Annotated in this window: 98 protein-coding genes, 1 tRNA gene and 1 other annotated feature; of the genes, 51 read left to right on the top strand and 48 right to left on the bottom strand. The window is 64.3% G+C overall.

Annotated elements, in window-relative coordinates:
- Positions 1–335 precede the first annotated feature (335 nt).
- Together KQI11_RS09275 and KQI11_RS09270 are read right to left on the bottom strand one after the other, a co-directional pair.
- A complete protein-coding gene (locus KQI11_RS09275) occupies positions 336–1,319 on the bottom strand; it encodes a GGDEF domain-containing protein (RefSeq protein WP_185916315.1) in 984 nt (327 codons plus the stop codon).
- A gap of 116 nt (positions 1,320–1,435) precedes the next feature.
- Entirely contained in the window at positions 1,436–2,821 is a 1,386-nt protein-coding gene (locus KQI11_RS09270; protein WP_185916314.1) for an MATE family efflux transporter, read from the bottom strand.
- A 308-nt stretch (positions 2,822–3,129) separates the two neighbouring features.
- On the opposite strand from KQI11_RS09270, the gene KQI11_RS09265 reads away from it, so the two are divergent.
- Positions 3,130–4,041, top strand: a complete 912-nt coding sequence (locus tag KQI11_RS09265; protein WP_185916304.1) for a nucleoside hydrolase — start codon at positions 3,130–3,132, stop codon at positions 4,039–4,041.
- Positions 4,042–4,090: 49 nt separating this feature from the next.
- Here the strand turns inward: KQI11_RS09265 and KQI11_RS09260 are convergent, their stop codons facing one another.
- Complete coding sequence (locus KQI11_RS09260) at positions 4,091–5,437, bottom strand: D-alanyl-D-alanine carboxypeptidase family protein (protein WP_185916303.1); 1,347 nt, start codon at positions 5,435–5,437, stop codon at positions 4,091–4,093.
- 197 nt (positions 5,438–5,634) lie between these two features.
- Here KQI11_RS09260 and KQI11_RS09255 point away from each other — a divergent pair, with 197 nt between their 5' ends.
- A complete protein-coding gene (locus KQI11_RS09255) occupies positions 5,635–6,288 on the top strand; it encodes a metallophosphoesterase family protein (RefSeq protein WP_216401916.1) in 654 nt (217 codons plus the stop codon).
- A 99-nt stretch (positions 6,289–6,387) separates the two neighbouring features.
- Here the strand turns inward: KQI11_RS09255 and KQI11_RS09250 are convergent, their stop codons facing one another.
- The 3 genes from KQI11_RS09250 to KQI11_RS13530 all read right to left on the bottom strand — a co-directional run bounded on the left by KQI11_RS09250 (position 6,388) and on the right by KQI11_RS13530 (position 9,216).
- On the bottom strand, positions 6,388–6,552 hold the full coding sequence (locus KQI11_RS09250; protein ID WP_021660408.1) for a DUF1540 domain-containing protein: 165 nt from the start codon (positions 6,550–6,552) through the stop codon (positions 6,388–6,390).
- A gap of 659 nt (positions 6,553–7,211) precedes the next feature.
- A complete protein-coding gene (locus KQI11_RS09240) occupies positions 7,212–7,463 on the bottom strand; it encodes a hypothetical protein (RefSeq protein WP_216401914.1) in 252 nt (83 codons plus the stop codon).
- 169 nt (positions 7,464–7,632) lie between these two features.
- The gene (locus tag KQI11_RS13530) at positions 7,633–9,216 is read right to left on the bottom strand and encodes an MATE family efflux transporter (protein WP_216401913.1); all 1,584 of its coding nucleotides are present in this window, start codon (positions 9,214–9,216) and stop codon (positions 7,633–7,635) included.
- Positions 9,217–9,439: 223 nt separating this feature from the next.
- Between KQI11_RS13530 and KQI11_RS09230 the strand changes: the two genes are divergently transcribed.
- Positions 9,440–10,327: a LysR family transcriptional regulator gene (locus KQI11_RS09230; RefSeq protein WP_185916299.1), complete on the top strand. Its 888-nt coding sequence runs from the start codon at positions 9,440–9,442 to the stop codon at positions 10,325–10,327.
- 594 nt (positions 10,328–10,921) lie between these two features.
- Here the strand turns inward: KQI11_RS09230 and KQI11_RS09225 are convergent.
- The 3 genes from KQI11_RS09225 to KQI11_RS09215 form a co-directional block, all read right to left on the bottom strand.
- A complete protein-coding gene (locus KQI11_RS09225) occupies positions 10,922–11,461 on the bottom strand; it encodes a hypothetical protein (RefSeq protein ID WP_216401912.1) in 540 nt (179 codons plus the stop codon).
- Positions 11,461–11,853, bottom strand: coding sequence for a DUF4430 domain-containing protein (locus tag KQI11_RS09220; protein ID WP_216401911.1), 393 nt, complete (start codon positions 11,851–11,853; stop codon positions 11,461–11,463). Before KQI11_RS09220 ends, KQI11_RS09225 begins: the two co-directional genes overlap by 1 nt.
- Positions 11,854–12,094: 241 nt before the next feature.
- Positions 12,095–12,910 carry a MerR family transcriptional regulator gene (locus tag KQI11_RS09215; RefSeq protein WP_216401910.1) on the bottom strand — a complete coding sequence of 272 codons (816 nt, stop codon included), beginning with the start codon at positions 12,908–12,910 and terminating at the stop codon, positions 12,095–12,097.
- Positions 12,911–13,019: 109 nt separating this feature from the next.
- On the opposite strand from KQI11_RS09215, the gene KQI11_RS09210 reads away from it, so the two are divergent.
- A complete protein-coding gene (locus tag KQI11_RS09210) occupies positions 13,020–14,765 on the top strand; it encodes an ABC transporter ATP-binding protein (protein WP_216401909.1) in 1,746 nt (581 codons plus the stop codon).
- On the top strand, positions 14,752–16,566 hold the full coding sequence (locus tag KQI11_RS09205; RefSeq protein WP_216401908.1) for an ABC transporter ATP-binding protein: 1,815 nt from the start codon (positions 14,752–14,754) through the stop codon (positions 16,564–16,566). The genes KQI11_RS09210 and KQI11_RS09205 overlap by 14 nt, the downstream gene beginning before the upstream one ends.
- A 149-nt stretch (positions 16,567–16,715) precedes the next feature.
- Here KQI11_RS09205 and KQI11_RS09200 read toward each other — a convergent pair whose 3' ends face one another.
- The 14 genes from KQI11_RS09200 to rny form a co-directional block, all read right to left on the bottom strand.
- Positions 16,716–17,306: a precorrin-2 dehydrogenase/sirohydrochlorin ferrochelatase family protein gene (locus KQI11_RS09200; protein WP_216401907.1), complete on the bottom strand. Its 591-nt coding sequence runs from the start codon at positions 17,304–17,306 to the stop codon at positions 16,716–16,718.
- 21 nt (positions 17,307–17,327) lie between these two features.
- Positions 17,328–18,830 (bottom strand): uroporphyrinogen-III C-methyltransferase, encoded by a 1,503-nt coding sequence (gene cobA / locus KQI11_RS09195; RefSeq protein WP_216401906.1) that lies wholly within the window; start codon positions 18,828–18,830, stop codon positions 17,328–17,330.
- Entirely contained in the window at positions 18,827–19,744 is a 918-nt protein-coding gene (gene hemC / locus KQI11_RS09190; protein WP_216401905.1) for a hydroxymethylbilane synthase, read from the bottom strand. The genes cobA and hemC overlap by 4 nt, the downstream gene beginning before the upstream one ends.
- 915 nt (positions 19,745–20,659) lie before the next feature.
- The gene (gene asrC, locus KQI11_RS09185) at positions 20,660–21,697 is read right to left on the bottom strand and encodes a sulfite reductase subunit C (protein ID WP_216401904.1); all 1,038 of its coding nucleotides are present in this window, start codon (positions 21,695–21,697) and stop codon (positions 20,660–20,662) included.
- A 15-nt stretch (positions 21,698–21,712) separates the two neighbouring features.
- The gene (gene asrB / locus KQI11_RS09180; protein WP_185916290.1) at positions 21,713–22,504 is read right to left on the bottom strand and encodes an anaerobic sulfite reductase subunit AsrB; all 792 of its coding nucleotides are present in this window, start codon (positions 22,502–22,504) and stop codon (positions 21,713–21,715) included.
- Between the two features lie 18 nt (positions 22,505–22,522).
- On the bottom strand, positions 22,523–23,557 hold the full coding sequence (asrA, locus tag KQI11_RS09175; RefSeq protein ID WP_185916289.1) for an anaerobic sulfite reductase subunit AsrA: 1,035 nt from the start codon (positions 23,555–23,557) through the stop codon (positions 22,523–22,525).
- A 246-nt stretch (positions 23,558–23,803) separates the two neighbouring features.
- Complete coding sequence (locus KQI11_RS09170; protein WP_216401903.1) at positions 23,804–24,445, bottom strand: class I SAM-dependent DNA methyltransferase; 642 nt, start codon at positions 24,443–24,445, stop codon at positions 23,804–23,806.
- Positions 24,446–24,480: 35 nt separating this feature from the next.
- Entirely contained in the window at positions 24,481–25,764 is a 1,284-nt protein-coding gene (locus tag KQI11_RS09165) for an amidohydrolase family protein (RefSeq protein WP_216401902.1), read from the bottom strand.
- Positions 25,765–25,801: 37 nt separating this feature from the next.
- Positions 25,802–27,844 carry an ATP-dependent DNA helicase RecG gene (gene recG, locus KQI11_RS09160; RefSeq protein WP_353653960.1) on the bottom strand — a complete coding sequence of 681 codons (2,043 nt, stop codon included), beginning with the start codon at positions 27,842–27,844 and terminating at the stop codon, positions 25,802–25,804.
- Positions 27,845–27,944: 100 nt separating this feature from the next.
- A complete protein-coding gene (locus tag KQI11_RS09155) occupies positions 27,945–29,636 on the bottom strand; it encodes a DAK2 domain-containing protein (RefSeq protein ID WP_216401901.1) in 1,692 nt (563 codons plus the stop codon).
- A gap of 14 nt (positions 29,637–29,650) precedes the next feature.
- On the bottom strand, positions 29,651–30,004 hold the full coding sequence (locus KQI11_RS09150; protein ID WP_021661337.1) for an Asp23/Gls24 family envelope stress response protein: 354 nt from the start codon (positions 30,002–30,004) through the stop codon (positions 29,651–29,653).
- Positions 30,005–30,327: 323 nt separating this feature from the next.
- Positions 30,328–30,588 (bottom strand): stage V sporulation protein S, encoded by a 261-nt coding sequence (locus tag KQI11_RS09145; protein ID WP_021661334.1) that lies wholly within the window; start codon positions 30,586–30,588, stop codon positions 30,328–30,330.
- A gap of 89 nt (positions 30,589–30,677) precedes the next feature.
- On the bottom strand, positions 30,678–31,433 hold the full coding sequence (locus tag KQI11_RS09140) for a TIGR00282 family metallophosphoesterase (RefSeq protein WP_216401900.1): 756 nt from the start codon (positions 31,431–31,433) through the stop codon (positions 30,678–30,680).
- Between the two features lie 151 nt (positions 31,434–31,584).
- Positions 31,585–33,141 (bottom strand): ribonuclease Y, encoded by a 1,557-nt coding sequence (rny, locus tag KQI11_RS09135; protein WP_216401899.1) that lies wholly within the window; start codon positions 33,139–33,141, stop codon positions 31,585–31,587.
- Between the two features lie 617 nt (positions 33,142–33,758).
- Between rny and thrS the strand changes: the two genes are divergently transcribed.
- The 11 genes from thrS to KQI11_RS09080 all read left to right on the top strand — a co-directional run bounded on the left by thrS (position 33,759) and on the right by KQI11_RS09080 (position 45,970).
- Complete coding sequence (thrS, locus tag KQI11_RS09130) at positions 33,759–35,666, top strand: threonine--tRNA ligase (protein WP_216401898.1); 1,908 nt, start codon at positions 33,759–33,761, stop codon at positions 35,664–35,666.
- A gap of 314 nt (positions 35,667–35,980) precedes the next feature.
- Positions 35,981–36,056: transfer RNA gene (locus tag KQI11_RS09125), tRNA-Lys, on the top strand.
- Between the two features lie 509 nt (positions 36,057–36,565).
- On the top strand, positions 36,566–36,841 hold the full coding sequence (locus tag KQI11_RS09120) for a hypothetical protein (RefSeq protein WP_216401897.1): 276 nt from the start codon (positions 36,566–36,568) through the stop codon (positions 36,839–36,841).
- A gap of 155 nt (positions 36,842–36,996) precedes the next feature.
- Positions 36,997–39,453: a CRISPR-associated helicase Cas3' gene (gene cas3 / locus KQI11_RS09115; RefSeq protein ID WP_216401896.1), complete on the top strand. Its 2,457-nt coding sequence runs from the start codon at positions 36,997–36,999 to the stop codon at positions 39,451–39,453.
- A gap of 28 nt (positions 39,454–39,481) precedes the next feature.
- Complete coding sequence (gene cas5c / locus KQI11_RS09110; protein WP_216401895.1) at positions 39,482–40,201, top strand: type I-C CRISPR-associated protein Cas5c; 720 nt, start codon at positions 39,482–39,484, stop codon at positions 40,199–40,201.
- A 5-nt stretch (positions 40,202–40,206) separates the two neighbouring features.
- Entirely contained in the window at positions 40,207–42,180 is a 1,974-nt protein-coding gene (gene cas8c / locus KQI11_RS09105; protein ID WP_286172692.1) for a type I-C CRISPR-associated protein Cas8c/Csd1, read from the top strand.
- A gap of 20 nt (positions 42,181–42,200) precedes the next feature.
- The gene (gene cas7c / locus KQI11_RS09100; RefSeq protein WP_216401893.1) at positions 42,201–43,046 is read left to right on the top strand and encodes a type I-C CRISPR-associated protein Cas7/Csd2; all 846 of its coding nucleotides are present in this window, start codon (positions 42,201–42,203) and stop codon (positions 43,044–43,046) included.
- Entirely contained in the window at positions 43,036–43,701 is a 666-nt protein-coding gene (cas4, locus tag KQI11_RS09095) for a CRISPR-associated protein Cas4 (RefSeq protein WP_216401892.1), read from the top strand. Before cas7c ends, cas4 begins: the two co-directional genes overlap by 11 nt.
- Complete coding sequence (gene cas1c, locus KQI11_RS09090; RefSeq protein ID WP_216401891.1) at positions 43,698–44,729, top strand: type I-C CRISPR-associated endonuclease Cas1c; 1,032 nt, start codon at positions 43,698–43,700, stop codon at positions 44,727–44,729. The genes cas4 and cas1c overlap by 4 nt, the downstream gene beginning before the upstream one ends.
- 12 nt (positions 44,730–44,741) lie before the next feature.
- Positions 44,742–45,032 (top strand): CRISPR-associated endonuclease Cas2, encoded by a 291-nt coding sequence (gene cas2 / locus KQI11_RS09085; protein WP_021659789.1) that lies wholly within the window; start codon positions 44,742–44,744, stop codon positions 45,030–45,032.
- Between the two features lie 509 nt (positions 45,033–45,541).
- Positions 45,542–45,970, top strand: coding sequence for a putative ABC transporter permease (locus KQI11_RS09080; RefSeq protein ID WP_353653959.1), 429 nt, complete (start codon positions 45,542–45,544; stop codon positions 45,968–45,970).
- 65 nt (positions 45,971–46,035) lie between these two features.
- On the opposite strand, the gene KQI11_RS09075 is transcribed toward KQI11_RS09080, so the two are convergent.
- Positions 46,036–46,575, bottom strand: a complete 540-nt coding sequence (locus KQI11_RS09075) for a hypothetical protein (protein ID WP_185916275.1) — start codon at positions 46,573–46,575, stop codon at positions 46,036–46,038.
- A gap of 246 nt (positions 46,576–46,821) precedes the next feature.
- Here KQI11_RS09075 and KQI11_RS09070 point away from each other — a divergent pair, with 246 nt between their 5' ends.
- The 3 genes from KQI11_RS09070 (at position 46,822) to KQI11_RS09060 (ending at position 49,866) form a co-directional block, all read left to right on the top strand.
- Positions 46,822–47,451, top strand: coding sequence for a hypothetical protein (locus KQI11_RS09070; protein ID WP_216401889.1), 630 nt, complete (start codon positions 46,822–46,824; stop codon positions 47,449–47,451).
- Positions 47,452–47,859: 408 nt separating this feature from the next.
- Positions 47,860–48,642 (top strand): zinc transporter ZupT, encoded by a 783-nt coding sequence (zupT, locus tag KQI11_RS09065; protein WP_353653958.1) that lies wholly within the window; start codon positions 47,860–47,862, stop codon positions 48,640–48,642.
- Positions 48,643–48,720: 78 nt separating this feature from the next.
- Positions 48,721–49,866 carry a C45 family autoproteolytic acyltransferase/hydrolase gene (locus tag KQI11_RS09060; RefSeq protein ID WP_216401888.1) on the top strand — a complete coding sequence of 382 codons (1,146 nt, stop codon included), beginning with the start codon at positions 48,721–48,723 and terminating at the stop codon, positions 49,864–49,866.
- 54 nt (positions 49,867–49,920) lie between these two features.
- Here the strand turns inward: KQI11_RS09060 and KQI11_RS09055 are convergent, their stop codons facing one another.
- The 4 genes from KQI11_RS09055 to KQI11_RS09040 form a co-directional block, all read right to left on the bottom strand.
- Positions 49,921–51,690, bottom strand: coding sequence for a Na/Pi cotransporter family protein (locus KQI11_RS09055; RefSeq protein WP_216401887.1), 1,770 nt, complete (start codon positions 51,688–51,690; stop codon positions 49,921–49,923).
- A 343-nt stretch (positions 51,691–52,033) separates the two neighbouring features.
- Positions 52,034–52,903 (bottom strand): delta-lactam-biosynthetic de-N-acetylase, encoded by an 870-nt coding sequence (locus tag KQI11_RS09050; protein WP_185916272.1) that lies wholly within the window; start codon positions 52,901–52,903, stop codon positions 52,034–52,036.
- Between the two features lie 1,453 nt (positions 52,904–54,356).
- Positions 54,357–55,745 (bottom strand): Sapep family Mn(2+)-dependent dipeptidase, encoded by a 1,389-nt coding sequence (locus KQI11_RS09045; protein WP_216401886.1) that lies wholly within the window; start codon positions 55,743–55,745, stop codon positions 54,357–54,359.
- Between the two features lie 195 nt (positions 55,746–55,940).
- Positions 55,941–56,180 (bottom strand): SH3 domain-containing protein, encoded by a 240-nt coding sequence (locus tag KQI11_RS09040; RefSeq protein ID WP_021659802.1) that lies wholly within the window; start codon positions 56,178–56,180, stop codon positions 55,941–55,943.
- 394 nt (positions 56,181–56,574) lie between these two features.
- Between KQI11_RS09040 and KQI11_RS09035 the strand changes: the two genes are divergently transcribed.
- The 7 genes from KQI11_RS09035 to KQI11_RS09005 all read left to right on the top strand — a co-directional run bounded on the left by KQI11_RS09035 (position 56,575) and on the right by KQI11_RS09005 (position 64,458).
- Positions 56,575–56,958, top strand: a complete 384-nt coding sequence (locus KQI11_RS09035; RefSeq protein WP_021659804.1) for a Fur family transcriptional regulator — start codon at positions 56,575–56,577, stop codon at positions 56,956–56,958.
- 42 nt (positions 56,959–57,000) lie between these two features.
- Positions 57,001–57,534, top strand: a complete 534-nt coding sequence (gene rbr / locus KQI11_RS09030) for a rubrerythrin (protein WP_021659805.1) — start codon at positions 57,001–57,003, stop codon at positions 57,532–57,534.
- 140 nt (positions 57,535–57,674) lie between these two features.
- Positions 57,675–58,475 carry a ZIP family metal transporter gene (locus KQI11_RS09025; RefSeq protein WP_216401885.1) on the top strand — a complete coding sequence of 267 codons (801 nt, stop codon included), beginning with the start codon at positions 57,675–57,677 and terminating at the stop codon, positions 58,473–58,475.
- Positions 58,476–58,600: 125 nt separating this feature from the next.
- A complete protein-coding gene (locus KQI11_RS09020; protein WP_216401884.1) occupies positions 58,601–59,221 on the top strand; it encodes a VanZ family protein in 621 nt (206 codons plus the stop codon).
- 127 nt (positions 59,222–59,348) lie between these two features.
- Entirely contained in the window at positions 59,349–60,110 is a 762-nt protein-coding gene (locus KQI11_RS09015; RefSeq protein ID WP_216401883.1) for a GntR family transcriptional regulator, read from the top strand.
- 75 nt (positions 60,111–60,185) lie between these two features.
- Positions 60,186–60,442 (top strand) — a binding site (T-box leader).
- 100 nt (positions 60,443–60,542) lie between these two features.
- The gene (locus KQI11_RS09010; RefSeq protein WP_216401882.1) at positions 60,543–61,955 is read left to right on the top strand and encodes a hydroxymethylglutaryl-CoA lyase-like TIM-barrel protein; all 1,413 of its coding nucleotides are present in this window, start codon (positions 60,543–60,545) and stop codon (positions 61,953–61,955) included.
- Between the two features lies 1 nt (position 61,956).
- The gene (locus KQI11_RS09005; protein WP_216401881.1) at positions 61,957–64,458 is read left to right on the top strand and encodes an AMP-binding protein; all 2,502 of its coding nucleotides are present in this window, start codon (positions 61,957–61,959) and stop codon (positions 64,456–64,458) included.
- A 79-nt stretch (positions 64,459–64,537) separates the two neighbouring features.
- Here KQI11_RS09005 and KQI11_RS09000 read toward each other — a convergent pair whose 3' ends face one another.
- From KQI11_RS09000 to KQI11_RS13305, 5 genes are all read right to left on the bottom strand, one after another.
- The gene (locus KQI11_RS09000) at positions 64,538–65,143 is read right to left on the bottom strand and encodes a sugar O-acetyltransferase (RefSeq protein WP_021660704.1); all 606 of its coding nucleotides are present in this window, start codon (positions 65,141–65,143) and stop codon (positions 64,538–64,540) included.
- A 14-nt stretch (positions 65,144–65,157) separates the two neighbouring features.
- The gene (locus tag KQI11_RS08995; RefSeq protein ID WP_185916265.1) at positions 65,158–65,763 is read right to left on the bottom strand and encodes a pentapeptide repeat-containing protein; all 606 of its coding nucleotides are present in this window, start codon (positions 65,761–65,763) and stop codon (positions 65,158–65,160) included.
- Positions 65,764–66,083: 320 nt separating this feature from the next.
- Complete coding sequence (locus tag KQI11_RS08990) at positions 66,084–66,974, bottom strand: YitT family protein (protein WP_185916264.1); 891 nt, start codon at positions 66,972–66,974, stop codon at positions 66,084–66,086.
- A gap of 118 nt (positions 66,975–67,092) precedes the next feature.
- Positions 67,093–67,500: a NusG domain II-containing protein gene (locus KQI11_RS08985; RefSeq protein WP_185916263.1), complete on the bottom strand. Its 408-nt coding sequence runs from the start codon at positions 67,498–67,500 to the stop codon at positions 67,093–67,095.
- 188 nt (positions 67,501–67,688) lie between these two features.
- Positions 67,689–67,823 carry a hypothetical protein gene (locus tag KQI11_RS13305; RefSeq protein ID WP_286172680.1) on the bottom strand — a complete coding sequence of 45 codons (135 nt, stop codon included), beginning with the start codon at positions 67,821–67,823 and terminating at the stop codon, positions 67,689–67,691.
- A 379-nt stretch (positions 67,824–68,202) separates the two neighbouring features.
- On the opposite strand from KQI11_RS13305, the gene KQI11_RS08980 reads away from it, so the two are divergent.
- The 5 genes from KQI11_RS08980 (at position 68,203) to KQI11_RS08960 (ending at position 76,125) form a co-directional block, all read left to right on the top strand.
- Positions 68,203–70,011 carry a hypothetical protein gene (locus KQI11_RS08980; protein WP_216401880.1) on the top strand — a complete coding sequence of 603 codons (1,809 nt, stop codon included), beginning with the start codon at positions 68,203–68,205 and terminating at the stop codon, positions 70,009–70,011.
- Between the two features lie 781 nt (positions 70,012–70,792).
- Positions 70,793–72,862: a hypothetical protein gene (locus KQI11_RS08975; protein ID WP_216401879.1), complete on the top strand. Its 2,070-nt coding sequence runs from the start codon at positions 70,793–70,795 to the stop codon at positions 72,860–72,862.
- On the top strand, positions 72,852–73,733 hold the full coding sequence (locus KQI11_RS08970) for an ABC transporter ATP-binding protein (RefSeq protein WP_185916260.1): 882 nt from the start codon (positions 72,852–72,854) through the stop codon (positions 73,731–73,733). Before KQI11_RS08975 ends, KQI11_RS08970 begins: the two co-directional genes overlap by 11 nt.
- Entirely contained in the window at positions 73,703–75,307 is a 1,605-nt protein-coding gene (locus KQI11_RS08965; protein ID WP_216401878.1) for a hypothetical protein, read from the top strand. Before KQI11_RS08970 ends, KQI11_RS08965 begins: the two co-directional genes overlap by 31 nt.
- 134 nt (positions 75,308–75,441) lie before the next feature.
- Complete coding sequence (locus KQI11_RS08960; RefSeq protein ID WP_216401877.1) at positions 75,442–76,125, top strand: TIGR00266 family protein; 684 nt, start codon at positions 75,442–75,444, stop codon at positions 76,123–76,125.
- A 438-nt stretch (positions 76,126–76,563) separates the two neighbouring features.
- Here the strand turns inward: KQI11_RS08960 and KQI11_RS08955 are convergent, their stop codons facing one another.
- From KQI11_RS08955 to KQI11_RS08945, 3 genes are all read right to left on the bottom strand, one after another.
- Positions 76,564–77,457, bottom strand: a complete 894-nt coding sequence (locus KQI11_RS08955; RefSeq protein WP_216401876.1) for a DMT family transporter — start codon at positions 77,455–77,457, stop codon at positions 76,564–76,566.
- Positions 77,458–77,555: 98 nt separating this feature from the next.
- Entirely contained in the window at positions 77,556–78,521 is a 966-nt protein-coding gene (locus KQI11_RS08950) for an NAD(P)-dependent oxidoreductase (RefSeq protein ID WP_216401875.1), read from the bottom strand.
- Positions 78,522–78,669: 148 nt separating this feature from the next.
- Positions 78,670–79,896, bottom strand: a complete 1,227-nt coding sequence (locus tag KQI11_RS08945; protein ID WP_216401874.1) for an LCP family protein — start codon at positions 79,894–79,896, stop codon at positions 78,670–78,672.
- 220 nt (positions 79,897–80,116) lie between these two features.
- On the opposite strand from KQI11_RS08945, the gene ung reads away from it, so the two are divergent.
- The 5 genes from ung (at position 80,117) to KQI11_RS08920 (ending at position 83,829) form a co-directional block, all read left to right on the top strand.
- On the top strand, positions 80,117–80,809 hold the full coding sequence (gene ung / locus KQI11_RS08940; RefSeq protein ID WP_216401873.1) for a uracil-DNA glycosylase: 693 nt from the start codon (positions 80,117–80,119) through the stop codon (positions 80,807–80,809).
- 923 nt (positions 80,810–81,732) lie between these two features.
- Complete coding sequence (locus KQI11_RS08935) at positions 81,733–82,098, top strand: GntR family transcriptional regulator (protein ID WP_044993078.1); 366 nt, start codon at positions 81,733–81,735, stop codon at positions 82,096–82,098.
- Between the two features lies 1 nt (position 82,099).
- Complete coding sequence (locus tag KQI11_RS08930) at positions 82,100–82,804, top strand: ABC transporter ATP-binding protein (RefSeq protein WP_185916253.1); 705 nt, start codon at positions 82,100–82,102, stop codon at positions 82,802–82,804.
- Positions 82,798–83,601, top strand: a complete 804-nt coding sequence (locus KQI11_RS08925) for a hypothetical protein (protein ID WP_185916252.1) — start codon at positions 82,798–82,800, stop codon at positions 83,599–83,601. The genes KQI11_RS08930 and KQI11_RS08925 overlap by 7 nt, the downstream gene beginning before the upstream one ends.
- Positions 83,602–83,679: 78 nt before the next feature.
- Positions 83,680–83,829: a hypothetical protein gene (locus KQI11_RS08920; RefSeq protein ID WP_216401872.1), complete on the top strand. Its 150-nt coding sequence runs from the start codon at positions 83,680–83,682 to the stop codon at positions 83,827–83,829.
- A gap of 116 nt (positions 83,830–83,945) precedes the next feature.
- On the opposite strand, the gene KQI11_RS08915 is transcribed toward KQI11_RS08920, so the two are convergent.
- The 3 genes from KQI11_RS08915 to KQI11_RS08905 form a co-directional block, all read right to left on the bottom strand.
- A complete protein-coding gene (locus KQI11_RS08915) occupies positions 83,946–85,292 on the bottom strand; it encodes an MATE family efflux transporter (RefSeq protein ID WP_353653957.1) in 1,347 nt (448 codons plus the stop codon).
- A gap of 102 nt (positions 85,293–85,394) precedes the next feature.
- Complete coding sequence (locus KQI11_RS08910) at positions 85,395–85,967, bottom strand: TetR/AcrR family transcriptional regulator (protein WP_185916250.1); 573 nt, start codon at positions 85,965–85,967, stop codon at positions 85,395–85,397.
- A gap of 886 nt (positions 85,968–86,853) precedes the next feature.
- On the bottom strand, positions 86,854–87,891 hold the full coding sequence (locus KQI11_RS08905; protein WP_216401871.1) for an ABC transporter substrate-binding protein: 1,038 nt from the start codon (positions 87,889–87,891) through the stop codon (positions 86,854–86,856).
- Positions 87,892–88,076: 185 nt separating this feature from the next.
- Here KQI11_RS08905 and KQI11_RS08900 point away from each other — a divergent pair, with 185 nt between their 5' ends.
- The 3 genes from KQI11_RS08900 to KQI11_RS08890 all read left to right on the top strand — a co-directional run bounded on the left by KQI11_RS08900 (position 88,077) and on the right by KQI11_RS08890 (position 90,742).
- A complete protein-coding gene (locus tag KQI11_RS08900) occupies positions 88,077–88,637 on the top strand; it encodes a DUF3795 domain-containing protein (protein ID WP_216401870.1) in 561 nt (186 codons plus the stop codon).
- Between the two features lie 819 nt (positions 88,638–89,456).
- Entirely contained in the window at positions 89,457–90,044 is a 588-nt protein-coding gene (locus KQI11_RS08895) for a methyltransferase family protein (protein WP_216401869.1), read from the top strand.
- Between the two features lie 212 nt (positions 90,045–90,256).
- Complete coding sequence (locus KQI11_RS08890) at positions 90,257–90,742, top strand: SAM-dependent methyltransferase (protein WP_353653956.1); 486 nt, start codon at positions 90,257–90,259, stop codon at positions 90,740–90,742.
- Between the two features lie 165 nt (positions 90,743–90,907).
- Here KQI11_RS08890 and KQI11_RS08885 read toward each other — a convergent pair whose 3' ends face one another.
- Together KQI11_RS08885 and KQI11_RS08880 are read right to left on the bottom strand one after the other, a co-directional pair.
- A complete protein-coding gene (locus KQI11_RS08885) occupies positions 90,908–91,726 on the bottom strand; it encodes an ABC transporter permease (protein ID WP_021660676.1) in 819 nt (272 codons plus the stop codon).
- Positions 91,723–92,484: an ABC transporter ATP-binding protein gene (locus tag KQI11_RS08880; protein ID WP_185916245.1), complete on the bottom strand. Its 762-nt coding sequence runs from the start codon at positions 92,482–92,484 to the stop codon at positions 91,723–91,725. Before KQI11_RS08880 ends, KQI11_RS08885 begins: the two co-directional genes overlap by 4 nt.
- Positions 92,485–93,205: 721 nt before the next feature.
- On the opposite strand from KQI11_RS08880, the gene KQI11_RS08875 reads away from it, so the two are divergent.
- Positions 93,206–93,667, top strand: a complete 462-nt coding sequence (locus KQI11_RS08875) for an S-ribosylhomocysteine lyase (RefSeq protein ID WP_216401955.1) — start codon at positions 93,206–93,208, stop codon at positions 93,665–93,667.
- A 12-nt stretch (positions 93,668–93,679) separates the two neighbouring features.
- Entirely contained in the window at positions 93,680–94,240 is a 561-nt protein-coding gene (locus tag KQI11_RS08870; RefSeq protein WP_216401867.1) for a TIGR01440 family protein, read from the top strand.
- Positions 94,241–94,574: 334 nt separating this feature from the next.
- Here KQI11_RS08870 and KQI11_RS08865 read toward each other — a convergent pair whose 3' ends face one another.
- On the bottom strand, positions 94,575–95,954 hold the full coding sequence (locus KQI11_RS08865) for an ADP-ribosylglycohydrolase family protein (protein ID WP_216401866.1): 1,380 nt from the start codon (positions 95,952–95,954) through the stop codon (positions 94,575–94,577).
- Between the two features lie 696 nt (positions 95,955–96,650).
- Between KQI11_RS08865 and KQI11_RS08860 the strand changes: the two genes are divergently transcribed.
- From KQI11_RS08860 to KQI11_RS08845, 4 genes are all read left to right on the top strand, one after another.
- Positions 96,651–97,742, top strand: a complete 1,092-nt coding sequence (locus tag KQI11_RS08860; RefSeq protein WP_216401865.1) for a BMP family ABC transporter substrate-binding protein — start codon at positions 96,651–96,653, stop codon at positions 97,740–97,742.
- A 465-nt stretch (positions 97,743–98,207) separates the two neighbouring features.
- Entirely contained in the window at positions 98,208–99,311 is a 1,104-nt protein-coding gene (locus KQI11_RS08855) for a BMP family ABC transporter substrate-binding protein (RefSeq protein ID WP_185916241.1), read from the top strand.
- A gap of 29 nt (positions 99,312–99,340) precedes the next feature.
- Entirely contained in the window at positions 99,341–100,318 is a 978-nt protein-coding gene (locus KQI11_RS08850; RefSeq protein ID WP_216401864.1) for a nucleoside hydrolase, read from the top strand.
- A gap of 154 nt (positions 100,319–100,472) precedes the next feature.
- Complete coding sequence (locus KQI11_RS08845) at positions 100,473–101,318, top strand: cupin domain-containing protein (RefSeq protein WP_216401863.1); 846 nt, start codon at positions 100,473–100,475, stop codon at positions 101,316–101,318.
- 930 nt (positions 101,319–102,248) lie between these two features.
- On the opposite strand, the gene KQI11_RS08840 is transcribed toward KQI11_RS08845, so the two are convergent.
- The 4 genes from KQI11_RS08840 to KQI11_RS08825 all read right to left on the bottom strand — a co-directional run bounded on the left by KQI11_RS08840 (position 102,249) and on the right by KQI11_RS08825 (position 106,629).
- Positions 102,249–103,226 (bottom strand): nucleoside hydrolase, encoded by a 978-nt coding sequence (locus KQI11_RS08840; RefSeq protein ID WP_216401862.1) that lies wholly within the window; start codon positions 103,224–103,226, stop codon positions 102,249–102,251.
- Between the two features lie 37 nt (positions 103,227–103,263).
- A complete protein-coding gene (locus tag KQI11_RS08835; protein WP_216401861.1) occupies positions 103,264–104,253 on the bottom strand; it encodes a nucleoside hydrolase in 990 nt (329 codons plus the stop codon).
- A 611-nt stretch (positions 104,254–104,864) separates the two neighbouring features.
- Complete coding sequence (locus KQI11_RS08830; protein WP_185916236.1) at positions 104,865–106,349, bottom strand: 4Fe-4S dicluster domain-containing protein; 1,485 nt, start codon at positions 106,347–106,349, stop codon at positions 104,865–104,867.
- 7 nt (positions 106,350–106,356) lie between these two features.
- Positions 106,357–106,629, bottom strand: a complete 273-nt coding sequence (locus KQI11_RS08825) for a hypothetical protein (RefSeq protein WP_143161616.1) — start codon at positions 106,627–106,629, stop codon at positions 106,357–106,359.
- A 260-nt stretch (positions 106,630–106,889) separates the two neighbouring features.
- Here KQI11_RS08825 and KQI11_RS08820 point away from each other — a divergent pair, with 260 nt between their 5' ends.
- The 5 genes from KQI11_RS08820 (at position 106,890) to KQI11_RS08800 (ending at position 111,648) form a co-directional block, all read left to right on the top strand.
- On the top strand, positions 106,890–107,144 hold the full coding sequence (locus KQI11_RS08820) for a (2Fe-2S) ferredoxin domain-containing protein (protein ID WP_044991830.1): 255 nt from the start codon (positions 106,890–106,892) through the stop codon (positions 107,142–107,144).
- A gap of 4 nt (positions 107,145–107,148) precedes the next feature.
- Positions 107,149–108,855: a [Fe-Fe] hydrogenase large subunit C-terminal domain-containing protein gene (locus KQI11_RS13525; RefSeq protein WP_185916235.1), complete on the top strand. Its 1,707-nt coding sequence runs from the start codon at positions 107,149–107,151 to the stop codon at positions 108,853–108,855.
- Positions 108,852–110,024 carry a SpoIIE family protein phosphatase gene (locus tag KQI11_RS08810; protein ID WP_021658153.1) on the top strand — a complete coding sequence of 391 codons (1,173 nt, stop codon included), beginning with the start codon at positions 108,852–108,854 and terminating at the stop codon, positions 110,022–110,024. Before KQI11_RS13525 ends, KQI11_RS08810 begins: the two co-directional genes overlap by 4 nt.
- Positions 110,025–110,430: 406 nt before the next feature.
- A complete protein-coding gene (locus KQI11_RS08805; RefSeq protein WP_185916233.1) occupies positions 110,431–110,760 on the top strand; it encodes a PadR family transcriptional regulator in 330 nt (109 codons plus the stop codon).
- Positions 110,761–110,781: 21 nt separating this feature from the next.
- Positions 110,782–111,648, top strand: coding sequence for a pentapeptide repeat-containing protein (locus KQI11_RS08800; RefSeq protein WP_216401860.1), 867 nt, complete (start codon positions 110,782–110,784; stop codon positions 111,646–111,648).
- Positions 111,649–112,349: 701 nt separating this feature from the next.
- On the opposite strand, the gene KQI11_RS08795 is transcribed toward KQI11_RS08800, so the two are convergent.
- Both KQI11_RS08795 and KQI11_RS08790 read right to left on the bottom strand, forming a co-directional pair.
- Positions 112,350–112,877: a CarD family transcriptional regulator gene (locus KQI11_RS08795; RefSeq protein WP_216401859.1), complete on the bottom strand. Its 528-nt coding sequence runs from the start codon at positions 112,875–112,877 to the stop codon at positions 112,350–112,352.
- 191 nt (positions 112,878–113,068) lie between these two features.
- Complete coding sequence (locus KQI11_RS08790) at positions 113,069–114,304, bottom strand: RNA polymerase sigma factor (protein WP_216401858.1); 1,236 nt, start codon at positions 114,302–114,304, stop codon at positions 113,069–113,071.
- A gap of 194 nt (positions 114,305–114,498) precedes the next feature.
- On the opposite strand from KQI11_RS08790, the gene KQI11_RS08785 reads away from it, so the two are divergent.
- A partial coding sequence (locus KQI11_RS08785; RefSeq protein ID WP_216401857.1) for a hypothetical protein occupies positions 114,499–115,343 on the top strand: 845 nt, incomplete at its 3' end.

Raw genomic sequence — 115,343 nt, 5'->3', positions numbered from 1 at the left:
ATCGGGGCGTAAAATCTGTAGGCCACAACCGCCAGTAAAACCGGGGGATAGATCCGGCCCCATAAGGGCCGAGTATCAGCGGGCGTTTGAAGGGGCGGCGGAATTTTGTATCACCTGCGCCGCCTGCCTTGCAACCGCAGATGGACAAGTTTGCCTTCTTGCTCCCCTCTCTTTTGACCGCCCCACTGTCTGCTGACAGCCCGCTTCGCCCGGCACTTGCGGCAAACGCTTTTTACATGCCCTCACCGGCAGGGGCAGTGGTTTTCGCCAACGACAAAAGGGCCGCCGTCCTCGATGGACGGCGGCCCTTCTTTGCCGTGTTCAGATTTCAGGTTTTAGCCCTCTCTCGCCTGTTTTTGGGCGGGCTGCAGGGGGTAGCAGTGGTGCAGCAACAGGTCTTCGCTGCCGACGGCCCGGTAGAAGTGCTCGCAGATGCGGCCGGTGATCACGTCGATGTCCCGCGCCTCGAGATCGGACGCCATGATGAGGAATTGGCAGCTGCTGTACTGGGTAAAGACATCCCCCATCCGCAGGGAGTGGAGGATGACCTCTTTGAGGGTGTCCATCTGCGCCCCCCGGTCGGCGAGGGCGGGGTAGTCGCCCCGCCCGTCGGTGAGGGTGATGAGGATGACGTAAACACTTCCCGCCACCCGCTGCAGGCGGCGCTCGACAAACCGGTAGATGCGCTGAAAGGTCTCGTAGTCCTGGCAGTAGGCGCCGGGGGCCGGCTGCTGTTCGGCCAGCTCCTCCCGGATCAGCTGCATGTCGATGGCGATGCCGTCCCGCCCTCCCCGGGCGGGTTTGGCGGCGCGGCCCCTGCGGCGGCGCTTTTCCTCCAACAGGTGCTGGTCGGCCCGGTCAAACAGGCTCTGGTAGTCGTCGCCGGGCTGGTAGAGGCTGCCGCCGACGCTGGCCGTGAGGGGGAAGCTGGCGCCCCCGACGGGGATCTCCCGCAGCCGGGCCTTGATTTGGCGGGCCCGCTCCTTGACAAACCGCTCGTCCTGTTCCAGTGGCATGTAGAGGACGAACTCGTCGCCCCCCACCCGGCCGACAATGTCGCTTTTAAAGGCCAGGTAGCGCAACACCTGTGCGATCTGCTGCAGCACCTGGTCGCCCGCAATGTGGCCGAATCGGTCATTGATCTGCTTGAACTGGTCCACGTCGATGACCAGCAGCAAGCCGGTCTGCCGCTGGGCGATGGCCTCGTCGACCTTCTCCTGGGTGGCCATGCGGTTGTAGAGGTGGGTCAGCCAGTCCCGCTGGGCCAGCTGGGCCAACCGCTCATTTTCCTGCTGCAGCTGGGCAATGACTCGCTCCATCCGCTCTCCCCCCTCTGGGCTGATCGTTTCTATTGTCTTTTATCATACTGAAAACAGGTTGGCCCGTCAATGACATTTTTTAAGTGTTATTTTTTCCTTTCAAGGGGAGGGGGCGGTCAACCGCCCGGCTGCGCCCTCCGCTTTTCGGCCAGGGCCAACCCCTCTCTGGCCTCGGATGAGCGCTTCCAGCGGCCGCTGGCAATGTACCAGGCATAGAGCAGGGTGGAGACGATGGGCCCGATGATCACGGCGACGGCGATCCCCGAAAAGCCCATCAGCCGGGTGCAGAGAAAGGCCACCGGGATGCGCACGGCGTACTGGGAGAGGAAGACGTTGTAGAAGTTGACCATCGAGTTGCCGGTCCCCCGCAGAAAGCCGATGAGGGGGTGGACGGTGGCGAAGCCGAAGTAGGAGAGGCAGGAGAGCCGCAGATAGCTGCCCGCCAGTTCCTGCACCGCCGGGTCGCCGTTGAAGATCCCGGCGATCCGGCTGCCGAAGAGGGCGACAATGGCGGCCACCGCGGCGGCGATGAGGAGGGCCAGCTTCATCGACTCCTTGAGGCCCTCGGTGATCCGCTCGGGTTTGCCGGCCCCCAGGTTTTGCGAGGAGAAGGAGGACATGGAGGCGTTGATGGCGTCGCTGGGCAACATGGCAAAGCTGTCGATCTTGATGCCGATGCCGTAGGCCGCGCTGGCCTGCAACCCAAAGCTGTTGGCCAGCCCGCTGAAGGTGGTCATGGCCACGTTGAGCAGCAGCTGCTGGGCGGCGGTGGGCAGCCCCAGGTGGAGCAGCCGCTTCAGGTGGGGCCGGGAGATGCGGATGGTCTTGGGGTGAAAGGTGATGACGTGCCGGTTGAGGCGGAAGTAGGCCACCCCCATGAAAAAGGAGACCGACTGGGAGATCACCGTCGCCAGCGAGGCCCCAAAGGCCCCCAGCTGGAAGAAGCGCAGAAAGACAAAGTCCAGCACGATGTTGGTCACGGTAGCCACCAGCACAAAGATCATGCTGGAGCGGGAGTCGCCGAACCCCCGCTGAAAGGCGCAGATCAAGTTGTAGCCGAACATGAAGACGATGCCGGCAAAGATGGTGCGCAGGTAGGCGACCGCCTGGTCAAAGGCCTCGGCCGGGGTCTGCACCAGCCGCAGGATCTGCGGGGTGAAGAGGATGCCCAGGGCGGTGACCGCCGCCGCCAGCAGCAGATAGAGGGCGATGGAGGTGCCGGCGGCCTGCACCACTTCGCCGTCCTCCCCCCGGCCGGCATAGCTGGCGATCATCACCGACACCCCGATGGAGAGGCCGGTGATGGTCATGATCATGATGTTCATGATCGGCCCGCTGACCGACACGGCAGCCAGCCCAGCGGTGCCGGTGTAGCGGCCCACAAAGAACATGTCCACCGCGTTGTAGAGGGCCTGAAAGAGGTTGGACACAATGAGGGGCAGGGCGAAGCGGAGGATGTGCCCCCGCACCCTGCCCCGGGTCAGATCGTTTTGCAGCGCCATAGGCGCGCCTCCCTTCTCGACAAGTCATTTCATACAGTTTTCAGTATACCACCGATTGGCCCCGCTGTGTTGACGCATTTGCACAGGAAAGTACCTCTTTTTTTGTGGAATTGACCAATAGAGAAGGAAAGGAAAACATCCCGCTTTCCCCCTGTGTGGGGGAGGGGGTGTCGGCAACTGGCACAAAAGAGGGGGCGGAAAAGTGCACCATCTGCCGAAGTTTTGGCGGGCCGTTGTTTTCCGCCGGGAGAACCGCTATACTTAATTTTGGATTCCATTTTGCGAGAAAAAGAGGAGGAAGAAACGATATGAACAAGATCCCCGTGCTGCTGGACTGCGACACCGGCTTTGACGACGCCTTTGCCATCGCCATGGCCATCGCCAGCGACCGCCTGGAGGTCAAGGGCGTCACCACTGTGGCGGGCAACTACACCCTGCCCGACGTGCTGCTCAACACCAGGCGCACCCTGTCCATCACCGACCCCTCGGTCCCCTACGCCGTGGGTGCGGCCCAGCCCCTGCTGCGGCCCCTCTACACCCACGGCCACCCCACCCACATGATGGATGAGCTGGGCGACCCCGACATCGCCCCCGACCCCCGCGGCGCGGTGGAGTTCATGGCCGACATCCTGCGGGAGAGCGACGAGCCCATCACCCTGATCCCCCTGGGCCCCCTGACCAACATCGCCGTGCTGCTGGCGGCCCACCCCGAGCTCAAGGAAAAAATCAAAGAGATGGTCATCATGGGCGGCTCGGTGTACAGCGGCAACACCACCCCCTCGGCGGAGTTCAACATCTATGTCGACCCGGAGGCCGCCCACATGGTCTTCAAGTCGGGGGTGCCCATCGTCATGTGTGGGCTGGAAGTCTGCGAGGATGCCCGGGTGAACCCCGACCACGCCCACCGGCTCATCGAGCTGGGCAACCCCACCGCCGTGGCCTACGGCAACGAGCTGCTGCGGGGCTTCACCGTGGGCGAGAGCATCATCTTCGACGCGGTGCCGGTGGCCTACATCCTCCACCCGGAAATCGTGAAGACCGAGCGCTACTATGTGGAGGTGGACATCACCGGCGGCCTCTCCGCCGGCTGCACCGTCACCGACACCCGCGCCTTCCACCACGACGACGCCCCCGCCCCCAACACCACCGTGGCCATGTCCATGGACCGGGAGAAGTTCGGCGAGCTGTTGGTGGAGCTGTTCTCCTCCTTTGGCAAATAACCCATGCGCAAGAAAAGAGGGAGCCCTTTCGGGCCCCCTCTTTTTTGATTTACATCTTGTACTTTCGGTTGCGCTTGATCCGGCGCTTCTTCTTCTCCCGGCGGATGGCCAGCACCACGTAGACTACATAGGCGGCCACTGCGAGCCCCAGCAGGACGAGGATCACCTTGGCGGCGGTGGTGGCCAGCAGGCCGTTGATGGAGTCCACCACCCACAGCAGGGTAGAGCGCTTGACCGACTCGGCGGCCACCAGGGTGGTCTCGCCGATGGGCTCGCCCCCCAGCTTGAGGGTGACGGTGCCCAGTTTCTGCCCCTTCTCCACCGGGGCGGCCACCTTTTCGCTGTCCAGGGTCACCACCAGCTGTACCGACGACTCGTCGGCGCTGGTGGGCATCAGCAGGCTCACATCCGACCCGGCCTGGAGCAGCAGGTTGTCGGTCTGGAAGGAGTGGGCCACCTTGACCTGGTGGACGGCCTCCCCCTCCTTGAGGGGGGTCTTGAGGGTGAAGTTCTTGTCGGCCCAGGAGAAGAGCTTGTTGGCCAGCAAAAACGCTTTGTTCTGGGTGCCCTCCATGGGGGCGCCCATGATCACCAGCAAGAAGTCCTTGCCATTGTTTTGGTAGCGGGTCACCACGCAGCGGCCGGCGTTGTCGGTGGTGCCGGTCTTGATCCCCTTGATGTAGGGGGAGTAGACGCCCTCCCCCCCGCGGATGCGGTCCTGCATCAGCACGGTGGTCACCAGGGTGCGGGGGCCCTGCTTGTTGGTCTGGGGGATGGTGTAGCGGGTGGACTCGCACACCTCGGAAAAGTTGGGCAGGGAGAGGGCGTACTGGGCAATTTTGGCCATGTCGCGGGGGGTGGAGTAGTGGTTGTCCGCGTCCAGGCCGTGGGGGTTGACAAAGTGGGTGTTGGTGCAGCCCAGCTCGGTGGCCTTTTGATTCATCATCTGGCAGAACTTGTCGATGCTGCCGCCCCCGAAGTGGTCGGCCACCACGCTGGCCCCCTCGTTGGCCGACTGCAGCATCATGGCGTAGACCAGCTGCTGGATGGTCAGCTGCTCCCCCCGCAAGATGTTGGCGGTGGAGACGTTGAGCCCCACAAACTCGTCGTAGATGTAGTCGGGGGCGGTGGCCGTCTCCTCCTCCCAGTTCTCGGTATTTTCCAGGGCGAGGATGGTGGTCATGATCTTGGTGAGGGAGGCCGGCGCCATCTTGGTGTCGGCGTTTTGCTCAAAGAGCACCTGCCCGGTGTCCAGGGACAGGAGGAGGATCCCCTCCTGGGCGCTGTCCATCTCGAAGTCCGGCTCGTAGACGGCGGCCTGTGCCGGGAAGGTGGGGAGAAATAGGGTAAAGGCGACTGCGAAAGCGGTGAGAACCCGCGCAAATTTTTGTTTCATCTAGACATCTGCCCTCTAAGTATTGTATTATAAAACCAGCGCCGGCTCCGCCGCCCTCTGCGGCGGGGCCGGTCTGCCGGCGTCTTATCTAATGTAGTATACCAAACAGACCGGCAAAAAACAATGAAATCAATCTTAATTCTGCCGCGGCGCGGAAAAACCGGCCGCTGCTCGCGGCGGGGGGAGAAGGGTTAGGGATGCTCTATCTGACGGGGGACACCCACGGCGACTACCGGCGCTTTGAGCGCAAGGAGATCCGCCATCTCAAACAGGGCGACGTGCTGGTGGTCTGCGGCGACTTCGGCTTTGTGTGGGAGGGCGGCAAAAAAGAGGAGAAGCTCCTGCAAAAAATCGGCAAGCGCAAGCACCACACCCTCTTTGTCCCCGGCGCCAATGAAAATTACGACCTGCTGCGCCAGTACCCCGAGGTGGGGTACGCCGGCGGCCGGGCGCGGCAGATATCGGGCAACCTCTACCAGCTGCTCACCGGCGAGACCTACCGCCTGGGGGAGAAGACCCTGCTGGCCTTCGGCGGGGGCGAGGCGCTGGACTGCGACATTGTCGACCGCACCCTCTACGAGGACCAGCTCCCCAAGAAGGAGGAGCTGGACGCCGTCCTGGCCAGGTTGGAGGGGCAGCGGGTGGACTGCGTGGTCTCCTACGAGCCGCCCTACTCCATCGCCGCCTTCCTCGATTTGGAGGCCAAGCCCGACGGCTACTACGGCCTCTACCTGGACCAGGTGCAAAAGCGGCTGCAGCTGGGACAGTGGTTTTTTGGAAAATACCACCTGGACAAGCGGGTGACCCCGCGGTTCATGGCCGTCTACGAGAAGGCGGTCCCCCTGCGCTAGCGCGCCGATACCCAAGTGAAAAACGCCCTCTGCCGGGGATTTTGTCGGCAGAGGGCGTTTTTTGGCGGCAAAAGCCGCCCTGCAAGCGAGGGGAGAGAGCTACTTCAGCTCAAAGGACTTGCAGTCGGTGCACTGGTCCATGGTGGGGTTGAGCTCATGGGTCCCGACGGTGATGCAGTCCAGGGCGCAGTAGTCCTCGTTGGCGCAGTGGTTTTTGCACTGCTGAACGGTGCATTTGATGCAGTGGTTGGCATGGCAGTTCATAGTGATTCCCTCCGTCTTGTTTTTTGTTGAAGTGAAGACGCTTCCCCTCTAGTATGCGCCGCTGTCGCACAACTATCCCGGACAGACGGCTGCCAGGAGAGGAAAAATTTTTTGTTGCCGCGCGGGCAGAGTGCCCCTCGGGCGGCGGGGCGGCAGGGGCGCACCCGGTTGGGGGCAAAAGAGGGGAACCCCCGATCGCCCCCGCAGATGGCGGCCATATCGCGCGCCCGAGCACTCGCACGCGTCCCCAAAGCTGAGCAGGGTGCGGTAGTGGCGCGCGCTCTCCACAGACGGGAAGGCGGCAATGGAGTGCTCGTCGCCGTCGGGCCCTATGTCTTCGCAACTGCAAAAGTCGAGCGCCCACTCCACCGCCGACCGGTGGAGGCGGACCTCCATCCTCGCCTGTACCCTCTCCAGCGCTTCCGAAAAATCCAAAATCGGCGGAGGGCAGTCTCGCGGCGCGAACCGCTCTTCTTCCACCTGCAAGTCGGCGGCGCGGGGCAGCCGGGACAGGCGGAGATCCCCCCGCTTGCGGCAGTAGGCTACAGGTGCCAGCGGCCACTTTTGAGCGCAAGCTGGTGCGATTCGGCGGTCCGGTGCGGTTCCCGTGGCGGTCCAGGCAGTCAAACGGGAGGAGCCGGTCGCCCTGCAGGGCCGCTTTAATAGGGGCGGGTGTTTTGGTTGCCCGGCCAGGGGATCGAATCGATGGAGAGTTGGTCTGTCCGCAGCGCGATCTCTCCGGTCCGGCCGGCGGGGATGAAGCGCTTGCCCTTTGCGGGGGCGTTTGCCAGCTCATTGCCGTTCCCATTGCTATTGCCCCGCACCATCTGGGAGAGGCCGGTGCGCCCCATCGGAATTGCCGAGAGGTCGGCAGCCGAAAAGGCCGTTTTGTAGACCTTGAAGTCCGGCATGCCCTCAAAGCCGCTGCCCGCTGGTCCTGCTGCTTTCTTATCTCCCGCTTGGTGGAAGCGAATTTAGGCGCGCTTTAGAAAAAGGGGGAAGAGACCGCAAAGCCGCGCGACGGCACGACTTTATGGCCTCTTGTTTGCGGCAAAACCGAAGGGAAGAAATGCAGGGGCTCTATTTTGCCCTCCCCTTGGGCGGCCGCTCCGGCTTGCCCAACAGCCGCCGCAGGGTCTGCCAGTCGGCCTTTTTGGCACAGCCCGAGAGGCGGCAGAGGGGGAGAAAGAGGGCCAGCGACGATCCGATGGCCGCAGGCAGCTGGCCGGGGGAGGCGCCTCCCGCCAGCAGGGGGCCCAGCAGCAGCCGGGCCCCGGCACACCCCAGCAGGGCCGCCGCCAGGGGGCGGACCACCCACAGCCCCCAGCGGGGCACCACCTCGGTGCGCCGGCAGAGCAGCCAGAGCCCCAGCCCGGTGTTGAGGGCCGAGGGCAGGTAGAGGGTGACGATGTACCCCCGGATGCCGAAGCGGGGGAGGAGGAGCACCAGCAGCGCGGCGGTGAGGGCCATGTCGGCGATATTGTGCCAGAGCAGCCGGTTTTGCTCCCCCATCCCCTTGAGGACGCAGTCCACCGCGTGGTCGAGAAAGAGGACGGGCACCAGCGGGGCCAGGGCCTGCAAGAAGGCGGAGACCCCCTCCCCGGTGGGGAAGATGGCCGCCAGCGAGTCGGAAAAGACCAGAAAGACCCCGGTGACAAAGCAGGAGAAGAGGAGGGTCAGCCGCACCACCGCCACGATCAGCTCCTCCAGCTTGCGGGTGTTTTGCAGGGTGTGCAGCTTGACCACCACCGGGATCAGCAGCATGGAGAAGGAGGCCAGCAGCGCCCCCGGGTAGGAGAGGAGGGGGAGCACCATCCCCCCCAACACCCCGTACTGGGAGAGGGCCAGCTCGGCGCTGGTCCCGCTCTGTTGCAGCCCCTGGGGCACCAGGGTATTTTCCAGGGTGTTGAAGCCGCTCTGCAGGTAGGAGCAGAGGGCCACCGGGATGCAGATGCGCAGAAAGGCCAGCCCCAGGGAGCCGCCGTCCCAGGCGGGTCCCCGGTCGGGAGGCAGGTCGCGGCGGCCCCGCCAGTAGAGGGCCCCCAGGTAGAGACAGCCCCCCACCTCCCCGCAGGTGGAGGCAAAGCAGGCCGTCGCCACCGCCTCGGCCGCTCCGGCGGGGGGGTGCAACGAAAAGAGGAGGGCGGTGAGCCCCATCTTGCACAGCCGTTTGACCACGTTGGCCAGAGTGCCCTGCACGATTTTGGAGCCGGCGAAAAAGTATCCCTGCAGACAGGCGGAGAGCGCCAAAAAGGGCAGTCCCAGGGCCAGCAGGCGAAAGGGGTACACCGTCTGATCGTTTCCCAAAAGCGCCCCCAGCCGGGGGGCCAGGGCCCACCCGCCCAGCCCGGTGAGGCAGCCCAGGGAGAGGGCGTAGAGGCCGGCCCGCCGCAGCACCCGGGGCAGGGTGGAGAACTGCCGGCGGGCGATGGCGGCCGCGCAGAGCTGGGTCACCCCCAGCTGGGCGCCGGACATGGCCAGGGTGGCCGCAAACCCGAAGAGGGAGAAGACCAGCTGGTAGAGCCCCATCCCCTGGGAGCCGATGATCCCCGACAGGTAGATCTTAAAGCCGATGCTCATGGTCTTGAGCACCAGCCCCAGGGCGGTGAGGGCGGCGGCGCTGTAGAGCGGCCGGGCCCAATTCTTCCTCTCTGCCGTCGCCACCCGACCGCCCCCTTTTCGACTGATTCTCTTACAAGGGATATGCGGCGCAGGGGGAGAAGATGTCCCCCTTTGGGCGGGGCGAAAGGGGTTTGAGAAAAGGGGGAAAGCGTGCTATGATAGAAAAAAGGCCGGGCTTTCGGCCGCACCCCGCAGGCAAAAGGGACAGCGGGGCAGAGAGGCAAAGAGAGAGGGGCGGGCCGCCGGCCCGGCCAGGGGGGATCGCATGTTTGAAGAGCTGAGGACCTTCGTCGACGTGGCGGAGAGCAAGAATTTTACCAAGACCGGGAAGAAGCTCAACTTCTCCCAACCCACCATCAGCCAGCAGGTGAAAAAGGTGGAGATGTTCTTCGGCAACGTGACGCTGCTGACGCGCTCGGCCAACTCCAAACAGGTGGAGCTGACGGCCGAGGGCGAGGTGGTCTACCGCAGGGCCAAGGAGATATTGGCCCTGCTGGGCCAGACCTTTGAGGAGGTGGAGGCCTGCCGCCGCCAGGGGGAGGAGCGGCTGCGCATCGGCGCCAGCGAGACCATCGGCAACTTCCTGCTGCCCCGGCTGCTGGAGCAGTACGCCCAGCGCTGGCCCCAGGTGGTGGTGGAGGTGCAGATCGCCAACACCCGCCAGACCTGCGACGCCCTGGCAGAGGGGCGGGTGGACATCGGCCTCATCGAGGGGCGCAACATCCACCACAACTTCCGCCGGATCGACTTTTTCACCGACCGGATGATCCTGGTGGCCGCGCCCCAGGTGGCCCAGCGGGTCCCCGGCTTCTCGGCCAGCCTGCTGGGAAAGCTGCCCTGGGTCACCCGGGAGAAGGGCTCGGGCACCGAACAGTACCTGCGCGCCTTCACCGAGTCCAACAACATCCTCGTCGAGCACACCGCCGTCTGCAATTCCAACTACGCCATCAAGGAGATGGTCAAGCAGGGGCTGGGGGTGACCGTCCTCTCCCAGCTGGTGGTGGAGGGGGAGTTGGCCTCCGGCGAGCTGGTGGAGCTGCCCGCCCACAAATCCTACAGCCGCAGCTTTTCCTACATCCTCCCCGAAGGGCGGGCCTGTTCCCCTGCGGCGCAGGACCTGATTTCGATTTTGGAGGCGCTGGGGGAGAGATAGCCCCGGCCTGCCCGGCCCATTTTCCCTATCTCAAACTGTCCCAGGGGCTGGGGGGATCGAAACCGGAGCCCCACCTGCACCTCAAGGGGAGTCGGTCATACCCCGCGCAGGCAGGTGGAGCAAAATCCCTATGTCGCCCCCAACGCCGGCAAGCGGCCAAACGCCACACTCCACGCGGGTGCAGGGAGTGAAATTGGAGCGGGCCGAGCGGCGGGAAAGTCGCTGCCCCGCCGTCCTGCGCGCGGGTACACAAATCGAGATCTGCGGCAGGGGACATAGCGTCGGCCGCCGTCGCCGAACCGCTCGCAGATGGGGGAATGAAAGGGTTTGTGCTTTTCCGGCCGCTGCCCACTGCGGCGCTGTCCCCCGCGCAGGTGGGGCGAGTGGAAACGGCGCCCGGCTAGAAATGCTCCGGCGCGAAGGGCGCCGATCCCGCCCCCTGACAGCTTGCCCGTTTGCGCCGGCTTTTCCCATCCTTGCCCTCACTTCTGCCTTTTTGCAGAGAGGCCCCTCGATGTAGCGTTTCTCCTACATCGGGGGCCTCTTTTTGCCGCGCGTTTTTAATTTGACTTTTTGGGTGGAGTGGGGGGCCAGCTACGGCTGTTTGTCTCCGTTTACAGCGATCCCCTCTCCCTGCCGCTGCAGCAGGGAGAGCCCCTTGACCAGGGGGGTGTAGAGCAGCAGGGTGGTGAGGAAGTTGCCGGCGCAGTGGGCGATGTCGAAGGGGATGCCCGAGACCCAGTTGGCCAGGGCCGCCCCCGGGCCAAAGGCCAGGTAGGGCAGGGCGCAGAGGGCCCCGAAGCAGAGGCCGTACCCCCCGGCTGCCACCGCCCGCACCAATCCGGAGGAGGTGCGCCGCAGCGCCAGGGAGAGGATCACCCAGATGGGCCAGACGTAGAGGTACATCACCCACCAGAGACCAAAGCCGTAGAGGATCCCCTCCAACAGGTCAAAGACCAACACTGCCCCCAACACCTGCCGCAGGGGAAAGACCGCCGTGTAGCAGAGGAGCAGCAGGGTCACCAGTTCGATGTTGGGGAGGAAGGAGAGGCTGATCTGCGCCAGCAGCAGGATGGCCGCCAGCAGGGCGGTCACCACCAACGGCCGGGGGGAGAGGCGGGGGGCCGGGCGCATCAGTAGCCGGTGGTGAGGGTCAGCTCAAACCGGTCGCCGTCGGCGATGGGGGTGGTGTCCACCCCGGTGCTCACCGGCTCGCCGCCCTTGGTCAGGCACCACCACTGCTGCTTGGCGCTGTCGGCGGGAACGCCGCCCGCCTCGGTGATGTAGAGGCCGTAGGGGCCGTCCTCTCCCTTCACCAGCCCGGCGTCCAGCAGAGCCTGGCCCAGGTACTCGGCGTCGGTGTGCAGGGTGTGCTCGTCGCTCTTCTCCCCGGCGGCCACCGTCACCACCACCGCTTTGGCCCCGGTCTGGGTGCCCGGGCGCAGGGCCAGGTAGACCCCTGCCAGGACCCCCACGGCCACCAGCAGCGCCAGCACCGACAGGAGGATCTTGGTGTTTTTCTTCATCGGTCGTCACATCCCTTGTCTCGTTCAAAAAGGGCTGGCAGAGCAGCCCTTTTGCTTGCCTATCAGTATACCACGGCGCCGGGGAAAAGCAAAGGGGCCCCCTTTTTTATACCCGCCGCCCCTGCCCTTTTGCCGCCCCCGATCGAAAAGGCAGGGGGGAAAGCTGTCCAGCGGGCGGCGCGCCCCCGTCCGCCACTCTCCCTAAAAGGGCCCGGGGCGAAGAGGCGGGGTGACGCCGCGGTCAGCCTTCGCCTGCTCGTCGCTCCACCAAGATTTCAAGGCGGCTGCAGTACAGCTCGGGGGTCTGGACTGCCAGGTCGTCCAGCAGATACTGCCCATAGGCGTCCCCAGCCACCGTTAACCCCCGCTCCCGCACAAAGTCCAACAGCTGCTGGCAGAGGTGCGGCGCGTCGTCCCCTTTGCCCATCGCGTAAGCCACGGCGTAAAGGCCGGCCGGCTTCCAGGCGTTTCCGCCTTGCCCGGCCATAAAATAGTAGCGGTAAGGCGGGTTTTTGGCAGCGGGGGGGAAGCCCTCTCGGGGGATCAACGCGCCCAGTGGATAGCCCGGATTGATCCCGTGGCCGATGGCGCACTCATAAGCGAGGATCTCCGCCTCATCGGTGTCCGCGACGGCGGGAGTTGGCGGACAGAGGAAGATGCGCTCCCGCTTTCGCTCCTCCACCAAAAACTGGCTTTCGCGGTGATAGAGGGCCTCCCGCGCCATGTTGGCGTAGCGCTCCATGATTTCGCTGGCCTCCCGCAGCCTGGCAATCTCCGCCTGAATGCGCGCCTCCTGGTCGGCAAACAGGGCCAGCATCTTGTCCGGCGTCCGGTCGGCGGAGTACCGCCGGATCTCCTCCAGCCCCACCCCCAACAGCCGCAAGCTGCTGATCAGGTAGGCGGAGCCGAGTTGGTGACGGGTGTAGTAGCGGTAGCCGTTGTCCCCCCGCAGCGCCGGCTTTAAGAGGCCGATCCGGTCGTAAAAGCGCAGGTTGTCCCGCGCAATTCCCGTCAGCCGGGAAAATTCTAGGATGGAGAGCTGTTTTTTCTGGCCCATAGGCACCTCACAAAAAATTCACAGTACAGCGGTTGACATTGGAGCGACTTCAAGGTTTATGATACCCCTTGCCGGGAAAAAATACAAGGCCGGCGAAGGGAGGCTCTCCATGGGCAATGTAAAACAGTTTCTCCTGCGGCACAGGGGCAAGGTGGCCCTGGCCCTTGTGTTGCTGCTGGGGCAGGTGGTGGGCACGCTGCTCATCCCCGCCCTGGTGGCCAGTATTGTGGACCGGGGCATTTTGCAGGGCGACATGGGCGCCGTCTACCGCATCGGGGCGCAGATGCTGGGTGTCACCGCTCTGTCCACAGGCATTGCGGCGGCGGGCAGTTGGGTCACCAGCGATCTCTCCGCCCTCTTTGGGCTGGAGATGCGCTCGCTCCTTCTTCAAAAGAGCCAGCAGCTCTCGGTGCAGCAGTTTGACGCGGTGGGCGTCTCCTCCATGATCACCCGCACCACCTCGGACATCATCAACCTGCAAAGGACCATGGGCATGGTGCTTCAGATGGTGGTTCCAGCGCCCATCCTGGTGGTGGTCTCCGTCGTCATGACCGCTGCGATCAGCCCCGTGATGGCGGCGATCCAACTGGGCTTTATGGCGGTGTTGCTGGTGCTGACCGCCGCGATCCTCAAAAAGTCCAACGCCCTCTCCCGCAGCATTCAAACCAAGCTCGACCGCATCAACCGGGTGGTGCGGGAGATGGTCACCGGGGTGCGGGTCATCCGCGCCTTTGGCAACGAGCAGTACGAGGAGGAGCGGTCGGGCGCCGCCTATGGGGACTACGCCGGCCACATGATCCGCCTCAACCGGCTGTTCGCCGTCGTCAACCCGGTGGTGTGGCTGCTGATGGGGGGACTGATGGCGGTCGTTCTGGGGGTGGGCGGGGCCCTCTCCCTGGGCGGCGGCATGGCGGTGGGGCAGATCACCGCCGTGGCCGAGTACTCCACCCTCACCATGGCCTACCTCATCATGGCGGCCTCGGTCCTCACCGCCCTGCCCAAGGCGCGGTCCTGCCTGGATCGCCTCCGGGCGCTGCTGGACACCGAGCCCGCCGTCTGCGACCGGAACATTCTCCCCACAGCGGTCCTGCCCGCGTCCGCCGCGGTGGAATTTGAACAGGTGACATTTTTCTATGAGGGGGCCGAGGAGCCGGTCATCCGCGACCTGTCCTTTTCCCTAAAACCCGGCCAGACCACCGCCGTCATCGGCAGCACCGGCTCGGAGAAGAGCACCCTGGCCGACCTATTGCTCCGCCTCCACGACGTCCAGTCGGGGCGCATCCTGCTGGGGGGCGTCGACCTGCGCGACCTCCCCCAGTCGGACCTGCGGGAGCGGATCGGCTGTGTGCCCCAAAAGGCGTTTTTGTTTGGCGGGACCATCGCGGAGAACCTGCGCATGGGCCGGGCCAGCGCCAGCGACGAGCTGCTCTGGGAGGCCCTGCGGATCGCCCAGGCCGAGGCGTTTGTCAAACAGCTGCCGCTGCGCCTAGAGGCCCCCGTGGCCCAGGGCGGCACCAACTTTTCCGGCGGGCAGCGCCAGCGCCTGGCCATTGCCCGGGCGCTGGTCAAGCGGGCCGACATCCTCCTCTTCGACGACAGCTTTTCGGCTTTGGACGGGCGGACGGACGCCGCCCTGCGCAGGGCCCTGCGCCAGAGCGTGACGGCGCCCGCCAAGCTCATCATCGCCCAGCGGGTGAGCACCGTCCTGGACGCCGACCAGATTTTGGTGCTGGACCAGGGGCGGCTGGTGGGCAGGGGGACGCACTGGGAGCTGCTGGAACGCTGCCCCACCTACCGCGAAATCGCCGAGAGCCAGATGCAGAGAGAGGAGGGATGGCCTAATGGCACAAAATGAGAAAAAGCGGAGGATGTCCAGCGAGGACATCCCCCAAAACACCAGGGCGACTGCCAAGCGGCTTTTGAGCCGGTTGGGCCGCCAGAAGGGGAAACTGGTCGCCATTGTCCTGGCCACGCTGTTTGGCTCCGCCGCCTTTACCGCCCTGCCCCTGGCTGTGGGCAGGGGGATCGACGGCCTGGTGGCGGCCATCCGGACCTACGACGGCTCTGCCGGAATAGGGGAGACGGCGGCGCGGGCCCTCTGGCTGCCGGTGCTCCTCATCGCCGCCTCGGCCATATTCAGCGGCCTGCTGTCCTACCTGCAACAGTACCTGGTCGCCAGCGTGGGGGAGGAGCTGACCCTCTCCTTGCGCAGGGACATCAGCGCCAAGCTGCACCGGTTGCCGCTGCGCTACTTTGACACCCACAAGACCGGCGAGGTGATGAGCCGGGTGACCAACGACCTGGAAAAGGTGTCCGCCGCCATGCAGGAGGGCCTGCCCCAGTTTGTCTCCTCGGTTTTCACCATCCTGTTTGCGGCCGCCGTCATGCTGTCTTTGAGCCCCGGCCTCTTTCTCGTGGTCTTGCTCTCCCTGGCTGTCAGCATGGTGGCCACCGGGTACGTCTCCACTCTGGCCCAGCGGGCCTATGGGGAGAATTTGGCGTCGGTGGGCGCGCTGACCGGGAAGGTCGAGGAGGTCTATGCGGGCAACCGGGTGGTCAAACTGTTCAACCAGCAAGAGCGCGTGCTGGCCGAGGCGGAAGCGCTGAACCAGCGGCAGTACCGCGCCCAGCGGGCCGCCCAATTCGCCGACTTCGCCATCTACCCCACCATCCGCGCCCTGGGTCAGCTGGGCTTTATCGCCACCGCCATCTTGGGCGGCGGCATGGCCCTGAAGGGGGCCATCACCCTGGGCACCGCGCAGGCCTTCTTGCAGTATGTCAACCAGATCTCCGAGCCGGTCACCGAGACCGCCTACGTGCTCACCTCCCTCCAGGCGGCCATTGCGGGGGCGGAGCGGGTCTTCGCCCTGCTGGACGAGGAGGAGGAGCGGCCGGACGGGGACGGCAGCACGGAGGGCATTGCCCAGGGGCAGGTGGTCTTTCAGGGCGTTCGGTTCGGCTACACCCCCGACAAACCCCTCATCAAGGGCCTTGACCTGGAGGTGCGCCCCAACGAGATGGTGGCCATTGTCGGCCCCACTGGGGGCGGCAAGACCACCCTGGTCAACCTCCTAATGCGCTTTTACGAGCTGGACGGGGGCGCCATCACCATCGACGGGCAGAACATCGCCGACCTGCCCCGGCGCGAGATGCGCCGGCGCGTGGGGATGGTGCTCCAGGACGCCTGGCTCTTTGAGGGCACCGTCGCCGAGAACATCGCCTACGGCAAGAGGGACGCCACCCGGGAGGAGATCGTGGCCGCGGCCCGCGCCGCCTGCTGCGACCACTTTATCCGCACCCTGCCCCAGGGGTATGACACCCTGCTCTCCGGCGAGGTCGCCAAGGTCTCCCAGGGGCAGATGCAGCTGTTGACCATCGCCCGGGCCATGCTCACCGACCCGGCCATTTTGGTGCTGGACGAGGCCACCTCCAGCGTGGACACCCGCACCGAGGTGGAGATCCAAAGGGCCATGGCCCGGCTGATGGAGGGCAAGACCAGCTTTGTCATCGCCCACCGGCTGTCCACCATCCGCAATGCCGACTTGATTTTGGTGGTGCGCGACGGCGATATCGTGGAGCGGGGCAGCCATGCGGAGCTGTTGAAGCGGGGCGGCTTTTACGCCTCCCTCTATCGCAGCCAATTCGAGGTGGCGTGACGGGCGCAGAGAGGGCTCCCCTTCCTAACGGAAGGGGAGCCCTCTCTCTGCCCGGGGACCTTTGCCGCCCCGAGGCCATGATCCTTTGCCTGTGAAATGCCGCGCCCGGCCTGTCGCCGCAGAGGGGCCAGCGGCCCCCGAAGGGGCGGTCAGTCCTCCTCGGCGGGGAGGTCGGTGCCCTCGAGGGCAGCTTTGTCCAGCTGGCGCAACAGGGCCTCCCGCTCGGCGCCCTGGGCGGCGCGGAGGATGGCCTGGCGCGCCTGGCCGCTCTCCTGGCAGAGGGCGGCGTACTCCGGCCCGAACTGGCGGGCGAGGCGCTTTTTCACCTCCCTGGCGAGGCCGGGATTTTGCCCCCCGGTGGAGACCGCCAGCTGAAACGCCCCCCGCTTCACCACCGCGGGGAAGATGGCGTCCGACTGCCCCGCATCGTCGCAGAGGCAGCAGAGGATCCCCCGTTCCCGGCAGAGGTCGCCGACGCGGGCGTTGATCTCCCGCCGGTCGGTGCAGGCCACTGCCAGAAAGACCCCCTCCAAGTCGGCGGGGGCGAACGCCCCCTGCCGCCAGGCGACCTTGCCCTCCGCGGCCAGTTCGGCCAGCTGGTCGCAGAGGGCCGGGGCCACCACCCGCAGGTCCGCCCCGGCAGAGAGGAGGGCGTCGCCCTTGCGCCGGGCCACCCGGCCGCCCCCCACCAGCAGCACCGGGCGGTCGGCGAGCTGGATCATCAGCGGGTAATAGGACATGGAAATCTCCTCCTCACAGGTTTAGGCCCGGCTGTCTTCGACGATGAGCTGGGCCATCTCCTCGGCGGTGCAGCGCCCGCTCTCCAGCGCCGGCTCCAGCCCGTGGGCGCGCAGACAGCCGCTGGTCACCGGGCCGATGCTGACGATCTTGGTGCCCGCCAGACAGCGGGCAAAATCGGGGCCGAGGGCGCGCAGGGTGCTCTCCACCGCCGAGGGGCTGGTGAAGGTCAGGTAATCGGCCTCCCCGCCCCGCAGGACTGTCAGGGCGTCGCCCAGGTCGCGGGCGTCCTCCAATGTCTCGTAGAGGACCACCTGGTCGGTGGGGCAGCGGGTGGGCAGCCATTCCCCCAGCTTTCCCCGCACCGCTTTGGCCCGGGGGTAGAGGACCCGGTCGTCCGGCCCCAGCCGGTCTTCCAGCACCTCCCACAGCCCGGCGGAGGTGTGGCGGGGCGGGGTCAGGTCGGCTGCCAACCCCTCCCGGGCCAGGGCGGCGGCGGTGGCGGGGCCCACGGCGCAGAGGCAGGGCCCCGCCAGGGCGCGCAGATCCCTGCCCGAGCGGCGGAGCTCCTCCAGGAAGATGCGCACCGCGTTCTGGCTGGTGAAGATCAGGTAGCTGTACTCCCCCAGCCGGGCAAAGGCCCGCTGCAGGTCCTCCCCCGGACAGGGGCGGATGCGGATGGCGTCCAGCCGCTCCACCCGGGCGCCCGCCTCCTCCAGGGCGGCGGAGAGGTCAAAGCCGTGGGTTTTTTGCCGGGTGGTCACCACCGTGCGCCCAAAGAGAGGGCGCTCCTCAAAGCAGTCCAGCGCCCCGCCCAGTGAGGCCACCTGCCCCACCACGGTGATGGCCGGCGGGGGCAGTTTGGCCGCCCGCACCGCCGCCGCCAGCTCCCCCAGGGGGGCGCGGACGGTCCGCTGTAAAGGGGTGGTGGCCCGGCTCACCACCGCCGCCGGAGTGTCGGGGGGCAGGTCGTTTTCCAGCAGCTTCCGGCAGGTGTTTTCCAGCTGGGAGAGGCCCATCAAAAAGACCAGCGTCCCCTCCTGCCGGGCCGCTGCGGCCCAGTCCACCGGGTCCTCCCCAGTGCGGCTGGCGGCGGTGTAGACGTGAAAGGAGGTGGCGAGCCCCCGGTGGGTGATGGGGATGCCCGCGCAGCAGGGCCCCGCCACCGCCGAGGTCACCCCCGGCACCACCTCAAAGGGGACACCCGCCCCCTTTAAGTAGAGGGCCTCCTCCCCCCCGCGGCCAAAGACGTAGGGGTCGCCCCCCTTGAGGCGGACCACCCGCTTGCCCTCCTTTGCCTTTTGCGCCAAAAGGGCGTTGAGCGCCTCCTGGGGGAGGGCGTGGTTGCCCGCCTCCTTCCCGGCGTAGATCTGCTCGCAGCCGGCGGGGGTCAGGGCCAGCAGCCGGGGGCTCGCCAGGTGGTCGTAGACCACGCAGTCGCACCGGCGCAGCCGGTCGGCGGCCCGCAGGGTCAAAAGTCCGGGGTCCCCCGGCCCCGCCCCGACGATGGAGACAAGCCCGCTCATCGGTCTGTCTCCCGCAGGCGCTGGGCCAATTGGGCCTTTAGCTGCTCGCCCAGGCGGCGGCCCAGCGCGGCCTCCTCCCCGGCAAGGGCACTCTCCCGCCCCTCGACCCAGAGGGGGCCGTCCTCGGTCCCCAGCATCCCCAGCAGGGTGGAGCGGCCGCCCTCCACCTGGCAGTAGGCCCCCACCGGCAGGTGACAGCTCCCCCCCGCGGCGGCGAGAAAGGCCCGCTCTGCCGCTGCCTGGCGGGCGGCCAGGGGGTCTTCTAAGGGGGCCAGGGCGGCCTTCACCGCCCGGTCATCGGCGCGAATTTGCAGCCCCAGGGCCCCCTGGCCGCAGGCGGGGATCATCTCGTCGGGGGAGAAGGGATGGCAGATGCGCCCCGCCCACCCCAGCCGCTTCAGGCCGGAGACCGCCAGGATGGTGCCGTCCAGCCCGTCTCTTTCGATGCGGTCGAGGCGGGTGTCCACGTTGCCGCGGATGGGGCAAATCTCCAAGTCGGGGCGCAGGGCCAGCAGCTGGCAGATGCGCCGCTTGCTGCCGCAGCCGATTTTGGCCCCCTGGGGCAGCTCCTCCAGCGAGGCGATGCCAGGGCGGGTCACCAGGGCGTCCCGCGGGTCCTCCCGGGCGGGGATGCAGGCCAGGTCCAACCCCTCCTCCATGGCGGAGGGCATGTCTTTGAGGCTGTGTACCGCCAAGTCGATTTCGCCGCTGTGCAGGGCGGCGACAATGGCCCGGGTGAAGATGCCCTGGCCGCCGATTTGGTCCAGGGGCAGGTTTTGAATGCGGTCGCCCTTGGTGGTGATGGTCTTGATCTCCACCTCCACCGCCGGGTCCTGGCGGCGAAGGGCGTCTGCCACCCACTGGGTTTGGATGAGGGCCAACCGGCTGGCCCGGGTGCCGATCACGAGTTTCACAGGGGAAGCCTCCTTCTTGTGGGGTTTGTGCGGGGGTGTGCCGGGGGGGAGGGCCGCACTTGAAAGCGGCACTTTTCTCTATTGTAAGCCCGCCGGCGTGGCAAAGACAAGGGCCAAACGGCCTGTCGCCGCCTGGCCCTTGTGGATCGCGCGAATATGTGTCTGAAAGTGCCCCACGCGGGGGCGGTAGAACGCCGTTTTTGCGCCGAGGGAAAACTTTTTACTCCTCCCAGCCGGCAGCCCGGCGGCTGGGTCCGCCTGCCGGGAAAGATATCCCTTCTGACCTGGATGGGCGGGGGGAGGGCAGGCGGTTCGTTCTGGACTTTGCCCAAGTGCTGCCCAACACAGCGGGGACTGTTTGATGTTGTGTTCAGCGCGCCCGGGAAAAGCATCCCTTCCCGCCGGTGCCGGGGGGAAGGGACTTGCTCCCCCAGGCCGGGTGATCCTGCATCCGACGCCCCACCCAACAGCAGAGCCGCTCTCCTGCTTCACCCTAGCGAACCCGCGGGCGGGGCAGGGGTGAGGGGAAAAGTGCTGCCAAACAGCGCAGGCCCAGCGTGCCGGAAAAAGCATCCTTTCAGCCGGCGCAGAGGAGAAGCAACTTGCTCCCCTCGGCCGGGCGCCCTTGCATCCGACGCCCCACCCAGCAGCGGGGCTGCTCTCCGGTTTTGCCTTAGCAAAACCGCGAGCGGAGCGAACGGAGGAGAGCTGCCAAACAGGGCAGGCCCAGGGTGCCGGAAAAAGCACCCTTTCCGGCCGGCGCAGAGGGGAAGCAACTTGCTCCCCTCTGCCGGGCGCTCCTGCATCCGACAGCCTACCCAGCAGCGAGGCTGCAAAGCGGTTTTGCCTTTGCAAAACTGCGCACATTGTGCGCAGAGCTTTGCTGCCAAACAGCAATAAAGGCGCGGTGCGCCTTTATTGCTGGGGGCCGGCCACCGGGTGCTCGCCGATGGGGATGACGTTGATTTGACCCCGCATCTCGCTCTCGGCCCACATGATCCGCTGGGCGACCTTGGCCTCGGGGTTGAGCTCCACCCCGTCGAGGATCATCTCCTTGAACTTCTCGTACCCGGCCATGTCGATCAGGTGGCCGCCGTGCATGTAGACGGGCTTGTAGTCCAGCACCCAGGCGGAGAATTTCTGCCAGTTGCCCAGCACCCCCAGCACCACCTCTTCGGTGGCGAAGTTGATGAAGGTCTTGCCCAGGCGAGGGGTGTGCTTGCCGGTCCGGCCGCCGATGGTGATGCGGAAGAACTTCTTGGGCTGGCGCACCCAGGCCCCGGCCGGGCAGACCACGGCGCACTCGCCGCAGCCCAGGCAGCAGCAGGCGTCCTTGGCGACCTTTTTGTCCTCGGTCATGCTCAACACACCGGTGGCGTGCTTCTTGCAGGCGTCCACACACTGGCCGCAGCCGATGCAGCGGTCGTAGACGTAGTCCATCTTGGTCTGGCCGATGATGCCGAAGTCGTTGCACTGGCCCTTGCCGCAGTCGTTGGGGCAGCCGGACATCCCGATTTTGATGTGGTAGTGGCTGGGGAAGATGAGGGGCTCGATCTTCTTGGCCAGCTCCTGGGTGTTGTAGTTGGCGAGAATGCAGTGGCGGTTGCCGATGCAGGCCATGATGTTGCGGGCGCCGATGGTGGGGTAGCCGTTTTCCGACTCCTCCATCTCCACCCCGCACATCTCATTTTCCACCTGGGAGATGTAGTCTTTGATGTAGGCGTTGACCGCCGGAATGTTTTCGTACTTGACGCCGGGGACGTTCAGGGTGTGGCGCATCCCCACGTGAAAGAGGCCGTTGCCCCAGGTGTTAGCGATGTAGATCACCCGCTCCAGGTGCTTGGCTTCAATCAGGGAGCCGGGCACCCGCAGCTGCAGCATGAATTCACCGGGCACCTTGGACTGCCGCCAGCAGTTTTTTTGCAGTTGTTTGATGTTGATATCGCAGTTCATCCTCAATGCCTCCCCTTAGTCCAGCAGGTTTTTGGCCACGGTGTACGGGAATACCGGCCCTTCCAGGCAGACGTAGGTCTCGTCGATGCGGCAGTGGCCGCACTTGCCCACCGCGCAGGACATCTTGCGCTCGAACGAGACCCAGATCTTCTCCTCCGGCACCCCGCAGCTGAGCGCCTCCAAAGCGGCAAAGTGCATCATCACCGGGGGCCCGACGATGATCACGGCGTAGTTGCCCCCAAAGGTGTCAAAGGGGATCTCGGGGATGAACTTGGTCACCAGCCCGGTGTTCCAGCCCTCGATCTGGTCGTTGTCCAGGGTGTAGTGGGTGGAAAAGCGCTCTTTCCAGCGGGCGAGGTCGGGCTTGAAGAGGATGCCGGCCTCGTTTTTGAACCCGGCGATCAGGTGGACGCTCTCGGCCATCTCCGGCTCGTCGTAGAGCTTGTTCAGCCAGCTCTTCACCGGTGCCAGCCCGGTGCCGCCGGTCACAAACACCAGGTGTTTGCCCCGCAGCTGTTCCACCGGCCAGCCCTTGCCGTAGGGCCCGCGCAGGAACAGCTCGTCGCCGGGGCGCATGGAGAACAGCTGGTCGGTCACCTTGCCCACGGCGCGGATGGTGAATTCCAGCCAGCCCTCGCCAAAGGAGCTCACCGAGATGGGGCACTCGCCCACCCGGGGGACCGAGAGCTGGAAAAACTGCCCGTGCTCGGGGACAAAGTCGGCCTCGATGCGGAAGGTGTACTCCATCTCAGTCTCGTGGTTGATATGTAAAATGCGGTGTGCTTTGGGCATCACGGGATTTGTCATAGGGTCGTCCTCCTCACTCTATTTCGACGCTTCGGCCGCGATCTCCTCCAGGGCGGCGCTCATCTTGTTGATGATGGCCGGGAAGGAGATGAACTTGGGACACCGGGCGCTGCACCGGCCGCAGCCGACGCACATGTGGTAGTCCCCAAAGCGAGCCTTGTAATCGTGCACCTTGTGGAGGGCCCGATAGCGGATGCGATCGGCCGGGGTGGTGCGGAACCCGTGCCCGCCGGCCATGGCGTCGAACCCGGGGATCTGGCAGGAGTCCAGCACCCGGCGGCGCTCGCCGGCTTTGGCGTTCTCGCTGTAGATCTTGTCCCGGGTGGTGAAGCAGGTGCAGGTGCTGCAGGCCAGGGTGCAGCTGCCGCAGCTGACACAGCGGTCGTTGTACTCCTGCCACATGGGGTGCTTTTTCAGCTTGGCCAGGGTCTCCTTGTCGGCGATTTCGGGGATCTTGACTTCAAACTGGTTTTTCTCGATGAACTGCAGCTGCCAGTCGGCCTCTTCGCAGCCAGCGAAATAGGGGGCCAGCTCCTCGTCCTTCACCGACCAGAGGATCCCCTCCTCGGTGCGGCGGACGGCGGCGCTGTACTCCTCTGTCCTGTTGGCGCCCATGGAGCAGCAAAAACAGGTGTCCCAGCCCTCGGTGCACTCCATCAGCACGAAGCGGGTCTTCTCCCGCATCCGCTGATAGTAGCTGTCGCAGAAGCCGCCGTTGCCCAGGTAGATGCGGTCCTGGTGCTCAAAGGCGTTGATGTCGCAGGGCCGCAGGAAGATGAGGATCTTCTTTTTTGGGGCCCCGCTCTCCCGGTACTCGTCCTCGGTGAAGTAGAAGATGGGCTCGGTCACCGGGGTGAGCACCTCTTTGGCGGAGAAGTCGGACTTTTTGTCCCAGACGATCTCCTCCACCGCGTGGATCTCGTCGTAGCGCACGATGTCGGTGTCCGAGTAGCGCCCCTGCTTGGCAAACCGCTTGGGGGCATAGATTTTGTACTCTGCCGCCAGCCGGTCGAAGAGGGCGTCGGTCTCTCGGTCGTTTAAGCTGTATCCCATTGCTGTACCGCCTTTCCTGTGAACCGCCCGGCGCACCGGAAGGGACCGGTGCGCCGGGCGCTGCTCGAGGTTTTCTATGGGTTTTAGTATAGCATATTCGGGACAGGCCGGCCACCATTCGCCCCGGCCCAATCCATTGAAAAAAAGAATGGTTAGCCGAGCAAGGGATGATGATTTGACAAAAGGCAAAGAAAATCCCCCTCTTTTTCCCCGATATTTGAGAAAAAGAGAGGGATGGGGCGAAATTCAGCAGTCGCTGTCCTTCCTTGCCAGCAAGAAGGGGTGGCGCTCCCCCGCCCCCCAGAGCACCTCTTCGCTCCGGAGCACCGAGAAGCCCATCTCCTCCAGCAGTTCCCGGTAGGTGGCGGCGGCGTAGTTGCTCCAGTACATGGTGGTGCCGAAGAAGTCGGGCTCGGTGTAGGAGGGCTCGTCCTCCCGGGCGGCGGAGAAGAGGAAGTAGCCGCCCGGGGCCAGCAGTTCCTTCACCTTGCGCAGAAAGGCGGGGTGGAGGTCCCGCCGGGTGTGAAAGAGGGTGTAAAAGCAGGTGATCGCCGCAAAGGGCCCCTCGATGTCCAGCTCCAGAAAGTCGCCGCAGAGGAGCTGGGCCTCCGGCACCTGCCTGCGGGCGATGGCCAGTTGGGCGGGGGAGAGGTCGACCCCCACCACCTCCTGGCAGCACTGGCAGAGGGCGCGGGTCACCGGCACCCCGCCCCCGCAGCCGATGTCCAGGGCCCGGCTCTCGGGGGCCAGAAGGGGCAGCAGCCAGTCCAGCGCCGGCTCCCGGTCCCCGCTGCGGGCGGCGCAGTAGTCGGCGGCGCAGTTGTCATAGCCCTGGCGCACCAGGGCCAGGTAGTCGGTCTGTCGGTCGTCCACAGGGGTGACGGGCATCTCGGTTTCCTCCTTAAAATAGGTCGGGATGAGAGTCAAAAGAAGAGCTTGCTCTCCCCCTTGCCCCGCCGGCCAATGGCGGCGGCGCAGCGGGCGGATTCCCGCAAGATCTCCTCCACGTCGAAGGCGAGGCGGCCGTCCTCCTTGACAAAGCGGCCGCCGACCAGGGTGTGGCGGATGGCCCGCGCCGGGTCGGCGCTGTAGAGGATGGCGGCCAGGGGATCGTAGAGGGGGGCGGTGGCGGGGTCGTCCAGCGACCAGACGTTCAGGTCGGCGGCCCAGCCCTCCTCCAAGCGGCCGCTGTGAAAGCCCAGGGCCTGGTGCCCGGCAAAGAGGAGCCGCCAGATGTCTTTCAGGGCGAAGTCCTCGGCCTGGTCCCGCCACTTGCCCAGCAGGGCGAAGAGCCGGGCCTGTTCCAGCGGGTTAACGGTGGCCGAACTGGCTGCGCCGTCGGTGCCGGTGGCCAGGCGGAGGTTTTTCCAGTGCCGCCAGAGCCCGCCCTCGCCCATCCCCAGCTTGAGGTAGGTCTTGGGGCAGGCGGCGACAAAGGTGTCCTCCCCCAGCAGGGGGAGGTCGCCCTCCTCGATGTAGAGGGCGTGGGCGACGATACAGGGCAGGGTGAAGCCCCCGCAGTCGGCCACCACCGCAAAGGGGGTGCGGCCGTACTTCTCCCGGCTCTCGGCCACCTGGGCGGCGGTCTCGGAGACGTGCAGGTGGATGCCCGCCCCCCGGGCCCGGGCCCGCTCGACGAGGGCGGTGAGCACCTCCGGGGTGCACATGTAGGGGGAGTGGGGGCCGAAGCGCACCTGCACCAGGGGGTCGCCGGCGCAGGCGTCCATCAGGTCCTCGGTGGCCTGTATCTCGGCGGCGGCGTCCCCCCCAAAGCCGAAGGCGGTGTAGGCGATGTCCGCCCGCAGCCCGCACTCCCTGGCGGCCTGGGCGATCATCGCCCCGCCGAAGTAGTGGTCGGCAAAGGCGGTGACCCCGTTCTGGGCCATCTCGGCGATGGCCAGCTTGGAGCCCCAGTAGATGTCCTCATCGGTGATCTTGGACTCGTAGGGCCAGAGCTCCCGGTTGAACCAGTCGTCGATGTTCACGTCCTCGGCGATCCCCTTGAAGATGTTCATGGGGGTGTGGGCGTGGAGATTGCAGAGCCCGGGGGTCAAAAACTGCCCGGTGCAGTCGATCACCCGGGCCCCTTCGGCCGGCAGGTGGGGGCCGATGCGGGCGATGAGCCCCCCCTCCACCAGCAAGTCGGTGTGGGGAGAGAGGCGCCCTTGTTCGTCGATGAGGGTGGCGTTTTGAAAGAGGGTGGACATGGCGGGTCCTTCCTTTCTGGTGGGGCCGCGGCGGCGGTCAGTTGAATCCGTTTTCGGAGATGGAGGAGAAGAGCCGCCCCACCGCCTGGCGCAGCAGGGGCCAGCGGCGGAGGGTGGCGTCCTCTTCCAACAGTTGGCGGGCCACGGCCGAGGTCTCGGCCAGGGTGGTGCGGTCGGTGAGCAGGTCGGCGATCTTGAGCTGGGGCAGGCCGTGCTGGGCGGCCCCGAAAAAGTCGCCAGGGCCCCGCATCTCTAGATCCAGGTTGGCCAGGGCGAAGCCGTCGGAGCTCTCGCACATGGCCTGCAGCCGCTTGCGGGCCCCCTCCCCCCCGCTCTTGGAGAGGAGGATGCAGTAGCTCTGGCAGTCCGAGCGCCCCACCCGGCCCCGCAGCTGGTGCAGGGCCGAGAGGCCGAACCGGTCGGCGTTGTGGATCATCATCAGGTTGGCGTTGGGCACGTCCACCCCCACCTCCACCACCGTGGTGGAGCAGAGGGCGTCCAGCTCCCCGGCCGAGAAGGCGGCCATCACCGCCTCCTTCTCCCGGGCCTTCATCTTCCCGTGCAGCAGGCCGATGCGGCGGTGGGGGAGGTAGGCGGCCATCTGGTCGCGCACCGCGCTCACGCTCTCCAGTTCGCTCTCCCCCTCCTCGATGAGGGGGCAGACCACGTAGACCTGATGGCCGGCGGCGATCTGCTTCTCGGCGAAGTTCAGGGCCCGCTGGTAGCGGCCGTAGCCCACGGCAAAGGTCTCGATCTCCCGCCGCCCGGCGGGCTTTTCGTCCAGCACCGAGATGTCCAGGTCGCCGTAGATGATCAGCGCCAGGGTGCGGGGGATTGGGGTGGCGCTCATCACCAGCACGTGGGGGGCGCGGCCCTTGTCCCCCAGGGCGCCCCGCTGGTTGACCCCAAAGCGGTGCTGCTCGTCGGTGATGACCAGCCCCAGCTCGGCAAAGGAGACCGCCTCCCCCAGCAGGGCGTGGGTGCCCACCACCAAGTCGGTGCTGCCGTCTTGCAGCCCGGCCAGCACCGCCCGCTTCTCGGCGGCCTTCATCGACCCGGTGAGGAGGGCGACGGTCAGCCCCAGGGGGCGAAGCAGCCCCTCCAGGGTGCGGTGGTGCTGGGCGGCGAGGATCTCGGTGGGGGCCATCAGAGCGCTCTGCACCCCGGCCTGGGCGGCCCGGTAGACGGCGGCGGCGGCCACCACCGTCTTGCCCGAGCCCACGTCCCCCTGCAGCAGCCGGTTCATGGGCACCGCCCCCGCCATGTCCCCCCCGATCTCGCCGATGCAGCGCAGCTGCGCCCCGGTGAGGGAGTAGGGGAGGGCCTGCAAAAAGGGCCCCAGGTCGGCGGCGGGGATCTGCAAGTCGGTGTGCTCCCGCCCCTTTTTTTTGAGGCTGCCCAGCCCCAACTGCAACACCAGCAGCTCCTCGAAAATCAGCCGGCGGCGGGCGGTCTGGGCTGCCTGGGCGGTCTCGGGGCGGTGGATGTTCTTCACCGCATACCCCGCCCGGCAGAGCTGGTATTCGGCCTGCACCGGGGCGGGTAGGGGGTCGGGGATCTCCTCCCCGTAGGCCGCGAGGGCGTTTTCCACCGCCGTGGCCACCGCCTTGGAGGTCAGCCCCTTGGTCAGGGGGTAGACCGGCAGCAGATCCCGCCGCTCCCCCTCGGGCAAAAAGAGGGGGGAGTTGACCTCCCGCTGGGTCAGGGTGCCGCCGAATTTGCCGTAGAAGAGGTAGTCCTGCCCCTCCTTGAGGGACTCGTAGGGGAAGCGGTTTTGCCAGAAGACGACGGCAAAGTCCTGGGTGAAGTCGGTGGCCAGCAGCTTGTAGAGGGTCTTGCCTCCGCCCAGCCGGGCGGGGGGGAGTTTGCGCACCACCCGCCCCAGCACCGCGCAGGGGGCGTCAAAGGGCGCTTGTGAGAGGGGGAGCGTCTGCTGCAGGTCGATGTAGGCCCGGGGGTAAAACTGCAGCAGGGCGCCCACCGAGTCGATGCCCAGCTTGGAAAACAGCTCGGCCCGCTTCGGCCCCACCCCTTTGACGTACTGTATGTCGATAGAAAACAGGTCCCGCTGTCCGTCCACGGCGCTTCCTCCTCTCGCGGGAAAATAAAAGGGCGGCAGGGGCGGCGGCCGGCTGCAACCGGCTGCGCCGCCACTGCCGCGCCAAGGGCCGAACAGCTCTCTATTCGGCGGAAATGATGTAGTAATAGACCGGCTGGCCGCCGTAGACCACCGCCATCTCCACCCCTTCGGGGAGGCGGGCGCGCACGGCGTTTTCGATCTGCTCGCTCTCGGCGGTGGGGACGTCTTGCCCGGTGATGAGGGTGATGAAGGAGGTGTCCTTCTTGATGAGCTGGCGCACCAGCTTGACCACCGCCTTCTGCAGGTCGCTCTCGGTGAAGGAGAGCTTGCCCCCCAACAGGGCCAGCATCTGCCCCTCTTTGATTTTGTGGCCGTCGTATTCGGAGTTGCGGGCGGCATAGGTGATCTGCCCGGTGCCCACGTGGTCGATGGCCTTGGTCATGTTCACCGAGTTCTCCCGCACCGAGGCGGAGGGGTCAAAACTCAGCATGGCCGAGAGCCCCTGGGGGATGGTGCGGGTCTGCAGCACCACCACCCGGCGGTCGGCCAGGGCCAGGGTCTGCTCGGCGGACATGATGATGTTTTTGTTGTTGGGCAGCACGAAGACCGTTTTGGCCGGCACCGAGTGGATGGCCTTGAGGATGTCCTCGGTGGAGGGGTTCATGGTCTGCCCCCCGCTGACCACCGCGTTGACCCCCAGGTCCAAAAAGAGGGTCTTGATGCCGCTGCCGGCGGCCACCGCCACAAAGCCGTACTCGCAGTCCGGATCCACCGGCTGGTAGTCAAAGCGCTCCTCGTCCTCGTCGGAGACAAAGGTGGGGGGGATTTCCTCCTCGGGATTGGCCCCCTCGGCCAGCCGGGCCTTGTACTGCTCGAGCATGTTCTCGATTTTCAGGTTGGTCAGGTAGCCCCACTTGACCGCCTCGCTCAAAGCGGCGCCCGGGTCCCCGGTGTGCACGTGCACCTTGATGATGTCCTCGTCGTCCACAAAGACCACGCTGTTGCCCATGGCCTCCAAAAAGGCCCGCAGCTTCAGGGGGTCCTGCCGGTCCTCGCCCCGGTTGATGATGAACTCGGTGCAGTAGAGCTCGGTCATGGACATGTCGAACTCGCCGGCCACCTCTTTGGTGCCGGCGGCCTTCTTGGCCTTTTCGGCGGGGCGGTTTTCGCCCTCCACCACCGGGCCGCCCTGCAGCACCTGCAGCATCCCCTGGAAGATGACCAGCAGCCCGCGGCCGCCGGCGTCCACCACCCCAGCCTTTTTCAGCACCGGCAGCAGTTCGGGGGTCTCGGCCAGGGTCTCCTCGGCCACCTGGCAGACCAGCGCCCACAGATCGGCGGCGCTCTCGGCGTGGGGGGCGTACTCCACCGCCCGCTCGGCCGACACCCGGGCCACCGTGAGGATGGTGCCCTCGGTGGGCTTCATCACCGCCTTGTAGGCCCCGGCCACCCCCTCTTGCAGGGCGCGGGCCAGATCGGCGGGGGAGGCGGTCTCCAGCCCCTTGAGGCCCTTGGAAAAGCCGCGGAAGATCAGGGACAGAATGACCCCCGAATTGCCCCGCGCCCCCCGCAGCAGGGCCGAGGCGGCGGTCTTGGCGGCCTCGGCCACGGTGCAGCTGTCCGGCAGCACGGCCAGCTCTTTGGCCCCGTTGCCGATGGTCATGGACATGTTGGTGCCGGTGTCCCCGTCGGGCACCGGGAAGACGTTTAACTCATCCACCGCCAACCGCTGGTTTTGAATGTTGTTGGCGCCGGAGATGATGCTGTCGCGCAGCAGTTGTCCTGTTATCATCCAAATACTCCCCTTTATTCGGCCGCCATGTCGTCAACAAAGACGTTGATCTTTGCCACCTGCAGACCCACGGCCTGGGAGACGGCGTACCGGACTTTGTTCATGATGCTTTTCACAATGGCGGAAACGTTGATTCCGTAGAGGACCTTGATGTGAATGTCCACGACCAGCTTGTCGCCGATCGCCTTGATCTTGACCCCCTGCGCGGGAGTGGAGCGGCCGGACACCCGGCGCAACATCCCCTGCATCGGGGTCGAGGCGGAGATCCCCACCACGCCGTAGCAGCTGGAGACCACGTTGCCAATGAGACCGGCAAAGTATTCGGTGGTGATCGTTGTCGTGCCCAGGTGGTTTTCTAATTTCAACAAACCAAGTCACTCCCTTTTCCATTCGTCTGGCGGGGCGGGGGAGCGCTGCCCCCGCGTCCGCCTGAAAGCAATCAAAACAGGCACCTCTCGCCCGGCGCCCAGCGGGGCCGGGGGAGAAATGCGGAAAAATGGTACCTCTATTATAGAGAATAAACGCCGTTTTGTAAACTGGGGGGCGGCCGGGGTGTCCACCCCCCTTTCAGTTTATGCCAAAATGGGGCCCCTTATCGCCCGGGGCGGCACAAAAAGACAGCCAGCGCCCGCGAGCGGCGCTGGCTGACAGCGGGGCGTCGGACTGCCCCACCCGACTTGGAGTCCCCGATTCAGCGGGGCTCTACAATGAGCTTGATACCGGTCTTTTCCTCCCCGTCAATGGCGATGGTGGTAAAGGCGGGAATGCAGATCAGGTTGACCCCCGACGGCGCCATATAGCCCCGGGCAACGGCCACCGCCTTGAGGGCCTGGTTGATCGCGCCGGCGCCCACCGCCTGGAGTTCAGCCGCGCCGCTTTCTTTGACCACTGCTGCGATTGCGCCCGCCACAGAGTTGGGCGCGGACTTGGACGACACCTTTAACACTTCCATGTAACACCCTCCTTACAAGGTGAACTCCTGATAAAGAGAGTGTAACACATTGACTATATTTTTACAATAGCAAAGGAAATATACGGTTGTTATACACAAAAAGAGGCGATATTTTTCGCTCTTTTGCCCTCCAGCTCCAGGGCGACCCCGCAGAGGGTGCAGGGGCCGGAGGCGATCTCGAACCGGTTTGGCAGGTGGGTGAGGAACCGCTCCAGAATGATTTCCTTTTTCACCCCCAGCACCGAGTCGGCGGGCCCGGTCATCCCCGCGTCGGTGATGTAGGCGGTGCCGCCGGGCAGGATCTGGGCGTCGGCGGTCTGCACGTGGGTGTGGGTGCCCAGCACGGCGGCCACCCGCCCGTCCAGGTAAAACCCCATGGCCCGCTTCTCGCTGGTGGCCTCGGCGTGAAAGTCCACCACCACCGTCTCGCAGGGCGGGTCTTTGAGAAATTCGTCCATCGTCTCAAAGGGGCTGGGGAGGCCGTCCATAAAGACCGTCCCCATCAGGGAGACCACGCAGACCTGCCCGCGGATGCTGTCAAAGAGGTACCAGCCGCAGCCCGGCGCCCGGGTGTAGTTGAGGGGGCGCACCACGTGGGGCATCTCCTCGAGGAGGGAGAGGGCCTCCCTCTTTTTAAAGAGGTGGTTGCCGGTGGTGATCACGTCGACCCCGGCCTGCAGGAGCATCTGGGCGCTGTCGTAGCCAAGGCCGTTCCCCTCGGCCGAGTTCTCCCCGTTGCAGATGCACAGCTGCGCCCCGTACTGCCGCCGCAGGTCGGGCAGCACCCGCTGCAGGTGGCGGCAGCCCGCCGGCCCCACCACGTCCCCGATGAAGAGGATGTTCACATCTCCTCGCTCCCTTCTCAAAAGCCCGCCGCCCCCATCTCCGGGCGGCCGATCCTGTCTGGTATTATAGCACAAAAGCGGCGAAAAAAGCGCCCCGCGCCGGAGAAATCCCGGCGCGGGGCGCTCTGTGTACAGAGAAATGGGCGCGGCCTTATTTGGCGAAGTCGATGGCCCGGCTCTCGCGGATGATGTGCACCTTGATTTGGCCGGGGTAGTCCAGGTCGGACTCGATCTTCTTGACGATGTCGTGGGCCAGCACGGTCATCTCGTCGTCCTTGATGACCTCCGGCTTGACCATGATCCGCACCTCGCGGCCGGCCTGGATGGCAAAGGACTTCTCGACCCCGTCGAAGGAGTTGGTCAGCTCTTCCAGCCGCTGCAGCCGCTTGATGTAGTTCTCCACGTTCTCCCGGCGGGCGCCCGGGCGGGCGGCGCTGATGGCGTCGGCCGCCTTGACGATGCAGGCGAGAACGGTCTGGGCCTCCACGTCGCCGTGGTGGGCCTCGATGGCGTGAACGATCTGGGGGTTTTCCCGGTAGCGCTTGGCCACGTCCACCCCGATCTTGATGTGGGAGCCCTCGACCTCGTGGTCCAGGGCCTTGCCGATGTCGTGCAGCAGCCCGGCCCGCTTGGCCATGTCCACGTCCACTCCCAGTTCACCGGCCAGAAGGCCCGAGAGCTGGGCGACCTCCATCGAGTGGTTGAGGACGTTTTGGCCGTAGCTGGTGCGGTAGCGCAGCCGGCCCAGCAGCTTGACCAGGTCGGGGTTGATGCTGTGGATACCCAGTTCCATCACGGCGCGGTGCCCCTCCTGCTTGATGGTGTTCTCCACCTCGTTTTTGGCCTTGTTCACCATCTCCTCGATGCGGGAGGGGTGGATCCGCCCGTCCTGGATCAGCCGCTCCAGGGCCACCCGCGCCACCTCCCGGCGCACCGGGTCAAAGCTCGAGAGGGTGATGGCCTCGGGGGTGTCGTCAATGATCAGGTCGACCCCGGTCAGGGTCTCCAGCGCGCGGATGTTGCGGCCCTCGCGGCCGATGATCCGCCCCTTCATCTCGTCGTTGGGCAGGGGCACCACCGAGACGGTGGCCTCCGAGGCGTGGTCGGCGGCGCAGCGGGCGATGGAGAGGCCCAGCAGGTTGCGGGTCATCTCGTCCTGCTCCTCTTTCAGGCGGGCCTCGTAGGCGCTGATCTTCAGGGCCTTCTCGTGGGTCAGTTCCTCGTCCAGCTTTTCCAGCAGCTGGGCCTTGGCCTGCTCGGCGGTCAGGCCGGAAATCTTCTCCAGGGTCTCAAACTGGCTGGCCTTGATGGCCTCGGCCTCGGCCAGGCGGTCCTCGGCGTCCTTGAGCTTCTTTTCCAGCCGGTCGCTCTTCTGCTCCACCCCGGCGATCTTTTTGTCCAGGGACTCCTCTTTTTGAATGACCCGCTTCTCCTGGCGGGAGATGTCCGCCCGGCGGTCTTTCAGCTCCCGGTCGGTTTCGGTTTTCAGTTTGAGGATTTCGTCTTTGGCTTCCAGCAGGCTCTCTTTCTTGCGGGCCTGCGCCTCTTTCACGGCGTCATTTACAATTCTGGTCGCTTCGGTCTCGGCTGCGCCGATTTTGGATTCGGCCACTTTCTTGCGATAGGCAAAGCCGCCGGCAAAGGCGACGACTGCCAAAATCACCGCTGAAACGGCGATGATTGCAATGGTTACAGGCGTAAATGGCATGGAGAAAATCCCTCCTTTTCTTTGAATTTTTTGCTTTTCAGCATGTATTTTTTAGCAGTTAGAACAAAAAGGACACTGTTCTTATTTTATATTAGGAACAAGTTGCTGTCAAGGCGCAAAGACGGGCGCAGGGGGCGGAAGTCCCGCCCAATAGGCGTGCTTTTTTCGCCGAAAAACGGCCTGCCAGGCGGGCAGATGGCGATTGACAGGGGGGAGAAGCTGTGCTAGTATGAAAACAGAAAAAGCGTAGATGAGGACATGCGCGCCCGTCTTCCCCCAAAAGAGAGCGCCGCCGCCGGCTGAAAGCGGCGCGGGGTGGGGGCGGGGTCGCGTACCACCTCGGAGTGCAGCCAATCCCTGCCGGCCCAGGGCCGTTATCCCCTGGCACGAGTGGCGCCCCTTGCCGGGCGCAATTTGGGTGGAACCGTGGAGTTTGCGAGAGTGTGACTTCACCCCTTGGAAGATGCGAGGGGTGAAGTTTTTTTATTGCGCCGCGGCCGACGGGCCGGGCGCAGGGCGCGGCCTTCCCGCCGCCAGCCCCTCTGGGCCCCGCCGCGCAGACGCGGCAACTTGTGCACACAGCGCCTTTTTGGGCGCACAGTGAGGAGGAGACAACAATGATTGATGTCAAACTGAAAGACGGCTCGTCTCTGCAGGTGGAGCAGGGCTCTACCGTGGCGGAGGTGGCCAAGCAGATCTCCATGGGCCTTTACCGCAATGCGGTGGGCGGCCTGGTGGACGGCGAGGTGGCCGACCTGCGCCAGCCGCTGGAGAAGGACTGTTCCCTGGAGATCTTGACCTTTGAAGACGCGGCGGGCAAGCGGGTTTTCTGGCACACCGCCTCCCACGTCCTGGCCCAGGCGGTGCAGCACCTCTTCCCCGGGGTGAAATTCGCCATCGGCCCGGCCATCGACGGCGGCTTCTACTACGATTTCGACGTGGAGAAGCCCTTCACTACCGAGGACCTGGAGAAAATCGAGGTCGAGATGAAGAAGATCGCCAAAGAGGCCCTGCCCCTGGAGCGCTTCGAGCTGGACCCCGCCGAGGCCAAGGAACTGATGGCCGACCAGCCCTATAAGCTGGAGCTGATCGAGGAGCACGCCGGCAAGGGGGAGAAGATCTCCTTCTTTAAACAGGGGGACTTCACCGACCTCTGCGCCGGGCCCCACCTGCTGGACACCTCCAAGGTCAAAGCCGTCAAGCTCACCAGCGCCACCGGCGCCTACTGGCGGGGCGATTCGGACAAGGCCATGCTCTGCCGCGTCTACGGCACCGCCTTCCCCAAGGCCAGCTTGCTGGAAGAGCACCTGGCCATGCTGGAAGAGGCCAAAAAGCGGGACCACCGCAAACTGGGCAAGGAGCTGGAGCTCTTCACCCTGCTGGACGAGGGCCCGGGCTTCCCCTTCTTCCTGCCCAAGGGGATGGTGCTCAAAAACACCCTCATCGACTACTGGCGGGAGATCCACCACAAGGCCGGCTACCAGGAGATCAGCACCCCCATCATCCTCAGCCGCACCCTGTGGGAGCGCAGCGGCCACTGGGGCCACTACAAGGACAACATGTACACCACCGTCATCGACGAGCAGGACTTCGCCATCAAGCCGATGAACTGCCCCGGCGGGATGCTGGTCTACAAGACCCAGCCCCACTCCTACCGCGACCTGCCCATGCGGGTGGGCGAGCTGGGTCTGGTGCACCGGCACGAGCTCTCCGGCGCCCTTCACGGGCTGATGCGGGTGCGCTGCTTCACCCAGGACGACGCCCACATCTTCATGACCTCCGAGCAGATCAAGGACGAGATCAAAGGGGTCATCCGCCTCATCGACGAGGTGTACAGCCTCTTCGGCTTCCCCTATAAGATCGAGCTCTCCACCATGCCCGAGGACCACATGGGCAGCGACGAGGACTGGGAGCGCGCCACCAACGGCCTGAAGGAGGCCATGGAGGAGCTGGGCCGGGAGTACACCATCAACGAGGGCGACGGCGCCTTCTACGGGCCCAAGCTGGACTTCCACCTGGTGGACGCCATCGGCCGCACCTGGCAGTGCGGCACCATTCAGCTGGACATGCAGATGCCCGAGCGCTTTGAGCTGGAGTACACCGGCGAGGACGGCCAGAAGCACCGCCCCGTGATGATCCACCGGGTGGTCTTTGGCAGCATCGAGCGGTTCATCGGCATCCTCATCGAGCACTTTGCCGGCGCCTTCCCCACCTGGCTGGCCCCGGTGCAGGTGAAGATCGTCCCCATCAGCGAGAAGTTCCACGACTACGCCCAGCAGTTGCAGCAGCAGCTGGACAGCCAGGGCATCCGGGTCGAGGGGGACTACCGCGCCGAGAAGATGGGCTACAAGATCCGCGAGGCCCAGTTGCAGAAGATTCCCTACATGCTGGTGGTGGGCGAGAAGGAGCAGTCCGAGGGCAACGTCTCGGTCCGCTCCCGCAGCGAGGGCGACCTGGGCGCCATGTCGGTGGAGGCCTTTACCGACATGGTGAGGGCGAAGATCGCCACCAAAGAGCGCGACTGACCGAACCTGCCCTGTATAAAATATAAGAAAACGCCTGCACGGCGATGGGAGAGCGGCGGCCACCTGTGGCCGCCGCTCGCTTTTTGCGCCCCGAGGGCCCGGCAAAAAATCGGTATATTTTTTGCGCGGCGGGGCAGGATAGTGGGGAGCGCGGCCGGCGGGGGGAGAGATGACTCCCTCAAAGCGGCGCAGAGGGCGCGCGGGGCCGACCAGCCGCCCCGCAGATTTCCGGAAATTTGGCAAAAAAGTGTTGACTTTGCAGGGGGCAGGTGCTATTATAAATAAGCGCTTTACGGGCGCATTTTTCAGAATATGAACCACTAGCTCAGTTGGCAGAGCATTTGACTTTTAATCAAAGGGTCCGGGGTTCGAATCCCCGGTGGTTCACCAGAACTCCCCTGTTCTTACAGGGGAGTTTTTTTGTTGGAAAATAGAAAAGGTTGGAGAGCAAATCGCCTCCAACCTTTTCTATTTCTGTGGTTTGTGGGCGCATACAAGAACGCCATTGTAGCTATTTCAATCCGCATATCGAAGAGATATGACAATGAAATTATAAGCATTGGGTTACTAAAAAGCAAGCTACGCAAAAATAAATGTTTTAATTTATTTTAGATAAAATGGAAGTTCTTTCTATGTGACCTAAATAAAGCATTGACAATCTGTCTGCTTAGAGGTATCTTAATTTTTAGGAAATAATTTCCTCCAGACAGAGCAATAGCCTGCAGTATTGCGCACTGCAGGCTACCTCCAAACAACTTGGCACCATTTAAAATAAGGTAGACCAAAATGTTGCTAACACAGTTTACCGTACGAAATACGGCGATGTCAAGGAACCCGGGGGAGAAAGGGGGACAGGCAATTTCTGTCTTCAAACAAAATATAGAAAGGAGATATTGTCTATGTATGCAGACAAGCTGCATATGAACCCGGGGCGTGAGAATTCTCATCGGCCCCAAGACATCGAATCCCTCCACATCGTCGGCAGCGGTTGGGACGGCTACTACCCGGTGGAGTACGTCTGCAATTTTTTGCTGCGGCAGCCGGAGTCCATTCAGTTAGATTTCTACCCCTTTGAGGACCTGCAGCCCGCCATCGAGCCCTACGGCAGGCGGTATGTGGTCTCCTCCCCCGACCCACAGGTAGGGGACACACTCTTTTACCTGGCAAAATCATAGGCAGAAATGGCTCGGGTATCTCCGGGCCATTTCTTTCCCCCAAAATTGTCGGATTTCGTCGAATATTCAAATGTCAAAAGATGTCGCAAATTGGTTGATTTGTCCAATCAAAAAGCGTATCATTTAAACAAATATAGTAAAAAGGTGGTGGCGCGGTGTATATTGCCCACAAAACTGGGGACGAGAGGGAGCAACCCCTCAAAGCGCACCTTTTCGCGGTGGCCGAGAGCTGCTGCACGGTGGGCCTCGGCGTCGGCCTCCCCACCACCTTCCACCTGGTGGGTTTGCTCCACGACATGGGGAAGTACAGCCGGGAATTTCAGGACTATATCCGCAAAGCCCTCCCCGCCCTGCGGGGCACCGTCAACCACAGCGCCGCCGGCGGCAGGTGGGTGGAGCAATGCAACCCCATGACCGGGGTGGACGGGCTGCTGTCTGAATTGATGGTGGCCGCCATCTGCGGCCACCACAGCGGTCTCCCCGACTGCCTGGATTTAAATGGGGATTTGCCGCTGCGCAACCGCCTCACCCCCCGCAAGCCCCCGGACTGGGACGAAGTGTTTGCCCGCTTTTTCTCCGACTGCCTGGAAAAGGGCGAGTGGGACCGCCTCTTTGCACAGGCCAGGGGGGAGTGGCAGCTGCACAAAAAAGTGCTGGTGGACATCGCCAAAAAGGCGGGCGCTTCGGCCAACGCGCTCTACGCCTTTTTGTTCGGGATGACACAGCGCTTTCTGGAGAGCGCCCTTGTCGATGCCGACCGCTACGACGCCTATCTCTTTGAAGCGGGCCTACCCCCCTCCCCGGAAGTGGATGTTGCCCCCCTGTGGGAGCAGATGGCCGACAACCTGGAAAAGCAGATGCGGGATTTTGCCCAGATGCCCGACAGAAATGCCATCGAGATTGCGCGGGGGGAGATTGCGGACGCCTGTCTGGCCTCTGCCCAGCGGGTCCCGGGCATCTATCGGCTCTATGTCCCCACCGGCGGGGGGAAGACCCTCAGCTCGGTGCGCTACGCTCTGGCCTGCGCCCGCCGCTGGAAGATGCGGCGGATATTCTACATCGCCCCCTACAAGTCCATCCTCACCCAAAACGCCGGCGTGCTGGGCAAAACACTGAAGGCGGGAGACGCCCTGCTGGAACACCACGGCGATGCGGTGGTGCCGGAGGGCAAAGAGGGGGGTGAGGACGACGGCCGCGCGCGCCACCAACTCCTCACCGAGCGCTGGAACGCGCCGATGATCCTCACCTCGGCCGTCCAGTTCCTCAACACCCTCTTCAGCGGGAAATCCGCCTCGGTCCGCCGGTTTCACCAGCTGGCCGGTTCGGTCATCCTCCTCGACGAGGTGCAGTCCATCCCCATCAAATGCCTCCATCTCCTCAACGGCGCCCTGGATTATCTGGCGGGGGTCTGCGGCTGTTCGGTGGTCCTCTGCACCGCCACCCAGCCCAATCTGGACGACCGGGAGATCCCCCTTCTCCTCGGCCCCAACACCCAGATGGTGGAGGGGGTGGAGGAGATTTTCGAGAAATTCCGCCGGGTCGACGTCATCGACGAAACCCGACAGGAACACACCGCCGACACCTTTGCCCAGCGGCTGGAGCAGCAGCTGGAAGAGGCCGACAGCATCTTGGCGGTGGTCAACACCAAGGCGGCGGCGCAGGCGCTCTACGAGGCGCTGTGCCGGCGGCGCGAGGAGGGGGAGGGGCGGAGCGACTACCTGTTGAGCAACTGGCTCTGTTCCCAACACCGACAGGACAAGCTGGATGTGCTGTGCGAGCAGTTGTCGGCAAATGAAGAGCCTGGTCTCCACCAAAAAATCATCTGCGTCAGCACCCAGCTCATCGAGGCGGGGGTGGACATCTCCTTTGACTGCGTCTTTCGCTCTCTGGCGGGCCTTGACAGCATTGCCCAGGCGGCGGGCCGCTGCAACCGCCACGGCAAGGGCGGGCGTGGCAAGGTCTTTATCGTCAAATACGGGGCGGAGAGACTGGGCCCCCTGCCGGACATCCGGCGCGCACAGGAGGCCTGTATCCCGATCCTCGAGCAGGTGGCGAGAAAGATCGCCAGGGGAGAGGCGGACGGGGGGACCTACCTGGCGCCCGCCACCATCCACGCCTACTATCGGGAGTACTATACCCGGCAGGGCGGGCAGCTCAACTACCCGGTCTCCGCCAAAAAGAGCGACTGTCTCCTCGATGTGGAACTCTTTGATCTGCTCTCCGCCAACCGGGCAGGGGAGGAAGTTTGGAAGGACAGGCGCGAGGGCGAGGGCATCACCGTCCCCGCCCACCACGCCTACCATACAGCGGGCCGCCTCTTTGAGGCCATCGAGGACCGGGGCGGTATCGACGTGCTGGTGCCCTATGGCAAGGGAAAGGAACTGATCGACTGGTTTGCAAACTGTCCCGATATCCGGCAGTTGCCCGCCAAGTTGAGGGAAGCCCAGCGCTACCTGGTGCACATCTCCGACTACGAAAAGAACCTGTTGACGGAGAAACAGGCCCTGGAGTACCGGCCCGAGGCCGGCGTCTGGACGCTGGATGAGCGCTTTTACGACAGCGAGTTGGGCCTGCAAAAAGAGCCCGGCGAGCTCTCTTTACTGAATTTTTAAACAAAACTACACAGAAAGGCGGGAGAGAATGGAACGGGAGAACCGAATCGATTTTCTGGTCTACGGGCGGAATGCCCTCTTCAGTGACCCGGTGACCCGGGTGGGCGGCGAAAAGTGCAGCTACCAGGTCCCCACCTACCAGGCCCTCAAGGGGATCGCGGAATCCATATACTGGAAGCCAACGTTTACTTGGGTCGTCGACCGGGTGCGGGTCCTCAACCCCATCCGCACCCAGTCCAAGGGGGTGCGCCCCATCAAGTACCAGAGCGATGAAAACGAACTGTCCATCTACACCTATCTCACCGATGTGGCCTACCAGGTGCAGGTCCACTTTGAGTGGAACGAGCACCGCCCTGAACTGGCCTGCGACAGAAACGAGAACAAGCACTACGCCATCGCCAAGCGGATGGTGGAGCGGGGCGGCCGGCGGGACATCTTCCTGGGCGCGCGGGAGTGCCAGGGCTATGTCGAGCCCTGCACCTTCGGCGAGGGGCCGGGCGCCTATGACGACTGTCCGGAACTGGCCTTTGGGGTGATGTTTCACGGCTTCAACTACCCGGACGAGACGGGCCGCACCCAGATGGAGACCCGCCTCTGGCTGCCCAAGATGGAGCGGGGGGTCATCGCCTTCTGCCGGCCGGAGGAGTGCACCCTGGTTCACCCGGTGGGGGAGCGCTCAGTCAAAGCCTTTGTTCCGGGGGAAAACCTCTCCCTCAGCGATTGCCTGGCAGAGGAGGTGGGCCTGTGAGCTGGATGCAAAAACTCTGCGAGACCTATGACCGCTGTGCCGACCAGGTGGGGGTGGTGCAGGCGGGGCGGGTCCCCCTGCTCCCGGCCTATCACACCACCCAGCTGGCGCAGATCGAGCTGGTGCTCGACACCGAGGGGAACATCTGCCCCGGCCGCTCGTCGGTCATCGAGGGGAAGGGAGAACAGACCACCATCATCCCCTGCACCGAGTCCTCTGCCGGGCGCACCAGCGGGTTGGAACCCCACCCCCTCTTTGACAAACTGCAGTACCTGGCGGGCGATTTTGCCGCCTGTGTGCCGGGGAAGAAGAGCGGGTACGAGCTCTATATGGAGCAGCTGGACCGCTGGTGCGAAGACCCGGCCTGCCACCCTTTTGTCGTGGCGGTCTGGCAGTACTTAAAGAAGGGGCGGCTGATTGCCGATTTGGCGGCCGACGGCATTCTCTGGCTGGACGAGCAGGCCCATCTTCTGCAAAAGTGGGACGGCGCCAAGGAGGAGCTGCCCCCCATCTTCCGGGCCTGTACCGGCGGCAAGCAGATGGACGCCTTTGTCCGCTTCACCGTTCTCCCCGCCGACGGCAGCTTTTCGCCCGACAGCCGCCTCTGGGCCAGCGCGGCGGTCCGGCAGTGCTATATCGACTGGCAAAACCGCGCCCCGCAGGAGCGGGACATCTGCTTTGTCGCCGGCCGGGAGATGCCGGTCTCGGTGATGAGCCCCAAAAAGATCCGCAACCCCGGCGACGGGGCCAAACTGGTGTCCAGCAACGACGCGTCGGGCTTTACCTACCGCGGCCGCTTTCGAGACGCCCGAGAGGCCTTCTCCCTGGGGCGGGAGACCACCGAAAAGGCCCACAGCGCCCTGCGCTGGCTGATTTCTCGCCAGGGCTACAAAAACGGCGACCAGGTGGTGCTCACCTGGCGGGACAGCGGCGGCAAATTGCCCTCGGTCTGTGCAGACAGCATGGACGTTGTGGGCGAGGTGCCTGAGCCGCCTTCCCGCCGGGTGGATACGGGTGATTGGTGGGCCGCGCAGCTCAACCGCGCCCTGGCCGGGTACAGCGGGGTGCCGGACGGAGGGGAGCGCGCCATGATCTTGGGCCTCGATTCGGCCACCCCCGGCCGCCTCTCCGTCTTTTACTACCGGGAGATGCCGGCGGAGGACTTTTTGGAGCGCATCCGGCGGTGGCACACCAGTTGCACCTGGCTGCACCGCTACCGCAGCCGCCCGACAGGGGAACTGGACAAGAAGGGGAAGCCCAAATACGAGCCAGCGACCTTTGTCGGCGCTCCCTCCTCAATTGACATTGTCGAGACAGCCTACGGGCGCAATGTGGACGACAAGTTGAGAAAGAGCGCGCTGGAGCGACTGCTCCCCTGCATCATCGAGGGCGCCCAGCTGCCGTCCGACCTGGTGCACTGCGTTGCCCGCAGAGCGTCCAACCCCATCGCGATGGAGGGGTGGGAGGCCGGAAAGACCCTCAGCATCGCCTGCGCCCTCATTCGCAAGCTGAAAAACGACCGGATAAACGGTTGGAATACGACCGGTGAATACAAGGAGGAATGGACCATGGCACTGGACACCCAAAAGACCGACCGCAGCTATCTCTTTGGTCGGCTGCTGGCCTACGCCCGCCAGATCGAGAGCCGCGCCCTCTTTTTGATGGAGGAAAAGCGCGCCACCAACGCCGAGCGGCTGCAGCAGGCCTTTGCCTCGCACCCCCGGCGCACCTGGAAAATCATCGACGGCCAGCTCAAACCCTATCTGCTGCGCTACAAGGGACAGACCTTTGAATACGAAAAGGGCATCTTTCAAATCATCGACATGTTTGAAGAGGGCGACTTCAACGACGAGCCGCTGGACGAGACCTATCTGCTGGGATACAGCAGCCAGATGAACCACTTTATCCAGACCAGCAAGAAGAGCGGCAAAAGCGAGGAAAAATCGCCCGCCGAGAGCCAGTCGGAAGACAAACAGTAAAAAAGAGGAGGATATTTGAGATGAGCGCTCTGAACAACAAAATCGACTTTGCGGTGATCCTTTCGGTGACCAACGCCAACCCCAACGGCGACCCCCTCAACGGCAACCGCCCCCGCATCAACTACGACGGCCACGGGGAGATTTCCGACGTCTGTATCAAGCGGAAGATCCGCAACCGGCTGATGGATATGGGGGAGCCCGTTTTTGTCCAGTCCGACGACCGCCGGAACGACGGGTACAAGAGCTTGCAGGACCGCGCCAAGGGCTGCGAGGCGGTGCAGAAGGCCGCCAAGGACAAAGACGCCTATGCCAAGGCGGCCTGCGAGGCCTGGACCGACGTCCGCAGCTTTGGTCAGGTCTTCGCCTTCAAAGGGGAAGACGTGTCGGTAGGGGTGCGGGGCCCGGTTTCGGTGCATCCGGCCATCAGCGTTGACCCGGTGGACCTTGTGAGCATTCAGATCACCAAGAGCGTCAACAGCGTCACCGAGAGCAAGAAGTCCTCGGACACCATGGGGATGAAGCACCGGGTGCCCTTTGGCCTCTACATCTTCTACGGCAGCATCAACTGTCAGCTGGCAGAGAAGACCGGCTTTAGCCGGGAGGACGCGGACAAGATCAAAGAGGCCCTTCGCACCCTCTTTGAAAACGACGCCTCTTCGGCCCGCCCCGACGGCAGCATGGAAGTCTGTAAACTCTACTGGTGGGAGCACGGCTGCAAGTGCGGACAGCACTCCTCGGCCAAGGTGCACCACAGCCTCCACGTGCAGAAAAAGGAAGGGGTCGACATCCCCCACTCCTTTGCCGACTATGTGGTGACCCTGGACCCGCTCGCCGACTTGGAGCCCGAGATCTGCGATGGAATATAGGGAGGAGGAATACCTCCAGCTCTCCGGCCTGCAGCACTTCGCCTTCTGCCGCCGCCAGTGGGCGCTGGCCTATATCGAGATGCAGTGGGCCGAGAACCTGCGCACCGTCGAGGGGGAGATCCTCCACGAAAAGGCGCACGACCCCTTCGGGGCTGAGAAGCGGGGGGACCTGCTGATCTCCCGGGGGATGGCGGTCTCCTCCCGGCGGCTAGGGATATCGGGAAACTGCGACGTGGTGGAATTTCACCGCGACCCCGGCGGCGTCTCCCTCTTTGGCAGGGAGGGGCTCTGGCTGCCGGTGCCGGTGGAGTACAAGCGAGGCCGCCCCAAGGAGGGGGAGGCCGACGAGCTGCAGCTCTGCGCCCAGGCCGTCTGTCTAGAGGAAATGTTGGCCTGTCCGGCCATTCCCAAAGCCTATCTCTACTACGGAGAGACGGCCCGCCGCCACACAGTTGAGCTGAACGACGCCCTTCGCCAGCGGGTCGAGGAGCTGTTGACAGAGATGCACGACCTGGCCCGCCGCCAGCACACCCCCAAGGGGAGGTGGAGCAAGGGCTGCAATGCCTGTTCCCTCAAAAACATCTGTCTGCCCCGCCTCTGCAAAGAGCCGTCGGCAGTCGAATACATCCGCGAGCGGCTGGAGGAATGCCCATGAGGATCCTGCAAAATACCCTCTATGTGACCTCTCCCGACGCCTATCTGGCGCTGGAGGGCGAGAACATCGTCGTCTCCAAGGGAAAGACGCAGGTGGGGCGGGTGCCCCTGCACAACTTGGAAGGGGTGGTGGCCTTTGGCTACACCGGGGCCAGCCCAGCCCTGATGGGGGCCTGCGCCCAACGGGGGATCGCCCTCACCTTTCTCACCGCCCACGGCCGCTTTTTGGCGCGGGTGGAGGGGGTGGAGCGGGGCAATGTCGTGCTGCGCAAGACCCAGTACCGGGCCTCCGACAGCGAGGTGGCCAGCGCCGATATCGCCCGCGCCATCTTGACGGGAAAGCTCTACAACAGCCGCTGGGTGCTGGAGAGGGCCCTCCGCGATCACGCCCTCCGCCTTGACGCCGAGGAGATCCGCGCCGCCTCACAGGAAATAGCCGAGCGGCTGAAACAGCTGCAGACAGCCGGCAATCTGGACGCTCTGCGGGGCATCGAAGGGGAGGCGGCCAGACGGTATTTTTCGGCGCTGGACCAGCTGATCTTGCAGCAAAAAGAGACCTTCTTTTTCAGGGAGAGGAGCCGCCGCCCGCCCACCGACCCCTTTAACGCGCTGCTCTCCTTTGTCTACACCCTGCTCTCCCATGATGTCGCCGCCGCCCTGCAGATGGCGGGACTTGACCCCTATGTGGGCTTTTTGCACCGCGACCGGCCGGGCCGCCTTTCCCTGGCACTGGATTTGATGGAGGAGTTGCGCCCCATTTTGGCGGACCGCTTTGTTTTGACCCTCGTCAACAACCGACAGGTGGGGGAAAGGGGATTTGCCCGCAAGGAAAACGGGGCGGTCCTGATGGACGACGACACGCGAAAGACGGTCCTCGCCGCCTGGCAAAAGAAGAAACAAGAGATGATCACCCACCCCTTTTTGGGGGAGAAGTTGGAGTGGGGCTTGGTCCCCTACGCCCAGTCCCTGTTGCTCGCCCGATTTTTGCGGGGAGATTTGGATGGCTATCCGCCCTTTTTGTGGAAGTGAGGGGGAGAGGGAGTGCTTTTGCTCATCACCTATGACGTCAACACCGAGACGCCGGAGGGGAGACGGCGCCTGCGCCGGGTGGCCAAGGCCTGTGTTGACTGCGGCCAGCGGGTCCAGAACTCCGTTTTCGAGTGCGTGGTGGATGCGGCCCAGAGCAGGGCCCTTCGCCACCGCCTAGAACAGATCATCGACCCGGAGAGGGACAGCCTGCGCTTTTACAATCTGGGGAACCGCTATCAGAACAAGGTGGAGCACATCGGTGCCAAACCGGGCTTTGACGTGACAGAACCGCTGATATTCTAGCGGTGCGAAGGCCAAGCGCACAGCATTTTCCAGAGGGGGTTCGCACCTGCGCTGAAGCAGCTGCGGCCCCCTTTTTACAGATTGAATTGCAAAAAAAGCGAAAAATTCCTTTGGGCTTTGGCCATTTGGGAGAAGATAGAGAGAGAAGGCCGACGGCACAGGGCAATTTTGCCCAAATCGCCCCCTCGCGGGGCGCGGATTGAAATAATCGCGCCGGCGCTGGCGCACAGACAATCTCCAGAAAATCGCCCCCTCGCGGGGCGCAATCGAAACTTGATTTGCGGTGTCGGCAGCGTTTGAATCGCCTCCCCATAAGCGCGAATGCGCCCTCTCCAATGACCGTTCTAAGCCATCTGTCAGCCAAACCAAATTTTCCAAACAATGGGACTTTGAAGGCCTGCCCACCCGCCTTTTCCCTGTCCGGTCCCCAACACTATCCAGCCATAATCCCCGCCCTTTCGCCAATACTAATCCCGTTGAAATTTGTGACAGACGGGAAGTGGTTTTGGGTGAAACGAGCGGGGGAATCGGCGGCGGTCTTCGCCATCGGCTGTGTGGGGTACGGCGCCATCGAGGTGCTCTGGCGGGGGTATACCCACTGGACCATGGTGCTCACCGGGGGCACCTGTTTTTCCATCCTCTACGCCGTCAACGGCAAGCACCCCGCCATGCCCCTCTGGAAAAAGTGCCTGGTGGGGGATGCAGTCATCACCGGCATTGAATTTTGCGTGGGCTGCGTGGTCAACCGCTGGCTGCACTGGAATGTGTGGGACTACTCCCAGCTGGCGGGCAATCTCCTGGGGCAGATCTGTCCCCTCTACTCCTTTCTCTGGTACCTGCTCTCCGCCCCCATCGCCTGGCTGGCGGCAGGGCTGCGGCGCAAGATCAAGGGGCAGCAGGGCCTTTTGCAGCCGCTGCGACGACTGCTCCACCCCTAGTAAGTAAACAAACAAAAACGAGCCCCTGCGCCACATCTGGCACAGGGGCTCGTTTTGATTCGGTCTTAGAGGGCGTTTTTCAGCCCGCAGCTGTAGATGGAGGCGATGTCCCCGGCGCACTGGCTCACGTCCACCCGGTAGCCCTCGCCCTCCTTGGTCAGCTTGAGGACGATCTTCCACTTGGTCTCTTTGCCGCCCTTTTCCAGCTGCTTGACGATGTTCTGGGCGATGTCGTCCTCGCTCAGATCGCCGCCTTCCAAGCTGGCGGCCAGCTGCTCTTCCGAGGCCTTTTGAAACTCCTCGGTCAGGTCGACAAAGGTGGCCCCCACGGTGACGGTGTAGCCCGAAGCGTCGTCGCCGGTGGACTCCAAAATGTCAAACTTGGCCTCGGCGCGGCGCTTGGCCACCACGTCGGCGCAGTAGCTCAAGTCGATCTCCCCCTGGTCGTAGCCGTCGGCCGCGGCCATGGTCGCCGCGTCCCCCTTTGCCACTGCCTCCATATAGGCGATGGCCGCCTTGTCCTGGGGCGCTTTGGGGCCGCCACAACCCGCCAGCAGGCAGAGGCTCAGCAGCGCAGTGGCGCACAGGGCAAACCGCTTTTTCATCATTCGTGTCTCCTCCGTTTCCGCAGCGCGCCGGCCGTTCTGCCGGGAGTTCGCGCCGCTGTCGCAAAAATGCGCGAAATGTAGCGAAATAGCAAATACATCTTAACATGGGCGGCGCTTCATTGCAACAAAAGCCCCTTGTTTTATGGGGAAAGATGGATTATTATAGAGGTGGCGCACCGCCCGGCGCGCCGCATTACTGCAAAGCTACTGTAAATCGAGCTGTGCATTTTTGGAGGTACTCAAATGGCAGAATTCATGTCGTACGACCCCTGGAAGAACATCACCAGCAGAAACGGGATCCCCGGTGACGAACTGGTCTCCGCCCTGCAGAAGTCCATCCGCCGCGGCAAAGAGGAGATCGCTGTGGACGTGGCTTACGAGATGTACATCACCAGCGAGCAGTTCGAGGACAAGATGTGGCGCCGCCTGATGGCCATGTCCGTCGAGGACGTGGGCTTTGGCGACACCAACGCCCCGGTGGTGGTCTACACCCTCAACAAGATCCGGCAGGAGTTCCCCTACAACGACGGGGATCGCCCCCTCTTCTTCATGCACGCCATCCGCTTCCTCTGCTCCCGCAGCAAAGAGCGCTCCACCGACTGCCTGAAAAACATCACCATCAAAAAATTCGACCGCGGCTACAAGCTCGAGATCCCCGACTACGCCTACGACATGCACACCGACAAGGGCCGCGCCATGGGCCGCGACATCATCCACTTCCTCGAGTCCTCCAGCAAGGTCGAGCCGGTGATGGAGGGGTACGACGACACCTACCGCCAGAGACTCATCAAAATGATCCACGAAGAGCTGGAGCAGGGCGACGACCTGCCCCACGACCCGGACGCCTTCGTGTACAGCGTCTGGCAGTTCTAGGCGCAAACCGGCACAGCACAGACCGCTTTTTGAGGGGGCCGCACCGCAGGGGTGCGGCCCCTTTTTTTGTGGCTTTCGCGTTCCAAAGCCCCATTTTTACCGGGGGAGACAACGTGCTTTTCTCGTAAAAATTCTTGAAAGGAAAGGCGTTGAAGGCGTGAGAAGCAGAAAAAGCAGGCTTTGGAGTGATAGATGACACGAAACGGGCTCCTGGATTGCCGGTAGCAGTGAGTGCAGCGCAATCAAAAAATTTCGACGCCCTTTGGGGGAGGAGTCCGCATGACGCCCGTTTAAGGCCGGTGCAGACCCTCTGTTTCCCCGGCGGTTTTGTCCCCTCGCCCCTCTTCCCGCATGGCCCCGGTGCGCGGCGCATATCCATGTGTGGAAAAAGAGGGGAGGGGTTGCCCGGTGGACAGCGGCGTTTTACAGGCCCTGGCCCTCTCCAGCGCGGCGGGTCTCTCCACCGCGCTGGGGGCGCTGGCGGTCTTTTTGGGCAGGCGGGGAAGCGACACCCCCATGGCGGCGGCCCTGGGCTTTGCCGCCGGGGTGATGGCCGGCGTCAGCCTCTGGGACCTCTTTCCCGAAGCCATCTCCCTACTGGCCGGGGCGCTGGGCCGCAGGCGGGGCTTCTGGCTCCTCTTCACCTCCTTTTTGGCGGGCATCGCCCTCACCTTTGCCATTGACCGGCTGGTCCCCGACCGGCCGGCCGCGGGGAAAGGGGCGCCCGGCGTCGCCCCGGGGAAGCGGAGTCTCTTTCACCTGGGGCTGGTCTCGATGCTGGCCATCTTGCTGCACAACCTCCCCGAGGGGATGGCCACCTTTATGGCCGGCTACCAGGACGCGGGGCTGGGCCTCTCGGTGGCCCTGGCCATCGCCCTGCACAACATCCCCGAAGGGGTCACGGTGGCGGTGCCCATCTACCAGTCCACCGGCAGCCGCGCCCGCGCCTTTGGCTGCGCCCTTCTCTCCGGCCTCTCCGAGCCGGTGGGGGCCCTTCTGGCCTGGCTGGTGCTGGGCCCCTTTCTCTCGCCGACCCTGCTGGGGGCGGTCTTCTCCCTGGTCTGCGGGGTGATGCTCTTCATCGCCGTGGAGGAGCTGATCCCCGCCTCCTGGGGGTTCGGACGCTACCGCCTCACCCTCCTCTCTATCGGGGCGGGGCTGGCGATCTCCTGGCTGGGCACCCGGCTCTAAATGGGGCGGCCCCGATCCCCCCTTGCCAAACATTTTTTATTCTGTTAAAGTGGAAAAAACGATTGGGGGAAAATGCCGGTGAAGAGAAGCGTCTTGTTTGGCAGCCTTGTGGCCGAGGGGAGCCGCTACCAGGTGGGGCAGGCCTATGCCGCCCAGCTGCGGCAAAACCCCCTCCTGCGGCAAATCAACCTCCTGCCGGAGGGGGAGGAGGTCACCGGCCCCGCCCTGCGGGCGAAAATGCGGCTGCTGGAGGCGGCGATCCCCGGGCTGGGGGAGGAGATCGCCGGCACCAGCGAGGCCCTGGGCATCCGCCCCGGCCGGCTGGCCATCTTTTCCGACCGCTGCTGTCAGCCCGGCCGCTGCAGCCAGATCGCCGCCCTCCCCGCCATCACCCGGGACGGGCACCTCTACCTGGCCCGCAGCTACGAGTACGGGTTTGCGGACGAGCTCTGCCTCTGCGTCACCCGGGCGGCGGGCAGCCCGGCCCAGGCGGGGTTCTCCCTCCTCCTCTTTGGGCGGATGGACGGGATGAACGACCGGGGACTCTGCGTCACCATGTCCACCTGTTCCTTCCTGCAGCCGGCCGAGGGGGAGGGGCTCTGGTTCCCCGTGGTCCTGCGGGCCCTGCTGGAGCGCTGTGCCACGGTGGCCGAGGCCAGCGACCTGCTGGCCCAGCTCCCCCTGCGCACCAACGACGTCTTTTTGCTGGCCGACCGCGGCGGCCGCGCCCGGGTGGCGGAGATGGCCAGTGTCGGCGGCGCGCACCATCTCTCCTTCCGCGACAGCGAGCGGTGGCTGGTGGCCACCAACCACTATCAAAACGAGGAGATGCGCCCCTTTGACAACCACCGGGGCCGCCACTCGGTCCGGCGCTGGAAGATCGCCCGCCGCGCCCTGGAGGAGGGGGCGGGCCGGCTGGACGAGGCCGCCCTCAAGGCCCTGCTGGAGCGCCCCATGCCCGGCGGGGTCGCCTGCCCCTACTATCAAGATGGGCTGGGCACCCTCCGCTCCATGCTCTTTGACGTCACCGCCGGCCGCCTGGAGGTCTGCTTCGGCGCCCCCACCGGGGCGGGGTGGACCCCGGTCTCCCTGCAAGCTGCTCGCGAAAACCGGACCTTTTCGGTGGAGGTGGAGAGCTGTGCCCCCCAGGACCCGGCCTCCTTCTGGACCTTTCTCCCCCCGGGGGACGAGGACGAGGGCGACGACTGGCAGAGCGCTTATTGAATCAAAAAAGAGCCGCCCCGGCCGGGGCGGCTCTTTTTATCGGTTTGCGTTCGGTCAGTGGACCGAGTACTTCTCGCTGTACTCCTGGTAGAGGCGGTTGTACTCCTCCTCCCGCCCGTCGTGCAGGGTCTGGCGGTACTGGTGGGCGTCGAAATCGCCCTTCTGCTCCCCCTCGTACCCCACCACATAGGCGGCGATGTTGGAGCAGTGGTCGGCGATCCGCTCCAGGTTAGTCAAGATCTCCAGGAAGATGACCCCCGCGTCGATGGAGCAGGTGCCCTGTTTCAGCCGCTCGATGTGCTGGGCCTTCAGCTCGTCTTTGATTTGGTCGATGGTCTCTTCCAGCGGCTCGATTTCCCGGGCGACCGCCACGTCCCGGTCCCGGAAGGCGGCGACCGCCTTGCCCAAGATCTCGCCGATGGCCTTGTCCAGGGTGATCAGCTCCCTCTTGGCCATGTCCGAGAGGACGACCTTCTTGTCGGCGATCTCCCCGCCCCGCTCCAACACGTTGATGGCGTAGTCGCCGATGCGCTCGAACTCGGTCACCAGCCAGAACATCTCGGACACCTGGCGGCTCTCCTGGTCGCTCAGGGGCTGGTTGGTCAGCTTTAACAGGTAGCGGGAGAGGGTGACCTCCATCTTGTCGATGGCGGCCTCGTACTCGGCAATGTTGTCGGCGGTCTTCTGGTCGTAGCTGAACAGCTGGGAGACCATCTTCGAGCAGTTTTTCTGCCCGTATTCCCCCATCTTCAGCACCACGCTGCGGGCCTGCTCAATGGCCAGCCCCGGCGAGGCCAGCAGCCGCTCGTCCAGCAGCGGCACCTCGGGGGTGAGGTCCTCCTCCCCCTTTTTGGAGCGGATGGACATCTCGGCCAGCTTGCCCAGCCCCTTGTAAAAGGGGACCAGCAGCACGGTGGTGCAGATGTTGAAGACGGTGTGGAAGTTGGCGATGTCGGCCCGGGTGATGGCCTCGTTCCAGAACCCGAAACCCACCAGGTGCTGCACCGCGTAGATGGCGGTGAGGAAGACCGCGGTGCCGATGACGTTGAAGTAGAGGTGGACCGCCGCCGCCCGCTTGGCGTTTTTGTTGGCGCCGATGGAGGCCAGGATGGCGGTGATGCAGGTGCCGATGTTCTGCCCCATGATGATGGGGATGGCGGTGGAGTAGCGCAGCTGCCCGGTGGAGGAGACGGCCTGCAAAATGCCCACCGAGGCCGAGGAGGACTGGATGACCGCCGTGAGGATGGTCCCCGCCAGCACCCCGAGGATGGGGTTGGAGAGGGCGATGAGGATGTCGGCGAACTGGGGCAGGTCCCGCAGGGGGGCCATGGCGTTTTCCATCGACTGCATCCCGATGAAGAGGATGCCGAAGCCCATCAGGATCTGGCCCAGGTTTTTCTGCTTGTTGCCCTGCAAGAACATGAAGAAGACGATGCCGATGGCCGCCATCATCGGCGCCAGGGCGGTGGGCTTGACCAGCTGCAGGAAGAAGTTGGAGGAGCTGATGTCCCCCAGGGCCAGGATCTGGGCGGTGATGGTGGTGCCGATGTTGGCCCCCATGATGATGCCGATGGCCCGGTCCAGCTTGAGGATGCCCGAGTTGACCAGCCCCACCACAATGACGGTGGTGGCCGAGGAGGACTGGATGACCGCCGTGATCAGCGCCCCCAGCAGCACGCTCTTGAAGATGTTGGAGGTCATCTTGGTGAGGATGATCTCCAGCTTGGAGCCGGCCAGCTTCTCCAGCCCCGACCCCATGATGTTCATTCCGTAGAGAAACATGGCCAGCCCGCCGGCCAGCGAGAGAAAGTTGAAGAAATTCATGTCGTTCCCCCAAAACACAAGAATTGGTCCGCCGCCTCGCCCCTCTGCCCGCCCCTAAAAGGCGAGCGCCGCGGGAAAAGGCCGCTCCTTTTGTCGGCGCTTTTTGCCAGGGCCAGTATAACAGTTCTTTATGGGCACTTTAATATTATTTTGCAAAGCTAATATTTTTCGATGTTTTGTCCAAAATATCTTTTCAGACACTCCGTGTTATCCACTTAAAGCGACAAGAAAATAGCCAAAAAAAGGAATTGCTCCTTGGAGGGGAACGGCCCGATTTACAGAGACTTTACAAAAAAGGCAGGCGGCCGGTCGCCCCGGCCGCCTGCCAGTTTAGAGGGCGGCGTCACATGGTCTGAAAGGTGTAGCCCTGGGAGAGGGCGTAGTCGATGAAGTCGCCGAGGATGGCGGTGTTGGTGCTGGAGACCGAGTGCAGCAGGAAGATGGCCCCGGGATGGAGGTTCTTTTTCAGCTTCTCCAGGCTCTCGGCCTTGTCCGGCTGGGCCTCGGGCACCCAGTCCTTGTAGGCGTAGGACCAGAAGATGGACTTGTAGCCGTAGTCGCGCACCACAGCCAGCATCCGCTCGGAGTACTCGCCCATGGGGAAGCGAAAGACCTTCATGTCATAGCCAAAGGTGTCCTTGACGTACTGGTGCATAAAGTCGATGTCGGCGTTGGCCTCGCTCACCGAGAGGGTGGGGAAGGACTTGTGCTTTTGGGAGTGGTTGCCCAGGGTGTGCCCCTCGGCGACCATCCGCCGGCAGAGGTCAGGGGCCTCTTTACAGTAGTCGTAGGTCAAAAAGAAGGTGGCGGGCACCTGCTTTTCCTTGAGGGTGTCGAGGATCTTGCCGGTGTAGCCGTTTTCGTACCCCTGGTCAAAGGTCAGGTAGATGACCTTGTCCTCCGGGCCGATGAAGGCGGCGTTGTACTCGTCCCCCAGCTTCTGCTGGGTCTCCACGGCGGCCACCGGGCGGTTTTTGTCGTCCATCTCCCGCCCCTGCCCCCAGCCGATCTTGTTGTTTTTCAGGCTGTCGTAGTCGGTTTTGGAGGCGGTGGTCCCGGCGTTGGCGGCAAAGGCGCTGCCGCGGGAGGTGTCGTCCCCGTCCTGATTTTTGGTGATGGAGGAGGTGCTCCCGATCCCGCCGGTGTCGTTGGTGCAGCCTGCCATCGAGAGACAGATGGCCAGGCAGAGAGCCAGTGCGGCGCATTTTTTCATACTCGTCTGTCCTTTCCGGGTGCGGCCCGCCAGCGGGCTGCATCGCTTGCAAAATAGGGTTGCGAAGATTAGTGTTGCGGCTTTTGCAGGGGATATGCGCCCCGGCGCTCCTGCGGGGGGAAGTGGCAAAACTGGCAGAAATTTGCCCTTCAAAGGGGACAAAATAGAAAACAAATTGTCGTTTTTAATTCAAAAAATACGATTTGTATACAAAGAGGGCAGCCGAGACGGGGGATCGGCGGTGGGGGAAGGGGGCATTCCTCTCCCCCTTTTTGTCCCGGCAGGAACCGGATATCGTCCACTCCTCTTTTCCCTCTGCGCCGTGCGGCCGATACGCCCCAAACGGTTTTCCTCTGCCAACAGAGCCAGGCGGCTACCCAGCCCCTTTTTTCTCTGCGCCGGTGTGGCCGGTTTGCCGCCCGGCCGGTTTCTCTGTGACGGCGGGGCGGAACACGCACTCCCCTTTTCTTTTGACGGGCGAGCGGGGGCTTGCCCGCTCTCGCCTCGTCTTTGCGCCGGCAGGGAAGGCCGCCGCCTGTTTTTCCATCGTGCCGATGGGGGTGTCGCCCGCCTCTTTCCCAGCTTGGTGGATAAAACTGCCATTTCCCCCCTTCTTCCCCACCCGTCGGTCGGCCAGGGGCCATCCCTCTGCTTTTTCCCGCTGACGGGGTAGGTTGCTGCCCGCCTCTCCCCTCTTCGCGTCGGCAGTGAAAGCGCCGCCCGCTTTTTTCTCCCTGTGCCAGTAGAACAGAGATGCCGCTCGCTCTTCCGCTGCCTCTGTAGGACAGGACTCCCCACCCCCGCCCCTGCGCACCAGTGAAGGCTGGGATGCATCCCGTTCCCGTCCTTCTGGCGCAGTGTGGCAGGGCACTCCAGCGCACCAGCAGAGCCGGAACGCGTTCAGCCTATCTCTTCCCGCCCCGGGGGACGGGGCGCCTCTGTGCACCAGTGTAGCCGGAACGCGCCCGGTCCACCTCTTCCCGGCGCAGGGGGAGGTCTCCGGCTACCTTTCCCCTGCGGCGGTAGGGGGGGAGTTGCCCATCCCCACCAGCTACATGAAAAGGGAAGTGCCTTTACAGGATGCCGCCGCAGAGGGACAGCGCCCCAAAGGCAGTTGGCCGGTGAAAGAAAGCAGTGGTGGCGGGGAGAGGTCAAGGCCGTCCCTGCCACCCCTTTCCAAGCTCCCTCCTTCCCCGCTGCCTTCAGGGAAGGGGGGTCCGTCTGCGGGAGGGCCCATCCCTTGCCACCCCCCTAGAGGCCCGGTGTTGCGCCCCTTTCTCGGCCCACCGCCTGCGATCGTTTGGCCCGGGTGGGCCGCTGTCCGCCCCTTTTCCTTTGCCCCTCCAGCCCGCAGCCCCTTTGCCCCCACATGGGCCCCGTTGGGGGAGAAAAAAAGAGCCCCGGCCCCCACAGAGGGGGCGCGGAGCTCTTTTAAAACGGCTCGGTCGGCCTTTTAGAGAACTTTGTCCAGTTCCAACAGGGTCTCGATGTAGAGGCCCAGGGCCTTTTGCAGGGTGGCGATGGGCATCACCTCATCGGGCTGGTGGGGGGCGCCGAACCCCTCGGGCAGGGAGGCGTCGTCCCCGACAAAGGAGGGGCCGTAGGTCAGCCCCAGGGGGAAGTAGCGGGCGTAGGTGGCCCCGTAAATCACATAGGGCTCGCACTGCTCGCCAGTGACCCGGTCGTAGCAGTCGCAGAGGGTGCGCACCCCCGGGTGGTCGGGGTCGATGTAGTGGGGTGGGTCAAAGAGGGGGAGGAAGAGCTCCCCGTCGATGTCGTCGCAGCAGAGCTCGATGCCCGCCTTCAGCGCCTCGGCGTCGATGGCCATCGGCCAGCGGATGTTGAAGCCGATCAGGTAGCGCTCCTCCTTCTTGTTGAGGGTGCCACAGATGCAGGTCAGCTTTTTGAAGACCTCCTCCTCGCAGGCGACGCCGAACCCCTCGCCGTAGATGGTGGAGGAGAGGTCCCAGCACAGTTCCAGCACCTCTCGCTCGTAGCCGTCCACCACGTCGTTGTCCAGCAGGTAGCGCACCGCCTTGGCGATGGCGTTGTCCCCCTTTTCGGGGGTGGAGGCGTGGGCCGAGCGGCCGAAGGCGTCGAGGATGGTCTGGCCGTTCTCCTCCCGCACCAGCAGCTCGCCGTCGTCCACCGGGGGCAGCCCCGCCCGGTCGATGACCACGTGGGCCTTGTCGGGCACCACGTTGGAGGCGACCCCCGCCTCAAAGACGACGATGGGGCTGTTGTCGATGGGCCGGGAGATGATGTCCCCCTCGCACAGCCCCTTCTCGCCGATGCAGACCGGGAAGGTGCCGTCGGGCACCAGGGTCATTTTGGGGGCGGTGCGGTGTTTCAGGTAGTAGGGCATGTCGGTCATCCCCGTCTCCTCGTCACAGCCGAGGATCAAATCCACCCGGTGCTTGAGGGGGAGGCCGCTCTCCTGCAAAAACTTCATGGCGTAGAGGGCCATGGCCGCCGCGCCCTTGTTGTCGTTGACCCCGCGGCCGTAGACCCGGCCGTCCTTCTCCACCATGTCAAAGGGGTCGTGGCTCCAGCCGGAACCGGGGGGCACCACGTCCAGGTGACAGGCAATGCCGATGGACCCCTCGGCCGAGCTGCCGTAGCTGAGGACCCCGCAGTGATAGTCCACATTGTCGGCGGAGAGGCCCAGCTCTTTCCCCCGAGCCAGCATGTAGTCCAGGGCCTTGGCGCAGTCCTCCAGGTAGGGGTAGCGCCCGCTGACGGGCACCACCGGCGCCATGGAGGGGATGGCCACCAGGCGGCGCAGGTCCTCCAGCATGGCGGGGGTGTTCTCCTCGATAAAGCGCTGAATTTGTTCCTTCATCTGCTCACCACTTTTCTGCGCCCAGGGCGCAATTTTTTTTGCCGGCCGTTCGGGCCGGTCGCCAAAGGGGGCGGTACCTGCCGCCCGGAGGCGGCTGCCGCCGCTCCGGGGGCCGACCGCCCCCCTTGGGAGACCGGGTGGATGGAGCCGCCCGGCCAGGCTTGTATCTTCATTGATAACTTTGCCGGGCAGTGTCTACTCGGCTTTCAGGGTCACGTCCGATTTTACCTTTGCCAGGAAGTCCTCGTCCTCGCTGATGACCGTCATCGGCTCGGACATGTTGAAAGAGCAGAGACCGAAGAAGCCCAGGGGGGATACCACCGGCGATCTCCACTGGCCCTGTTCGACGGCAACCTCGTCTTTGGCGGCGGAAGCCAGCTCGTACAGACGGACCGCTTTTGCCAGGTCATCGATTTTTACACTCACTTTTGCCATAGGTTGATACCTCCATTTTTGCTCTGCTGCAGATTAGATGGGCCGCTCTGACCCTATCCTCACATATTATACCATATTGCCGCCCAGTTGCAACGGCCTGCACAAAAAAAGGCGAAGATGGCAGGGGATGTCCCTCTTTTTACCCATTTTCGGCGGCCGGCTTCCAAAATATGCATCTGATTTTGGAAAAATATTTACAAATCACCTGTGTGTCCGCGGGGGATTTGTGATATACTGAAAGCGTAGCAGTGAGCCGCGGCAAACCCGCCTTTTTTCTGCCGATGGGGCGGTGTGAATTAAATTGGATAATAATAGTTGACTTTCTTTTTCCCCTCTGGTATACTGGTGTCAGAAAATAGGAATGATTCCTGTTATCACTTGAAGGGAAAGAGAGGTGAGCTGCTTGAAGTACTCCAGACAGAGGGAGCTGGTGCTGGCGGAAGTCAAGTCCAGCCGGGAGCACCCCACGGCGGACATGGTCTACGCCGCCCTCAAGGCCGACAACCCCAGCCTCAGTCTGGGCACGGTCTACCGCAACCTGAACCTGCTGGCCCAGATGGGCCAGATCCACAAAATCGGCATGCCGGAGGGGAGCGACCGCTTTGACGGCCGCACCGACGAACACTATCACATGCTCTGCCAGAAGTGCGGCCGGGTATACGATGTGCAGCTGGACACCCTCTCCGAGTTGGACGGACAGATCCAGTCCCAAACAGGCTTTCTGGTGCACTCCCATGACCTGATCGTCAGGGGCGTCTGCCGGGCCTGTCAGCAATAAAAATCCCTGTGAGGGGAAATTTAAAAAGTGAGGTAATGAAACATGAACCTGAAGGGCACCAAGACCGAAGCCAACCTGCAAACCGCATTTGCCGGTGAGTCCCAGGCCAGAAACAAATACACCTACTACGCCTCTAAAGCCAAGAAAGAGGGATACGAGCAGATCGCCGCCCTCTTCCTGGAGACCGCCAACAACGAGAAAGAGCACGCCAAGATCTGGTTCAAGCTCCTCGACGGCATCGGCGACACCGCCGCCAACCTGGCCGACGCGGCCGCCGGCGAGAACTACGAGTGGACCGACATGTACGCCACCTTCGCCAAAGAGGCCAAGGAGGAGGGCTTTGACCACATCGCCTACCTGTTCGAGGCCGTGGGCGAGATCGAGAAGGAGCACGAGGCCCGCTACCGCAAGCTGCTGGCCAACGTGGAGGGCGGCGCCGTCTTCATCAAGGGCGAGAAGGTCATGTGGCAGTGCGCCAACTGCGGCCACATCGTCATCGGCGAGAAGGCCCCCGATGTCTGCCCGGTCTGCTCGCACCCCAAGGCCTACTTCCAGATCAAGGCCGAAAACTACTAAAAACGGCGAAACGGCCCCAAGCGGGCCGCGGGGCGGGTGCCGCACACCGGCGAGAGCGGGTGGGCAGCACCCGTTTTTTGCCCCATTTGGCCGGGCGGGACCCCCGCCCGGCCCGCCGAGGAGAGAGGAGGGGGCTTTTGATGTCCCATTTGGCAAGCGACCCGGTGGCCCTGGCGGCCCTGGGCACCGGCTTTACCTTTTTGTGCACCGCCCTGGGGGCGGCGGTGGTCTTTTTTGTCAGGCGGGAGCTGAGTCCCAAGCTGGGGCTGGGCTTTCTCGGCTTTGCCTCCGGGGTGATGATGGCGGCCTCGGTCTGGTCGCTGCTCATCCCCGCCATCGAGATGGCCGAGGAGCAGGGGAAGACCGGCTGGGTCCCCGCCCTGGGCGGCTTTGTGCTGGGGGGCGCCTTCCTCTTTTTGCTCGACCGGCTGCTGCCCCACCTCCACCTGGGGGCGAAAGAGCCCGAGGGGCCCAAGAGCTCCTTCAAGCGCACCACCATGCTGGTCTTTGCCGTCACCCTCCACAACGTGCCCGAGGGGATGGCGGTGGGCCTGGCCTTTGCCCTGGCCGCCACCGGCGAGCCCGGGGCCCTGACGGCCGCCTTTGCCCTGGCCCTGGGGATGGGGCTGCAAAACTTCCCCGAGGGGGCCGCCATCTCCCTGCCGCTGCACCGGGAGGGGCTGGGCCGGGGGAAGGCCTTCTTCTACGGCGCGGCCAGCGGCTTTGTCGAGCCGGTGGCCGGGCTGATCGGGGTGCTGCTGGCCAGCACCGTCTCGGGCATCATGCCCTGGATGCTGGCCTTTGCCGCCGGGGCCATGATCTACGTGGTGGTGGAGGAGCTCATCCCCCAGAGCCAGGAGGGGGAGCACGGCCACGCCGGCACCTTTGGCGCCATGGCCGGTTTTGCCCTGATGATGGTACTGGACGTGGCGCTGGGTTAGGAGTATAATACCCTTGCGCGGGGGCGGGGCGCTCGGTCGCCCCGCCCCCGCCCCTTTGCAGCAAAATTGGCCGGGCCCGCCGCGGGCGCGCCCGCTCGACGATATTTTTATAGAGGAACTTTGCCATGCCGGTGATCACGCCGCTGGGCAGCTATCTGCCCGGCTTTCTCTCCCTCACCCCGCTGGGGGGCGCCGCCCTGGGGGCGCTGGCCTTTCTCTTCTGCCGCCGCTTCACCCGCTGCGGGCGGGAGGTGGGCGGGGGCCGCCTCCTGCTGCTGGCCCTGCTCTTTCTCTGGGCGGGGGTGGTCTTCTCCCTCACCATCCCCATCGCCTTTCCCAGCCAGTGGCATCCGGGGGCCAACGTCCGGTACGTGCTGGCAAGCATCCAGTACCGGCCGCTGGAATCCTCCCTCCTCATCTACAAAAACTGCGCCTCCATCCAGAACTACTGGCCCTTTCTGCGGCTGGTGGTGGGCAACTTTTTCCTCCTCGCCCCCTTTGGGGTGCTGCTGCCGGCCCTCTGGCCCCGCCGCTGGAAGCTGGGGCGGGTGGCGCTGCTGGCGGGGGGGATCTCCCTGGGCATCGAGGGCAGCCAGCTGCTGATCAACCTGCTTTGCGGCTCTCTGGTGCGCACCGTGGAGATCGACGATTTGATCCTCAACCTCTCGGGCTGCGTGGCCTGCTACCTGCTCTTTGCCCTCTGCCGCGCCCTCTGGCGCAGGTGCCGAAAAAAGGCCGCCCGGTGATCCCCTCTCCCGCCCCCTGGGGGCGGGAGATTTGCTTTTTGGCGCGATTTGTGAGAAGATGGGGACAGAAAAACGAGGGCCGCCCGCCCCATAGAAGGGGCCCCGCCGCCCGCAGAGGAGGGAACTTATGCCGTCTCAACCGCCCGTCGACAAGAGCGCCCCCATCCCCCTGTACTACCAGGTGGCCTGCGACCTGAAGAGCCGCATCCAGCAGGGGGAGTGGAAGCCCAACGAAAAGATCCCCTCGGAGCACCAGCTGACCGAGTACTACGGCGTCAGCCGCATCTCCTTGCGGCAGGCCCTGGCCGAACTGGAAAAGGACGGCATCCTTCTAAAAAAGCGGGGGAAGGGGACCTTCCTCACCGACCGGCCCACCCCCGACTTGCAGCCCATGAAGTACATGCTCACCTCCTCCCTGCGCTTTAAAAACCAGCGCGAGCGGATGGAGGTGGAGGTGCTCGACAGCGGCCTGCGGGACGCCGGTTCCTTCCCCAACCTGCCGCAGGAGTTCGGGCTGCAGGGCCGGGTGGTCTACTACAAGCGCCTCTTCTTCTCCGGCGGGGTGCCCCTGGCCCTGGCCCGCTCCTGGATCCCGGCCGCCCTCGTCCCGGGGATGGAGGGAAAGACCCTCCCCCGGGGGCGGATCGTCCGGCTGCTGGAGGGGGAGTACGGCCTCTCCCCCTACCGGGTGGCCGACTCGCTGGAGATCATCCGCCCCACCCACACCGACGCCCAGGACCTGCAGATCACCCGCGACAGCCCCCTCATCTTTGTCAAGGGCATCTCCTACCTGAAGGGGGAGACGCCGCTGGAGTACTCCTCCACCCTCTGGGTGGCCGACCGGGTCCGCTTTCAGATGGAGAACCGGGCGGAGTGGATGGAGGGCTGACGCCCTGACCCGCAAAAATGGGTCTTGACAAATGGGCCCGGGGGGAGTATGTTGATAGCACATCCCCAAAAACAGTGAAATGCTTTGACGGAATTATGCCTGGACCAGAGCGCTCCAGAGAGCCGGCGGGTGGTGCGAGCCGGTGCCGAAGGTCCCTGTGCAGTCTGCCTCCCGAGCAGAGCTCCTGAACCCCATTGAGTAGGGAGCTCCGGTTTCCCCGTTACAGGATAGGGACTTGTTGGAGTCCCGAACAAGAGGGACTGCCCCCGCTGCGCGCCAGCGGTCGGGCGGTAACCAGGGTGGTACCGCGGAAGAGAGTTTTCGCCCCTGAAGCCAGTTGGCTTCAGGGGCTTTTTTGATTGTCTCCGCCCCCCATCGCCCCGCAGAGCAACAAAGTAGAAGCAGACCAGAGAAGAGAAGGAGAGGAAAGCGATGCGCAACTTGCAATTTGCCGACGTGACCCTGCGAATGACCGGAGCCCGGCCCGAGGGGGCCCCCAGCTTCAAAGAGAAGATCGAGATCGCCAAGCTGCTGGACCGGCTGGCGGTGCCGGTGATCGAGACGCCCCCCATCACCGACGCCCAGGTGGACGCCCTGGTGGTCAAAACCATCGCCAACCTGGCCGAGACGGCGGCCGTCAGCGTGCCGGTGGGGCTCACAGAAGAGGGGGTCGCCCGCGCCTGGGAGGCCGTCAAGGGGGCAAAGCGCCCCCGGCTGCAGGTGATCGTCCCCACCAGCCCGGTGCAGATGGAGTACGGCTGCCACAAAAAGCCCCCCATGGTGCTGGAGATGATCGCCGCCCTGGTGACGGCCTGCCGGGCCCGCTGCGCCGAGGTGGAGTTTGTGGCCGACGACGCCACCAGGGCCGAGCCCGCCTTCCTGCGCCGGGCGATCGCCGCCGCCGCGGCCGCCGGGGCCTCGGTCATCACCCTCTGCGACGCCGCGGGCGCCAGCCTGCCCGAGGAGTTTGCCGCCTTCTTCTCCGCCGTCCGGGCCGAGGTGCCCGAGGCCGCCGGCTGTGCCTGGGGGGTGCAGTGCAGCGACGGGCTGAAGATGGCCCTGGCCTGCGCGGTGGCCGCCATCCGCGCCGGGGCGGACGAGGTGAAGGTCACCGCGGACGGCGGCGACTGCCCGGCGCTGGACGCCCTGTCCCAGATCGTCCGCTCCCGGGGGGACGCCTGCGGGGTCTACTCCGACCTGCGGGTCACCGAGCTGCAGCGGGCGGTCTCCCAGATCCGCTGGATGACCGAGCCCGGCCGCAGCGCCAGCTCCCCCTTTGACGGCAACCGAGCGGCCGCCGCCCCCGCGGGGGGCGAGCTGGGCGCCCACGACGACCGGGAGAGCGTCGCCCGCGCGGTGCGCCAGTTGGGCTACGACCTCTCCGAGGAGGACATGGCCAAGGTCTACGAGGCCTTTGTCAAGATCGCCGAGAAAAAGACCGTCAGCCCCAAGGAGCTGGACGTCATCGTCGCCAGCAACGCCCTGCAGGTGCCCCCCTCCTACCAATTGCAGAGCTACCTCATCAACTCGGGCAACGTCATCACCCCTATCGCCCACCTGAAACTGGAGAGGGAGGGGGAGACCCTGCAGGGCATCTGCGCCGGGGACGGTCCCATCGACGCGGCCTTCCTGGCCATCGAGCAGGCCGTCGGCCACCACTACGAGCTGGACGACTACCAGATCCAGGCCGTGACCGAAGGGCGGGAGGCCATGGGCGCCGCCCTCATCCGGCTGCGCTCCGGCGGCAAGCTCTACTCCGGCCAGGGGATCTCCACCGACGTCATCGGCGCCAGCATCCAGGCCTACTTGAACGCCCTCAACAAGATCGTCTACGAGGAGATGTGAGATGAAACTGTCTTTTTCCATCAACGGCTGGGACGGCTACAGCTGGGAGGACTTTGTCCAGACCGCCCTCGAGGTGGGGATGCAGGGCATCGAACTGCGGGGGGTCCACGGCACCCCCCTCGACGCCCGGGGCGGCCCCTTCCACCCCCACCAGACGGCGGCCACCGCCCGCAGCCTCTTTGAGAAAAACCTGCAGATCCCCTGTCTGGACGCGGTCTGCGACCTCTCCGACCGGGGCGCCTGTGAGGAAAACCGCCGCGAGATCGCCGCCTGTATGGAGATCGCTCGCAACCTCTCGGTCCCCTATGTGCGCATCCACGCCACCGGGGAGGGGGAGGGGGCGGCCGAGGCCGCCGCCGACTGCCTGTCCCCCCTGGTCCCCCTGGCCGAGGAGCGGGGGATCACCCTGCTGTTGGAGACGGTGGGCGCCTTTTCGGACACCGCCCGGCTGCGGGACGTCCTCAACCGCTTTGCCTCCGACCGGCTGGCCGCCCTCTGGGACCTGCACCACCCCTACCGGGACCGGGGGGAGAGCCCCGAGACCACCATCCAGAACCTGGGCGCCTACGTCCGCCACGTCCACGTCAAGGACTCGGTGGTGGAGGAGGGGGGCCGGGTCCGCTACTGCCTCATCGGCGAGGGGACGCTGCCGGTGGAGGAGATGATGGGGGCCCTGGCCTCCATCAACTACGACGGCTACCTCTCCCTGGAGTGGGACCCCCGCTGGATGATGGAACTCACCGAGATGGAGGTCATCTTCACCCACTTTGTCACCTATATGGAGCGCTTCGGCAGCCCCTCCCGGGCCCGCCGCCACCTCTACCAAAACGACGCCCACACCGGCCACTACGTCTGGAAGAAGGACGATCTGGTGGACCTGACCTTCTCCCAGGTGCTCGACCGGATGGTGGAGGAGTTCCCCGACCAGTACGCCTTTGTCTACACCACCCTCGACTACACCCGCACCTACGCCCAGTTCCGGGACGACGTGGACCGCTTCTGCCGCGCCCTCATCTCCCTGGGGGTGGGGCCGGGCAGCCACGTGGCCATCTGGGCCACCAACATCCCCCAGTGGTTCATCTCCTTCTGGGCGGTGACCAAGATCGGGGCGGTGCTGGTGTCGATGAACACCGCCTACAAGAGCCACGAGGCCGAGTACCTGCTGCGCCAGTCGGACACCCACACCCTCATCATGGTGGACGGGTACCGCGACTCCCACTACACCGAGATCGTCCAGCAGCTCTGCCCCGAGCTGGAAAAGACCCGTCCCGGCGAGCCCCTGCACGCCCAGCGCCTGCCCTTTTTGCGCAACGTCATCACCGTGGGCTGCAAGCTGCCCGGCTGTCTCACCTGGGAGGAGGCGCTGCAGCGGGCGAGCGCCGTCCCTTTGCAGGAGGTCTACCGCCTGGCCGCGCGGGTGGACACCGGCGATGTCTGCAACATGCAGTACACCTCCGGCACCACCGGCTTCCCCAAGGGGGTCATGCTCACCCACTACAACGTGGTCAACAACGGCAAGTACATCGGCGACCGGATGGACCTCTCCACCGCCGACCGGATGATGATCCAGGTGCCCATGTTCCACTGCTTTGGGATGGTGCTGTCCATGACCGCCTCCATGACCCACGGGGCCACCATGTACCCGCTGCCCTACTTCTCCCCCAAGCCGGCCCTCTCCTGCGTGAACGGGGAGAAGATCACCTGCTTCAACGGGGTGCCCACCATGTTCATCGCCATGATGCAGCACGAGGACTTTGAAAAGACCGACTTCTCCCACATCCGCACCGGCATCATGGCCGGTTCCAACTGCCCGGCGGACCTGATGAAGCAGGCCGCCGAGGTGATGAACATGCGCCAGATCGTCAGCGTCTACGGCCAGACCGAGGCCTCGCCCGGCTGCACCATGTCCAGCTACACCGACTCGCTGGAGGTGCGCACCGAGACGGTGGGCAGCGCCTTTGCCAACGTGGAGTGCCGCATCGTCGACCCCGAGACAGGGGAGGCGTGCCCCGACGGGGTCACCGGCGAGTTCGTGGCCCGGGGCTACAACATCATGAAGGGCTACTACAAGATGCCCGGCGCCACCGCCGCCGCCATCGACGGCGAGGGCTGGCTCCACACCGGCGACCTGGCCTGCCGGGACGAGAGCGGCAACTACCAGATCACCGGCCGCCTCAAGGACATGATCATCCGCGGGGGGGAGAACATCTACCCCCGGGAGATCGAGGAGTTCATCTTCACCCACCCCAAGGTGCAGGACGTGCAGGTGATCGGGGTGCCCGACCCGCGCTACGGCGAGGAGATCATGGCCTGCATCGTCCTCAAGGAGGGGGAGCAGATGGGCGAGGAGGAGATGCGCGATTTCATCGCCGCGCAGATGGCCCGCCACAAGGTCCCCCGCTACATCGACTTTGTGGACGGCTTCCCCATGAACGTGGCCGGCAAGATCCTCAAGTACAAGATGAGAGAGGACGCCATCAAAAAGCTGGGGCTGGAAGGGTAGTTCCCGCCCCGCCCAAAAAGGGCCCCCGGCCAGTTCGGCCGGGGGCCCTTTTTTTCGTCTGCCGGCGGGGGGGAGGGGGCTACCCCTCCTCCTTTACCGGCCTGCCTCTAAAGTAGAAGTCCCTGTCCTGGGGGCCGATGGGGCGGAGCACCCGGCAGGGGTTGCCGGCGGCCACCACCCCGGCGGGCAGGTCCTTGGTGACCACGCTGCCCGAGCCCACCACCGTGTGCTCGCCGATGGTCACCCCGGGGTTGACCACGGTGTTGCCGCCGATCCAGACCCCGTCGCCGATGGTGATGGGAAAGGCGTACTCCACCCCCTGCCGGCGCAGGCCGGGGTCCACCGGGTGCCCGGCGGCGAAGAGCCCCACGCGGGGACCGATGAGGACGTCCCGCCCGATGGTCACCGCCGCGCAGTCGAGGACGGTGAGCCCGGCGTTGGCGTAGAAGTTCTCCCCCACCCGCAAAAAACAGCCGTAGTCGCAGTGAAAGGGCGGCTCGATGGCGCAGTGTTCCCCCTGGGCCCCCAGCAGTTCCCGCAGCACCGCCCGGCGGCCGTCGTCGTCCTCTGCGGGCAGGGCGTTGAAGCGGGCCACCAGCGCCCGGGCCCGCCGGTGCATGGCCGTGAGCTCCGGGTCGTCGGCCCGATAGAGCCGCCCGGAGAGCATCTTTTCTCTCTCTGTCATCGCGTTTTCTCCCCCTAGCGTACCACGCCGCCCAGGGACTCGGCGATCACCACCGCCTGTTCCAGGTCCAGCTTGGTGTTTTTCATCTTGCAGGCGCGCAGGTCCACCCCGTCGATGCGGGCGCCCCGCAGGTCGCAGTCCTGCAGTTTGGCCCCCTGCAGGTAGCAGAGGGTCAGGTTGCACTCCCGCAGGTCGGCCCCCCGCAAGTCGCACTCCCGCAGGTCGGCCCGCTCGAAGTTGATCCCCCGCAGGTCCTGGTTGCGAAAGCCTGCCCTTTGCAAGGAGGTGTAGCTGAAGTTGCCCCCCTGCAGGGCGAGTCCGGACAGATTGCAGCCCACAAAGCTGCCGCCCATGCACTTGCACTGGGCAAACAGGGCCCCGAAGAGGCCGCACTCCCGAAACTTGCAGCCGGTGAAGGCGCAGCGGGTAAAGCTGGCCCCGTCCAGCTGGCAAAACTGAAAGGCGCAGTTTACAAACTGGCAGCGCACCGCCTGCAGACAGTCCATCTTGGAGGACTGAAAGGTGCAGTTTTCAAAGGTCAGCCCCTCCAGCGCCAGATCGGAGAGGTCCTCCTCCAAAAAGGTCTCCCCGACAAAGTGCTCCTGTGTTGCAGAAAACAACCTTCTCCCCCCTTTTTTCTCGCCCTCCCAGTATGCCACAACCGCCGGGCAAAGGCAACCGGGCCAAATGTGAACGGCGTTTGGACAAACGGGGAAGCGGGGGCCGCTCTGTCACAAAACGGCCACAAATTGTTTACCCGCTACCGGTATAAATGGGGGCGGGGTTGGGGTATTCTATAAGCACAGGGAAAACCTGATGACACTCGATATCCTCTCATCTTTTGTTTCATATAACTCCTCTTTTAGAAAAGGCCGCTTGCAGCCCCCACTGCAGGCGGTTTTTTCTGTGCAAAAAGGGCGGTCCCCCGGCGGGGGGGGGGCTATCCCTGCGCCGCCTGGTCGGAGACGGCCTCGGTGTGCCGCTTGCCCATGGAGAAGCCGCGGCCCCGCACCTCGTTGACCTTGCTGATGACCAAAAAGGCCTCCCCGTCGATCCCCTGCACCAGTTTGCGCAGGGCGGCCAGCTCCCGCTGGGAGATCACCGTCATCACCGCCCGGCCGGGGCGGTGGAGGTGTCCCGACACCGTCTCGAGGAAGGTGCAGCCCCGGTCCAGCTTCTCCTGCACCGCCTGGGCCACCTCCTCGTAGCGGGGGGTGATGACGGTCACCTGGGTCTGGTTTTTGCCCATCACCATCACCCGGTCCATCACCAAAGAGGTCACCAGCACCACCGCGATGCCGTAGAGCACCTGTTCGCTGGTGGAGAAGAGCACCTGGGTGAGGAGGATGGCGGTGTCGAAGACGTAGATGAGGGCCGGCACCGACCAGCCGAAGTACTTGTTGAGGATCAGCGGGGGGATGTCCATCCCCCCGGTGGAGGAGCCCTCGCGGATGACCAGCCCCATCCCCGCGCCCATGAGGATGCCGGCGTAGAGGGCGGCCAGCAGGGTGTCCTGGGTCAGGTGTTGCAGGACGTCCAGCTGCCGGAAGAGGGAGAGAAAGACCGGGTAGAGGACGGTGGAGAGCAGGGTGGTCAGGGCGAATTTCTTCCCCAGCACCACCGCGCCGGCGAGGAAGAGCACCCCGTTGGCCACCGCCACCCCGGCGCTCACATCCATTGCGAAAAAGTGTTCAAACACCAGGGCGATGCCGGTGACCCCGCCGGAGATCAGCCGGTTTGGCAGCACAAAGGCCGCGATGGCAAAGGTCAAAATGGCGTTGCCCAGGACCACCACTCCGACGCTGCGGATCTGTTTTGCCGCTTGTTTCATCTTCTTGTATCCTCCTTCTGCCGCCCTCTGTTTGCCGGGGCGGCGCTGGCGCGGGCCGCAAAAGCCCGCAAAAAAAGAGAACGGCCGCCGCGGTCTCCCGCGGGCCCGTTCTCCCATTTTACTCTTCTACGACGGTAGCAGACAAAAGCGCCGGCATGCAGATGGCCGACTCCCCGACCTTGTTGATGTAGCCGTACTGCTCGCACAGGTGGTCGGGACACTTGGAATCGACAAACTTGACGCCGTTTTCGTCCCGCACCAAGGTGGCCGTGTTGTAGGTCTTGGTGGAACCGTCTTCATTGAGGATGGGCTCGCCGTTCTCGTCGAGCTGCTCCATGTTCTCCCCCTTGACGGTGAAGGTGGCCGGCTCCCCGTTGAGGGGAATCTCCAGGATGTTTTTGTTGTCGTGCTCCACCACCACCATCAACCCCTCGTACTGGCTGGGCTTGAACAGCAGCCCCCCCGCCGAGGCGATGAGGATGACCCCCAACAGGGCCATGGATATGATAAATGGTTTGGACTTCAAAAGGTACACCTCGCAGTTTCAGACCGGCGGGGCCAGTTTGCCCTCGCTCTCTTTACGAGTATACCACAAAATTCTCACTTGGCAAGGGCCGGCGCGCCCCCTGTGGACCGGCCGAAGGGGAGAAAAAGTGGGAGGGAGCGGCGTGCGCCGACTCCCTCCCACCGGGTCAGGTATGGAAAAATGGGGTGCTAGATCCGCAGGTCGCAGGCAGATGTCATCTGGCTGCCGCCAGAGTAAAAGCGGTCCGTCGGCTTATCCCCCGCAATGGCGACCAGCGAGCCGATCACCAACAGCGCTGTGAGCAGACCAATCAACTTTTTCATCTTTGCGACCTCCTTTGAAACCGGCGGCTGCGCCGCTCGTCTTTTCTTCTGTACTTTCAGTATACTACATCGCCGCAGAAATAAAACTACTGGCCGCTTACAATCAAGTGAAGAATTGGTTACAACAGATTACAAAATGGAAACAAAGGTTTCAAAAGAACTACAAACGGCGTCGCCAAGCGAAAAAAGGGGGGGCGACCCCCTTTTGCCCCCTTTTCGGGGGGAACCGCGGCGGGCGGATGTGAATAGACTACGGGCAGGGAGTGAACCCCAATCTTTGAAAAAGGTGATTGCTATGATTCCGTTTTTCCAGAGACCTGCGCTGGCCTATGCCCTGGCCGGAGAGAGTTCCGCCCGCCACCCGGGGCAGGGCGGGAAGATGCGCTCACTCTTGTTGAGCGTGTACGATGAGATCAAGAGCTTTGGCGACCGGGACCGCTTTTACAAGCGGGCTGCCGACAAGGAGCTCGACGACATTTTGCAAGAGGCGGAGCGCCCGGCCGAAGAGGCGGGCTTTGACCGCTACTACTCGGCCCAGGAACTGGCGCCGGAGGCCCCGCGGGCGGAAAAACCGGGATCTGCCCCGGTTGCAAGCGAATGGGGCGTTCGGGACGCTGTTCCGGCCGCGCCGGTTCCCGCGCGCGACTGCGACTGTGGGTGCGGTTGTCCCACCGGCGAGACCGGGGGCACCGGCGGAGAGACCGACGGCAGCGGCTGTCTGGACGCAAACGGGTACTGCTACGGCTACTGGGACCAAAACGGCGTCTGCCACTGCGGGGACGAGACCGGCGAGACCGGGGGCACCGGCGGAGAGACCGGCGGCAGCGGCTGTCTGGACGCAAACGGGTACTGCTACGGCTACTGGGACCAAAACGGCGTCTGCCACTGTGGGGATGAAACCGGCGAGACCGGGGGCACCGGCGGGGAGACCGGCGGCAGCGGCTGCCTGGACGCAAACGGGTACTGCTACGGCTACTGGGACCAAAACGGCGTCTGCCACTGCGGGGATGAGACCGGCGAGACCGGCGGCACCGGCGGGGAGACCGGCGGCAGCGACTGCCTGGATGCAAACGGGTACTGCCACGGCTACTGGGACGCAAACGGCGTCTGTCACTGCGGGGACGAGACCGGCGAGACCGGGGGCACCGGCGGAGAGACCGGCGGCAGCGGCTGCCTGGATGCAAACGGGTACTGCCACGGCTACTGGGACCAAAACGGCGTCTGTCACTGTGGGGACGAGACCGGCGGCACCGGTGGGGAGACCGGCGGCGATTGCGACGAGTGCTGTGACTGCAGCCAGTACTGCGACTGCGCCTCCTTCTGTCACTGCAGCGGCCAGACCGGCAGGGAGAGTGGCGGCTGTGGCTGCGGCTGTGGTTGCGGGTGCAGCGGCGGCCAGCCCAGCGGGTGCTCCGGCTGCGACTGCGAGCAGCACTGCCTGTGCAGCGAGTACTGCGATTGCGACGCCTTCTGCTGTGGCGACGACGCCACCGGCTGTGACACCGGTACTACCGGCGGCGAGACGGGCGGCGGCTGTGGGTGCGTTTGCACCTGCACCTGCGACTGCTGCACCGGCGGTACCGGTGGAACGGGTGGCACCGGCGGGACGGGCGGCAACACCGGCGGCACCGGCTGCGGGTGTGGCTGTGGATGCGGCTGCGGCGACACCGGCTGCACCAGCTGCTGCCCCCACTGCGACGAGGGCTGCGGAAATGAGACGGGCTGCGGCTGTGACGCCGGCGGCGAGCCGGGTAACGCCTATAACGGCTGTGGCCGCAGCGAGGGCGGCGGCTGTGTCGGCGCCGGCGGGTTCAGCGGCGGCACCGACGGGGATTCGGTGGAGACCAGCATCACCAGCGGCTGCGGCTGCGGCAGCTTTCGGGGGGAGAGCCTCTTTGCCTGCGGCGCGTGTTGCGACTGCAGCTACATCTGCTACCCCCGCATCTACTGTGACGAGCGGGACTGCTCCTACAACTTAAACGGCCGCTGTGGCAAGCACCTCCCCTGTGAGGACAACACCTTTGAACACAACAGCTTCCGCCCCCACTGCGGCTGTGCCAAGACCGAGGAAGACCGCCCTGTTTCGCGGCCTCCCATCCCCCAGGAGGACCCCGACAACCCCCGCCCCCTGGACCCGGCGACCGAGTGCTTCTACCGCAACGAGCGCCGGCGGATCATGGGGGAGTAAGCACCCTATTCTGTCTCGGAAAGCAAGCCGTCCCCGGCCAACCAAAGGCCGGGGGCGGCTTGTTGTTACAAAGCAAACAAATCACATTGTTGTCGAATTGCGTCGAAAACAATGCTTTTTAATAATTTGCTGTAACAGTTTACTGAATGGTTTGTTGTGTTTATTGACAATTGAAATTGCTATTTTATAAGAGTACAATATAGACAATAAAAAATATATACTATGTTTAAAATATTAGTTTTTATATTGGGGGGGATTCCGGTGTTTTAAAAAAATGGAATGAGTAGGGTGACCAAGTAGTTTGAGCTTATTGCGCTCTGGAGGTTACTATTACAAAGATAAAAAAGATGGTTATCGCCCTTCTGGCGGTTGCGGCAATTGCAATAGGTGCGATTGTCCCGGCCTTTGCAAGTGGACAGACATCTACTGCAAATATTTATACAACGAGTATGACGTATGGTTCTTATACAACAGATACAGCCACCAGTTGCTACGGCTATATTTCTTGTGGACCAAGGGCTAGTACGGTGTATGGATATTTTCAATATAATAATGGGATAAATGGCGGATCAACAAGTGTATACGATACAACTGGAAGCGGTACCACTAAAAACTTTAGTGGCAGCAGCAGCGGTCTGTGGACCAGATGGCGGACAGCGGGGTATTGTGCATACTCTGGTAGTAGTGCAGTTTGTCGGCTGACGACGAACTAGATTGTTGGGAAGGGAGGCGACTAATTCAGTCGCCTCCCTTTCGATTATGGTGAAGGAGGGGATTGTTGGTGTGGGAACTGTATAAATGCAATTTAAAACGGTTGGTCCGCTCCCCGATACCGCTGGCGACCATTTTGGCTCTTTTTCTCTTTGTCAATGCGTTGGGGGTTTCTTCTCTCCACCAGTATGGAGAGCCTTTGGCCATGCTGCAAAACGACATCCCATCCAACCTCATCCTCTTTCTCGGTTTTCTCTTCCTCTCCTTTTTTTGCGTGCAGACGGCTGGCCGCCAGGTGGGGGAGTCGCTGGGGCAAGGCAACGGTGTGCGGGCCCGACAGGAGTGCTGCCAACTGGCGGTTATGGTCAGCGTTTGCCTGCTTGTCTCCTGTAATTATTTCCTCTATCCTCTCATCGCCTATGCGAAAATGGGCGTTTCCAGTTCTCTGCTCCTTCTCCACCTCTTAAAGGTGACGGTGCTGGACTTCTTTTTGGTGGGGTTGTTGGGGATTTCTGCGGGGAGCGCCATCGGCATCTGGCTGTCTCCGACTGCGGGTACGGTAACTCTTTTGGGAACAGCGATCCTCTTTTCCCCAGCTCCCCAGATGGTATTGAGCAGTTTTTCATCTCCCGATACCAATTTCTCCCCGCTTTTGGACCTGTTTCACATCCAGCTGCGAACCCCAATCGTGCGCTTTGACCTCCCTTCCTACGGCATTCCCAACGAGGCGATCCGCTGGGATCGCATCGGGTTTTCCATCGCACTTTTTCTCTTCTTTTGGGCCTTGCGCGCGCTGCCTGCAAGCAGGTGGCAGGGAAAGACGGCAGCTGCCCTGCTGGCGGTGTTGACGGGGGTTTCTCTGTGGCAGTACAGTCGGGGCGGAAGTTATCTGTACTATGGATACAATTTAGAGACCGCTCTGTCCAAAATTGGAAATCTGTCTTCTGAGGAGAGGGAGGAGGTACCGGCAAAATTTTCGGTCGAGGGATACCAGATGGAGCTAAAGATCGACCGAGAGTTGCACGCCGATGTGACGGTGACGCTTTCCGATGCGCAGGAACAGGAGGAGTATGTTTTTACCCTCTATCGGGGCTACCACCTGCAAACGCTTACCGACCATCTGGGAAACCAGTTGTCTTGGGAACAGGAGGGGGATTGGATCCGATTTTCTCCTGTTGTTTCTGGGACGACCGCCTTCCGCTTTTCCTATTCCGGCAGTGGCGATATGTTTTACAGCAACCGACAGGGGATTTTTTTGCCGGGATACTTCCCCTTTTACCCCATGCCGGGAGAGAAGGTGGTCAACGACGGATTGGGCTTTATGACGCCCATCGATCGGTCGCAAAAACAGTTTGAAGTGACCGTTCACACGGACGCCCCCAATCTCAATTGCAGCCTTTTGCCAACTGGCGGCGACAGCTGTTTTGCGGGTGAAAGCGAGTCGGTCTCCCTCTTTGCCGGGCTGATCGAGGAGAGGCAGGAGGACGGGATAGCGGTGGTCACCCCCATTGTTCCGGTGCTGGGAGAGGACCCGAGTTTTGGGGTCAAGGCATTTGATGCAGCCAATCAGAGGCGCACTGCCGGCGATGTTTACGAGGACTACGCCCGCCTCTGCGACTGGTGCGGTGCGGCCAACGACTTAAAGCGGCCCCGCAAGGTGTTTCAGGTGGGGGAAACGGTCCCTGCGGGCGATCCGGCATATCCTTTTTCGGACCACTGGTTTTTGTTGGACCCCAGATACAGCCCCTACGCTGCCACCGCTCTTTTTGAAACGCGTGCGGAGTTGCGGCCAATTTTTGAGTATTTGGGGAAGGATATCACGGCGGAAATGATGCTTGAGGGATACGATCCTGAAAGCTTGCGGCAGAAGCATCTGCTCTGGCAAGCTTTGCGCGCCCAATTTGAAGACCCAGATGTCTTTCGCGCCACTGCTTTGCGAGACCCCTCAGACGGCAATCCCAATTACCGGCTCTTACAGGCAACTGGGCGGTGGGGAGAGCCGGCAGTCTATCGTCAGGTTTATCGATATCTCACCGATGAAGAGGACAAGCGCACCTCTGCCCAATTCTTTGCCGAACTGGAAAGTCGGTTTTTATCCTCTGTGTCAATAGAGGGAGGGGGGGGACATTTTGAAGATTGAACTTCAAGACGTGAGCAAGCGCTTTGGGAAGAAGAGGGCGCTGGACGGACTCACCCTGTCCATCGACACGGGTGTCTATGGACTTTTGGGCCCGAATGGCGCGGGGAAGACGACCCTGATGCGCTGCCTTCTCGGGCGCTATGAATGCAGTGGGGGAAGCATTTTGGTGGACGGTCAAAAGATGGGAAAACACCATTCCCTATCCGCCCACTGTGGATATCTCCCCCAGAGTTTTGACTTCTTCCACGAATTGACATGTAGGGAGGTGCTTGCTTATTTTTGCGCCCTTAAAAAAATCCCTCGACGGCAGTGGAGTGAGGAGGCGAACCGCTGTCTGCGGGTAGTCAATCTTTTGGGGGAGGAGAAGAAAAAGGTCGGCGCTCTTTCTGGGGGGATGCGCCGCCGCTTGGGGATCGCGCAAGCTCTGTTGGGAGATCCCCCTCTCCTTATCTTCGACGAGCCTACGGCCGGCCTGGATCCAGAAGAGAGGATGCGTTTCAAAAATATCGTTGCGGAGGTGAAAGGGGGGCGGACCATTCTCATTTCCACCCATATCGTGGATGATATCGATGTGGTCTGTGATCACATTTTGGTGATTTCTCAGGGGAGGCTGCTTGCTTCGGGGAAAAAAGAGGCGATTTGCCGGTGCGCGCAGGGGCTTGTCTACTGCCTGCCCCGCAATCTGCAAAAAAATTTGGTCGGCGACTGGAGCTTGGAAAATATTTTTGAAGAGGGTGGAGAGGAGTGGATCCGGATCCTCTCATCAGAGCCCCAACCTTGCCAGGCGGTCGCACCCAACTTGGAAGATGGCTACTTTTCACTGGTAAGGGAGGTGTCGTCATGGCGGCCAGATGGCAGCTCTCTTGGCTGAACTTTAAAAATATGAAAGGGCGCTATTTTGCCCCTTGGATCTTGTGTTATCTATTGCTGCCAGCCATGGTGCACTTTAGAAAGATGTCTTTGATAGGGGAACTCTACTTTGAAGATGCCTTTTTTCCCTTTGTTCGCAACCTGACGGAGCAGTTTTTTCCCCTTGTCATCATCTGGTACAGCTACCTATTCTTTCGAGAAAAGTACGACACCGGAGCAGAGGAGCTCTTTTCAGTCTATCAGAATGGGCGATACAGTTTGCCGGGCGAGGCCCTTCTCGTCTGGGCGCATTCCCTTTTGATGATTGCCCCGCTCCTCTTTCTCTATCGTCCCTACCTGGGCGAAGCAGCCGCGATCTTTCTGCGCTACGCGGCTCATTTTTGGATGTTAGAGGCACTTTTTGTCCTCTGCGTTTCGCTCTTCCACACCACTTTGCCGGGACTTCTTCTATGCCTGGGATATCATCTCTCCAGCCTTTTTATCCACGTGGGCTCCACCGCCACCTGGAATCTCTATTTCTATGATTTTCCTCTGAGCTGGGAAACGGTATTTCCCAAAGCCCTTTGGGCGCTGGGGATGGGGGCGCTCTTCGCAGTGGCCGGAGGCGTCTGGTGCTCTTCTGCAGTTCGCCGTGGGACCGACAGGGTAGGCGGCGCCATTCGACTGGTGTTTTATGGCCCCCACCGCCGCCGATGGGTTGCTGGACTCGTTGTGGCCTCGCTGCTGGGAGGGTGGGGGCTTTACCAGGCAGTAAAGCCGCAGAAAACCAGTTATACGTATCGGGAGGCGCAGAAGTTGGCCTCTGATCTGCTCTCGAGGAATGGCATTGACCTTGTTCCTGGCAGTGAGCCCTATCGCGAGTATGCTGAGCTGGCAAGCCTAGGGGCTGTTCCCATCTACGACAGCAAGATCCGGGATGAATATCAACAAAAGGCGGTTCTCGACTACTACGAAATTGTTCTCAAAACGCAGCGGTACAATGCGTTTAAAGAGGGGGAAGACCCGGTATTGGACCTCTCTGCCAACATGGACACCTCCACGGGGTCTTTGACCATGCTCCTCTGGAACGGCGCACCGGCGAAATACACCGGACGGACCCTCCACGACACCTTCCGCAGGGAGCTCTGCACAGAAGTTGCATCTCAGCAAATGTTGCAGTGGGAGTACTATCGGGAGGTAGTGGAGAACCTGACGTTTGAACAATTGGAGACAAAAGCGCTGGAGGCACTGGATGAAGGGGCCTTTCCCCTGGAGGAGGGGAGTGCTTGGTCGGCAGAGAGGCTTTCTCTCGACAGGGATTTGGTCTATGCGGCCCAGGGCTTGAATGTGGCTCAAAAACTCCAGGTATTGGAGTATGCCCGCCTCCTCTATATAGCGCAGCGGGCAGAGGAGTTGGGGCTTTCGACTCCCGACTGGAAGGAGTTGGGAAATCGGCGCTTGGGAGAGGTTGGCCCCACATTGGACGCCCTTGTTGCCGCGATCAACGCGGACCCCTCCCAGGAACAGCGAAATGCCCGTTACACCTCCCTCACCGCCCATTTGGGAATATGGAGTTGGGAGATGCGAAATTGGTGAAAAAGTGCCCGGAGCGGTCACTTGTGGGCAGGCGCAGAAAAACAGTTGCCCTTCTCCCTCCGAGCAGGTATACTCAAGAAAAGGGGGGCCGCAGCCCTTGGGACGCCTCCCCAGATATAGAGGAGGAGATGTGAATGCAGTATAAAATCGTAGGGGAACCCCTGCCGGTGGTGGTCTGTGACCTGCAGCCGGGGGAGACCATGATCACCGAGCGGGGCTCCATGAGCTGGATGAGCCCCAACATGAAGATGGAGACCACCTCCGGCGGCGGGCTGGGCAAGGCCTTTGGGCGGATGTTTGCCGGCGAGGCCATGTTCCAAAACCGCTACACCGCCCTGGGCGGCGCGGGGATGATCGCCTTTGCCTCCAGCTTTCCCGGTTCCATCCGCGCGGTGCCGATCACCCCGGGCAACAGCGTGATCGTCCAGAAATCTGGGTTTTTGGCCTCCGAGTCGGGGGTGGAGCTGTCGGTTCACTTCAAGAAAAAGCTGGGGGCCGGCTTCTTCGGCGGCGAGGGCTTTATCATGCAGAAGCTCTCCGGCTCCGGCATGGCCTTTGTAGAGGTCGACGGCTACGCGGTGGAGTACGAGCTGGGCCCCGGCCAGTCCATCGTCGTGGACACCGGCAACCTGGCCATGATGAGCGAGACCTGCTCGCTGGACATCCAGTCGGTCAAGGGGGTCAAAAACGTCCTCTTTGGCGGGGAGGGGCTCTTCAACACCGTCATCACCGGGCCGGGCAAGGTCACCCTGCAGACCATGCCGGTCAGCGGGTTTGCCAGCGCCCTGACGCCCTTTATAAGCAGCAACAGCCAGTGAGAGACAACAGATGGAAAGGGACCCGCCGGTATCGCTCCGGCGGGTCCCTTTTTTAGTTGTAGATAGAATGCTAAAAAGATAGGATTTTGTACGAGAAACAAATTGGCTTTGGCATAGGACTTTCCGAAAGGATGGGCGCCAAGAGCGCAATAAAGAAGGGCGCTCTTCGGGGGTAGGGGCACGAGACGGTGTCCCGGATCGCCGGCTTGCCGGTGGCAGTGGGTGGAAGGCAGCCCTAAAATCCCGACGCCCCTTGGGGGCGGAGCCTGGGCAGTGCCCTTTTAGGGGGGGAGTATATCCCCCGTTTCACTGGTGGCTTTGGTTCAAATGTGGGGGCGGGAGGAGAAGTGATCGATATCGCCAGAATCGTCGCCGAGGTGCGCGGTCGCGCTCTGCGGGGATGCGCGGGGGGAGACAGTTGCGCCCCGCGAGGGCGCGTCAGGGGGCCTCGCTCTTGCCCTCGCCCTCGCTGTCCTTGCCCCCGCCCAGTTCGCTGAAAAGGGAGCAGCCCAGCACCACCGCGCCCCCGACCAGCTGCCAGGGGCCGATGGCCTCCCCCAGCCAGAGGGCCGACACCCCCACCGCCACCAGCGGGTCCAGGTAGCTCAGGAGGGCGGCGGTCTGGCCCGGCAGCTCCTTGAGGGCCGAGAAGTAGAGGCAGTAGGCCGCCCCGGTGTGCACCAGACCCACCGCCAGCAGCGCCGCCCAGCCGGCGGGGTCCAGCGCGCCCAGGTGAAAGCCCCCGCTGAGGAGCTGGTAGGGTGCCAGCACCAGGATGGCCGCGGCGAACTGCACCAGGGTCCGGTCCACCCCGCTCACCGAGCGGATGCCCTTGTTGAGCAGGATCACCGCCGCGTAGAGCACGGCGGCCCCCAGTCCCAGGGCAATGCCCAGCCGGTCGTTTGCGCCCGCGCTGCGGCCCTGTGTGCCGATGACCAGCGCCATCCCCCCGGTGGCCAGGAGAAAGCAGACCCCCTTGCGGGCGGTCAGCCGCTCCCGAAAGAGGAGGGCGGAGGCCAGCACCACCAGGGAGGGGGCGAAGTAGTAGCTCAAGGTCGCCACCGAGACCGAGGTGTAGCGGTAGGCGGCGAAGAGCAGGATCCAGTTCAATCCCATGGCCGCCCCGGAGAGGAGGAGCCGGGGCAGCTCCCCCTTGATCTGCGCCAGGGGGAGGGGGCGCCGCCGCGCCAGCAGCACCGCCCCGATGGCGACCGTGGCGATCGCCGCCCGCCAGAGGGCGATCTCCGCCGAGGGCAGGGGGATGGCCCGCACAAAGGCGCCAATGCTGCCAAAGACGGCCATTGCCGCCAACATCTTTCCCCGCGCGCCCATCGCTGTGCCCCCTCTCCACTGCTTGTCAGCCCCCATCATAGCGCCTATGGGGCCCTTTGTAAAGCGGAGGGCGGCAAAAAAGGGCGCGCCCCTTTGTATCAGTAGCCCCGCGAGAAGTCCACCAGGTCGGCCAGGGGCTCCCCCTTTGCGTAGGCCTTTAGGTTTTGGCAGACCATCTCGAAGATGCGGCCGTCGCAGTTGTCCGAGAAGATGGCGTTGTGGGGGGTGATGTAGACCCCCGGCAGGTCCCAGAGGGGGCTGTCCACCCCCAGCGGCTCCTCCTCGAACACGTCCAGGGCCACCCCGCGAAAGTGGTGCTGTGCGGCGAGAAGGGTCAGGGCCTGGGTGTCGATGACCGAGCCGCGGGAGACGTTGACCAGGGCGCAGCCCGGCTTGGTCTTTTGCAGCAGGGGCCCGTTTAGCAGGTGGTGGGTCGCGGGGGTGGCGGGCAGGGTGCAGACCAGGGCGTCCGCTCGGGGGAGGAGGGCCTCTAGCTGGCCGATGGGGGAGACCTGGTCGATCCCCTCTGCCGGGCGGCCGCTGCGGCTGACTGCCAGGGTGGTGCAGCCAAAGGCCTTGCACTTCTTGGCGGTCTCGCTGGCGATGTTCCCCGCCCCCAAAAAGAGGACGGTCTTCCCCCAGAGCTCCAGGATGTCCGTCTGCACCTGCCAGCGGTGTTCCGCCTGTTGGCGCAGGAAGAGGCGGGCGTTTTTAAAGATTTCCAGCAGCTGAAAGAGGACCCACTCGCTGATGGGGATCTTGGTCTGCCCCGCGTTGTGGGCCACCGCGATGCCGCGGGACTCGATTTCCTGCCGGGGCAGGTGGTCAAAGCCCACGCTCACCAGCTGGATGAGCCGCAGCTGGGGGCAGTCGGCCAGGGAGAGGTGGGGAAAGGGGTCGTATCCCACCAGCACCTCGGCCTCCCGGGCGGCCATGGCCAGGGGGGCCGCCGCTTCGGGGAGCCGCTTTTCGTCGATGTAGAGGACCTTGTAGCCCAGCTTTTCCACCCGGGCAAAGGCCTCATCCCCGTAGGGGAGGGTGAAGAGCACGGTCGGTTGTGACATGAAACATCACTCCTTTTGCAGATAAGATGGGCAGAATGGCCGCGCCCTATGCCGGGGCGGGGGGCTGCCCGGTGAAATCAGTGTGCAAAGCGGCGCTCCCCTTTGCCGCCGTCAGGCGGCGAGGAGAGCGCCGTTGCTCAAAGTGCCCTCAGCTGGGCATGATGTCGTTGTAGATGAAGTCGTGCAGCTTCTGGGTGGTGACCGCGTCGTCAAAGGTCATGTAGTAGGTGCCGTTGATCTTCTCCCCCTTGTAGTCCGAATCGGTGGGGAAGCGGGTGGTCACCATGGTGGGCTTTTGCAGGGCCATCGGGGCGTAGCCCATCAGGGTGCCAAAGTCGAGGGAGGTCTTGGTGAGCCCCAGCAGGTCTTTGGCCAGCTGGGGGTACCTGGTGGGGTTCATGGCCAGGGCCTTGTTGAACAGCTGCATTAGGACGGTGCGCTGCCGCTCGGTCCGCTCGAAGTCGCCGTTGCCCACATAGCGGATGCGGGAGTAGGCGACGGCTTGAATGCCGTTGAGGGTCTGGGTGCCGCCCGATTTCACGTACGTTGCCGGTTTCCCAGTGGCTTCGGCCTGCTCTCTGACGCTTGCATTGAGATTGTCCACCTCGTTGTCCTTCACGTCGATGGTCACCCCGCCCACGGCGTCCACGATCTCGGCCATGTTGGCAAAGTCCACGGTGGCGAAGTCGGTGATGTCCAGATCGAAGTTTTCGTTGAGGGTGCGAACGGCCAGCTCGGCCCCGCCGAAGGCGTAGGCGTGGGTGATCTTGTCCATCCCCCGGCCGGGGATGTTGACATAGGCGTCCCGCATGATGGAGGAGAGCTTGACCTTGTTGTGGTTTTTGTCGATGGAGAGGATGATGATGGAGTCGGAGCGGGTGCCCTTGTCCAGGAGGCCGTTGCGGCTGTCGACGCCGAAGAGGGCGATGTTCTTGACGTTTTTGTCGATCACCGAGTCAAAGCCCAGCTCGGCCTCGTTGAGTTCCACCGGGTCGTAGCTGCCGGCGATGTCCATCAGGACATAGGCGGCGGTGCCTCCCGCGATCCCCAGCACCACCAGTACGGGGATGAGGATCTTCAGCCAGAGCTTCATCTTTTTCTTGCCGTTTTTCTTCCGTTTCGGCTCTTTTTTGCCCATGTTGGACGCCTCCCTTCCATTCCTGTCCGCTTCCTGCCCCTGGCCGGCTGCGCGGCGGGGGGCGGCGCTCTTTTTCTCCTCGCCCTTGCCGGTGCGAGAGGGGACCTCGTCCTCCTCCAACAGGTTGGGGGAGTGGGGGCGAGGGGCGGGCCGGGCCGGGATGTCCCGCCCCGGCTTGGGGATGTCGTCTAAGTCCAAGATGTTAAACGGATCGTCTCCGCGAATGGGTTTTGCCATCTGCTGTACCTCCTTGTGCGCGCGATACAGGGTTTACACATGGCAACTAGTATACGACATTTTCTGCAAAAAGGCAAACGGCGGCCCGGGCGTTTTTATGAAGGTTCTCTTAACAATCGCCGGCGGCGGGGAATGGACAGCCCCGCCTCCCCTGTGGTAAGATAGGGATCAGAAAAGCGCAGCCGGCCCGGGGCGTTGGGGCGGCAGGGGAGGGACGCCGGTGTTTGAAAAATTGGGCGATTGGAGCCAGGTGTTAAAGGGCGAGTTTGCCAAGCCCTATTTTGAGGAACTCGTGCGGCGGGTACAGCAGGAGTACCGCACCGCCACCGTCTATCCGCCGCAGGGGAGCGTCTTTCGCGCCTTTTTGATGACCCCCTACCAGCGGGTGCGGGTGGTCTTGCTGGGGCAGGACCCCTACCACGGCCCGGGCCAGGCCATGGGGATGAGCTTCTCGGTCCCCCCCGGCGTGCCGCTGCCCCCGTCTTTGCAAAACATCTATCAGGAGCTCTGGAACGACCTGGACATCCCCCCCTCGCCCAGCGGCTACCTGGGCCCCTGGGCGGAGCAGGGGGTCTTCCTTTTGAACAGCAGCCTCACCGTGCGCAGGGGGCAGGCGGGGTCCCACCGGGCCCTGGGCTGGCAGCAGTTCACCGACGCGGTGATCGAAAAGCTGGGGGAGAGGGAGGCGCCCATGGTCTTTTTGCTCTGGGGGGCCGACGCCCGCTCCAAGGTGCCCCTCATCAAGGGGCCCCAGCACCTGATCCTGCAGGCCCCCCACCCCAGCCCCCTCTCGGCCTTCCGGGGGTTTTTCGGCTGTCGCCACTTCTCCAAGGCCAACGCCTTTTTGCAGCAGCACTACGGCCAGGGCATCGACTGGGACCTCTCCCACCCGCCCCGGGAGCCGGCGCAGTAGCCGGCGGAAAAACTTGCCTTTTAAGAGGACCCTGCCCATGGAGGCGGGGCTCTTTTTTTGCCCTGGCGGCGCGGCCGCTTGGCCGGGGAAGTGGGGCGCGGCCCTCGCCTCCTCTTGATTTCGCGTAGGGGTTGAAGGGGCGGCCTGAAAGTCCACCAAGAGGGCTTGGGGAAAGGCTGTTCCAGCGGCGGAAAATTGCAAAAGCAGGGGGGGAACGGCGCCGGGCGGCAGGGTGCAGGGCGGCCCCCAGCGCCCAGCGCCGCCGCATCGCTTTGCAGGTGCGAAAAATGGCTCGCGCTGGGGAAGGGATTGGGTCGCCAAGGGGGGGAGCGGGTTTTCGCTGGGCGGTGGGCGGAAGAGGGGGAAAAAGGAGTCTCCGCCCTTCCCCGCGCCTTTTTGTGCTTTGGAGTTCGGTTTGACTGCGGGAGCGCTATAGCGCCCTTTTTGCCGCGGGGAGGGGGAAAAAGCCGGCTGCTGTGCGGGCGAGTTGGACGCCGAGAGGGCGACTGGGTTTGTGCTCTGCAGCTGTTTGTCCGGCCTTGATGTCCCTGCCTTGCAAGGGGCGGCGTGTTGCACGTGGGCCGTTTTCCCCCCTCCCGGCGCCGCGGCGGTTGGAGGGTTTGCGGCCGTTGTCTCTTCGCTGTTTTGGCACTCCTTCTTTTAAAGTGGGGTTGCGCTGGGAGGGAGAACAGCTGGTTTGACCTGGCGATTGCCCAGGCGCGGCCAAAAGAGCGCGGCCGCAGGGAGAAACAGGGGGGAGGCCGGGTCGAGCGGGAGGTGCCTGCTGTGGGGGAGGGGGGATAACCGCTCCCTTTAAAAAAATAAAATGATTTGCGCCCAGAGGTTGACAGATGATTCACAAGAGTGTATTATTGTATTAACGACTTAGTACAGTGGTACAATGGGTGGAAAGGAGCGGGGATATGTGGAAAATTGAGAGCGACCGGCCGATCTACCTGCAGCTGGTGGAGACCCTGCAGCAGCAGATCCTGACCGGCGTCTATCCGCCGGGGGGCAAGCTCCCCTCGGTGCGGGACCTGGCCGCCGAGGCGGCGGTCAACCCCAACACCATGCAAAAGGCCCTGGGGGAGTTGGAGCGGCTGGGCCTGGTGTACGCCCAGCGCACCGCAGGCCGGTTTATCACCGACGACAGAGAGAGGCTGGAACAGATGAAAGAGCAGTTGGCCGCCGAGCAGGTGCAGATATTTTTGAAGAAGATGAGTGAGATGGGCCTTTCCCGGCAGGACGTCATTGCCCTGCTGGAGCGGGCGGAAAAGGAGATGGAGTGAGATGAACAGAGACGCCATTATCAGCTGCCAGGGGCTGCAAAAGCGCTACAGCTACAAGCTGGCCCTGAATGGGCTGACCCTGGAGATCCCCCGTGGGAAGATCGTGGGGCTTTTGGGGCCCAACGGCAGCGGCAAGACCACCTTTATCAAACTGGTCAGCGGACTGTTGACCCCCACCGCCGGGGAACTGCTGGTGGGGGGACACCGCCCGGGGGTGGAGAGCAAGCGGATCGTCTCCTACCTGCCCGAGCGCACCTACCTCAACGACTGGATGCGGGTGGAGGGCATTCTGGAGATGTTCTCCGACTTCTACCCCGACTTCAACGAGGCCAAGGCGCGGGATATGCTGGCCCGCCTGGGCATCAATCTCAAAGACAAGCTCAAGACCATGTCCAAGGGCACCAAGGAGAAGGTGCAGTTGATTTTGGTCATGAGCCGGGAGGCGGAGCTCTACTTGCTGGATGAGCCCATCGGCGGGGTGGACCCCGCCGCCCGGGACTACATCCTCGACACCATCATCTCGAACTACAGCGAGAACGCCACCGTCCTCATCTCCACCCACCTGATCTCGGACATTGAAAAGGTGCTCGACGAGGTGGTCTTCATCAAAAACGGCCAGATGGTCCTGCAGTCCTCGGTGGACGACATCCGCGAGAGCCGGGGCGTGTCGGTGGACCAGCTGTTCAGGGAGGAATTCAGATGTTAGGGAAACTGATCAAATACGAGTTCAAGGCCACCGGTCGGCTGTTGCTGCCGGTGTACGGGGCACTGCTGCTCATGGGCGGGGTGGTCAACCTGGGGCTGACGCTGCAGGGCAAGCTGCCGGTGCTCAAGTTCGCCCAGGGGGTCCTCATCTTCGCCTATGTGGCCCTGATGGTGGCGGCCTTCGCCCTCTCCTTCTTTGTGGTGATCTCCCGCTTTTACAAAAACCTCATCTGCGATGAGGGCTACCTGATGTTCACCCTGCCGGTCAAGGCGGGCACCCACCTGCTGGCAAAGACGGTGGTCTCCACCGTCTGGAGCGTGGGCACCTGTCTGGTGGCGGTGGGCTCCCTGCTGCTGATGGGGGTCGGACACGGCATCATCAGCAAGCTGCCCGACGCCCTGCGGATGGCCGATGCCGCCATGAAGGGCGAACTGGGGATGGGGATGAGCGAACTCCTCCTCTGGACCATCTTCACGGTCCTGGTCTCGCTGGTGGTGACAAACCTCATGTGCTACCTCTCCATCTCCATCGGGCAGTTTGGGCGGGGCCACCGGATCCTCACCTCGGTGGGGGCCTACCTGGTCCTCAACGTGGTGATCCAGAGCATCTCCACCGTGGCGCTGCTCATCGCCTGCCTCTTCACCGGGCTGGACTTCTTCGGCGACGTCCCCCTGGGGCAGATGGCCGGCTTCCTGCGGATGGTCTTTGCCCTCTCCATCGGCCTCAACGTCCTTTTCGGCGGCTGCTTCTACGTGGGCTCCAACTTCATCCTCTCCAGAAAGCTCAATCTGGAGTAGGGTATCGGGATACAGCGGAGAGAGGAGGGGATTTCCCTGAAGCGGATACAGCTGTCGGCCCTGCGCCGGCTGACCCAGTTGCTGGCCGCCCTGGCGGGCGTCGCCGGGCTGGCGCTGGGCATCTGGGCCCTGCTTTCGGCCCGGGTCTCGGCGGGGGGACTGCTCCTCTGCGCCCTGGTCTGCGGGGTGATGTTGGCCCCCAATCTGGCCCTCATGGGGCGAAAATAGGGGGATTCCCCCCTGAAAAATATGCAGAGACCGGCCTTTGTTCGAAGGCCGGTCTCTGTGCTGAGCCGGGCGAGTTTTTGTGTGCGAGTGAGGGCGGCCTCTCCCGGTGAGGGCGGCTACTTTTTCGCCGCTGCCGGCAGGGAAGGGGCCCCTTCCCCCCACAAGAGGCGGCGGGCGGCCATCTGGGTGGAGATTGCCGCCACCAGGTGGCCGGCGAGGACGGCGCACCAGATGCCGGTGAGGCCGAAGCCCAGGGCGCTGGCCAGCCAGGCCAGGGGGATGCGCGCGCCCAGGTGGTACAGGGCCGTCAGCAGCATCCCCGTCCCCGGGCGGCCCGCCCCGTTGACGGCCCCCAAAAAGCAGTTGGCGAGCCCGTTGCCGAGATAGCCCACCCCCACCACCAGCAGGTAGCGGGCGGCCAGGGAGACGGCCGCCTCCCCCGAGAGGAAGAGGGCGGCCAGCGGCCGCGCAAGGAGGAGCACCACCGCCGTGAGGGCTGCCAGCAGCCCGCTGCCGAAGAGGAGAGAGGCCCGCAGGTAGTCCCGGGCGCGGTCGGGCCGCCCGGCGCCGACGCACTGGCCGACAATGGCCGTCAGGGCCATGTTCAGGGAGACGGCGGGGTAGAGGAGGACGACTTCCAGCTTGCAGGCCACCCCGTATCCGGCAATGGCCGAGACCCCGTAGCCGCTGACGAGCCCGGTGAGAAAGGCGGTGCTGACGGCGGGGACGCCCTGTTGCACCACCGAGGGGAGGGCGCTTCGGCACAGGGAGAGGAGGAGGCCGCGGTCAAATTGGCGGATGTGGCAGGAAAACAGCCGTTTGCGCGCCAGGTAGACGAGCATGATGGCCAGGGCGGTCATCTGCGAGGTGACGGTGGCGACGGCGGCGCCCGAAAAGCCCAGCCAGTGGATGAAGAGGGGGTCGAGCACCGCGTTGAGGAGGGTGCAGAGGAGCATGGCGATGGCCTGAAAGGCGGTGTTGCCATAGCTTCGCAGCACGGCGGCAAAGTAGTTGTAGAGGAAGACCGAGAGGTAGCCCAGCAGGTAGACGGCCAGGTAGTCCCGGGCCAGGGGGAGGATGTCCGCCGGGGTGCCCAGCCCCCGCAGCAGCAGGGGCAACAGGGCCTCGCTCCCCGCAGTCAGCAGCAGGCAGAGGCCCAGGGAGGCGAAAAACGAGGTGCTCAACAGCCGCTCCCTGGCCGCCCTGTCCTCCGCCCCCACCGCCTGGGAGAGGAGGATGCTCCCCCCGCCCGCCGTGCCCATGGCGATGGCGTTGAGCAGCAGGATGACGGGGGTGGAGGAGGTGAGGGCGGCCATGGCCTCCTCCCCCAGCAGGTTGCCGATCCAGAGGCTGTCCACCAGGTTGTAGGCCATGCTCAAAAAGGTGGCTGCCATCATGGGAAGCGACATCTTCAGCAGCGCCGGCAGGGTCTTTTCCCCTGCAAAGTCGATGGTCGTAGACACAGAAAAACTCCTTTCTGAAAATAGTGAATGAATATCATTCACTTATAGGGCCAAATCAATGCCCTCTTTCGAGGGCGGAGGGACGTGGGGTGAGGGGTGGGGTCAAGAGAGGTTTAGCATCTGCCCGAGGAAGGCGGCGATGCGGGCGATCTTCTCCTCCCGGCTGATGTCCTGGCGGAGAAAGACCCCCCGCTGGCCGTAGATGCAGAAGTCGGCGGCGGTCTCAGGGTCGGCGATACAGGTCTCGCCCCGCTCGTTGGCCAGGCGGATCTGCTGGGCCACCAGGGGCACCAGCAGGGCCGAGAGCCGGGCGATCACCTGCTGGTGAACGGCGCTGTTCTCGGCCGCGTGGGCCAATTTGTAGTAGAAGTTGTCGTCGGTCTCGGTCTCCAGGACGCTGGGGGTGTCCCGCAGCTTCTCCCGCAGGGTGCGGTCGGGGGCGCAGAGGACGGGGGTGGTCTTGTCCAGGAGCATCTGGGCGTAGCGGTCCACCGCCGCGTCGGCGATGGCCTCTTTGGAGGGGAAGTAGCGGTAGCACAGCCCCTGGGAGATGCCCGCCTTTTGAGCGATGTCCGAAATGGAGGTGTGGGAGAACCCCTTTTTGTAAAACAGCTCGATGGCGGTGTCGAGGATCTCCCTGCGGCGCTCCTCCGGCTCCTTGCTGACGCGCGGCATCTGCCTCGCCCCCTTTCTGCCTCTACAGGATAGCACATTCGGCCGAACTTGTCAATGAATGATATTCATTCAGATAAATTGCTTTTTGATTTGCGGGGGAAGGGGCAATTTTTGGGGGGATGCGGCGGTCTGGCGAGGGCGCGGCGGACCTGGGGAGACGGGGGAGAGGACGGCGGGTGCCTATAACGCCTTGGGAAGGGGGGCAGTGGAGAGAGGGGCCGCCGCGGAGTGGGGGAGAGCGCATCCCCCAAAACGGGATATCTGCGGCGGGGGCGGGTGCCTTGGGCGGTGCAGACGGCCCCGGCAGGGGAGCGATTTTTGGGGCGAGTGTTCCCCTTGCCGTTGCTCCCGCCCTTCCCTTGCCCTTGCCCTCGCCCTTTGCCCTTTGCTCTGTCCGGCTCTTTTTCGGAGGGCGGCCGAGGGGGTGGGGACGACCTGCGGGGGCAGCCCTTTCGGCCGGGCGGTCGCCGAATGGGGGCACGGAAAAGATCTCTGGCCGGGGGACCGCGTTTTTGGGCGGTGTGACTGGGGTCTGCGGCGGGGCGGGCGGAGGCCTCCGCTCGCGGGGGGACGGCGCTCCTGCAGAGAGGTGTGGGACAGGGGGGAGGCCCGCGCTGGCGGCGGCGTTTTTTTGGCCCCTGCACAGGACCCGGGCGAGGGGTGCAAGCTGTCCGCCCCGCCTGCACCTGCCGGCCGGCGGGGTGTCGGCTGCGCCTGCCCCCCCTCCTTTGCCCGCGGGGGACGCGTCCCGGGCCGAATGGCGGGGGGAGTGGGGGACGGGCAAAACGAGAGACAGGCGGAGTTCTCCGCCTGTCTCTCGTTTCTCTGCGCCCCATCCGGCCGCACGGTGCGGGGAAAAGGGGGCGAGAGCGCATCTGCCGAGGGGTCAGCCGTTTGCCTTGGCGGTCTCGGCGAAGGTGTTGTTGACCAGCTTGTCGTAGTCGGCCTTCTGCTTGAGTTCGCCCGCTTCGGTCATCACGTCCTGCAGCCGCTCAAAGGACTCCCGCTCCATCACCGGGTCGGTGGACCAGGCGTCGATGTCCTTGTAGCGCTGCACCACGGTGGTCAAAAGCTCCACGTCGGTGTCGGCAAAGGAGGGGGCGATGGCCTCGGCCACCTCTTTGGCGCTGTGGCTCTGCACCCACTGCTGGCCTTTGTAGACGGCGTTGGTGAACCGCTGCACCAGGTCGGGGTTTTTCTCGATGAAGTCCTTGCTGGCAAAGTAGGCGGTGTAGGGGATCTCGCCGCTCTCCTCGCCGATAGAGGCCACGATGTAGCCGCGGCCCTCCTTCTCCAGCATGGAGGCGGTGGGCTCGAAGAGGGCGACATAGTCGCCGTTGCCGCCGGTGAAGGCGCCGGCCATGGCCGAGAACTGGATGCTGTCGTCCAGCGTCAGGTCGGTGCCGGGGATGAGGCCGTTCTGGCGCAGGACGTGGCCCAGGGTCATGTAGGGGACGCCGCCCTTGCGGCCGGGCAGCAGCGTGGTGCCCTTGAGTTTGGACCAGCTGAAGTTGTCGTCCTTCTCCCGGCCCACCAGGAAGGAGCCGTCCCGCTTGGTCAGCTGGGCAAAGACCTGGCTGTAGTTTTCCTTGCCCTCGTTGTAGATGTAGATGGCGGCTTCCGGCCCGCCGAAGCCCACGTCGATGGAGCCGGAGAGGACGCCGGTCATCACCTTGTCGGTGCCCTGGCCCACCGACAGGTCGATGTCGATGCCCTCCTCCTCGAAGAAGCCCAGGTTGATGGCGGCGTACTGGGGGGCGTAGAAGACCGAGTGGGTGACCTCGTTGACGGTGACCTTGGTCAGGGCCTTGTCGCCCTCGCCCTTCTTCTCGCCGCAGCCGGTGAAGGCGCCCAGCGCCAGGGCGGCTGCCAGGGTGCCCGCGGCCAGGCGGGCGGTGCGGGTTTGCCAGCTTTTTTTCTGCATACTATGTATCTCCCTTTCCTGTTGGATTTGTGAAGCGGGGTTACGACGTAGTCTATGTAAAAATGGGCCCCGGGGTTCCCCTTTTGGCGGGAAAATTGGCCAATTGGTTGTCCTTTGGGGGAAAAGGGAGTATCCTTTTTGGTACAGACATCCGCCCGCCGGGGCGCCAAAAAGGAGCGATCGCCGTGAAGGATTTTGCCAGAGAGGACCTGCTGCTCTCCCTCTGTGGGCTGTGCTGTGGCCTCTGCCCGATGCAGCTGGGCGGCCACTGCCCCGGCTGCGGCGGGGGGCCGGGCAACCAGCCCTGCGCCATTGCCCGCTGCAGTGGGGAGCACGGCGGGGTGGCCTACTGCTCCCTCTGCGACGAGTACCCCTGCCGGCGGTACGCGCAGCCCGAGCCCTTTGACTCCTTTATCACCCACCGCAACCGGCGGGAGAACCTGGAGCGGGTGCGGGGGAGCGGTGCCGCCGCCTTTCGCGCCGAGCAGGAGGAGCGGCGGGCCGCCCTCGACGAGCTGTTGGCCGGCTACAACGACGGCCGGCGCAAGACCTTTTTCTGCCTGGCCTGCAACCTGCTGGAGTGCGGGGAAATCCGCCGGGCGCTGGCGCGGCTGCGGGAGGAGACATCGCCCCGGCAGCCCCTCAAGGAGCGGGCCGCGCTGGCGGTGGAATTGTTGGAGGGGGCAGCCGCCCGCCAGGGGGTGACCCTCAAGTTGCGCCGCAAGCCCCGGGAGAAGAGGGGGTAGGCGGTCGCCCCGGGGGGACGTGGATCGAAATGTCCGCGGCTGCCGCCCGGCGGGCGGGTGGCGAGTCGTTCCCCTGCGCGGGGCGGGTGAGTCGAAATGGCACCCCGGCGAAACCGATGACCGGGAAGGGGGGCTCTCTCCTGCGCGGGGTGGGTCGAAAGAGCGGTCGGCTGTGCGTGCAATTTGCGCGTCCATGGTCTCGCTCCTCCGCGGGACGGGCGGGCAAAACGGCTGGGATGCGGCCGGGGCCTGCGGTGTGCGGGACAGTTCTCTCCTGGCTGGGGGGGAGGAGGATTTTTTGCCGGCGGCGGAAGCCTTTTCGCTGTTCCTGTCTCCCGCGGGAGGGTAGGTTAAAATGCCCAAACTGCCGGTGTGCGCATCGCCCGGCGATGTCTCCTTCTGCGGGAGGGGCAAATCGAAACATGGTGCCGGGGTGTGGGTCTTGTGCCTTCGACAATTCCCCGCGCGGGGGTGGGGATCGAAATGAAATCCTGCTGATTGCCTACTCCCTGGATGGCGGGTCGTCCCCCACGCGGGGGCGTGGATCGAAATTTCGAGAGCAAGGGCGCGATGGTGGAGAGAGGCGTCGTCTCCCACGCGAGGGGGGCGGATCGAAATTTGCCGCACTTGGTGCGGCGCAACCAGTTCGGTGCGTCGCATCCCACACGGGTATGTAGATGGAAGTGCGAACGCTGATATCGCGGTGCCCTCCGCCGCAAATTGCCCCCCCGGTGCGGGGGAGAGGAGGCGACGTTTGGACAATAGCGGCGCTTTGCCGGTCGCCCCTCTGCAGGGGGGCGGGAGAGAGGGGGAGAGGGGATGGCCATTCAAATTGCCGCCCTGGCGATCTTGGCGGCCTTTTACGGTGTCTACCTGGGCAAGATGTTGGCCCAGCGCAGGCGGGGGATCCGCACCGACCAGATGGCCCGGGGGAACAAGAGGGGGCGGCTCTTCTGGACCGAGTTGCTGCTGAAGGGGGTCACCTGCGCCGTGGCCTTGGCCGAGGCGGCCTGCGCCCTGGCCGACTGGAACAGCGCCCCCACCTGGCTGCGCTGGCTGGGGTTGGGGCTGGCGGCCGCGGGGGTCGGGGTGTTTGCCGCCTCGGTCTACACCATGCGCGACAGCTGGCGGGCGGGCATCCCCCGGGAGGGGGAGACCGAACTGGTCACCGCCGGCATCTATCGCTTTAGCCGCAACCCGGCCTTTCTCGGTTTTGACTTGACCTATCTGGGGCTGCTGCTGGCCTTTTGGAACCCCCTCCTCCTCGCCCTCTCCTGCCTGGCGGCGGTGCTTTTGCACCTGCAGATCTTGCAGGAAGAGGCCTTTCTCCCCGCCGCCTTTGGCCCAGCCTACACCCGCTACCGCAGCCGGGTCTGCCGCTACCTGGGCAGGCGGCGGCCGCGCTAGAGAGAAAAAACGGAGCCCCTTTCACAGCTGTGAAAGGGGCTCCGTTTGGGTGGGGGAGAGATACGGCCCTTGGCGGTCCGCTGCCACGGCCGCCTTCTTTGGCATGTCGCGGTGCAGGGAGGAGTTTTTTGAAAAGGGGGTTGTAGTGTTCCCACACTTCGCTATACTGGCAGTAGCGGCGCTGCTCAAAAACGAATTGGGAGGAAATGACCGTGCAAAATGCAACCCATCTGACCCTGTCGCCCATCGGCGTTGTCCGCGCCGAGAGCGGCGCCTTTCGCCTGGAGGTGGCGCCGCCCTATCGCCCCGCCCTCGCCGGGCTGGAGGGCTTTTCCCACCTGCAGATCCTCTGGTGGTTTTCCGGCTGCGAGGACGCGCGTTCCCGCGCCAGCCGCACCGAGGAGGCACCCTACCGGCGCGGACCGGCCCTGCTGGGCACCTTCGCCACCCGCTCCCCCCAGCGGCCCAACCCCATCGCCCTCTCCTGCGCGGGGGTGTTGGGGATAGACCGGGAGAGGGGCGTCCTCGCCCTGGACTACCTGGACGCCGAGGACGGCAGCCCGGTGCTCGACATCAAGCCCTATCTGTCCAGCCTCGACCGGGTGGGGGCCCCGGGCGTGCCCGACTGGTGCGCCCACTGGCCGGCCAGCGTGGAGGAGAGCGGCGACTTTGACTGGGGGGCGGAGTTCTCCTTTTAGCTGGTGCGCCCGCGGCCCTGCCGCTTGGGCACCGCGCCACCGGGGGCAGGGGAGGCGGGGCTTCCCCCCGCCCGGTGCGGCAAGGGACAAAAACGGCGGGCAGATCCCCTCTCACAGGGATCTGCCCGCCGTTTGCTCGGTCGGAGAGGGGGACGCACCGCCTTTTCACGCGGTGTGTTGCAGCCGCCGGTCGACCCATTTTTCCAGCAGGACGACGCACTGGTAGAGCAGGGCCGCCACCACCGCCAGAATGAAGACGCCGGTCATCACCAGATCCATCTGAAAGACCTGGCCGCCATAGACGATCAGGTAGCCCAGCCCGGCCTTGGAGACCAAGAACTCGCCGGCGATGACCCCCACCAGCGAGAGGCCGATGTTGACCTTGAGGGAGTTGAAGAGGGTGTGCAGGTTGGAGGGAAAGACCACCTTGGAAAAGAGCTGCCAGCGGGTGGCCCCGAAGGTGCGCACCATCTTGATGGTCTCCTTGTCGGTGTTGAGAAAGCCGTTTAACATCTCCATCACTGTGACGATGAGGGAGATGGCCAGGGCCATGACGATGATGGCCTGGGTGCCCGCCCCCACCCAGATGATGATGACCGGGCCCAGGGCGATTTTGGGCAGGGAGTTGAGCACCACCAGATAGGGCTCGGAGACTTTGGAGAGAAAGGGGGACCACCAGAGCAGGACCGCCAGCCCCACCCCCAACCCAGTGCCCAGCAAAAAGCCGATCAGCGTCTCGTAGCAGGTGACGCCGATATGTAGGGCCAGGTTGTTGTTGGACGCGTTCATCAGCGTCTTGACGATGCGGGACGGCTGGCTCATGACAAAGGCGTCGATGACGCCGACGCGGGCCAACACCTCCCACAGGGCCAAAAGAAAAACCAGGATGAGCACCTGGCAGAGCCGGATGTTCACCTTCCGGCGCCGAATTTTTTTCAGGTAGACGGCCCGCTCTTTGGAGATGGCCGCAGTGGTTGTCATCATTGGTTCAACTCCTTCCAAATCAGGTTGAAGTAGCGGCTGAATGCCGGGTTGTTGCGCCGCTGCAGGGGGGGCAGGTCGGGCTGGTCGAACTCCACCTGGTGCACCGCCTTGACCACCGAGGGCCGGGCCGAGAGGACGATGATCCGGTCGGACATGCTGATGGCCTCGGGGATGTCGTGGGTCACCATCAGGGTGGTTTTGCCCTCCTTCTTGAGGATGCGGTAGATGTCGTCGGTCACCGTCAGCCGGGTCTGGTAGTCCAGGGCGGAGAAGGCCTCGTCCAGCAATAGGATCTGGGGATTGACCGCCAAAGTGCGGATCAGGGCCGCCCGCTGGCGCATCCCCCCCGAGAGCTGCGAGGGGTACTTGTCTCGGAATTCGTAGAGCTCGTAGGTCTTTAGGAGTTTCATGGTCCGCTCCCGGCTTTTTTCGTCCAGCATCCCTCGGATCTCCAGCCCCAGGGTGGCGTTTCGCCAGATGGTGCGCCAGTCCAGCAGATTGTCCTTTTGCAGCATGTAGCCGATCTGTCCGCTGATGCCGCTCACCGGCTCGCCCTCGATGCTGACGGTGCCGTGGGTGGGCTGCTCCAGCCCCGCTATGATGGAGAGGAGGGTCGATTTGCCGCAGCCGCTGGGGCCGACGATGCTGATAAACTCGCCCTCTTTTACCTGAAAGCTGACATTTTCAATGGCAGTCACTTCGCCGTTGTGCGCTTGGTAGGTCTGGGACACTCGGTCCACTTTCAATATCGCGTCCATGCAATCACCTCGATTGTTTACCACAGTATATACGGCGCTTCCCCTGCGCGTCACAGCGGAGGGCCTTGCCGGTTTGCGCTGCGAGGGCCTCTCTCTGCGGGGGGCCTTGTCGAGGGGCGCAAAGGGAAGGGGGCGCTGGAGGGGGCCTGCACGTTTGCCCGGGTGGGCGCTCGGGCATTGCCCCTCCGCGCGGGGAGGAGGGTTTGCTCGTCTGGGGCTTGGCGGGCCGCTTTGTGCGGGCAGCTGTCTGCCCCGCCTGGGCCGTGTGGGGGGCGGCGGCTCCTTGGCGCCTGAACAGACGGTCTTCGCCCGGTGGCGACACGGCGTCGTTTTTGCCGGGCGGGAAGGGCTGGGATTTTGTTTGCCTGGGGCTGGCCGAGTCGCTCTGCGCGGGCGCTCGCCTGCCCCGGCTGGGCCGTGTGGCGTGGGAGACCTCTTTTTCCTGAAGGGGCGTCCCTGCCCGGTGGCGGCACACTGCCGGCGCGGGCAGGGACGCCCCTTGGCCCGCCGGGTTCGGCAGGGGAAATCTCTCCCTCCCGCGGTCCGCCCTGTTGGGGGCAAACCCCTGATGGGAGCGCGGCGCTCCCCTCCCCGTCCGCTGCGGCGGGCGGCGAACGGGGAGGGGCAAATTGCGAAAGAGGGCGATTTGTGGTATAATCACTTTGATTTGTAAGTTTTAAATCAGAAGAGAACAAAAGGGGGAGTTCACATGAGAGAACCGATGAAGACCATCAAGAGCTTTCAGGTCGACCACACCAAGCTGCAAAAGGGACTTTACCTGTCCCGCGTAGACGGGGACTGCGTCACCTACGACATTCGCATGTGCACCCCCAACGGCGGCATCTACCTGCAAAATGCGGGGCTGCACACCTTTGAGCACCTCTTCGCCACCTATGTGCGCAACAGCGCCCACTCCGACGAGGTCGTCTACGTGGGGCCCATGGGCTGCCGCACCGGCTTTTACTTCATTGCCCGCGACAGCATGAGCCGCCAGCAGGTGCTGGATCTGCTACGGGAGGCCTTCCTCTTCATCTCGGAATTCGTGGGCCAGATCCCTGGCGCCAGCAAGCCCGAGTGCGGCAACTACCTGGACCACGACCTGAACCAGGCCAAGGCCTACGCCCGCACCATCTGCCAGGTGCTCGAGGGCTGGACCCCCGAGCGGATGGACTACGAGGGATAGGGGGCGACGGCTTTGGAATGGGATTTGACAGAGCTGACCGAACAGGCGCGCCGGGCGGCGCGGGAACTCTGCGAGGCGGCGGCCCTGCGCCCCGGCGACCTGCTGGTGGTGGGCTGCTCCTCCAGCGAGGTGACCGGGCACGCCATCGGCTCTTTTTCCAGCACCCAGGTGGCCGACGCCCTCTTTGAGGGCGTTTTCCCGGTGCTCTCCAAGCGGGGGGTCTACCTGGCGGCCCAGTGCTGCGAGCACCTCAACCGCGCCCTCATCGTGGAGGAGGAGGCCGCCCGCGCCCACCGGCTGGAGGTGGTCAACGCCGTCCCCCAGCCCAAGGCGGGGGGCGCCTTTGCCACCGCGGCCTACCGGGAGTTTTCCCACCCGGTGGCAGTGGAGCGGGTGCAGGCCCAGGCGGGGATGGACATCGGCGACACCCTCATCGGGATGCACCTGCGGCCGGTGGCGGTGCCGGTGCGCCTGAGCCTGCGGGCCATCGGCCAGGCCAATTTGGTCTGCGCCCGCACCCGGCCCCGGTACATCGGCGGCGAGCGCGCCCACTACGACCCCGCCCTGGGGTGATGGGCGGGAAAGGGGGCAAAACCGCCGGGGAAGCGGGCGGCCTGCGCCGGCTTTGAAAGGGCGTCATGCAGGCGTCGCCCCGCAAGGGGCTGCGTTTGGCGGGCACATGGTACTCGCCGCCCCTGGCAAACCGGCGATCCGGGAGGCCGTTCCCCGTGGTGGCTACGCGGGGAGCGGTTTTTTTGTGACTTTGTGCCCTTTCCGTTCAGGGGGGTGTCGAGGGCAATGGGACGCCCCCGGCGGGGGGGATTGGAATGGGAGCGGGCATGCCATCAACGAGAGAGGGCCGGGCGGATTTCGCCCGGCCCTCTCTCGTTTTGGATGGAGGAGGATGTCAAAATTGTTTGGCGGCGCGCAGGGTCTCCTGCGCCAGGTGGGTGACGGTGGTGTGCTCCCACCCGCGGAAAAAGCTGTCGAAGCCGTCGTGGAAGGGCTCGGTCCAGCGGGGGGCGAGGGCGGGGTAGCCGTACATCAGCCCAAAGAGGGTGCCGATCTGGCCGGCGTTGCAGTCCACGTCCTCCCCGCAGAGGGCGATGATGGACATGCAGGTGTCGAAGCTGTCGCCGCAGAAGTAGAGGGCCACCACCTCGGCCGCGGCGTTGGGGTAGGTGTGGATCCAGTTGTAGCGGCGGTATTTGGCCCGGCAGGCCTCCCACGCTGTCTCCCAGCTGTCGGCGGCCTCGCACTGCTCCAGGGCGAAGGCCAGCACCGAGGCGTACTCGCTGCGGGGCGGGATGAGGGAGGCCGCCCGCTGGAGCAGGGGGCGGATGCCCCTCTCCACAAAGGCGAGGGAGGCCAGCAGGGCGTTGAAGACCTCGCCCAGGATGGCGTTGTTGACCGCCGAGATCTGGCCGTCCAGAAAGGCCAGCCGGGCCGCCTCGGCCGGGTCGCCCGGGGCCACCATCCCGCAGATGGTCCCCCGCATCTGGGCGCCGATCCACTCGGCCCAGGGGTTTTGCTGCCGGCCGCTCTCCGGTGGGAAGAGACCCCGCTGCAGGTTTTGGTAGGCGGCGCGCTCGGCCCCCCAGGTGTAGAGGATGCGGCCCACCCACTCCAGGGCGATGTCGGCGCTGGTCACCGCCCGCCCCCGCTTCAAGACGGCCTCCAAAAAGGCCAGCTCGTAGAGGACGTCGTCGTTGAAGGTGGTGGGTTGGCGCAGGAAGCCGTCGATGGTCCCAAAGGCCTTTTTCAGCTGGGGGGTGCAGTACCCCTCCACCATGGTGCCCACGGCGGCCCCGGCGATCTGCCCCTGCCAGCCGGCGTGCAGCCGCTCGAACAGCTCGTCGTCCGAGAGGGAGAGGGGCGTTTTTTCGGGGAAGGTGACCTCGGCCAGCAGGTCCTCAAAATTGCGGTATTCGGGGTAGGACCAGTAGGGGCTCTGGGGGTCCTTGGGGGCCTGTTCCAACAGGGCGTAGGTCTGGGCCACCAGCTTGGCCAGCTCCACGTCGTCCCCCGCCTCGTAGGCCTGCCAGACGGCGGGGATCAGGGCCTCGGCGGCGCGGACGTCCCGCCCCCGGTTGCCCACGGCCTGAATGGCGCCGAAGAGCTGCAACTGCGGCCCGCCCGAGTCGGCGACCGGGTCGGAGATCTGTTTGCGGATGGCCTGTTCCGGCGTCGGCTGCTCCGCGAATGCGGGGCCCCGCACGGCTTTCGGTTTCAGGTGGGGGACGGCGGCCTCTTTGGCCGCGGTGGTGATTTCCCAAGCTCTTTTCAAGGGGGTTCCCTCCTCTTTTCGCCTCGTTGGGTTCTCTTTGAGCCCATTGTGCGGCCCTTTGACCGGAAAATCCACTGGCAAAAGGGCCAAAACGGCGGGGAGGATTTTGTGGGGAGAGGGGGGAGATGGAGAGTTGGGGGCGCTTTCACCGGCAAAAGTGCCCAAATGGGTGGGGAAGGAGTGGACGTCTCTCTGCGGCGGGGGCACTGACGCCGAAAAAAGGGGCAAAAAGGGCGGCCTGGCCTTGGACAGTTTGGCGGGGGATAGGGCAAAGAGGGGGGCGGGGGCAACAAAATGGGCAAAAGGTGGCGGTGCGGAATGGGCAACTTTTTAGACCCCTTAAAAAGATCGTGCACCCCCTCCAAAATGTTGCCTGCGGGTTGTAAAAAAGGCGGGGGAGCTCTCTGCGGTATTGATTGTTTATACAAAAATGATGGCGCTGTATCGGCCCTCTTTTTTGGCGGGAGGGCGACCGGATGGCAAGCTGACAAAAAGGGCGGGGCCCGATTTGGGCAGCCCTCCGCCCCCCTGTCGTCGGCGGGGGCGAATTGCCCACCAAGCGCCCCCCTTTGGTGGCCAATAGGGAGAAAAGCCCCCACCTCTCTTGACAGGGCGCGGGGCGGGCGGATACCCTGGTGGCAGACGGGGAGAGCGGCGGCCAGAGAGGCGGCGCGGCCCCAAGAGGGAGGAAGTAAAATGAAAAAATATGCATCCATCTGTCTGGCGGCGCTGTTGGCGCTGGGCCTGTTTGCCACCGGCTGCGGCCAGAAGGAGAGCGTGGGCGGAGAGGAGAAAGAGGGGCAGATCCAGAGCGCCTGCTACCTGACCTACGCCCTGGGGGACAAGTCCTTCCACGACCTGGCCAACGAGGGGCTCACCAAGGCGGGGAAGGAACTGGGCATCCAGACCAAGACCATCGAGTACGGCACCGACAAGTCCAAGATGGAGCCGGCCATCCTCGACGCGATGGACAACTACGACATGGTCCTCTTTTACACCGGCGAGCAGTTGGAGATCATCAAGCGCTATGCCGCCGACTACGCCGACGTGAAGTTCGTGGGCTTTGACATTGACCCGGACATCGAGCCCGAGTTCCCCAACATCTTCTGCATGACCTACGCCCAGAACGAAGGGGAGTTTCTCGCCGGGGCTTTGGCGGCCAAGATGTCCAAGTCGGGGACGGTGGGCTTTGTCACCGGCACCGAGTCGCCGGTCATCAACGACTTTATGGTGGGCTATATCGAAGGGGCCCAGCACGTCAAGAGCGACATCAAGGTGGCCATCTCCTACAGCGGCGACTTCACCAACACCACCAAGACCAAAGAGGTGGCCCTGCTGCAGATCCAGCAAAACGGGGCGGACGTGATCCACCAGGTGGCCGCCGGCGCCGGGCTGGGGGTGTTCGAGGCGGTGGCGCAGTACCCGGGGGTCTGGGCCATCGGCGTGGACGCCGACCAGCGAAACTTCTTTGTGGACACCAAGCCGGCGGTGGCCGACGTCATCCTCACCTCGATGATGAAGCGCAACGACATCGTCCTCTGCGACCTGGTCAAACAGACCTACGCCGGCACTGCCGACTTTTACGGCACCCGCGCCAAGTGGGGCATCTCCGCCGGGGCCGTGGGGCTGGCGGACAACGAGTACTACCGGCAAAACACCCCGCAGGAGGTGCGCGACTACATCGCCGACTGCCAGGAAAAGGTCACCGGCGGCGAGATCACTGTCTCCACCGGCTACGGGATGGAGCAGTCCACTGTGGACGAAATTCGCAACTGGGTCCGGCCCTAGCGGGGCAAGATCCCTCTCCCTGTACAAAAAAGGCGGCGACGAGCCGCCTTTTTTGCTGTGGCGGGGGGAGTGGAGAGGCGGGGAGGTGCCCTGCCTGTTGGCAGGGTTGCACAGGGAAAAGGGGGGTAGACTGTCAAAACTGCGCATGAAAGAGGGCCTAAAAGACAGCGTTGTGAAATGGTGCACAAGGGAGAAACAGACTTTTTGTGCACTATTTGAGGCGAGGGGAAAGCCGCCTGAAGAGAGGAAAAAATGCCCCGCCCTCTTTGTGGGGAGCGCACAACCGGTTGGGAGGGTGGGAAGAGGCGAGGAGGAGTTTTGTACAAATAAACAAATCTACCTGTGGCCATTTGGTAGAAATAAATGAAGGGTTATTGACAGGGAGGGGGGCGGCAGATATCTTAGAAAACAGCAAGAGCCGCAGCCGTCCCACCGGGGCGGCGCGGGAAAAAAGGAGGCTTTCCTGTGAGAAAGTATATCGCATCTGGACTGGCTGCCCTGCTGGCGCTGTCCGCCGTTCTGACCGGCTGTGGAAAGGGCGAGGGGAACAAGGGCGGCGAGAGCAGCAGCGGCGGGGAGAAGAAGATCGCCAGCGTCTGCTACGTCACCGACATGTTGGGGGACAAGTCCTTCTCCGACATCGCCAACGAGGGGCTGGTCAAGGCCGGCAAGGACTTTGGACTGGAGGTCAAGACCATCGAGTACGGCACCGACAAGTCGAAGATGGAGCCCTCCATGCTGGACGCGGCCGAGAACTTCGATTTGGTGTTCTTTTACAGCGGCGAGCTGCTGGAGGTGGTGCAGCGCTACGCCGAGGACTACCCGGACGTGAAGTTTGTGGGCTTTGACATCGACCCCACCAAGGAGGCGGGCCACCCCAACGTCTTCTGCCTGACCTACGCCCAGAACGAGGGCGATTTCCTGGCCGGGGCCCTGGCGGCCAAAATCTCCAAGACCGGCACCATCGGCTATGTGGCGGGGCGGGAGTCCCCGGTCATCAACGACTTCCTGGTGGGCTACATCGAGGGCGCCCAGCACGCTGACCCCAGCGGCAAGGTGGCCTTCTCCTACATCGGCGACTTTGTGAACACCGCCAAGGCCAAGGAGCTGGCCCTGTTGCAGATCCAGCAGAACAAGGCCGACGTCATCCACCAGGTGGCCGCCGGCGCCGGGCTGGGTGTCTTTGAGGCCGCGGCCGACAACCCGGGCACCTGGACCATCGGCGTGGACGCCGACCAGCGAAACTTCTTCATCGACTCCAAGCCCGAGGTGGCCGACGTCATCCTCACCTCGATGATGAAGCGCAACGACATCACCCTCTACGACATCATTGAAAAGACCTGCGACGGCAGCGCCGACTTCTACGGCACCAACGAGACCTGGGGCATCCCCGAAGGGGTGGTGGTCCTGGTGGAGAACGACTACTACAAACAAAACACCCCGCAGGATGTGCAGGACTACGTCAAGGAGTGCGAGAGCAAGGTCACCAGCGGCGAGATCAAGGTGTCGACTGCCTACGGCATGGACCAGGACACCCTCAACGCGATGAGAAACAAGGTCAAGGCCTAACGGCAAGTTTCGTGAAATGAGGCGATCGTTTGCCAAAGAAAGTGATATTGGATGTGGACACCGGCCCGGATGACGCCGTCGCCATCATCGCCGCCCTGCTGGCCCCCGAGCTGGAGGTCGTGGGCATCTGCTCGGTCAACGGCAACCGGGAGGTGGCCCTCACCACCGACAACACCCTGCGCGTCAAGGCTTTGATGGGCTCCGACGTGCCGGTCTACCGGGGCTGTGAGTACCCCCTGGTGGCCACCCTCACCCCCGGGCGGCGGCCGGGCATCCCCCGCCGGGAGGGGCAGATCCGCCCCACCGGCTCCCGCATCCAGGGGGATCACCTCCCCTTCCCCGCCACCGACCTGGCAGAGGAGCCGGATCCGGCGGTCACCTGGCTGGTGGACACCCTGCTGCGCGCTGAGGAGAAAATCACCCTCATCCCCGTCGGCCCCCTGACCAACCTGGCGGTGGCCTTGCGGGCGGCCCCCCGCATTGCCGAGCACATCGAGGAGGTCGTCCTCATGGGGGGCGGACACCGCGTTCAAAACACCACCCCCATGACCGAGTACAACGTCTGGGTCGACCCCGAGGCGCTGGAGGTGGTGCTGCAGTCGGGCTGCAAGGTGACGGTGGTGCCCCTGGACGCCACTATGGAGTGCTACCTCACCCAGGCGGACGCCGACGAGATCCGCAGCTTTGGCGGCCCGGGGGCCGAGGCGGTGGCCTTTCTGGTGGACGAGTGGCTGCGGGACTACCGGGACGACCCGGCCATGAAGGGCTACCCCGGGGTCCCCGTCCACGACGCGCTGGCCGTCTGCGCCGCCATCGACCCCAGCATCCTCACCGATTTGCGGCCGGTCTGCTGCCACGTGGACATCGCCGGCGGGTACGCCGACGGGCAGACCTGTTTGGACCTGCGGGCCCGGCTGGAAAAGGAGGGGCCCAACTGCCTCTTCGCCTTTCACGCCGACCGGGAGAAGTTTGCCGCCACCCTCAAAAAAATCCTAAAAAACGGCTGATGAATTGGCTCCCCAGGGGGGGAAGCGCAGCGGGAAACCGCCCTGCGCTTCCCCCCTTTTGCCCGTCTGTGCGGGGGGCGTTGAACCCCGCCGCCGGAGGTGGTACAATGGGCGCAGAGGCGCGGCCACAGAGGTGCGCAGAGGAAGGGAAGGGTTGCAGTTGTACAAGGTGGTAGACAGCGAGCGGGGATTGGATCTGGTGAGCGGGGAGTACCTGCCCGGCTGCCGGTGGGCGGCGGCCCCCAGCTTTTCGGGCTGCCCGGTGGACCCGGGCAACCTGGGCAAGGTGATCTTTGACGAGGAGCGGATGTCCCTGGTGCGGGCCCTGCAGGAGCCGGGGGTCTGCTCCCCCGAGCTGCCCGGCTATGTCTTTCACGAGCGCCGGGCCGAGATCGAGTACCTGAGCGCGGGGGAGGGGGTCGCCCCCTACCCGGACGGGAGCAGCCACCCGGTGGCGGCGGGGGACTGTCTCTTCCACCGGGAGGGGCAGCCTCACCGGCTGCTCTGCACCGGCGGAGAGGGGCTGGAGCTCTGCGTGGGGATAGGCGGCACCGACAGCGAGCGATACCCCGGCCAGCTGGGCCAGAGCCGGGGGGAGTGGAAGCCGGATGTCCCCTACCGCGAGGAGGGGGGCTACCGGGTGTTGCCGGCGGGCCAGGGGCCGGACTGGGACGGCTGGGGCCCGGGCTGCCAGCTCACTCTGACCTGCGAGAGCCCCGGCCTCACCTCGGCCCGGGCGCTGGTGGGGCCGGAGGCGGCCTTTGCGGGGGGCTTTTGCCAAAACGACGGGGCCGACGAGATGACCCTGGTGGTTGGGGGCGAGGGGCTGCTGCTCCTCCCCGACCGCATCCTTCCCCTGCGCAAGAACACCGCCTACTACCTCTTTGCCGGGCAGCCCTACAAGCTGGCCGCCACCGGCGGGGCGCTGGAGCTGTTTGTCTACTGGTCGGTCTCCTCGACGGGGGAGATCGAACGGCGGGAGAGCGAGCTGTCCTTTTAGAGGGGGCTGGATGCAGGGCCAAAACAAAGTGAAAAGCAGGCGCAAAAAGGGGCGCGCTGTCAGGCTGAAAACAGCTGACGGCGCGCCCCTTTTGACGGGCCAGCGGGTTTTGCGGCGGGTTTTGGCAGAGATGTCCGCCTCCACGGCCAGCAGGGCGACCGGCGCCCAGAGGCCCGCTTCGGCGGGGATTCCCGTCACCGGTGACAAGTCTTCGGGGGCGGGGGTTCGGGAGGGGGGCCTCCGGCGGTGGAAACGCAGGCTTTTCGGGGATCCCTTTAGGGCGGCGAGGAGGGGGACTGCGCCTTTTTTGCCCTCGCCAGATGGCGGTTGGCCTGGCGCTGAGAGCTCAGGGCGACGGAGTGGGGTCCCGGGGTCAGCTTCCTGTTGGTGGCGGGCTGGCGGGAGTGTAGCTGGGCAGCGGCCTGCCCGCCTCGCGGGTGCAGGGGATGGCTGGGCCCGGCACTGGGGGTGCCTGGGGCGACGGAGTGGGGCTTCGGGGTCAGCTTCCCGCTGGTGGCGGGCTGGCGGGAGTGTAGCTGGGCGGCGGCCTGCCTGCCTCGCGGGTGCAGGGGATGGTTGGGTCTGGAGCCGGGGGTGCCTGGGGGGACGGAGTGGGGCTTCGGGGTCAGCTTCCCGCTGGTGGCGGGCTGGCCGGCGGGGGTGTTGCCGAGCGATGACCGCCTGCCTTGCGGGTGCAGGGGATGATTGGGTCTGGAGCCGGGGGTGCCCATGGGGGCGGGGTGGAGCTTTGGAGTCGGCACGCCGCTGGTGGCGTGCTGGCCGTTGGAGGCATCGCCGGGTGGCGGTCTGTCTACCCCATGGGTACAGGGGGTGGCTGGCGGCGGCCGCTCGGCTTGGAGGGAAGAGAAAAGAGATCCGGGAACGCCAAAGGCGTTCCCGGATCTCTCGCATTTTAAAAGGGGAAGGGGATCAGCCCCTTGCCAGGATGTTTTTGAGCATGGCGGCGAATTTGTCCCGGTCGGCGTGGAAGGCGAAGAAGCAGTTGGGCTCCTCCTTGTCGACGCGGGCCCGCAGGTCCAGGCAGGTCTGCCCGTCGGCGTACCCGCCGGAGATGTCCACGTGGCAGCAGACCGGGCGGACGTCGGTGAGAACGGTGGGGTCCAGCAGGGCGCAGACGGCCAGGGCATCGTGGATGGGGGCGCCCTGGTAGGCCTTCATGTCGGCGTCCATCGAGTAGCCCTTGGTCCGCTGTTCGATGAGGGTGGCCACCGCGTCGCCTGCTTTGTTGCCCAGGGCGCGCAGGTCGGCGGCGTCCTCCACCGTGAGGTAGCACTCGTGGGTGGCGTCCAGGGGGACCAGGGTCACCTTGCAGCCGGACTGGAGCACCACCTCCAGCGATTCGGGGTCGACCCAGACGTTGTACTCGGCCATGGGGGTGGTGTTGTTGACCAGGTAGCCGCCGCCCATGATCATGATCTCCTCGATGTGCTCGACGATGCGGGGGTCGGCTCGGATGGCCATGCCGATGTTGGTCAGGGGGCCGACGGGGATGAGGGTGATCTTCTCCTCGGCGTGCAGCAGGGTGTCGATGAGCCAGGTGACGGCGGGCTCCGGCTCCTCTTTCAAATCGGTCTCAGGCAGGGGCAGGTGGTCGCCGTGGACCAGAGAGCGCACCCCGGTCATCTCCCCCTCCCGGTGGGGGATGCCGGGTTTGCGCCCGGGGGTGAGGGTGGCCACCATGGGGTACTCGCAGCCCCGGTAGACCGGCACGTCGGAGCCCATGAGGGCCTTGACCCGCAGGGTGTTGTCGGTGGTGAGTTTGACCTCCCGGTTGCCGTTGACCGAGCAGATGCCGATGACCTCCAGCTCGGGGGCCAGCAGGGCGGTGATGATGGCGACGGCGTCATCGGTGCCGGTGTCCACATCTAAAATCACTTTTCTGGGCATGGTGTTGTCTCCTCCTCTATCTCGTCCGGCCCGGCGTCTAGCGGTCGGCCAGCTTTAAGATGTCGATGACCATGGAGCGGAACTTCTCCCGGTCGGCGTGCATGGCGAAGCGGCAGTTGGGGGCCTCCTTGTTGATGCGCATCCGCCGGTCCAGGCAGGTCTGGCCGTCGGCGTACCCGGCGGCGATGTCCACGTGGCAATTGACCTCCTCCACCTCGGTGAGGACGGTGGGGTCCAGCAGGGCGCAGACGGCCAGGGCGTCGTGTACCGGCGCGCCGGAGTACTCCTTCATGTCCACGTCGTTGGAGTAGCCTCTGGTGCGCTTTTCGATGATGGCGGCCACCGCGTCGGCGGTCTTGGTGCCCAGCTTGCGGATCTCGGCGGCGTCCTCGGTGGTGAGGTAGCACTCGTGGGTGGCGTCCAGGGGCACCCAGGTGATCTTGCAGCCCGACTGCATCACGATCTCGGCCGCCTCGGGGTCGACCCAGACGTTGTACTCGGACACGGCGGAGGAGTTGTTGGTGAGGAAGCCCCCGCCCATGATTATGATCTCCTCGATGTTCTCGGCGATCTCCGGGGCCACCCGCAGGGCCATGCCGATATTGGTCAGGGGGCCGACGGGGATGAGGGTGATCTTCTCTTTGGCGTTTTTCAGGGCGTGCACCAGGTAGCTGACCGCGCACTCCTCCTGCTCCTTGAGGTCGGTCTCGGGGATCTCCAGGTGGTCGCCGTGCACCAGGGCCTCGACGCCGGTCATCATCCCCTCCCGCCAGGGGATGTTGGGCTTCCGCCCCGGTTTGAGGGTGGAGACCATGGGGTACTCGCAGCCCCGGTAGACCGGCACCTCGCCCCGGCCCAGCAGGTCGAGCACCCGCAGGGTGTTGTCGGTGGTGAGGCGGACCTCCCGGTTGCCGTTGACCGAGCAGATGCCGATGACCTCCAGCTCGGGGGCCAACAGGGCCAGCATGATGGCCACCGCGTCGTCCGCGCCGGTGTCCACGTCGAGAATGACTTTCCGCTTGTCCATAGAACCTTCCTCCTGTCGCTGTTGTGGAGGGGTTTCCCCTCCTGTTTACCCCAAGTATAGGCGCTCTCCCCCTCCGGGGGAAGGACAATTGCCCTAAGAAATAGACAAACATTGCAGTTATTCTTGCGCGATTTAACGAAAGAGGCGGGCGGTTTGCCGCCTTGGGGGGAGGTGCCGGGTGAGGGAGGGCGGCTTGAGGGAAGGGGAGGACGGCGCTCCCCTTGGCGGGAGGGCGTCGGGGAGGGGAGACTTCTCCGCCCCGGCCGGGGGGGAGCGAGAAAGAGGGGGATTTGAGGGGAGAGGGCGGCGCTGCACCCCTGGAGAGGAATGGCGAAGGAGAGGGTGTGTCGGGCGCGGAAGGGGCGGGGGAGGGGAGCGCCGCCCTGCCAAAATACTGGCGGCAGGCGGGGGTTGCCGGCTTGGCAGGGCAGGGAGGGGGCCGGGAAGGGCGGGTGGCGGGTTTTGGGCGCTTGGGAAAGGGGGCGAAGGACAGGGAGAAGCAAAAGAGAAAGGGAAAAGGGGCGCAAAAAAGAGAGCCGGCCCGGGCGCTGCCCGGGAACCGGCTCTCTGGTGGGTCCTATCCTGCTGGCGGGCGTTTGCCCGGATGGGGTCTACTGGCCCTCTTCCCCTTCAAAGAGATCGATAGGGGACTCGGCCTTGAACTTGTTGACGGCGGCGGTGGCCTTGTTGATGGGCTGCAGGGTGCCGGGGCCGGCGACGCAGCCGCCGACACAGGCCATCCCCTCCATCAGGTAGCCCTCGCGCTTGCCTGCCTTGGCGATGGCCAGCATCTTTTTGCAGTTGGCCAGGCCCTCGGCCCGGTCCATCTTGACCTCCACCTCGGGGTAGAGTTTGTGCACCCCGCTGGCGATGGCCCCGGCGACCCCGCCGGAGACGGCGTAGCCCCGCCCCTCGGGGGCGGCGTCGGCGAAGGGCTCGCCCTCGATCTCGCCGAAGTCCACGTCCTTGGCGGCGAACATCCCCATCAGCTCTTCAAAGGTGATGACGTAGTCCACGTCGCTGCGGATGGTGCGGCGCATGGCCTCCAGCTTTTTGGCGGAGCAGGGGCCGATGAAGGCCACCTTGTGGTCCGGGTGGGTCTTTTTGACGTGGCGGGCGGTCTCCACCATGGGGGTGTAGGCCTGGGACAGGTACTGGGAGATCTCGGGGAACTCGTTTTTGGCCATGACCGACCAGGCCGGGCAGCAGGAGGTGGCCAGGAACCGGGCCTCCCCGGTGGCCACGTGCTTGGCGTAGTGGTGCACCTCTTCCACGGTGCCCCGGTCGGCGCCCCAGCCCACCTCCACCACGTCGGCAAAGCCGATGAGTTTGAGGGCTGCCTTCACCTTGTCGGGGGTGGCGGCCGGACCGAACTGGCCCACAAAGGAGGGGGCCACCTCGGCCACCACCGGCACCCCCTCTTTGAGGGCGGTGGCCAGCTGGAAGAGCTGGGACTTGTCGGTGATGGCGCCAAAGGGGCAGGAGACGATGCACTGGCCGCAGGCCACGCACTTGTCATAGTCGATCTTGGCGCGGCCCAGGTGGTCGCTGCCGATGGCCTTTACCCCGCAGGCGGCGGCGCAGGGGCGGTCGTACTTGACGATGGCGCTGTAGGGGCAGACCTCTTTGCAGCGGCCGCACTTGAGGCACTTGTCCTGGTCGATGACCGTCCCCTCGGCGGTGAACTGGATGGCCGACACCGGGCAGACCGACACGCAGGGGTGGGCCAGGCAGTGGCGGCAGTTGTCGGTGACCATGTAGGAGGTCTCAGGGCAGGCGTTGCAAGCAAAGGGGATGACGTTGATCAGTGGCAGCTCGTAGGCCTGGTTGATGAGCATGTCGTCGCTGAGGCCCTTGGAGATGGGGGCGTTGTCGTTGATGTCGCGCAGGGGCAGGCCCATGGCCAGCCGCAGCCGCTCGCCGACGATGGCCCGCTCTTTGAAGACGCTGTCGCGGTATTGGGGAATTTCGCCCGAGATGATCTTGTAGGGCAGCTCCTCTACCTTTTCGTGGCTCCACCCCTCAAAGGCGAGCCGGGCGATCTCGGTAAAGATCTGGCGGCGAATTTTGGTGACGGGTGTGTAAACTCCTCTCACGTTGCAATCACTTCCTCACAATCGATAAAATGCGTGTCATGACCTCTTCATTGGTGGCCTTTTCGATCTGCTGGCCGTCCACAAAGACCACCGGACAGACCTGGCTGTGGTCGTGCTCGGTGTGGCAGACCTGGGTCTCCACCTCGATTTTTACCCCGTGGCGCATCTCGTACTTGAGCTTTTTCAGGCTCTCCACCGACTCAATGATGTCCATGGCGCCATTCATGATGCACTGGGTGCAAACGCAGACGACCACACGGATGGATTTCATCGTTTTCACCTTTGTTCACTCCTGCTCTTATTTGGTTTGCGGGTTGGGCGGCTTGATACCGAATTAACAATCTAACCTATTATACACTGGCCATACCGCCATTTCAATAGCATTTATCGACAGTTTTTCCACCCGATTTTGGCAGGAACGCGGCCTTTTCCCGCCCTGCGCAATCGTGTATAATAGATAAAATAGAGAAGCCATGCCCTCCCCCCTGCCCGGCGGGGCGGCGGGGCCGGCAGTTTGACGCGAGGAGGCGCAGAGAGACGATGGTTACAGTGACAGTCTGTGTGGGCAGTTCCTGCCACATGAAGGGCTCCTACCAGGTCATCAAGACCTTTCAGGAGATCATCAAGGAGCGGGGGCTGGAGGACAAGGTGGCCCTCAAGGCCTCGTTTTGCATGGGGCGCTGTTTGGACGGCATCTCCATGCAGGTGGACGACGAGCCCATCTCCCATGTGGGGTTTGCCAACGCCAGCGACATTTTTTACCAGTACGTACTGCCCAAGGTAGAGGAGGAATAAAACGGTGAGCAGCATCATCAAACTCAACGAGGGAAACTGCCAAAACTGCTACAAGTGCATCCGGCACTGCCCCATCAAGGCCATCTCCTTTTCGGGCGGGAAGGTGCAGATCATCGAGGACGAGTGCGTCCTCTGCGGCACCTGCGTGGACGTCTGCCCGCAAAACGCCCGCTTCACCACCGACCACCGGCCCAAGGTGCTGGAGCTGCTGAAGGGGCCCGACCCGGTCTACGTGACCCTGGCCCCCTCTTACAAGAGCTACTTCACCGACCTCACCTTTGAGCAGCTCTCGGCCGCCCTCAAGGCCGTGGGCTTTGCCGGGGTGGAGGAGACCGCCGTGGGCGCCTACGAGACCTCCCGCGCCTACGCCCAGCTGATGGCCGCCGGCGAGATGGAGAACATCATCGCCACGGCCTGCCCCTCGGTGGTGATGATGGTCGAGCGCCACTACCCGGCCATCGCCCAGTGGCTGGCCCCGGTCTACTCCCCCATGATGGCCCACGCTAAGATGATGAAGGCGAAATACGGCCAGAACATCCACGTGGTCTTCATCGGCCCCTGCCTGGCCAAGAAGGAGGAGGCCATGGACCCCCTGGCCGGGGGGGACGTGGACTACGCCCTGAGCTTCAACGCCCTGCGCGCCCTCATCGAGGGGGCCCCCCAGGGGGAGGCCGACGGGGAGGCGGTGGGCACCGCCCACCCGGTCAGCCGCCTCTACCCCAAGCCCAGCGGCATCCTCAAGAGCATCGAGCCGGAGAGCTACGGCCACTACCGCAAGGTCTGCGTCGACGGGGTGGAAAACTGCATGGAGCTCTTCTCCTGGCTGGAGAGCGAGCGCCCCACCGGCCTCTTCATCGAGGCCAACATGTGCGCTGGGGCCTGCCTGGGCGGCCCGGTGATGCGCCGGGCGGGGATCTCCAGCTTCCGCGGGCGGATGGAGATCGACGACCAGCCCAAGCCCCGGGACGCCCGGCCCGCCCCCTCGGCCGCCTGTGAGCTGGATCACCTGCGGCTCTTCCGGGGGGCCCCCAAGGCCGAGCCCATCCCCACCGAGGAGGAGATCCGCGCCATCCTCGCCCAGATCGGCAAGACCAGCCCCGAGCAGGAGCTCAACTGCGGCGGCTGCGGCTACGAGACCTGCCGGGACAAGGCCATTGCCGTCTACCGGGGGAAGGCCGACGTCAACATGTGCCTGCCCTACCTGCGGGAGAAGGCGGAGAACATCTCCTCCACCGTCATTCAGCACTCCCCCAACGGCACCATCGCCCTGACCGAGGAGCTGGAGGTGCTGGACCTGAACCCCGCCGCCGAGGAGATGATGGGGCTGCGCCGGGAGAGCGCCGTCGGCCAGATCATCCCCGAGTTTTTCGGCGACGACACCTTTGACCGCGCCAGGGAGAGCGGCCGCCCGGCCATGAAGAACGAAGTGGTGGTGGGCGAGGGCGTCAGCGTGGAGGAGACGGTGATCTACATCCGCGAGAACCGGATGTTCATCGTCTTCATGAAGGACATGACCGCCGAGAACGAGAACAAGAAAAAGCTGGAGGGCCTGCGGATGCACACCGTGGACACCGCCCAGAAGGTCATTGACAAGCAGATGCGGGTGGCCCAGGAGATCGCCTCCCTGCTGGGGGAGACCACCGCCGAGACCAAGGTGGCCCTCACCAGCCTGAAAAAGAGCATGGAACAGGGGGAGGACGGTGCCCTATGAAATTCTTTGCCGACGCCGCCTATGAGAGCATCAACCACTACGGCGAGGAGCTGTGCGGCGACAAGGTGGAGTTCATCCGCGACCAGGGGGGCGGCTTCTACGCCGTGCTGGCCGACGGATTGGGCAGCGGGGTCAAGGCCAACATCCTCTCCACCCTCACCAGCAAGATCATCGCCACCATGATGGCCGAGGGGGCCAAGCTCACCGAGTGCGTCGAGACCATCGCCTCCACCCTGCCCAAGTGCTCTGAGCGGGGGCTGGCCTACTCCACCTTCACCATCGTCAAGGTCAAGCCCGACGGCTGGATCTACACCGCCGAGTTTGACAACCCCCTCATCATCTACTTTCGCGACGGCAAGTTGATGGAGCTGGAGCGGGAGGTGGTGGAGATCGACGGGAAGATCATCTACACCTCCTCCTTTCAGGCCCAGGTGGACGACATGCTGGTGATGTTTTCCGACGGGGTGGTCCACGCCGGGGTCGGCTCCCTGCTGGATCTGGGCTGGCAGTACGACAACATCGTCAAGTACGCCGAGGAGGCCATGGAGAAGGACATCTCCCCCCGGGTGATGGCCAAGAAGATGGTCTCCACCGTCAACACCCTGTACATGAACAAGCCGGGGGACGACTCCACCGTCTGCGCCATCCGCTTTCGGGAGGGGCGGGCGGTCACCGTGATGGTGGGCCCCCCCGCCAAGAAGGAGCTGGACGCCACGGTGGTCAACCGGCTGATGTACTCCAAGGGGCTGAAGGTGGTCTGCGGCGGCACCACCTCGCAGATCGTCAGCCGGGTCACCGGGCGGGAGCTGAAGGTGCTGCTGGACTACGACAACCCGGCCCTGCCGCCCACCGCCCTCCTCCCCGGGGTCGACCTGGTGACCGAGGGGGTGCTCACCCTGCGCAAGGCGCTGGAGAACATCCGCGAACTCAATGAGACCGGGGGGGAGCACGAGCTGATCAACTACAAGAAAAAAGACGGCGCCACCAAGCTGACGAGGGTGCTGATGGAGGAGTCCACCGAGGTGCACTTTCTGGTGGGGCAGGCCCTCAACGAGGCGCACCAGAACCCGGGGATGCCCGTCTCCCTGGGGCTGAAATTCAGCCTGATCGGCGAGCTGGCGGAGGAACTCCGCAAGACCGGCAAGCGGGTCACCATCGAGTATTTTTGACCGCCGAGATGGGGGGCGGCAGGGGCGATCGGGCCTCTGCCGCCTCCCCTTTTTGGTGGCTTTTGCGCCCAAGATCCCCGGTTTTGCCGGGGGAGTCGGATGCGGGGCCTCCCGAGAGAAGGGGGGCCGAGGGGACAAACAGGAGGGGACCCTTTGGGCGACAGATGGCGCGAGATGGCGCCCTAAACGGCTGGTCTGCCGGCGGCGGTGGGGCAAGTGCGATGAAGGGGGTCGACGCCCCTTGGGGGGATGCGCCGGCGATGCTCTTTTGGGGGCCGGTGCAGGCCGCCCCTCCCACGGCGGTTTCGCCGGTCTGGTCGGCGGGAGCTGGAAAAGGATAGCGATCTGGCAAAGTACATTGACAGACACAGTACTGTGTTGTATGATGGGGACAGGAGGTGAGCTTGTGGGCGAGAACAAATTGACATCCGACCTGCTGCGGGGCCACACCGACACCGTGATTTTGCGGCTCCTCACCGAGGGCGACCGCTACGGCTACGAGATGATCAAGCAGATCGGCGAGCGGTCGGGCGGACAGTACCAACTCAAAGAGGCCACCCTGTACTCCAGCCTCCGCCGGTTGGAGGCGGACGGCGACATCACCTGGTACTGGGGGGACGAGAGCCGCGGCGGGCGCCGCAAATACTTTCAAATCACCGAGAAGGGCAGGGAGACCTATGCCCGCAACAAGGGCAATTGGGAATACGCCAAGCGCGTTTTGGAAAACCTGCTTTAAAGAGAAAAGGAGAGTGGCGATATGAAGGAAAAAATCAGCGCCTATATAGACGGTCTCTTCGCCCCCTACACCGGGGCGGAGAGCGCCCAGGAGCTCAAGAGCGACCTCCTGGCCGATTTGGACGAGCGATTTGACGAGCTGGTGGCCCAGGGCAAGGACGAGGCCACCGCCCTGGTCGAGACCCTCGACAGCATCGGCGACATCGAGGAGACCCTGGGCGAGATGGCCGCGCTCACCGGCGCCCTGCGGCGGCAGGTGCTGAACCACTTCAGCGCCAGCTCGCTGCGGGACAGCGACTTTTCCGGCGTTGTTTTGCACGGGGGAAAGTTTGACAGCAGCGACCTCAAGGGGGCTGATTTTTCGGGGGCCGACCTGACCGGCGGCTCCTTTAAGGCCAGCAGCCTGCGGGGGGCCAACTTCGACCGGGCCGACCTCACCGACTGCAACTTCACCGTCCTCGATTTGCGGGAGGCCAGCTTCCGCGGGGCTGTGTTGGTGCGCACCCGCTTTGACAAGTCCGACCTGGGCGGGACGCGGTTTGGGCAGACCCGGCTGGTGGACTGCAGCTTCTCGATGTCCGACCTGCGCGGGGCCGAGTGGGACGGCTGCGTGGTCGAGGGGGGCGACTTTCAGGGCGCCGGCCTGCGGGGGCTCTCCTTTGAGGGGGTCACCTTCCGCGGGGTTTCGCTGGGCCGGGCGGATCTGAAGCGAACCTCCTTCCAGGGGGCGGTCTTGCAAAGCGTCTCCTTTCAGCCACCCTTTGCCCTGACCAACAAGTACTACACCGCCATCAAGACCATCTGTTTTGACGGCGCGCAGATGGACAAATTGACCTACAACTCCCTGCGGGGGGTGGGGGCAAACCTGACCGGGGCCATCTGCCTGTAAAGGGCGGCGGGCCGTTGCCCGCTCCCCGTTGGGGCCGCGCGCGGGGCGGACTGCCCCCGTGGACTGGAAGGCGTTTGCAGGCGGGGGAGACGGCCTTGCCGAGGGTTGGAGGGCCGGGACCGCCGGGGGACTGCCGCCCGGCTGCCCTTGCCAGGGGCGGCGGCCTTTCCAGCGGTTGAACGGGCGGCGCGGGTGGGGTGTTTGACGGCAAAATTGCCGGTTCGCCTGCGGCGGCCGCTTTTTTGTGCGGGCGCGGAGTGGAGGAGGTCGTCCCCGCTCTCTGTGTGCGGGGTGCGCTCGAATTTCACTCCCTGCGGCTGCCGAAAGGGCGGGGTGAAATGGCCCGTTGCGGGGGAAGGCAGAGTGCACCCCGCCCCGGGCGCAGTCGACTGGGGGCGGCGGCCCGAGTGGACGGAAGGGCGGCCTGCCGCCGCCTGCAAGAGGGCGGGGACAGAGGTCCCCCCCCCTTGCGGCCGCGCGACTTGTGCAGCCGTACGGCCCCAACCGACATCTGGGGGTGGGCCGGTGTTCGCTCCCCGGTGGGGCTGCGCGCGGGGCGGAGCGGCTCCAGCCCGGGGCCGCCGGTAGGGGGCAGGTCGCCCCCGCCGGCGGCGGTGGGGGGTACACGGCAAAAAAAGAGAGCGGGCGCACCCATGCAGGGCGGCGTCCGCTCTCTTCTCTTTTGTCTTCTCGTCTATTTCTTACTGGGCGGCATCCCCGCTGGGGACGCCCTCAAACTCGTCCTGGATGGCGGCTTCGATCTCCTCGAAGGTGGTGCCGAGGGCGGTGGCCAGCTCTTCGCAGAGCAGTTCCTCCGCCCGCTTTTGGTACTGTAAGTCCACCTTGCCCGGCTTTTTGCCCTGGGCGAGGGTCTCCTCGCTCTTGGAGCGGATGGAGTAGATCAGCCGCGCCAAGTCCTCGCAGTCGTGGGACTCGAAGAAGCTGTGGTAGTGCTCGGCCAGGGTGCGCTGGTCCCGGTCGGCACAGGGCTCCGCCCGCAGCTGGGGCAGTTTTGCCAACAGGGCCAGCCCCTCCTCCCGGGTGATGATGGGCCGCATGAAGGCCCCGGCATCCACCGGGATGAAGATGGTGCCCGTGCCCCGCACAGGGGAGAGCTCGTAGTAGAGCCGCTCCTTGTCGGACACGGGGATGCCGACCGGCGGGCCCACCTTCTCCACCCGGCAGACGCCGGTGTTCTCGTAAACAACGTACTCCCCAATTTGAAACATGGTCTCTCCTTTTCTCCGAACGGGCCAGGCGAGCCCCCTTCGGGCTGCGCCAAAGCGCGCCCCCCGGCAGCCGGACTGTCGCCCAGGCCGAAACGGCGCGCTTTCCCAACTCTATTTTACCACGTTTCAGCCGCCGATGGTAGCGAAAAAGTGCACATTCTCTGCGGCGGCCCAAAAACAGGGGAAAAAGCCTATTCCCCTTCGGGAAAGGAGAGGGTCACCGGGCCGGTGGAGCGGTTGCCCGCCCGGTCGGAGACGGCGAGGGTGTAGCGGCCGCCGGGGGCGGAAAAGACCACCTCGCCCGCCGACTCGTCCACCCGGAGGGGGGCGAAGGAGGCGCCCCCCTCGCCGGTGAGGGCGGCGCTGGACCAGTCCACCCCTGCCCCATCGTCCGCCAGGGAAAAGACGGCCCGGCCCCCCTCCATCCGGGTGGAGAGGAGGCGGGGGCCCGCCCGGTCGACGGATCGGACGGAGACCTCCTGCCGGGCCTCCTTTGTCCCGGTGCGGGCGAGGGCGGTGTAGAGGCCGTTTTCTTCCGCCAGGGCCAGGTAGCTGCCGTCGGGCTGGCGGCGCGCCGGGGTGGAGCGTCCGTCCGGCCCCACCAGGACCACCTGGTCGGGGGTCGCCCCGGCCACCGAGATGGTGACGGGGCAGGGCTGGGCGCGCCAGCCGGGAGCGGCCGCCGCCCGGGTGATGGTCGGGCCGCCGCTGCGCCCCAGGGCAAAGGCCGCGCCCCCCAGGGCGAGGGCGAGGAGGGCCGCCAGGGGAAGGGGGAGCGCACGCCCCCTTTTGGGGGGCTGCGGGGTGGGGGAGGGGAGTTTTTGCACCGCCCGGCCCACCGCCGGCCCCACCAGGAGGGCGGGGAGGCCCAGCAGCTGCCGCAGCCGCCCCCGCGCCCGGTTGAGGAGCCTCTGGGCGGTGGAGGGGGAGCAGTCCATCGCCTGGGCGATCTCCGCCACGGTGCGGCGCTGGTAGTAGTGCAGCAAGACCGCCTCCCGCTGGCGGGGGTCCAGCTCCTCCAGGGCGGAGAGGAGGGCGCGCACCTCCTCCCTTTCGATGGCGGCCTCCTCGGGCAGGTGGCGGGCGTCGTCGTCGGGCAGGGCGGCCAACGGCTGGGTTTCCGGCGGGGCGGCGTCCAGGGGCACCTGCTTTTGGCGCTGGGCCAGCCGCAGGCAGACCCGGTAGGCCGTGCGGTTGAGATAGGCCACCAGGGCCTTGGGGCTGTCGATCTGCCCCATGTGGCGGTAGAGGGTGAGGTAGGTCTCCTGTACTGCGTCCTCCGCCAGCCCGGCGTCGTGCAGCATGGCGTAGGCCTGTTTCCACTGGATGTCGGCGGTGGCCCGGTAGAGCTGGTCGAAGGCACGCTCGTCCCCCTCCCGCGCGCGCACCAGGAGCTCCCCCAGCTGCCGGTGGTCGAGTGTGGACATCTGCCTCGCCCCCTTTCGTCAAATTTCGCCATTCATTGTAGCACAGATTTCGGCGGGGCGGGGAAGAAATGTTTGCCAGAAAAAATAATTTCAAAAAGTTTGCAAATGGGTGACAGTGGGGCCGATTTTGCCGCCTCCTATGAGTAAAGAAATCCGTCTGCCGGTCCCCCGGCGGCGGGAAAGGGAGCGAGAAGATGAAAAAGCGGACGCGTTTGGCCGCCCTGGCGCTGGCCATTGCCCTCTGTGTAAACCTGGTCCCGCTGCAGGTCCTGGCAGAGGGGGAGGGGGATCCTTCCGGCGACGACAGCTCCTCGGAGTTTGTGGGGAGCGACGCCCTGGAAGAGATATTTGACTATGACCGTGGCAATTTTGCGGCGGGATATGTGAGCGGGAACGATATGTACTTGGCGGACACCAGTGGGACGATGCCCCATTGGTCTCCCTCTTTTCCAAACGATTACGGTTGCCTCAGCTCGGTCAACAGCAAGAATATGATTTCTCTGAAAGCGGACTGGGAGTTTGTCAGCGAGTTCTCCATCGAATATATGAACAAGATGCGGTATTCGTCTCTCATTGTCAACGTTGGGAACCCCACCCAAAACTACATTTTCTTTTCACGAGTGGGGCACTTGATAGGAGACGACAATGTCGTAGGTTTTTACCCCCATGGTTCAGAAATGAGTGCGTATGCCTCGACCTCTCTCTCCCCGACCCTGCTCAATGGGCGGCAGAACTTTGTCGTGAAGTACAGCGCTGCAAAACAAGCCATGACGGTGAATTTTGGAGGGACAGAATGCAGCTACAGAACAGCAAAGACAGGGCATGAAAAGGCCAACTTTTCGTTTGTTGCGGAGTGCAGCCATCTCAAGAGCAACCACAGCAGCCTGGACAGGGTCTACAGCGTTGGCGGCACCTTTGTCTCCGCCCGCTACACCCACTACACGCCGCAATTCGTGAGCACCGAGCTTTTGGACGAAGACGGGAACACCATGAGCGACGAGGAGAAGTTGGCCCTGCAGGACGGGGACGTGGTCACCGT

Origin of the sequence: Acetanaerobacterium sp. MSJ-12 (assembly GCF_018917875.1) — a bacterium.
GTDB lineage: Bacteria > Bacillota > Clostridia > Oscillospirales > Ruminococcaceae > Bittarella > Bittarella massiliensis.
Note: the sequence above shows the minus strand (reverse complement) of the source record. Positions and strands in the feature narration are given on the sequence as shown.

Excerpts from the sequence above, each read along its gene's own strand:
- KQI11_RS09275 (WP_185916315.1), bottom strand. The coding sequence starts at position 1,319 with ATGGAGCGAGTCATTGCCCAGCTGCAGCAGGAAAATGAGCGGTTGGCC.
- KQI11_RS09270 (WP_185916314.1), bottom strand. The coding sequence starts at position 2,821 with ATGGCGCTGCAAAACGATCTGACCCGGGGCAGGGTGCGGGGGCACATC.
- KQI11_RS09265 (WP_185916304.1), top strand. The coding sequence starts at position 3,130 with ATGAACAAGATCCCCGTGCTGCTGGACTGCGACACCGGCTTTGACGAC.
- KQI11_RS09260 (WP_185916303.1), bottom strand. The coding sequence starts at position 5,437 with ATGAAACAAAAATTTGCGCGGGTTCTCACCGCTTTCGCAGTCGCCTTT.
- KQI11_RS09255 (WP_216401916.1), top strand. The coding sequence starts at position 5,635 with ATGCTCTATCTGACGGGGGACACCCACGGCGACTACCGGCGCTTTGAG.
- KQI11_RS09250 (WP_021660408.1), bottom strand. The coding sequence starts at position 6,552 with ATGAACTGCCATGCCAACCACTGCATCAAATGCACCGTTCAGCAGTGC.
- KQI11_RS09240 (WP_216401914.1), bottom strand. The coding sequence starts at position 7,463 with ATGCCGGACTTCAAGGTCTACAAAACGGCCTTTTCGGCTGCCGACCTC.
- KQI11_RS09230 (WP_185916299.1), top strand. The coding sequence starts at position 9,440 with ATGTTTGAAGAGCTGAGGACCTTCGTCGACGTGGCGGAGAGCAAGAAT.
- KQI11_RS09225 (WP_216401912.1), bottom strand. The coding sequence starts at position 11,461 with ATGCGCCCGGCCCCCCGCCTCTCCCCCCGGCCGTTGGTGGTGACCGCC.
- KQI11_RS09220 (WP_216401911.1), bottom strand. The coding sequence starts at position 11,853 with ATGAAGAAAAACACCAAGATCCTCCTGTCGGTGCTGGCGCTGCTGGTG.
- KQI11_RS09215 (WP_216401910.1), bottom strand. The coding sequence starts at position 12,910 with ATGGGCCAGAAAAAACAGCTCTCCATCCTAGAATTTTCCCGGCTGACG.
- KQI11_RS09210 (WP_216401909.1), top strand. The coding sequence starts at position 13,020 with ATGGGCAATGTAAAACAGTTTCTCCTGCGGCACAGGGGCAAGGTGGCC.
- KQI11_RS09205 (WP_216401908.1), top strand. The coding sequence starts at position 14,752 with ATGGCACAAAATGAGAAAAAGCGGAGGATGTCCAGCGAGGACATCCCC.
- KQI11_RS09200 (WP_216401907.1), bottom strand. The coding sequence starts at position 17,306 with ATGTCCTATTACCCGCTGATGATCCAGCTCGCCGACCGCCCGGTGCTG.
- cobA (WP_216401906.1), bottom strand. The coding sequence starts at position 18,830 with ATGAGCGGGCTTGTCTCCATCGTCGGGGCGGGGCCGGGGGACCCCGGA.
- asrC (WP_216401904.1), bottom strand. The coding sequence starts at position 21,697 with ATGAACTGCGATATCAACATCAAACAACTGCAAAAAAACTGCTGGCGG.
- asrB (WP_185916290.1), bottom strand. The coding sequence starts at position 22,504 with ATGACAAATCCCGTGATGCCCAAAGCACACCGCATTTTACATATCAAC.
- asrA (WP_185916289.1), bottom strand. The coding sequence starts at position 23,557 with ATGGGATACAGCTTAAACGACCGAGAGACCGACGCCCTCTTCGACCGG.
- KQI11_RS09170 (WP_216401903.1), bottom strand. The coding sequence starts at position 24,445 with ATGCCCGTCACCCCTGTGGACGACCGACAGACCGACTACCTGGCCCTG.
- KQI11_RS09165 (WP_216401902.1), bottom strand. The coding sequence starts at position 25,764 with ATGTCCACCCTCTTTCAAAACGCCACCCTCATCGACGAACAAGGGCGC.
- KQI11_RS09155 (WP_216401901.1), bottom strand. The coding sequence starts at position 29,636 with ATGATAACAGGACAACTGCTGCGCGACAGCATCATCTCCGGCGCCAAC.
- KQI11_RS09145 (WP_021661334.1), bottom strand. The coding sequence starts at position 30,588 with ATGGAAGTGTTAAAGGTGTCGTCCAAGTCCGCGCCCAACTCTGTGGCG.
- rny (WP_216401899.1), bottom strand. The coding sequence starts at position 33,141 with ATGCCATTTACGCCTGTAACCATTGCAATCATCGCCGTTTCAGCGGTG.
- thrS (WP_216401898.1), top strand. The coding sequence starts at position 33,759 with ATGATTGATGTCAAACTGAAAGACGGCTCGTCTCTGCAGGTGGAGCAG.
- KQI11_RS09120 (WP_216401897.1), top strand. The coding sequence starts at position 36,566 with ATGTATGCAGACAAGCTGCATATGAACCCGGGGCGTGAGAATTCTCAT.
- cas5c (WP_216401895.1), top strand. The coding sequence starts at position 39,482 with ATGGAACGGGAGAACCGAATCGATTTTCTGGTCTACGGGCGGAATGCC.
- cas8c (WP_286172692.1), top strand. The coding sequence starts at position 40,207 with ATGCAAAAACTCTGCGAGACCTATGACCGCTGTGCCGACCAGGTGGGG.
- cas7c (WP_216401893.1), top strand. The coding sequence starts at position 42,201 with ATGAGCGCTCTGAACAACAAAATCGACTTTGCGGTGATCCTTTCGGTG.
- cas4 (WP_216401892.1), top strand. The coding sequence starts at position 43,036 with ATGGAATATAGGGAGGAGGAATACCTCCAGCTCTCCGGCCTGCAGCAC.
- cas1c (WP_216401891.1), top strand. The coding sequence starts at position 43,698 with ATGAGGATCCTGCAAAATACCCTCTATGTGACCTCTCCCGACGCCTAT.
- KQI11_RS09075 (WP_185916275.1), bottom strand. The coding sequence starts at position 46,575 with ATGAAAAAGCGGTTTGCCCTGTGCGCCACTGCGCTGCTGAGCCTCTGC.
- KQI11_RS09070 (WP_216401889.1), top strand. The coding sequence starts at position 46,822 with ATGGCAGAATTCATGTCGTACGACCCCTGGAAGAACATCACCAGCAGA.
- KQI11_RS09055 (WP_216401887.1), bottom strand. The coding sequence starts at position 51,690 with ATGAATTTCTTCAACTTTCTCTCGCTGGCCGGCGGGCTGGCCATGTTT.
- KQI11_RS09050 (WP_185916272.1), bottom strand. The coding sequence starts at position 52,903 with ATGAAAAAATGCGCCGCACTGGCTCTCTGCCTGGCCATCTGTCTCTCG.
- KQI11_RS09045 (WP_216401886.1), bottom strand. The coding sequence starts at position 55,745 with ATGAAGGAACAAATTCAGCGCTTTATCGAGGAGAACACCCCCGCCATG.
- KQI11_RS09040 (WP_021659802.1), bottom strand. The coding sequence starts at position 56,180 with ATGGCAAAAGTGAGTGTAAAAATCGATGACCTGGCAAAAGCGGTCCGT.
- rbr (WP_021659805.1), top strand. The coding sequence starts at position 57,001 with ATGAACCTGAAGGGCACCAAGACCGAAGCCAACCTGCAAACCGCATTT.
- KQI11_RS09025 (WP_216401885.1), top strand. The coding sequence starts at position 57,675 with ATGTCCCATTTGGCAAGCGACCCGGTGGCCCTGGCGGCCCTGGGCACC.
- KQI11_RS09020 (WP_216401884.1), top strand. The coding sequence starts at position 58,601 with ATGCCGGTGATCACGCCGCTGGGCAGCTATCTGCCCGGCTTTCTCTCC.
- KQI11_RS09015 (WP_216401883.1), top strand. The coding sequence starts at position 59,349 with ATGCCGTCTCAACCGCCCGTCGACAAGAGCGCCCCCATCCCCCTGTAC.
- KQI11_RS09010 (WP_216401882.1), top strand. The coding sequence starts at position 60,543 with ATGCGCAACTTGCAATTTGCCGACGTGACCCTGCGAATGACCGGAGCC.
- KQI11_RS09005 (WP_216401881.1), top strand. The coding sequence starts at position 61,957 with ATGAAACTGTCTTTTTCCATCAACGGCTGGGACGGCTACAGCTGGGAG.
- KQI11_RS09000 (WP_021660704.1), bottom strand. The coding sequence starts at position 65,143 with ATGACAGAGAGAGAAAAGATGCTCTCCGGGCGGCTCTATCGGGCCGAC.
- KQI11_RS08990 (WP_185916264.1), bottom strand. The coding sequence starts at position 66,974 with ATGAAACAAGCGGCAAAACAGATCCGCAGCGTCGGAGTGGTGGTCCTG.
- KQI11_RS13305 (WP_286172680.1), bottom strand. The coding sequence starts at position 67,823 with ATGAAAAAGTTGATTGGTCTGCTCACAGCGCTGTTGGTGATCGGCTCG.
- KQI11_RS08980 (WP_216401880.1), top strand. The coding sequence starts at position 68,203 with ATGCGCTCACTCTTGTTGAGCGTGTACGATGAGATCAAGAGCTTTGGC.
- KQI11_RS08965 (WP_216401878.1), top strand. The coding sequence starts at position 73,703 with ATGGCGGCCAGATGGCAGCTCTCTTGGCTGAACTTTAAAAATATGAAA.
- KQI11_RS08960 (WP_216401877.1), top strand. The coding sequence starts at position 75,442 with ATGCAGTATAAAATCGTAGGGGAACCCCTGCCGGTGGTGGTCTGTGAC.
- KQI11_RS08955 (WP_216401876.1), bottom strand. The coding sequence starts at position 77,457 with ATGGGCGCGCGGGGAAAGATGTTGGCGGCAATGGCCGTCTTTGGCAGC.
- KQI11_RS08950 (WP_216401875.1), bottom strand. The coding sequence starts at position 78,521 with ATGTCACAACCGACCGTGCTCTTCACCCTCCCCTACGGGGATGAGGCC.
- KQI11_RS08945 (WP_216401874.1), bottom strand. The coding sequence starts at position 79,896 with ATGGCAAAACCCATTCGCGGAGACGATCCGTTTAACATCTTGGACTTA.
- KQI11_RS08935 (WP_044993078.1), top strand. The coding sequence starts at position 81,733 with ATGTGGAAAATTGAGAGCGACCGGCCGATCTACCTGCAGCTGGTGGAG.
- KQI11_RS08930 (WP_185916253.1), top strand. The coding sequence starts at position 82,100 with ATGAACAGAGACGCCATTATCAGCTGCCAGGGGCTGCAAAAGCGCTAC.
- KQI11_RS08925 (WP_185916252.1), top strand. The coding sequence starts at position 82,798 with ATGTTAGGGAAACTGATCAAATACGAGTTCAAGGCCACCGGTCGGCTG.
- KQI11_RS08910 (WP_185916250.1), bottom strand. The coding sequence starts at position 85,967 with ATGCCGCGCGTCAGCAAGGAGCCGGAGGAGCGCCGCAGGGAGATCCTC.
- KQI11_RS08905 (WP_216401871.1), bottom strand. The coding sequence starts at position 87,891 with ATGCAGAAAAAAAGCTGGCAAACCCGCACCGCCCGCCTGGCCGCGGGC.
- KQI11_RS08895 (WP_216401869.1), top strand. The coding sequence starts at position 89,457 with ATGGCCATTCAAATTGCCGCCCTGGCGATCTTGGCGGCCTTTTACGGT.
- KQI11_RS08885 (WP_021660676.1), bottom strand. The coding sequence starts at position 91,726 with ATGATGACAACCACTGCGGCCATCTCCAAAGAGCGGGCCGTCTACCTG.
- KQI11_RS08880 (WP_185916245.1), bottom strand. The coding sequence starts at position 92,484 with ATGGACGCGATATTGAAAGTGGACCGAGTGTCCCAGACCTACCAAGCG.
- KQI11_RS08875 (WP_216401955.1), top strand. The coding sequence starts at position 93,206 with ATGAAGACCATCAAGAGCTTTCAGGTCGACCACACCAAGCTGCAAAAG.
- KQI11_RS08860 (WP_216401865.1), top strand. The coding sequence starts at position 96,651 with ATGAAAAAATATGCATCCATCTGTCTGGCGGCGCTGTTGGCGCTGGGC.
- KQI11_RS08840 (WP_216401862.1), bottom strand. The coding sequence starts at position 103,226 with ATGCCCAGAAAAGTGATTTTAGATGTGGACACCGGCACCGATGACGCC.
- KQI11_RS08835 (WP_216401861.1), bottom strand. The coding sequence starts at position 104,253 with ATGGACAAGCGGAAAGTCATTCTCGACGTGGACACCGGCGCGGACGAC.
- KQI11_RS08820 (WP_044991830.1), top strand. The coding sequence starts at position 106,890 with ATGGTTACAGTGACAGTCTGTGTGGGCAGTTCCTGCCACATGAAGGGC.
- KQI11_RS08810 (WP_021658153.1), top strand. The coding sequence starts at position 108,852 with ATGAAATTCTTTGCCGACGCCGCCTATGAGAGCATCAACCACTACGGC.
- KQI11_RS08800 (WP_216401860.1), top strand. The coding sequence starts at position 110,782 with ATGAAGGAAAAAATCAGCGCCTATATAGACGGTCTCTTCGCCCCCTAC.
- KQI11_RS08795 (WP_216401859.1), bottom strand. The coding sequence starts at position 112,877 with ATGTTTCAAATTGGGGAGTACGTTGTTTACGAGAACACCGGCGTCTGC.
- KQI11_RS08790 (WP_216401858.1), bottom strand. The coding sequence starts at position 114,304 with ATGTCCACACTCGACCACCGGCAGCTGGGGGAGCTCCTGGTGCGCGCG.